Below are 115,343 nucleotides of genomic sequence, written 5' to 3' on the forward strand. Positions count from 1 at the left end.
CCGCCTAGATATTTGGTACCGCTATGGACAACGATATCAGAACCGAGATCTAAAGGTCTTTGAAAATAAGGAGTAGCAAATGTATTGTCAGCAATAACTATCAATCCATGTTGATGAGCCAGAGTGGCACTTTTTTCTAAATCAGTAATCTTTAGAAGCGGATTGCTAGGTGTTTCAAGATAAAGTGCTTTTGTATTGGGTTTGATGGATTGTTCTATTTTATCAAGATTACTCGTATCTATGATCGTGTACTCGAGACCATTTTTAGTAAGAACTTTGTCAAATAGACGGAATGTTCCTCCATAGACATCATCTCCTAATAAGATATGATCGCCAGCTTGAAAAAGAGAAAAAACGGCATGAATCCCAGAAAGACCAGAAGAAAAAGCGAATCCTCGAACACCGCCTTCCAAATCAGCAATCAGTTCTTCCAATGCAAAACGAGTAGGATTACCAGATCTTGAATATTCATATTGTTTAGGCTGGCCGACGCCATCTTGCCGATAAGTGGATGTTTGATAAATAGGTACACTGACAGCTCCTGTTGTGGGATCTTCACTGATGCCTCCGTGGATCAATTTTGTTTGAATGTGCATGTTTCTTTCCTCCTATAAGTAAATGTTTTTTGATAAATAGCGGTCTGCTGCGTCTGGAAAAATCGTAACGACACGATGACCAGGTGGTAAACGACGAATTTCTCTTAATGCTGCTGCAAAAGCCGCACCACTCGAACTTCCAACTAATAGTCCTTGTTCTCGTGCTAACTGCCTAGTATGGTTAAACCCTTCTACATCAGAGATTGTCTCGATCTGATTGATTGAAAGGGGAGAAAGAAACGGCGGAATGAATTCTACACCGATACCCTCAATTTCGTGAGGGGCTGGATCACCACCATTTAACACAGAGCCCTCTGGTTCTACACCGATTATTCGAATGTCGGGATATTTTTCTTTCAAAAAGGTAGAAGTTCCAGCAAAGGTTCCACCACTCCCAATTCCTGCTACAAAACTATGGATATTTTCTTTGATTTCATGAAAGATTTCTGGCCCTAACGTATGATAGTAAGCAGCAGGATTATCTTTATTTTCAAATTGAAGAGGCAGATAGCTGTTTGATATCTCCTCTGCAAGTTTTTTACTTTTGCTGATGGCACCGATGATTCCTTGCTCACTAGGAGAATGGATGATCTTTGCTCCCAATGCTTTCATCAATTGTTGTTTTTCTAAGCTAAACTTCTCTGGAACAACAAAAACCGTTCTTAATTTGTATGTGAGTGCGGCCAGAGCGATCCCAATTCCTGTATTTCCGGCAGTTGGTTCGATGATCGTCGTTTTTTCATTGATTTTTCCTTGGGCAAATCCTTCTTTGATCAAATAACTGCCCAATCTATCTTTGATACTTCCTCCAGGATTTAAATATTCTAGTTTTGCATAAATAGCAGAACCTTTAGGCATAGAATAGTGCTGATTGTCAAAGCGATAAAGCGGTGTGGAACCAATAGCTTCTGTAATTGTCGAGATAATCATATGGGCCTCCTAAAAAAGATAATAAAAAAAGGAGCTGACTATTAAATCAGCTCCTTGAAAGACATAGAGAAAAATTGAGTAGATAAAAAGATAAGTTACCTGGTACTCATTCTATGAAGGGCAATTAATAGACATGACAAATAGTATGCTGCTTTTATGCACCATACAACAGCAACGATTCAATTGTTTTTGGTTGCTGACTGTCATGTGTATCCCTCCAAGTAAAATTTTTATTAACGATAGCATGAAAAAAAATAAAAGTCAAAGGCTTGAAAGAAAAAAATATTTCGATAGCATCGTTTACCCGTGTTTATTTTTCTGACAAATAGGCATGAGACCTTAAAAGATAGAGAATACTCTAGTTTTCTGGCCGGTTGTCTGATACAATAAAGTTGATTATGATAAAGAAAAGAAGGAGCAAAAATAATGATCTCAGCAAGTGATTTAAGAGCCGGTATGACTTTCGTACAAGACGGCAAACTGATTAAAGTTCTGGATGCAAGCCACCATAAACCTGGTAAAGGAAATACAGTTATGCGTATGAAACTGAAAGATGTCCGTTCAGGTGCAACATACGACACAACGTTCAGACCAGAAGAAAAATTTGAAAAAGCACATATCGACACAAAACCTGTACAATATTTGTACACGATGGATGATACAGCTTTCTTCATGGATTTGGAAACATATGAGCAATATGAAATTCCTGTAGAAACAGTAGAAGAAGAAATGAAATATATCCTAGAAAACATGGAAGTAAAAATCCAATTCTTCGGTAGCGAAGTCATCGGCGTTCAATTACCAACAACTGTCGTATTACGTGTTGTGGAAACACAACCTTCCATCAAAGGTGCAACAGTCACTGGTTCAGGTAAACCAGCGACAATGGAAACTGGCTTAGTAGTCAATGTTCCTGACTTCATCGAAACAGATGAATTGTTGGAAATCAATACAGCAGAAGGTTCTTATGTAAAACGTGCATCAAAATAATGAGCTGACGAATTGATAAGAAGTTGAAAAACATAGCTTGACCTCTTGAAAAGTGGATCATCGGATCTGCCTTTCAAGAGGTTTTTTTGTGGAATCAGCAAATTGAAAAATAAAAAAGTATTTGATTTTATTTATATTTTGAAAGATGAATGGCAAAAGCTAGAGAAAGAAGAAACTGCACTTATTTATGAAGAAATTGAAATGATTCATAAAATTGAAAATATCCGAACTATTCCGAACTATATTGAAGCGAAAATATTTTTTCATCACTAAATAGTGTTGAATTTATGTTTTTATGTATAAATAGCTTCTAATAGTTCGGGTATTTTGTTTTTATAACCATTTTTATTCTTATTTTTTAAAAAATATTTCGAAATATACTAGACAATTCAGAAAATTTTGTTTAATATTATTCCAATAAAATTCAAATCTTTATCAAATGAAATTCCAATAAAAACGGAAAAAAAGTGAAAAGAGGAATGAAAAAATGACAGAATTGATAATTGGCGGAGTCACAGCAAGCACATTGGCAGAAAAGTATAAGACACCTCTGTATGTGTATGATGAAGAAAAGATGAGACAAACGATGCTGTCATTCAAGCGAGGCTTTGTATCGAAACGTTTTGATACAAAAGTACTTTACGCCTCTAAAGCATTCCAAACGATTGAGATGCTGCATTTAGTTCGTGAATATGGATTCGGGCTAGATGTTGTCAGTGGTGGGGAAATCTATACCGCTTTGCAAGCTGATTTTCCTAGAGATACTATCTACTTCCATGGTAACAACAAGACGCCAGAGGAACTGATCTATGCACTTGAAAATGATTTGTTGCATATTGTTGCCGATAATTTGATGGAAGTTGAATTATTAGCAGAATTAAGCCAACGCTATTTAAAAAAAATCTGTATCATGCTTCGGTTGAATGTCGGAGTAGAAGCACATACTCATGAATATATCGTCACTGCGCATATTGATTCAAAATTCGGCATGAGCTATGAAAGTAAAGAGTGCCAACAAGCCCTTCAGTTGATAAAAGAAAGCAGCTATCTAGAGTTAGAAGGATTTCATGCTCATATCGGGTCACAAATTTTTGATGTTATTGCTTGGTTAGCTGAAATCGACAAATTGACGAATTACTTAACCGATTTTGACCAACCTCTTTCCTTGAATCTTGGCGGAGGGTTTGGGATTCGTTATACACAAAATGATCAGCCAATCCCAGTCGAAGAGGCACTAAAAAAACTGATTGAATATACGGAAGAAGCTTTGGAAAAACGAAAACTGACCATTCGTCAATTACTGATTGAACCGGGTAGAAGTATTGTTGGAGAAGCTGGTACAACACTATACACGATTGGTTTCATCAAAAAGACACCACATAAAAAATATTACTTTGTAGATGGCGGGATGACAGATAATATCCGTCCAGCTCTGTATCAGGCAGAATACGATTGTGATTTAGCAGCAAAACTGTCGGAAGAAAAAACAGAGAAAGTGACGATTGCAGGAAAAATGTGTGAATCAGGCGATGTGGTAATTAAAGAAGCTTATTTGCCGAAAGCAGAATCGGGTGATCTTTTAGCTGTTTATTCCACGGGAGCTTATGGATACTCGATGAGCAGCAACTACAATCGAGCGACACGACCAGCAGTTGTTTTTGTCAATAATGGCCAATCAAGACTGATTGTTCGCAGACAAGCATTTTCTGATCTACTAAGGGGGGAAGTTTCCTATGATCCTTCATAAATATAATGGCTGCGGAAATGATTTTATCTTATTAGATTACGCAGAAGACACAGATTATAGTCAATTAGCCGCTTCTTTATGCACAAAAGAAAAATATGATACAGACGGATTGATCGCCGTAAAAATCGATCCGTTGGAAATGATCTATTACAACAAAGATGGCAGCCGCGCGCCGATGTGCGGAAATGGCATTCGCTGTTTTGCTCGATACGTAAATGATCAGAACATGATGAATGAACAGGAATTCAACGTAGAGACATTAGCAGGCACAAGAAAAATTACGGTGTTGGATCCCTCACCTTTTTATTGCAGCGTAGATATGGGAGTGCCAGATGATTCTCCGGAAAAAATCAAAGCTAATCAAACTTATCCAATAAAAAACCAGGAAATAGAGATCAATGGTGAAAAAGTAACGATCACTAGTTTATTTTTAGGAACGATTCATACCGTTGTTTTTGTTGAAAACGCGCGTGAGGAAGTCTGGAGAAAAAGAGGTGAACTGATCTGTCATCATCCTTTGTTCAAAGAAAAAACCAATGTCAACTTTGTAGAAGTAGTCAATGAACAAGAATTGATCGTCCGTACCTATGAAAGAGGAGTAGGTTGGACACTTGCTTGCGGTACAGGTTGCTGTGCCTCTTATGTAGTTGCTAAGGAAACTGGGAAAATTTCAGCAGATCAGGTAGTTGTTCACTTGGAACAAGGAGACTTGATGATCTCTGGTGAGGATACGATACAAATGGCTGGCCCAGCAGTTCATGAATGGACAAGAATATTGGAGGAATGAAGATGATAAAAGGTTCGATCGTGGCGCTGATCACGCCGATGAATGAAGAGGGATCAGTAGATTATGCTGGTTTGGAAAAATTGATCCAATTCCATTTAGATGAACAAACAGACGGATTATTAGTTTTAGGTACAACAGGAGAATCTTCTACGCTCACACAATCTGAGGAGGAGCAGATCCTTCAACTGACAGTAAAGAAAGTGGCTGGCCGTGTGCCGGTGATTGCAGGAGCTGGAACGAATAATACAAAAGAAACGATTGAAAAAGCGAAGCATTTTGCTTCTTTGGGGGCAGACGCACTTTTGGTCATCACCCCTTACTACAACAAAACAAGTGACGCAGGACTAGCTGCTCATTTTACAGCAATTGCAGAAGCCTCACCGATTCCGCTTATTTTGTATAATGTTCCTTCTAGAACAGGCATGTCGATTCCAATTCATGTATTAGTAAATTTAGCAGAACATCCTAATATCATTGGTTTGAAAGAAGCCTCAGGAGATATGGCTTATGTGATGGATGCCGCTCGGTTGATTGGAGAAGAATTCTTCCTTTACAGTGGAAATGATGATTTGATCCTACCAGTAATGAGTGTAGGAGGAAGCGGTGTAATAAGTGTATGGGCGAATATCCAACCTAAAATAGTCCATGAATTAGTAAAAGATACGCAGGACGGAAGATGGCAGCAAGCAAAAGAAAAGCAATTAAATGCACTTGAACTGATCCATGCCTTGTTCAGTGAGACCAATCCTATTCCTGTCAAAGCAGCCATGTCATTATTAGACTTACCTTCCGGACCTCTACGCCTGCCTTTAGTTTCTCTTTCAAAAGAGAAAAAGAAACAATTAGCTCAGCTTTTGCTAAGGGAAAGGACGGTTGAAAAATGAAAATCGGACTGATTGGCAGTGGACAGATGGGAAATAGAGTCGAAGAAGTTGCACAAGAAAGAGGAGATACGGTCCTTCTTTTACGGACGGCACCTAAAGAAGCAACTACGCTTGCTTTTACGGAACTGCCAGAACTGCTTATTGATTTTTCTCATCCAGATAATTTAGAGAAAATCCTTTCGTATAGCTTATCATATCAACTTCCGTTAGTCATTGGCACGACAGGTTATACACAATCACAGTTCCAAGAAATAAAAGAACATGCCAAACATGTACCTGTGATGTATAGTGCTAATTTTTCGTTCGGCATCATGGTGATGAATCAACTAATCAAGCAAGCAGCTGCAATGTTGCAAGGCTGGCAGATCGAACTGATTGAAAAACATCATAGTCGTAAAAAAGATGCACCATCTGGTACTGCAAATATGCTGCTTCAAACAATCCAAGAAGTGCAAAAGCTGCAGCCCGTATACAACTGGCAAGGGAAAAAAAGAGAAGAAAACCAAATTGGTGTACACAGTATTCGTGCAGGTTCTTTACCTGGTGAACATGATGTATTGTTTGCTGCTACTGATGAAATATTTACGATCAAACATGAATCTTTTTCTAATCGAATCTTTGCTGCAGGCGCAGTAGAAGCAGCGGACTGGTTGAAAGATCAGTCACCAGGTTATTACAAATTAGAAGATTTATTAATGGACAAAGGGGTGTAAAAAACATGGAAGCTCAAGAAATCATCCGCTACATTCAAACGGCATCTAAAAAGACGCCTGTGAAAGTCTATCTGAATGTAACCGAGCCAATCGAATTTAAAGAAAGTAAAGTTTTTGGTGAAGGAAGCAGCTTCGTTGTTTTTGGTGACTATGAGACGATTGCTCCGGTTTTAGAAGCTGAATCAGAAAAAATCATTGAAATCGAAATCGAAACTGCTGCAAGATACAGCGCAGTTCCTTTGCTAGATATTAAAAAAATTAATGCTCGTATCGAACCAGGTGCTATTATCAGAGATCAAGTGTCAATCGGCAACAATGCCGTGATCATGATGGGAGCGATTATCAATATTGGTGCAGTAATCGGTGAAAACACGATGATTGATATGGGTGCTGTCTTAGGTGGACGAGCGACAGTGGGCAAAAACTGCCATATTGGTGCAGGAGCTGTCTTAGCAGGTGTGATCGAACCAGCATCGGCCAAACCGGTTATCGTAGAAGACGGCGTACTGGTAGGTGCGAATGCAGTGATTGTTGAAGGTGTCCATATCGGAAAAGATGCAGTCGTGGCAGCAGGAGCAGTGGTTTTAGAAGATGTGGCAGCAGGCACTGTTGTCGGTGGAATACCTGCACGTGTATTAAAAATAAGTGATGATCAGACAAAAGAAAATACAGCATTGATTGCTGCGTTACGCGAATTATAGAGGAGATGGAGAAAAATGCGCGAAATAGATACCTGTATTGTGGGGGCAACCGGATTAGTCGGCCAAACGATGCTCAAAGTGTTAGAAGAATATGATTTTCCAGTAGGACGATTGAAATTATTAGCTTCAAAACGTTCAGCCGGTAAAGTTTGTGTATTCAAGAAAAAGAAACACACTGTACAGGAATTGACAGAAACTTCATTTGAAGGATATGATTTAGCGCTATTTTCTGCAGGTGCTTCTGTATCCAAAGAGTTTGCGCCAATCGCACGAAGTCAGGGACTATTTGTCATAGATAATTCCTCAGCATGGCGGGAAGATTCGGATATTCCATTAATCGTTCCAGAGGTCAATCTGGAAGACTATACATTGAATCGGCTGATTGCAAATCCAAATTGTTCAACCATTCAAGCGGTACTTCCACTTAAAGCTTTACAAGAAGCCTTTGGTATCCAGCGAGTCAATTATTCGACCTATCAAGCAGTTTCTGGTTCCGGGCAAAAAGGCATTGAAGATCTTCATCGTACGCAAAATGACGAGGAACCAGTTTTGTATCCTTATAATATTAGCCAAACGGTGATTCCGGAAATCGATCAGCCTTTGGAAAATGGGTATACAAAAGAAGAACAGAAAATGATAAATGAGACCCGTAAGATTCTGCATCAGCCTGCTTTGCCAGTATCAGCAACCTGCGTACGTGTGCCAATCGAAAATGGACATGGAGTCTCTGTGGCAGTTCAACTGCAAAAAGAGTTTACGACGGAAGAAATTAGAGAGTGTCTCAGCCAGTTTCCAGGGATTCAATTAGAAGATGATCTAGCAGCACATAAATATCCGACGAGCATTCTTGCTAGAGGAACAGATATGGTTTATGTTGGGAGGATCAGAAAAGACACTTCTTTAGAGAACGGATTGTTGTTCTATACGACTGCCGATAACATACGCAAAGGAGCCGCTGCGAATGCCGTACAGATTGCTGCAGCTTTAATGCAGAAAATAGCGGAGGTGGCAAGATGAGTAATACGCTGAAAGTAGCGAAATTCGGCGGAACATCGATGTCTCATGAAGAGCAATTCAAAAAAGTCCGTACAATTGTTCTTTCAGATCCCAATCGCCAAGTGATCGTTGTTTCTGCTTTAGGCAAACGTACGTCAGATGATGACAAAGTAACAGACTTACTTTATTTGATTTATGCTTACCTTCAGCATCATGTTGATTGGACACCCCTTTGGAAAAGGATTTGTGATCGTTTCATTCAAGTAAGAGATGTTCTTGCCCTGCAGTTACCTATTGAAGATGAACTAGCACGCATACAGAAACAACTGGAAGACGAAAAGATAACTGAAGATTATTTAGTAAGTAGAGGTGAATATCTGACTGCTCAACTGATGGCTGAGTATCTTGGTTACCAGTTTATTGACGCAAAAGACCTGATTTTCTTTGACTATGATGGGAAAATCGATCAGGAAAAAACAGCACAGGAAATCACAAAAGCATTTAAAAGATATCCGAAAATGGTTGTTCCAGGGTTTTACGGGGCGAACCCTGCAGGAAAAGAAAAATTATTGGGCCGTGGGGGAAGCGACATTACCGGCGCGATACTGGCGAAGATGTTGCAAGCGGAAAGTTATGAGAATTGGACGGATGTTTCAGGAATCATGATGGCTGATCCGCGAATCATCGATCATCCTAAAATCATCGAGGAAATCTCTTTTAGAGAACTGAGAGAGATGGCTTATATGGGGGCTAACGTTCTTCATGAAGCAGCTGTTTTCCCAGTTCAAGAGGCTGATATCCCCATCCAAATAAAAAATACCAATGATCCTTTCGCTCAAGGGACAAAAATATCGAATCACGAAATAGAAAAGGAAAATGGACTGACAGGAATAGCTGGACGCAAGGATTTTCTTTCCATCACTTTATTCAAACGTCATATGTCCGATGAAATCGGGTTTATCTGGAAAGCAATGAGCATTTTTGCTAAACATGAGATATCAATCGAACATATTCCTTCAGGGATCGACAATATCGGAGTGATCGTCTCAGCAGAAGCGATTGCCGATAAATTATTTCTCATCACGAAAGAATTAAAAGAAACACTTGGCGTGGAAGAAATCGTCGTGATTGAAGACTTAGCTTTGATCTCTGTCGTTGGCGGACCGCATAAAGAATTGATCGGTTTATCTGGAAAAGTGTTATCGATATTGAACAAATTAGAAATTCGCACATCGATCTTATCACAAGGAGCACAGGAGTTGAATCTGATCATCGGTGTACCGAATAATCAATATGAAACAGTAGTGAAGGGTATCTATGAAGGGATGGTGAATACGGATGCTGAAAGAATATCGAATGGCACTCCATCAAATTCCTGAAATCGGATTTCATGAATTCAAGACAAAAAAATATTTATATGAACAAGTAAAAAACAGCGGGGCCGTTATCCATGAAATCGGCGAAACAGGACTACTCCTTTATTTTGATAATCAACAAGAAGAAACGATTGCTTTTCGAACAGATATCGATGCACTGCCAGTCAAAGAAGAAACGAATCTCTCTTTTGCTTCTAAGCATGAAGGGTATATGCATGCATGTGGTCATGACGGACATATGGCGATGCTTTTAGGGTTGACTGACTTTATAACTAAACACATTGAGGATCTTATTTATAATGTAGTACTGATCTATCAGCCATCAGAAGAAATTTCCGGTGGCGCACAAAGCGTTATTCAGTCAGGATTGTTGGATAAATATGAAGTACAAGCAATATTTGGCTTTCATCTATGGCCTGGACTAGCTAAGGGAGAAGTTTTCTCTCGACCAGGACCTTTGATGGCACAAAGCAGTGAAACAGACATTATCATTAAAGGCCAGTCTGCACATATTGCTTCTAGTGAAAAAGGAATCGATAGTCTGGAGGCAGCTGTACGATTTTTGAAGAATGTTTATGATTTTGACCGGCAATTACCGGCAGAGTGGAATCATCTAATGAAATTTGGCCAAATCCAAGGTGGAACGATCCGAAATGTTTTAGCTGGAGAAGTTATTGTATCCGGAAGTATCCGTTCTTACAGTTCAGATATGCAAAATTATTTGAAGAGGGGATTAGACCATTTAGCAGAACAGTTTCACTCTACAGCTACTATTTCTTTTCACTATAATGACGGCTATCCAGCTGTAATCAACCATAGAGGCTTATATGCAGCACTGCTAGATTCAAACAAACTACATGAATTAGATGCTCCAGTTCTTCAAGCCGAAGATTTTGGCATATATACGCAACAATATCCATGTGTATTTTTCTTTTTAGGTGTCGGTGATACCCCTGCTTTACATGATCCGACGTTCGATTTTGATATGGATGTTTTAGAAAATGGTGTAGAATGGTACAAAACGATTCTTTTTACAGAAAATCTTCTTGTAAAAATCGATAGCAGTTCAAAAGAGGAGCGAGTAAATAATGATGAATTTATCCAATCGATTTAGTCCCAGGCTTTCTAGAATAGAAGTATCAAAAATACGACAATTCGATCAGCAAATATCTTCGATACCAGATGTGATCAAACTTACCCTGGGAGAACCGGATTTTCCAACTCCCGAGCATGTCAAACAAGCCGGAATAGCAGCGATTGAAGAAGACTTTTCTCACTATACCGGAATGAGAGGACTGGAGGAACTGCGGGAAGCTGCTTGTATGTTTCAGCAGCAGCGTTATGGACTAACTTATGATCCGCAAACGGAAGTTTTGACGACGGTTGGTGCAACGGAAGCGATTGCCTCTGCATTGTTATCTGTTTTGGAAGAAGGAGACAAGGTTCTTATTCCAGCGCCTGCTTATTCAGGATATCAGCCATTAGTGGAACTAGCTGGTGCTGAATTGATCCCGATAGATACTTCTGACACAGGGTTTGTCTGTCAGCCGGAACAATTTGAACGAGCATTTGAACAATATGGATCAGCTGTCAAAGCAGTCATTTTAAACTATCCTAACAATCCTACTGGGACGACATTGTCTGCAAAACAATTGAAAGCAATCGCTGAGGTTTTAAAAAAATATCCGGTATTTGTTATAAGTGATGAAGTATATGCTGAATTGACTTATAGTGGAACGCATATGTCCATAGCTACTTATCTTCCAGAACAAACAATCGTGATAAGCGGGTTATCCAAGTCACATGCGATGACTGGTTGGCGAGTGGGCTTTATTTTTGCTCAAAAAGCCCTTATTGACGAACTAATTAAAGTCCATCAATATCTGGTGACTGCCGCTACAACGATGGCGCAAAAAGCTGCGGCTGAAGCGCTAATAAATGGGGTGAAAGATAGCGAGAATATGAAAGAGCAATATCAAACACGAAGAGACTATCTGGTCCAGCAATTGGCGCCTTTAGGATTTGAAGTGACCCAGCCAAACGGTGCATTTTACTTGTTTTGCAAACTCCCAGCTGCCATTCAAACTGACTCTTGGCAGTTTTGTGTAGAATTAGCGGAACAGGCAAAAGTTGCGTGTATCCCAGGAATTGCATTTGGCCCAGAAGGAGAAGGTTATATCCGGATTTCTTATGCTAGCAGCATGGAAAAATTACATGAGGCCTGCAAACGGATCAAAGACTTTTTAACAGAACAGTGATTCATAGATTTTATCAAAAAAAACAATCGTTAATTTTGCGGTATATTCTGCAAGGAGACGATTGTTTTTTAAATTTAGTTCAAATGAACGCGTTTCTTTTGATTCATAACTAATGTAATGTTAAGTTTAAATTGTTTAGAATGATTTTAAAAGAATATTCAAGGAGGTTTCATCAATGGAAAAAATCAAAGTTGTCATTGTAGGTGCATCTCATGGAGGGCATCAATCGATCTTGGAACTATTGACACGATACGGTGAAAATGTAGATATCACGCTATTTGAAGCAGGAGACTATATTTCCTTCATGTCATGTGGTATGGAGCTGTATTTAGAAGACAAGGTAACAGATGTAAATGATGTACGTAATTTCAGACCAGAAAACTTTCCGCAATCCAATGTTCATATTTTAAATAATCACGAAGTAAAAACGATCGATGCCGATAAAAAAACAGTAACGGTTACTAGCGCATCAGATAACGAAACAAAAGAATATCCTTATGACAAATTGATTTTGAGTTCTGGTGTCAAACCAAACAATCTGCCAGTACCAGGAGCAGATCTAGAAAATGTCTACTTGATGCGTGGATACAATTGGGCAACCAAAATCAAAGAAAAATTAAATGATCCGGCTATTAAAAAAATCGCTGTCGTAGGTGCGGGTTACATTGGGATCGAAGCAGCAGAAGCAAGCCGAAAAGCTGGGAAAGAAGTCGTATTGCTTGATGTGATCGATAGACCTTTAGGCACTTATTTAGATGCTGAGATGACAGATATTTTAGAACAACACCTAAATGAAAACGGTATTGAAGTTTTGACAAATGCAAAAATCGAAGCTTTTACTGGTAACGGAAAAGTTGAGGCAATCAAAACAAGTGAAAAAGAAATCCCAGCAGATCTAGTCATTCAAGCTGCCGGTGTGAAGGCAAATACAGAATGGTTAAAAGGGATCGTCGACTTAGATGAACGTGGCTGGATCCAAACAAATGAATACTTGCAAACGAATCTTCCAGATGTGTATGCAGTAGGAGATGCTACACTTGCTTATTCTATCCCAGCACGCAAAAAAATGCCGATCGCTTTAGCGACTGTTGCACGTAGAGAAGCACGTTATGTAGTAAAACATCTTTTTGAAGAAGTACCAAACAAACCGTTCGGCGGAGTCGTAGGTTCCTCTGCATTAAGTGTCTTTGACTATCATTTTGCAGCAAGCGGATTGAATAGCTTTACAGCAGCAAAAGCAGGAGTAGATGTACGAGTGTCTTATTATGAAGATACGTTAAGACCAAAATATGTACCAGAAGAACAAGGAAATCCAAAAGTGTCCATCCAATTATTCTCGGATCCAATGACCCATCAATTGCTAGGAGGAGCAGTATTATCTACCTATGATGTTACAGGTCAAGGAAATGTATTGGCACTAGCGATCCAAAACAAACTGACTTTAGAAGAACTAGCAGAAGCTGACTTCTTCTTCCAGCCAGGCTTTGACCGACAATGGAGCATGTTGAATCTAGCCGCTCAACAAGCGTTAGGAGAAGAACCATTTGTAGAATAAGAAAACGAAATATTTGAAAAGAGGTTGTGAAAAAGCTGCCTTGCATCAAGTAATAAGAACAGCCAAGTAAAAACAGCTTCTTATGTTTTTAACTTGGCTGGACTTATTACCGCAGATGCAAGCTTTTGAACACCGTTTATTTTCAAAAAAGGGACTGTGACACGATTTGTGTACCGACCCCCAAAAGTTAGACCAAAAAATCTAACTTTTGGAGGTCGGTATTTTTTATGGTTAAATATACTTTTGAACTTAAATTAAAGATCGTTCATGATTATTTGGATGGCAAAGGCGATTGGACCGTAAAAATCCAGATCAAGAGATTGAAGCGGAAATGCTTAAAATTCGGGAGAAGCACAAGGATTATGGCTGTTTACGGATGACCAATGAACTAAGAAACCGCGGTTTCTCTATCAATAAAAAGAAAGTTCAGCGCTTGATCAAGAAGCTAGGAATAAAAGTAACGGCATACACGCGTAAATCACGTCGCTACAATTCTTATCGAGGAAAAGTTGGAGCAGTAGCCAAAAATCGGATCCATCGTCGTTTCTACACCAGTATCTGCCATCAGAAAATCACGACGGATACAACTGAATTTAAATACCATGAAGTGGATGCCAAAGGCATTATCCGTCAAAAGAAATTGTATCTAGATCCTTTTATGGATATGTTCAATAGTGAGATTTTATCCTATCGTATCTCTGAAAAGCCCAATGCATTAGCGGTAATGGAAGGTTTGGAGGAAGCTATCCAGACCACTAACGATTGTCCCTATCGTCGTACGTTTCACTCAGATCAAGGTTGGGCGTATCAAATGAAAGCTTATAGAAACAAATTGAAGGAGTACAAAATCTTTCAAAGCATGTCTCGGAAAGGGAACTGCTTAGATAATTCACTTATGGAGAATTTTTTTGGCTTATTAAAACAAGAGATTTTTCACGGGAAAGTTTATAACTGTTTCGAGGAATTAAAATCAGCCATCGATAGCTATATCTATTACTACAATAATGAACGGATAAAACAGAAATTAAACTGGCAAAGTCTCGTCCAATTTCGTAAAACAACCGTAACGGTTGTGTAAAAATATCATTTTAGAGCATGAAAAAAAGGAGTGGATTTCTCCACTCCAAAAAAGTCTAACTTTTGGGGGTCACTACAGTGTCACAGTCCTTTTTTTAGTAAAAGGATACATTTCTTCCTTGTATATTCCATGCGTGTTCGTGAGAAAGCATATATAATTTAATTAACAGATAGTTAGGGGGAGAAAAAATGATTTTTTCAATTACAATGAAACTGGTATTCGGGTTGATCGGTTTATTATTAGTGGTACGTTTGCTTGGGAAGAAATCCATGTCAGAAATCACACCGTTTGATTTAGTCTATACGCTTGTTTTAGGTGGGATCTTAGAAGAATCAACCTATGATGACAATGTCCATGTAGGGCATGTCCTATTTGCCATTGCGCTTTGGGCAGTAATGATTTATGGTATCGAACGTATCGTCCAAAGAAATGAAAAGGTCAATCGTTGGGTCAAAGGCGAGCCATCTGTTCTAATCAAAGACGGCGTCATCAACATGACAGAGTTGACAAATAACCATATCGAGATGGAGCAGTTGCGAGCAATCTTAAGACAGCAGGAATGCTTTTCTCTTGAAAATGCCAAACATGTTATCCTAGAGAATGCCGGTCAAATGAGTGTATTGAAAAAATCAGATGAAGACAAAGCTTTATCGATCCTGCTTGTAGATGAAGGGCAAATTCAGCATAAAGTGCTTCAGTCCAATCAATTGACTGAATCATGGCTTATGGAGAACTTGAAGAAAGAAGGCTATGCAGATGTAAAACAGCTGATTTATGTTGAATGGTCAGAAGAAAAAGGGCTCTACATACTAAATAAAGAAGACGTCATGCATGAATCTTACCGAATAGATGGATAGACAGAGGTTGTGAAATCAGCGCCTTGGATTGTTACTCAAAACTAAGCGACTTTTTCACAACCTCTGATATCTAATATACGTTGTTCCAGAAGTTGCTTCTTCGAAAAATAAGCCAAAATTCCACAAAAATTTAAGAAGCAATTTTCGAAAAATCCTTTCTTATTTTTTGAAGTTGATCACTTCTGTCACAACCTCTCATGTCACAAACCATTTTTTTGTTTCCTTTAACTCAATATACCGTACGTCTTCCCACAATATCGGCTGATGGTCAATCATAAAGTAATCTTCATAGGCTTCACCAATGAAGTGCCCTTCGACCTCATCCAAGAGTCTTCCAAATTCATCTTTTAAATTGAGCTGAATGATTACTGCTTTACGAGATAAAAAGGCTTCTGTCAGTATACTATCGATTTCTTGCAATGTCATTTGTTGTTTAGGAAGAGGCTGTTTGCGTGCTTCTTCTTCATTTTTTTTGATACCGTTGACTAGTTCTTCCATCGCAAAAGCAGTCCCCCATTTTAATCCAAATGGCCGATCTCGATACTCGTTATAGTCAATGAATTTTTTTGCTGTCCGTCTCATCTTTTCCACCTTCTAATCCACTCATACCACCTGCATGCCCGCCAACGAGAGAACTACGTGCGATGGCGCGTCCTCCTTGCAAGAGACTATGCGCATGGATGATTGATTGAAAGCCGTATTTTTTTCTAATCGTATCGACAACAAAATCAACTTTCGCTTCATTTATCTGCTTTTCAGGATCTTCAAAAAGGTTAAGCTGTAAACCTGTCGCGTATACGAGGTCGGAACAGTTCACGCCTACACGCCGAATATCCTGGTAGTGGTAATGCTGGTGGAAAATGGTCAATAAAGCATCTGCTAGATCTCTGCTAGCATTTGTCGCTTCGATTTTCATTTGCTGGTGAAACCCGGTCTTGCCATTTGGATCAAGATAGCCTAAAGAGTATCCTACCCATAAGCTGACTACTTGTGTTTTTGCTGCAGATCGTCTCAAGCGAGTGCCGACTTGATCGGCCATTTCTTTGATAACGATCTCGATTTCTTCTCGTCTTGTATAATCTCTATCTAGGATTTGACTATTTCCGATACTTTTTGATTTTGGTGTATATTCTTGTCCCAAAAAACTTCGATCGATCCCCCAAGCATGGGCATAAAGCTGAGTACCGATGACCCCTAGCTTGCTTTTCAAGTGATAATAATCCGCGTGAGCTAAATCATAAACAGAATGTATACCCATTTGTTTCAGACGTTTTGCTGTTCGTTTGCCGATTCCCCAAAAGTCAGTGATATCTGAGATTTTCCATAACTTTTCTGGTACATCTTCATAACGCCATTCAGCAAACATTTGCTTTCCGTCTTTTGAGCCATTGTCTAAGGCTAGTTTAGCAAGTAGCGGGTTATCGCCAATTCCTATAGTCGTGTAGATTCCGGTCTGCTTAAACACATCTTTATGGATCAGTTTAGCCATGTCGTACGCATTTGTTTTACCAAAGAGTGCCATGCTATTTGTTACATCAAGGAAGCTTTCATCGACGGAATAGACATGATGGTTCGCTTCGTCTGCATATTTTTTATAGATAGAATTGATTTCTCTGTTCTTTTCCATATAATAGGCCATCCTTGGGGCAACAATATATAAATCACTTGGATAGGGGAAGGGAAGATCTCTGGCACGGCTGATATTGGTGATGCCGTAAGCTTTTTTTGCTGCAGGACTGGAAGCCAAGATTAATCCGCTACCCCGTGTTTCTGTCGAATCGGACGGATAGGACATGACTACTAATTTAGTTGTAAGGGGATCAAGATCCTTTTCAACGCACTCTACGGAGGCGTAAAAAGATTTGCAGTCAATACATAAAATATCTCTTGAAGGTTCTTTTTCATAAACAAATACCGGATTTTGATTCGCCCACATAACAATCACCTCTTCAACACAATTAGAACACATGTTCTCTTTCCGTGTCAATAAAAAACAGCAATTTTCAAATACGAGCAAAAGGCTCACATTTGGAAATTGCTGAGAGGTTATTTTTATCTATTTGTTTTTAGCTGAGATCGTTGATTTTTTTATCAAACATGAACAGCTTCTGGATCGATCTTTGTTGTCCCATTTCCAATGTGTGCAACATAAAATTCCGGAGCATAGCCGACAACTTTCATGTATTCATCATAGACATTGTTTTTGAAGGCAGGTATATTTTCTTCTTTGACAAGAGCAATCGCACAGCCACCAAATCCAGCTCCTGTCATTCGTGCACCTAAGACACCTTCTTGTTTTTGAGCAGCATCTACTAGTGTATCTAATTCGATCCCAGTTACTTCATAATCATAGCGAAGAGAGTGGTGAGAATCATTTAACAGTTGACCAAATGCTTCTAAGTTCCCAGCTTCTAATTCAGCTTTTGCCTTCAAAGTCCGCTGATTTTCAGAAACGGCATGGCGAGCTCTGCGTATCAATGTATCATCGCCGATTTGGTCAATAGTTGATTCAAATTCTTCTTCATCTAAGTCTCCTAAAGAAGAGATAGGCAAAGTTTTTTGCAAACGTGCCAAGGCTTCTTCGCATTCGCTGCGACGTTCATTGTATTTTGAATCTGCCAATTCCCGCCGCTTATTCGTATTCATGATGACGATTGCATAACCATCTAGTTTCACTGGGACCATTTCGTATTTCAGCGTATTTGTATCTAATAAGATTGCATGATCTAGCTCACCGAAGCCGATGGCAAACTGATCCATGATACCTGAATTGACACCGATGAATTCATTTTCTACTTTTTTACCTGTTTGGACTAGTTCCAAGCGATCTGTTTTTAAATCAAACAGATCTTCTAATACAACACCTACCAATAATTCTAATGAAGCGCTACTGGAAAGTCCTGCACCATTAGGGATTGTTCCTTCCACTAACAACTCAAACCCATGATCGATTGAGTGTCCAGCTTCTTTTAATTTAAGGACCATTCCTTTTACGTAATTTGCCCAGTTTGCTTTTTTATCATATTCTAGCTCATCTAAAGTAAAACTAATGACACCGATATCGTCAAAGTTTGTGGAATAAACTAATATTTTATTATCGTCTCGAGGTGCTGCTACACCTTGCGTTCCATAAGTGATGGAAGCGGGGAAGACATGGCCTCCATTGTAATCTGTGTGTTCACCAATCAAATTGATGCGTCCTGGTGAGAAGTATTGTGTAGTTTTTTTAGGTCCGAATGTTTCGGCAAATTTTGTATTTAAGCTTCTTTTGATTTCCATGATGAGTTATTCCTTTCTTGTTTTGATTTTGAATTCTGTCACTGTTTCAAATACTGATCCGGCTTTTAAATGAATCGAACCAAATGCTGAGAAGCGCTCTGCACCTGGAGCTGTTTGAGTCTCAAATGTGATGCCACCATGATGTGCCAGTTTTCGGTTGCGCATTTCTGGTGTTTCTGTGCCGAAATTTGCAGTGAAAATAACCACACTAGAAGCATCTGTAGCAATATCTACTTGGATTCTTTTATCGGGGCTAGTCAAGCGAGCGGCTTCTTTATCCAAGCCGGTTTCTTTTAAGAAAAATGGATGATCGATTCCGTCAACAAGATTTTTTTGATCCAAATCACTAGCAAAAACGGACGCTAATTTTTTAGGTATTTGAAAATCGAAAGCACTTCCTGCAGCATTTTCTTTTACCCCTATAGGAATACTATCTGTTCGCAAAGGAGCATAAGCTTCGCTATTGAGCCAAAGCTCATGTTGATCGATTGACTGAGAAGCATCTCCCGTCAAGTTGAAGTAAACATGATTTGTCGGATTGAATAAAGTATCTTGGTCACTGGTGCCGCGAGAGGTCACTCGCCAGATATTATCTTGTGTCAAAGTATAGCGGATTTCCACATCCATTGTACCTGGAAAACCATGTTCTCCGTCGGGACTTGTAGTAGTAAAAATGACAGAAGCTTCATTTTCGCCATTCAAAATGACATAAGACCATTTTTTTAATTCAAATCCAGGAGCACCACCATGCAGATTATGTCCAGTTTTTGGATCTGTGGCTAATTGGTAAGTTTTTCCATTGAGAGAAAAGCGGCCATTTTCGATTCTCCCTGCGGTGCGACCGATAGAAGCACCGATATACGGATCTTTTTCGATATATTCTTCAGCGGTGTCAAATCCCAAAACTAATTCTCGATCATTTGATTTTAAACTGACGATTCTAGCACCTAAATCAGAGATAGAAAGTGCTAGCTTGTTTTTGTTCTCCAAGGTTATCAAGTGATAACCTTGGCCAAAATCTTTTTCTGTAATCTTCATTTTCAAGATCCTTTCTTAATGGGAAGGAACTACTGCATCGTGAAGTTCATCTTCCATTGTATCAGCTGGAGCCAATTTGTTTTCCAATTCCTCAACGATTTGTGCATGTTTTTTCTCTGTCAATGTAATCTTCCAAGCAAAAATAATAGCGGAGAAAATCATCAAAGCAGCAGGAGCATAGAATGCATAAGCTTTGAAAGTCGTTACGCCATGAGCAGTGATATCAGCAGCAGTAGCATTACCAGTCATCCCAGAAGCGATAGCGACAAACCCTACGATCCCGTTAGACAAAGCACCAGCGATTTTATCTAGTAAAGGGCGAATTGATAGAGTAACAGCTTCGTTACGGATACCATTTTTCCATTGACCATATTCAACAGAGTCTGTGATCGTCATCAAAGCGGATAAGAAAATTAATTGTTGAGGGAAGTAGAACAATACTAGCCCGATGATAACGATTGGCAAACTTGAACCTGCGATCGTAAAGAAAAAGTAAGAAGAAATCATCATTGCGATCCCTCCAAGGTAAACGTAGCGACGAGAGATGACGCGTGTAAGCATTGGGAATAGTGGAACAGCTACTAAACCAAGTAAGGCAGCAACTAGACCAACGATCCAAAATTCAGTTGGTTGGCCAAGTACATATTTGAAGAAGTAGAATAATACGGCAGTTGTTGCTACATTGGCAATCGCATAAGCGATATAAGCAAGGGCAAGCCACATCAACTGATCATTTTGAGCAACTGCTTTGAACACATCTTTGATCCCAGCTTTTTCATTTTGCTGACGGATCGCAGTATCGACTTCTTTTGTGCCCAAGGCAGTGATAATCGCAGTACCGCCTGAAATCACAGCAGCAATCACACCGAACCAGAACCAGCCTGAAGCGCCTTCAATATGTTTATGAGTAACAAGATAGGTAAAGAAAGTAACGATAGGGACAACGACTAGAGTAGTACCATTTGCACCTAGAGAAGAGCCGAAACGAGCAAACGTAGCAAATTTTTCACGTTCCTTTGTTTCCGTACTCAAAGCTGGAATCATTGACCAAAAAGCGATATCCTTAAATGAATAAAAACTATCCAATAAGATGAAAACGATTGCAAACAATATGATAAATAAAGTCGTATTATGAGTAGCTAAGCCAAAGAAATTGGTAAAGATTGCTACCAAGAGTACGGAACTAACAACGCCGCCGATAACTAACCATGGTTTGAATTTACCGTATTTTGTACGAGTATTATCGATGATGCCACCAATCAAAGGATCAAAAATAATTTCAACTAAGCGGATACCTACAACTAAGCTTGTAACTGTAGCAATCATTTTTGCATTCGTTGCCTTATCTGTTCCTGCGAACATCTGGCTTGTCACGAATACCATAAAATAAGTGCTTAATGTAACATAGAATGTGTCGTGTCCAAAAGCGCCTAAAGCGTAGGACACACGTTGGATCATTTTGCTTTTCATAATCTGTATTCCTCTCCTGTTCAATATATAATACTAAGTAAACCGGTTACAACGAATAACAAAGATCTTTTAATGACTTAAACTTAACAAGAAATCGCTTCCTTTTTAATATATTTCTGTGACTTTTATTTAACTTTTTGTTGCATTATACTAAAGAAGTAAGGAGGGATAGACGTGGAGCAATCGATTTTTTTAAAAAAGGAACATCAACAAGTAGAAAAAGAATTGTATTTTGATTTTTGTGGTTTCTCTAAAACGATGCCGTTTCATTCTTTTGGTCCTGCTATTCGCAATGATTACATCCTGCATGTCGTGATGGAAGGCAAAGGATCTTATCATGTGAAAAATCAACAATTCCAATTGAAAAAAGGTGATCTGTTCTTGATTCGTCCAGGAGACTCGACGTTTTACTTATCAGATGGAGAAGATCCGTGGATGTATTGCTGGCTTTCATTTGGTGGGAGTGCTGCAGAAGAAATCATTCGGCAGTCGCTTTTCAGAGAAGACCAATACACGATGGTCTCTTCTGACATACAAAAATATATCGACATTATTTTAGAATGCATGAAAGATACGGAAGAAACCTTGGAAAATGAATTACAGTTAACAGCATTAACCTACCGTTTTTTATCAGTCCTTTTAAAAGATGGCGGAAAGGTCAGCGGTGGTGTACAAAAGGTTCACTCCTCTTTAGCTGTTGAGACAGTCAAATACATCGAGGCACATTATGCTGAAAAATTGTCTGTTGAGGAAATCGCCCAGCATTTAGCGGTCAATCGGAGCCATTTGTCGCGAGTATTCAAAAATCATATGGGTACCAGTATCAAGGAATATTTGATCGGGGTACGGATCAATCGAGGGGCGTTTCTTCTTTCTCTGACGGATGAATCCGTGGAAAGTATTGCCTATCAAGTAGGGTTCAATAGTCTAGTCGTATTTAGCCGAATGTTCAAAAAGAGTACCGGAGAAACGGCTACGAACTATCGTAAACGTATGAAAAACGAAAATTTTAAGAATATTGCTTTGGATACCTTGAAAAAACAGTTGGAAAAACAAACCGCAGTTTCTTGGACAACCTGATTAGTCTGGTTAAAATGACAAGCATCGGCAAAAGAAACTTGTGGCGGTTATGCTACACTGTAAAGCGAAGACTAAAAAGGAGGAAAAGGGATGCGTACACTTATCATCATTAGCCATCCAACGATCGAAGAATCTTTAAATCAGCAATTTTTCAAAGAAGCTTCTGCTGGTTTACCAGCTACTTGGCATCATTTGGAATCAAGTTATCCAGACGGAAAAATAGATATAGAGACTGAACTACAGCTCTTGGCCCAGCATGATCGGATCATTTTCCAGTTTCCGTTTTACTGGTATAGTTCTCCTGCTCATTTAAAAATTTGGCAAGATAATGTTTTGGAACGAGCAGCACATGTATTAAAAGGGAAAGAACTAGGAATCGTATTGACAACAGGTGTGGCGGAAAAAGAATACCAAGCTGGAGGAAAAGAAGAATATACGATTTCCGAATTTTTGAGGCCGTATCAGCGAATCGCAAATAAATTCCATATGACCTATCTTCCGCCATTCGTTTTAGCACAATTTATGTATTTATCCCAGGAAAAACGTTGGGAGAAGCTAATTGCTTATCAGCAGTATCTCTCATTGGAAGGCAAACCATCGCTGACTCAGCGGATTGACTGGTTTATTCAAAGAGTACAGGAAAATCAGAAAATGCAGGAAGAAGAATCTGAAAAACAAGCATATATCGTAGAAGCACTGACTGAGGCAAAAGAGCAGATCGAAGACTTGACCTTTACACTGCAAGAAATGAAAGGAACTTCATTATGACAAATGATTGGCTGATCCAACAATTAGATGAATTAAGCGAAAAATCAGAATATCAAGACCGTGCGCTCTTATATGAAATAAAGAAACTGATGGCTGAGATAGACGAACGAACAATGCAGCTGCAAGGAGAAATCGACGGACAATCTTGGAATCATCTCAACTGGTGAAATTTTCTTATAAATAACAAAGATAAAAATGTGCACAGCGGCAATTATTTGCTACAATAAGAATATGAAGCGTTTGATAACGCTATTATACATAAAAATTGGTGGTGAAAAAAATGTATGATGAAAATGAGTGGGGAGAAAATGTTCGGATGACCCGAAGAAGACAGCAAAAACAGGCAGCTCGTAAGCGGATGATCATGATTGGGGCAGCAGTTGCCGTGTTTTTGATCATAGCAGGAGGAGTTGCGGGTCTATATTTTCATGGAAAAAATTCGTCAGAAGCGAAAAGTACGACCATAACGGAAACAACGACAAAGAAAACAGAGACGAAACAAACAAGTGAGTCATCAACTAAAACAAAAGAGACACAAACTTCTGAAGAAAAAACAGCAAATGGTTTGCCAGAGCAACTTCAAGCAATCGTAAATGATTATTCGAAAAAGATCGAAGAAAAGACGCCTGCATTGATTGAAGAATACCAGACAGAAATTCAGGGAAATCAAGAGGGCATAGCTGGTTTATCAGCAGTTGCTAACCAAAAAGCACGTGAGCTTCAAGCAATCTCCGACGAAGGGATCAGAAAATTACGTGCAGCGTATCAGGCAGCAGAAAATAAAGACGGTGTAGACTTAGATACTTTGATCAATCAATTATCGGCTAATTATACGAATCATGTAGCTAAGATTTCCGATATTTATTTGCAGACTAGCGCCTCTCTTCAAGCAGAGTCAACAAGCACACAAGACACAACATCTTCTGATTCTGAGACGGCAGAGTCGGTAGAAGCTTCTGAAATGCAAGCTCGAACAACACAAGACACAACAGATTCCTCTGAAACTAATACCAACAGCGCGACTTCACAAGCTGCGACAACCGTAGTTTTGGAAGGAGAAGGTCCAAATCAAATAGCCGAACGAACTGGCGTACCAGTAGAAACGATCTTGTCGCTGAATGGGATGAGCATGGAGAATTATTTCCTGACTCCCGGTGAGACGCTAAAATTGAATTGATAAAAGCAATAAAAAAGAACGAAGCTTCCACTAAGGTGAAGCTTCGTTCTTTTTTTATTTTCCGGTTCTTTTTTCGCGTACAAAGTAATGGATCGTCATGTAAAGCAAGAAAACGAGTCCAATAATCAATGAGATTCTCGTTTCAGGATTGATAAACATGAAAATCAATACGATAGCTAAAAAAGCAAGTGTCACATAATTCGTATAAGGAGATAGTGGCATTTTAAAAGGATGATCATGCATTTTATCTGCGTGCTTCTTTTTGAAGCGAATCTCGCTGATCAAAATCACTACCCAAGGAACCATACCAGGCAAAATACTTGAGCTGTATACGAAAACGAAAATATTTTCTGACTGGTTGATGAACATTGGTAGAAGATAATTTAAGATCAGACCAATTAAGATTCCACCTGAGATTGCTACGACAGGATAAAAAGGCGCGCCGTGACGAGAAAGTTTCAGAAATTTTTTAGACATCTTTCCATTCATGGCAAGTGTATAGACCATACGACTTGCGCTGAAAATCCCTGAATTGCAACCTGATAATGCCGCTGTAATCACGACAAAATTAATCAGTCCTGCAGCAAATGTAATGCCGACTTTAGAAAAAGTTTGTACAAAAGGTGAACCAATCTCACTCAATTGATTCCACGGATAGATACTCACAATGATAAAAATAGCACCAATATAAAAAATCAAGATTCGACCGATAGTGGACTGGACAGCTTCAATGATCGTCTTTTTAGGATTCTCTGCTTCACCAGCAGTCATTCCAATCAGTTCGATTCCTTGATAGGAAGCAACAACGATCGATAATGCAAAGAAAAATCCTTTGACGCCTCCAGTGAAGAATCCACCATTTTTCCAAAGATTTGAAATCCCTACTGCCTGACCATGATTACCAAATCCAAATAAGATTACCCCAAGACCTGCAATGATCATCAAAATGATCGTTATGACTTTGATGATCGAAAACCAAAATTCTAATTCGCCAAACGCCTTGACAGAAATAAGATTTGCCAGCATAAGAAACAAGACGACAATGATCCCGGGAATAATTGCCGGCAAATCAGGCCACCAATAATTCATATAAGATCCTACAGCAATCACTTCACTTATTCCTACGACAATATATTGAAAAATATTACTCCAAGCGGTCAAGTAGCCAGCCACAGGATGGATGTACTCGCTCGCGTAATTTGCAAAAGAACCAGTCGAAGGATCAACGTAAAGCATTTCGCCTAAAGCACGCATAATCAAATACAAAAAGAATCCTGCAATCGCATAGGCTCCCATCACTGAGGGCCCTGTCCAGCGTATGGTTGAGGAGGCACCCATAAACAGACCGACACCGATCGTTCCACCTAGTGCGATCATTTGGATATGACGGGCACTAAGACTTCGAGTTAACTTTTCTTCTTCCATACAAAAACTCCTTTCGTTGTTGAGTCAACAAGAAAAAATAATCAAACGTTTCAACACATGTTTTTCATTATTAGGTTAGCCTTATTGAACTCTTGATGTGATTCTACAGAAAATTTTCATAAAATGCGAGGAAAATTCGAAAAAAACTTTTTCATCATTCTACTTGAAAATGCTTTCCATTTTAGTTAAACTATATTTAAATAAAAAGTTAGGTTAACCTAAAAAGGAGTGTAAGATTTGGAACGTACGGCCATTGTAATTCAAGACCTTTCAGCCGCTTATCAAGGGAAAACTGTTTTGAAAACTATCAACTTGACGATAAATCCACAAAAAATTACCGGTATTATCGGACCAAACGGTGCAGGAAAATCAACATTTATGAAATCTTTGCTAGAGTTGATACCAGCTACTACTGGTAAAGTCACCTTTTCTGGACAGCCGGTAAACTCAGTCCGTAAAAAAATAGCCTACGTGGAACAGCGAAGTGAATTGGATCTTTCCTTTCCAATTGATGTATTAGGCGTTGTACTTTTAGGAACATATCCATCTTTACGAATTGGACAAAGACCTGGGAAAAAAGAAAAAGAACGTGCAAGACAAGCTTTGAAAAAAGTAGGGATGGAAGAATATGCCAAAAGACAGATCAGCGAACTATCGGGTGGACAGCTTCAGAGAGTTTTTATTGCAAGAGCTCTAGCCCAAGGAGCAGAATGGATCTTTTTAGATGAACCATTCGTAGGGATTGATGCGTTAAGTGAACGAAAGATCTTTGACATCTTGCAGGAATTGAAGAATTCAGGAAAAACGATTTTGATCGTCCATCATGATCTTCATAAAGTAGAAGAATATTTCGATGAGGTTATTCTTTTAAATAAACAGCTGATCGCTTCCGGTCCAGTACAAGAAGTCTTTACATCGAAGAACCTTCAATTGGCCTATGGTGAGATCATCAGACATTTAGTAAAAGGAGGAGAGAAAAAATGATCCAATCCTTTATTGATGGATTAATGAATTATCAATTCCTGCAATACGCTTTGGTCACTTCCATGCTTGTAGGACTTGCTTCTGGAGTCATCGGTTCTTTTATTATTTTACGAGGGATGTCTTTGATGGGAGACGCTATCTCTCACGCAGTTCTTCCAGGTGTAGCCATTTCTTATATGTTTGGTTTTAGTTACATCTTTGGAGCCACTGCTTTTGGGATGCTAACAGCAGCAGTGATTGGTTTCGTGACTCAGCGGAGCCGATTGAAAAATGATACAGCGATTGGAATTGTCTTTAGCTCCTTTTTTGCATTAGGGATTATCTTGATTTCATATGCCCAGAGTGCGACAGATTTGTATCATATTTTATTTGGGAATGTCTTAGCTGTTAGGGAAAGCGATTTGTTGCTGACAGCACTCGTTAGTGGAATCGTCTTGATATTTGTCTTTTTCTTTTATAAAGAATTGAAGATCACATCATTCGATCCGACAATGGCAAAAGCTTATGGGCTGAACACATCGCTGATCCATTATCTTTTGATGTTCTTTTTGACATTAGTGGCTGTAGTCAGTTTACAGACAGTAGGAACAATCTTGGTGATTGCCATGTTGATCACACCAGCCGCCACGGCTTACTTGCTAACGAACCATTTACTGAAAATGATCATTACAGCTGCAGGAATCGGTATGCTAAGTGCAGTTGTCGGTGTGTTTTTCAGTTATAGTTACAATTGGCCATCAGGAGCTACGATCGTGTTAGCATGTACCGCATTTTTTATCCTTGCTTTTTTATTTTCTCCAACAAAAGGAATTTTATTTCAGAAAGGAAGCAGATAGATGAAAACAAAAAAATCACTCTTTTTAATCTTGGCAGTTAGTTTCTTGGTATTAGCCGGTTGCGGAAAGCAGGCTTCTGACCAAGCGGATGAAGGAAGTAAAGGAAAGTTGTCAGTCGTGGCTACCAATTCGATCTTGGCGGACATGGCAAAAGAGGTCGGAACAGATCAAATAGATATCCACAGTATCGTACCAGTCGGAACAGATCCGCATGAATATGAAGTACTACCAGAAGACATCAAAAAGGCAAGCGATGCGGATGTTATTTTATACAACGGTTTGAATCTTGAAACAGGTAACAGCTGGTTCGATAACTTGATGGAAACGGCTAAAAAAGAAGAAGGAAAAGATTATTTTGCAGTTAGCAAAAATGTAGAACCTCTTTATTTAACTAGCGGTGAAGAACATACAAAAGCAGATCCCCATGCTTGGCTAGACCTATCTAACGGAATAAAATATGTGGAGGAAATCGCACGTATATTCTCTGAAAAAGATGCAGAAAATGCGACACTATATAAAAAAAATGCAGAAGCATATGTGGAAAAACTAAAAGAATTAGATACACAAGCGAAGGAAAGTTTTGCTTCTATCGAAGAGAACAAAAAATTATTAGTAACAAGTGAAGGGGCATTCAAGTATTTTTCACGAGCATATGATTTGCCAGCAGCTTATATATGGGAGATCAATACAGAAAGTCAAGGTACGCCTGATCAAATGAAAGCGATCATTGATCAGATAAGAGCAAAAGAAGTACCGGTTTTATTCGTGGAAACCAGTGTAGACTCAAGAAGCATGGAACGGGTAGCAAAAGAAACGGGTTTGAAAATTTATGATAAACTGTTCACTGATTCCATAGCAAAAGAAGGAGAACAAGGAGATTCTTACTATCAGATGATGAAATGGAATATTGAAACGATCCATGAAGGTTTGTCACAAATAAAAGAAAGCTGAAAAGTGCAAGGTCTAGCTTGAGGAGCAGGCCTTGCATTTTTTATAAGAGATATGAAAAAAATTATGCTGTTTTTCGGCGTACAGATACCTTTTTTGAAGAAATTCCGTTATAGTTAGAGTAAGGAAGGAAGGTGTGGCTATGAATTTTACACGTAAAGATAAATATACGATTAAAGAAGAAGTCTTTCGATTGATCAGCCAGCAGGAAAATACCGACAAGGATCAAGACCTTCAATTTCTTGAAGCAGAATTAGCTAAATTATTCATAGCAAATCAAAATGAGACAACAGAACCAGATGAAGAGCTGTACATAGGCAAATGGTTGTTTGATGAATTTCAGCCTTTAGATGAAAATACCGGTATCGGTTATTTTGTGTTCCTTTCTCCAGTCGGCTTCACACCTGGCGTATTAGTTAAACAAAACGACGAAATAACCGTCAAAGCATGGCCTGCATTATTTTCAGTCATCAAAGCAGAAGGAGTAATCAAAAAGATCCAGTCGGCCTATTATAAAAGTCAATTTATTGCCAACAGCAAATTAATGAATATGTTTTATAATCGTCTAGTAGAAATTGCTAGGCCTGGGAAAATCCCGCAAACATTCACGTACACACAGCAAAAAAATCTCTATGAAGAAGTATTGTATTCCCGCGATCTGTCTGAGTTTTCGCCATGGGAAGAGGTAAGGCTCCATGAACTGTTAAGTACAAAACCAGTTTCATTGAATTTTTTTAATGCATTAGATAACAAAAGAAAATTAATTTCAACAAATTATTGGGAAGTATTTGCTGCAAGAAAAAAATGGATGGAAGAAAAGAAGATTGCCGATCAGCAGATCCAGTTTGTCCAGCTGAAAAAAGAAAAACTATATTATGGGTTATACAGCCGTTAACAGCAAGCGAGGAAGACCATGACATTAAAAGAAGAAATCATACAAGAAAGCAAACGATTAGGAATTGACAAAATCGGGTTCACCACGGCGGAACCTTTTGATTCATTAAAAGAATCGTTGGAAGAACAAAAAGCAGCTGGCCATACTTCTGGCTTTGAACATCCAAATATCGATGAGCGTCTTTATCCAGAAATGACATTTGATCAGCCGAAATCGATCATTTCCATTGCACTTGCGTATCCTACTAGGATCCATGAAGAAGTGCCTAGGGATGAAAAACGCGGGCAGTTTGCTCGTGCTTCTTGGGGGATCGATTACCATGATATACTCAGAGACCGTTTGAACCGATTGATCGAATTCATCCAAACAAGAGTAGAAAAATGGCAAAAAGAAGAGGAATGGCGTCTAGCTCCGCAAGTAGATACTGGAGAACTGATCGATGTCGCTGTAGCACAGCGAGCTGGTTTAGGATTTATTGGACGAAACGGATTGTTGATCACTGAAGAGTTCGGTTCATTTGTCTATCTTGGTGAGATCGTTACTAATATTGTATTTGAGCCTGATAAACCAGGAGAATTTGGTTGCGGTGATTGTATGCGCTGCGTGACTGCTTGTCCGACAAAAGCATTGCTTGGTGACGGAAGAATGAATGCCCAGCGATGTTTGTCTTATCAAACTCAGACAAAAGGGATGATGCCGGAAGAATATCGTAAAAAAATGCGAAATGTCATTTATGGGTGTGATATCTGCCAGTTAGTCTGCCCTTACAATCAAGGAAAAGATTTTCATTTTCATGAAGAGATGGAACCAAAAGTAGACGAAGTATATCCAAAATTAAAGCCAATGCTTTCGATGTCTAATAAAGACTTCAAACAGCAATTTGGGCATTTAGCTGGTTCATGGCGTGGGAAGAAACCTTTGCAGAGAAACGCATTGATTGCTTTAGCTAATCTAGGTGATCGAACGGCATTGCCTGAGATTTCAGAATGTTTAACAGATGTCCGCCCTGTCATCAGAGGAACAGCAGCTTGGGCTATTGGACGTCTAGGAACAAAAGAACCGGAAAAATGGCTTGATGTATTAGATGAAATATTAGCTAAAGAAACAGAAGAAGTCGTTATAAACGAATTGGAACATGCCCAGAAATTATTGCGGAGAAAGTTAAAATAAAAAAATAGTTAACATTATTCAAAGTTTTTGTCCAGTAATTGTTGTAACAATTACTGGTTTTTTTGTATTTTTTACATTTTTTTAAGAGAATTTGATAAAAATCAAAAATTTTTTTGCTTTTTTTTATGGATTATTGCAGTAAATGTTACAGAATCTACGTTTTTCATTCAAAAATAAAAAAACATAGAAAAACGATTACTTTGCTTATACAACAAGGATTTTATGGTTTTGTATCAAAAAAATATTTGTTTAAATGTTACAAATATTAAATAATTCGTCATTTTGTCATTAAATGTCATGATTCTTTTACCTATGAAATATTTCTAAATGATAAAGTTAATAGCGTCGAAAGAATAAAAAACGGAGAAAAAAAGGAGTTTAATATGAATTCATTTAAGAAAATTGTTTTAGGTACAACTTTTGCTGCTGGTGCTACTGCAATGTTTGTAGGAACTACAAATGCTCACGCTGATGAAGTTTATACAGTAAAATCAGGTGATTCATTATCTAAGATCTCACAAAAATTTGCAGGAGACAACTCAATGATCGATGCAATTGCTGAAAAAAATTCGATCGCAAACATCAACCGCATTTATGTTGGTGAACAATTAACAATCCCAACTTCAAATGATTCTTCAGCAACAACAGAAAACAAAACAACAGAAAATACAGCATCTACAACTGAAACAGCAACGCAAGAACATACATACGTTGCACCTGTTGAAACAGTTGAAGTAGCTCCTGCTGCCCCAGTTGCTGCAACAGCGCCAACTTCAAGCTCTGCAAAAGAATGGATCGCACAAAAAGAATCAGGCGGTTCATACACAGCTACTAACGGACGTTACATCGGCCGTTATCAATTAGATGCTTCATACTTAAACGGCGACTATTCAGCTGCCAATCAAGAACGTGTAGCAGAACAATATGTAACATCTCGTTATGGTTCATGGGATGCTGCTAAAACATTCTGGTTAGCAAACGGCTGGTACTAAGCCGATAAAAGGAAAATGATGAAACCGAGAAACTTGTTTATTCAAGTTCTCGGTTTTTTTGTGTGAAAAATAACTCGTTTGCTTCCCACAGCGCAGCAGTACAAATAAAAACTCGAATAATGTATAATAAAGAAAACGTTTTTTTGTTTAGGGAATGAGGAGGAGCCATGAGTACAAAAGAGAGTCTCGAATTAAACGAAATCACAAGTGGAAATCCACTGTTATCCAGTATTCGATCGATTGTAGAAACGACATTTTACGGTAATAATGTTCATGAAGTTTTTGACAGGAAGACAGCTTATCAACTAGCAAAAGGGAGTCCAGGAACGATCATCACAGATTTAACAATCTCACATGCTGAAGAACTAGATTTACCAGCTGATGTCAGGACACTAGTATTCAATGATGGAAGCATTGTGGGAAGAACAGCAAGTGCTCGGCGGATCTTTGAGGACTTAGACAAGGAACAAAGCAAATACGAGAAAATTTTAAGAGAAGCTGTGTATCAAAGTCGCAAACGCCAGTTTTACCATACAAAAGTAATCGTTGGCCTATCTGAAGAATTTTCTGTGCAAAGTCATTTGCTGATTCCAGAAGGATTTGAGAACAATTTATATTCTTATTTGCTGAATTTTCAGCCAGCGAATTCGAAGATCTTAAAGACTTATCAAAAGTCTGTTTCCTTTGATGAGGGAGATCTTTATATCTTTTGTGATCCCGAGTGGACACATGAAACATTTCCCAATGGACTCATTTTGTTTGATGCTCTCCATAATACAGCGGCTGTGCTAGGATTACGTTACTTTGGAGAATTAAAAAAAGCGACTTTGACGCTTGCTTGGGCATTGGGAAATCGCAATGGTTTTATTGCCTGCCACGGTGGGATGAAACAATATGCTAGTAATGACCAGACCTATACGATGGCTGTATTTGGGTTGTCCGGTTCTGGAAAATCAACGATTACCTTAGCAAAACATACGGAAGGTCACTCTGTTTCGATCTTGCATGACGATGCTTTCGTTATTTCTCGAAAAAATGGTTTTGCTACTGCCTTGGAACCTTCTTACTTTGATAAAACACAAGACTATCCGTCTGATGATCCGGCCATTTCTTCTTTCCTTACTTGTCAGAATGTGGGCGTGACATGTACAAGTAAAGGAGAAAAAGTCCTAGTAACAGGAGATATACGAAACGGAAATGGGCGGACAGTCAAATCACGTTATGCGACACCCGACCGAGTCGATCATCTTAGCGAAAAGATCGATGCTGTTTTTTGGATCATGAAAGATGATTCGCTTCCGCCAATTATCAAGATCAATGACCCGGTTTTAGCAGCGTCTTTTGGTGCAACATTAGCAACAAAACGATCAGACGCGGAAAATATCACTACAAAAAGACAGCTAGATGAGCTAGTCATTGAACCATTTGCTAATCCTTTCCGTGTCTATCCTCTTAGGGAAGACTATCAAGCTTTTCGAGAGTTGTTTTTGAAACAGCAAACAGCCTGCTATGTCCTGAATACTGGATATTTCGATGATAAAAAAATCAAACCTGAAACGACATTGTCAATCGTTGAAAGAATCGTGCAACAAACGGCAGAATTCAAGTCGTTTGGTCCATTTGAAGACATCCACTATTTACCTATACCAGATTTTCCTGTTTCTTTTGAGGATACGTCCTATAAAAATCTGGTGAAACAACGACTTGATATTCGTTTACGATTCATTGAAGCTCAGATAGGAAAAGATCTCTTGCCAGATGAAGCAAAAGAAAGTTTGGAGAATTTGATTCAGAAATTGAACTAAAATAACAGCTTTTTCAAGAAGTAATCCATGCGCAATATCGCTCGGGATCCTTACTTGAAAAAGCTGTTTTTCTATGATGGATTTTTCGTAATATAGGTGGAGATGTCCTTTTGATAATCTTCCGTAGGCCAATGACCAGTATTTAAGAAGTTGGCTAATAGATAGCCGATATAAGGACCTGTGGTCAAGCCAGAAGAGCCTAGACCGCTAGCAGCCAGTAAGCTTGGATCATCTGGCAGTACGCCGAAAAATGGGGAAAAATCTGACGTATAAGCACGGGTACCTACACGGAACTCGTATGGCCAGTTTTTTATCTGATCTGGATCAGTCAAGAACTGTTCTGTACTCTTAGTCAATCCCTTATAAGCTTCGCTAGTAGGAGCCAAATCCCAGCCTTGATCGTTTTCATGGGTAGCACCTAAAAGGATCTTTCCATCCATGAAAGGAATGAAATCAGCTTCTCCGTCAAGCATAGCAACAGGCCAGTCTTGACTCATCTTATAAGATGTCTGAAATGCTAAGAGCTGCCCTTTTTGCGGACGTATATCTGCAGCATAGCCTAATTCTTGTAATAAAGGCTTAAGTGCCGGGCCAGGTGTCAAAATTACACGATCAGCTGTGTATTCTCCAAACGGTCCCTTGATGAGCCAAGAATCGCTCTTCTTATGCAAAGTGACTTTTGCCTGGATCTGCTCCATTTGTTTTTGTGCTAAACGCTGACCAAGATGTTCTAAATATGCTTTTCCATCCAGACGACCACCACCACTGATACGCAGTGAAACTGCTGGTTTCAATAACGGAAGTGCTTGAGATGTTTGTTCAGGTGAAAGCCATTCGATGTTTCCAATTTCTGGCGCTTCTTCTTTTCGTTTCTCGGCAAGAACAGCCAATTCAGCTAAATCTTTTTCAGGTCGAAGCAAAAGTGTCCCTGATTGTGCGTAAATCGTTTGATCAAGTTGGAAATCTTTTATAAGTTTAGGGAAAAAAGCAGCGCCGTCTTTAGCCAGACGATACCATTGTTTGTTTCTGCGTTTCGACAACCAAGGGGAGATAATCCCAGCGCTAGCTTTAGTTGCCTGTCCTGTCCCTTCATCAAATAAAGCAACATTGAATTTTGATGTATCTAAGTAACTGGCTAGGGTCATACCAATGATCCCGCCACCGATAATGGCAATTTTTTCCATAAAAAAGCCTCCTTTTACAAACAACCATTTTCACACAAAAAAACGGCAGATGCAACACCTGCCGTATATGGAATCTACGCTTTTTTAGCAAAGAACAGATAATAGGCGAATCGAGCAAAGCTTACGAGAAGCAACAGCAACAAGACGCCTAATGCTGCTTTTGATCCTAATGTAGTAGACACTTCATAGTTATGGGAAGTATGATGCTGGACGTAATTGATAATGACCGCTACTAATGAAGTAGCCACAGCGCCAGAAAACTGCTGCAAGGTATTGAACATTGCGTTCCCGTCTCCTTGTAGTTTTTCATTCAGTGCATTCATTCCGGTGGTCATCATATTGCTGTAAGATAATCCGATACCGATCATATAAAACACATGACAAGCAATCAATACACCCACTGAAGCGTGTCCTATGAGTAGGAATAATGCTAGCCAACCAATCAAAGAAAGAATCAGCCCAGCAAAAATTGGCTTCTTCGGACCATATTGATCCAGCATTTTCCCGGAAAAAGGAGAAAGCAAAGCACCAACCGCTGCGCCGGGAAGCATCGCTAATCCAGCGACAAAAGGACTACTTCCTTGAACGATCTGAAGGAAATTCGGCAAGACAAAAGATACACCAAGTAATAAAAACTGATAAACTAAGAAGCCAATCAAAAACAAGCGGAATGTTTTATTTGAAAGAATAGACAGTCGGATCAGCGGATGCTCCACTTTTTTACTTCGATAGTAAAAAAGGAACCAGCCAATACCGCCGATGATTAAAGCAATCCAGCTGGAAACTGTTCCCAACGTACTCAAAAATGTTAGACTTCCACTAAACAAAAGACAAATTCCTAAAACGCTTATCCAATCCAAATAACCACTTTTTTGTACTGCCATCTCGGGAATAGCAAACCAGCCGATAATCAAAGAAAGAATCAAAACGGGCACAAGAAACAGGAAGATATGATTCCATGTAAAATGTGAAGTCATAATGCCTCCATAAGTGGGACCAATTGCTGGAGCAATGGCCGTTGTCAAAGTACCGACACCCATCATCGCGCCTCGTCGATTGAGGGGGGCAAATGTCAAGATAATATGGAACATCAACGGAAGAGCGATACCTGTCGCTGCACCTTGGAGCAATCGACCAAACAATAGGACCATGAAGGTAGGAGAGAAGAAATCGATCATTATACCTGCCAAGAAAAGCAGATTTGAAGCTAAAAAGAGTTTTTTGAGACTAAAATTGCGATTCAAATAAGTAGACAGCGGAACAATGATCGAAATCATCAAAAGATAAATCGTTGTTACCCATTGGACTTGTGCAGTCGTTAAATCAAACTGTCTGATAAGAGTTGGGAAAGTTACATTCATGGCCGTCTCGATCAATACGCCCGCAAAAGACATCATCCCTGTTGCAATTACTGCAGGTACTAAAAGCAGCTGTTTTTGTTTTGTCATTTACATCACCTCTAAAAAATTTCGTAAAAAAAGAGAGTGATTTCTATTATAAAAATAGAAACCGCCTCTCTCTCGACACGCCGAAACGTGTTATCTGTACGATTTATTTACTTCACTTATTCTAGCACAAACTGAAAAATAGTGTCAACACGATTAGCCAAGTCACTCAAAAAGAGGTATGATAATAAATAACTAAATGGAATTTCGCGGAGGAAGAAAAATGGAAAAAATTGAATGGCGTAAAGACAAGAGCTATAGTATGAAAAAAAGCCCGCAAATACTAGAGGTTCCTAAAAAACCATTCTTTAGCATCAGAGGGATCGGCGACCCGAATCAGGAAGACTTTAAACGAAGAGTAGCCTGTCTATATGCAGTCAGCTATGCAATACGCATGTCGCCTAAAAAAAATTGGCTGATTCCTGATTATCAGATGTATACTGTCTATCCACTGGAAGGACAATGGGGACTGCAAGAAAAGTATTTGCATGAACCAGTGATGAAAAAAGAACATTTTTCTTATCAATTGATGATCCGACAGCCTGACTTTGTTACAGAAGCGATAGCACAAGAAGCCATTCAGCGTTCTAGCAAACTTCCGGAAGACTTGAAAGAACAAGTAGTATTCAAAAAGATGGAAGAAGGTCTTTGTGCCCAAATCTTACACGTCGGGCCCTATGACGAAGAACCAGCAACGTTTGAGAAATTAGAAGCATTCATCGCAAAAGAAGGCTATGAAAGAGCTTCTAAAGAACACAAAGAGATTTACATCAGCGATCCAAGAAAATCAGCACCTGAAAAAATGAAGACGATTTTGCGTGTTAAAATAGAAAAAGGTTAGCAACCTGAATGAAAACAAAAAATAAAAGTAAAAAATACCAAAATATGAAGAAATATTACTTATCTTTTGCTATAATCAACATTGAGAGGTGTCTAATATGAAAAAGAAACAGCGACAAGCACTGATCCGCCAGATCATTACAGAACAACCTATTGGGACACAGGAAGAGCTGCTTGCGCGGCTGCATGAAGCAGGCGCCGATGTGACTCAAGCAACGATTTCTCGAGACATTCGAGAAATGAAGTTAGTAAAAAGTCAAAATGAAAACAAAATAGTACGCTATACATTATTTAACCAGCCATCTGTTTCTTTAAATGAAGAACGTTTGCGTACAGCAATTAGACGCGAGGTTTTGCGTATCCAGTCTGTTCAGTTCATGGTCATCGTATTGACTGAACGAAATGGTGCCGATGTGGTAACGAATTGGCTAGATGAAGTGGCTTACCCTGAAGTTGTCGGAACGATGGCCGGTGTAGATACATTCATTATTATTTGCCGCTCAGAAGAAGAAGCACAGCGATTTGCAGAAAAGCTGGAAAAAATGAGGGAATAAATGAGGAGGACTTTTATATGAAAGATATGAAAGCGCTGCAAAATGGATCGGATATTCGAGGAATCGCATTACCAGTTGAAGGATATGAAGTAAACTTGACGACAGACATGGTAAAAAAGATCGGCTGGGGACTAGCAAACTGGATAAAGAAAAAGAAGAAATCAACCGATCCAAATAAAAAATGGACGATTGGGATTGGTCATGACAGTAGGATAAGCGGACCAGCACTGAAAGAGGCGTTGATCCAAAGTCTGAAAGAACAAGGGATACATGTCATCGATTTCGAATTAGCTACTACGCCTGCTATGTTTATGTCCACTCAATTTGAACAGTTCTCGTGCGATGCTGCGGTTATGCTGACTGCTAGCCATCTTCCCTATTATTATAATGGAATAAAATTCTTTACCTCAGAAGGAGGAGCAGAAAAAGAAGATATTGCTTTTATCCTATCACAGCAGCAAAAAATAAAAAGCGAACAAACTGGAAGCGTAGAAAAAGCAGACCTTTTGACACCTTATGCGCAAGATTTAGTCACAAAAATTAAAAAGGGGATTGGAACACTAGAAAGCAAACCACTAAATGGTTGGAAAATCATTGTTGATGCCGGAAATGGTGCTGGTGGATTCTTTGCTGAAAAAGTATTGAATAGCTTAGGTGCGGATTCAACAGGTTCCCAATTTTTGGAACCAGATGGCCGATTTCCTAATCATATCCCAAATCCTGATAATAAAGAAGCGATGGAAAGTATCAAGCAGGCTGTTTTAGCAAATGAAGCAGATCTTGGGATCATTTTCGATACAGATGTGGATCGTTCTGCAGTTGTCAGTGCTTCTGGAACAGTGATCAATCGAAATAATTTGATCGCAGTATTAAGTACAATCGTATTAAAAGAGCATCCAGGAACAAGAATCGTGACGAATTCCCCTACTTCTTCTCATCTACAAAGATTCATTGAAGAAAAAGGAGGCATCCAAGTTCGTTATATTTCCGGCTATCGAAATGTAATCAATAAAGCATTAGAACTTAACCGTCTTGGGAAAGATACACAGCTAGCCATCGAAACAAGCGGACACGCTGCATTCAAGGAAAATTATTTTCTGGATGATGGTGCATATGTCATCGCAAAGATCCTGATGCTTTTGCCAGAATTAAAAAGAAAAGGTATCACATTAGATGAACAAATCAAAGAGTTGAAACAGCCCGTAGAAGTACAAGAAATCCGACTAAAATTGTTCAGCGATGAACCACGCGAACAAGGAAACAAGATATTAGAAGAAATGAAGCGACTGTTGGAAGAAGAAAAAGGGATGAACTTCGACCCGGAAAATGAAGAAGGTATTCGGTATGATCTAGAAGAGCCATACGGAAACGGCTGGTTTTTGATCCGTTTAAGCTTACATGAGCCGTTACTAGTATTACAGATAGAAAATGATGAATTCGGAAAGAACAAGTTGGCGTTAGTAAAATTAGCAAAATTATTCGGACATTTTTCTGATCTTGAATCATTAACAGCAGAATAAACCAGTCTTTTTGAAAGGCTAGTTGCTTGGACGGCAAAAAAAGTGGTATGGTTAAATCGAATGCTGGTAGGGAGACCAGCAAAAGGAGGAAAAAATGGTAACGAATATGGTTATTTTTTTAACAGTATTGGTTTATGGGGTCAACTTTCTGGTATATATGTATCTTAAAATCAATCATATAAAAGATTATGTAGAAAAGATTGCTATTTATTTTGGAACAAATATGACGCTGTTGTTCACGAGTAGTATTTTTTTGTTTTTTGGAAAAATAGTAGAAGACGGCATTCTGGTATTCGAATAAGCAGAATTTTTGTAGAAAGCGCCTTACTTGTCATACACTATAATTATAGCCAAGTAGCAAATGGTCAATCGAAAGGAGCAGTACAATGAAAAAAGCATACGAAACAGCAATGATCAACCATGGCGGGCGCAATGGAGAAGTCGAGGCACCAAATGGCTCGATGCATATGAAAATCACTCCTCCAGGAATCCATGCAGAAGGAACAAATCCAGAACAATTATTTGCAGCAGGTTATGCTTCTTGTTTCAATGGGGCGGTACAACATATGATCAAAGAAGCAGGAATGACAGCAGAGTCCACAGTAAAAGCACGTGTCTCTCTTTATAATTTAGATGATGGCGGCTATCAGATCGGTGTAGTGTTAGAAGTGCATATCGATGGCATCAGCGAAGAAGAAGCCCAAAAAATTGCAGAAGATGCGCATGAATTCTGCCCTTACTCCAAAGCAACTAGAGGAAATATCGATGTAGAAGTAACGATTGTTTAGAAGAATAAAGGAAATCGAACCAGACTAAAAACGTGAAAGGACCGCTTTTTGTCTGGTTTTTTTTGACAAATAAAGCAGATGATTTGGAAAATAGACGATTATCGGTTATCATATTTTTGTACCAATCGGTAGGTAAAAAAGAAGCGAGGGAAAAATGATGGAAAAATATCAAAATATTGTGATCGGTTTTGGAAAGGGCGGTAAGACTTTAGCAAAGGCGTTAGCTTCAAAAGGCGAATCGGTTTTAGTCGTTGAAAAGTCAACACGTATGTATGGCGGAACATGTATCAACATCGGCTGTATTCCTTCTAAATCATTGATTTTCAATGGAGAAAGAGGAATCGACTTTACAGAGGCTGTTGCTCGGAAAGAAAAATTGACGGGCATGCTTCGAGCCAAAAATTATCATATGATCAGCGATGAGGCAACTGGGACAGTGATGGACGGTACAGCACGTTTTCTTTCTAACCATCAAATCGAAGTGACGAATAATGGTGAAAAAGTGATTGTTGAAGGCGAACGGATTTTCATCAATACTGGTTCTGAACCAATCATTTTACCAATCAAAGGATTGAATACAAGTCGCTACTTGATTGATTCTACGCAAGCGATGGATCAGGAACAATTACCGGAAAAATTAGTGATCATCGGGGCTGGATATATTGGCTTGGAATTTGCATCAATGTTCAATGAATACGGATCTAAAGTTGTCGTTCTTGATGCCCATCCTGAATTTCTTCCTCGTGAAGATGAAGATATCGCGCAAATGATTTTAGAAGACATGACAAATGCGGGAATCGAATTCCATCTAGGTGTATCTGTAGATCAAGTAGCAGACCAAGAATCAACAGCTGCCGTCACCTTTACAGAAGATGGCCAAGAAGTAACAATCCAAGCGTCAAAAGTTTTGGCTGCAACTGGAAGAAAACCAAGTACAGCATCACTTGGATTAGAAAATACAGATGTTAAACTAACAGATCGCGGAGCAATCGCTGTGGATGAATACCTTCGTACAGATGCAGACAACATTTGGGCGATTGGAGACGTCAAAGGCGGATTGCAGTTCACTTATATTTCTCTAGATGATTATCGAATTATCATGGATCAGTTGAAAGGCGAGAATACACGAACAACGAATAACCGGAAAGCTGTGCCTTACAGTGTATTTATCACTCCAACTTTATCCAATGTAGGATTAACAGAAAAACAAGCCAAAGCACAAGGCGTCAATTACAAATTATTCAAGTATATGACAAGCGGTGTTCCTAAAGCACAAGTATTAGAAGATCCTAAAGGGGTATTCAAAGTTTTAGTCGACCCTGAAACTGACTTGATTCTAGGGGCAAGTATCTATGCGGAAGATTCTCATGAAGTCATCAACTTGATTTCGCTAGCTATGAATGGAAAACTTCCTTATACGTTATTGAGAGATCAAATCTATTCTCATCCAACAATGAGTGAAGCTCTAAATGATGTATTAAAATAAATAACGAATGGAGAATTTATCATGTTCAACAACAAAAATACAGCAGTAGTTCTAACTGACCCGCAAGTCGAGTTCTTGAAACCAGCAGGCGGTGGCTTTGGTTTGACAAAAGATATCTTAGAAAAATACAATACGATCGAAAATATGATCGAAATGGTGAAACAAGCAAAAGAAAAAGGATACAAACTCTTTATTTCTCCTCATTATTTTTATCCACATGACCATAAATGGCAATTTGGCGGTGCAGGAGAACATATGATGCTTGAGCAGCAGATGTTTGCTAGAAAAAGTCAATATGAACCAGTCGAAGAAGGTTCAGGAGCCGATTTTATCGAAGAATTGAAACCATATTTGGATGAAAATACGATCATCAGCTCTCCTCATAAAATCTTTGGACCAGAAAGCAATGATTTGGCGCTTCAATTGAGAAAAAATGGAATCGACACAGTAATTCTCGGTGGAATGAACGGAAACTTGTGTAGCGATTCCCATATGCGTGAATTGGTAGAGAGTGGATTCAATGTTGTTGTAGCGACAGATGCAATTGGTGCTCCTGGCCAAGAAGCAATGGATGCAGCGTTGACGAACTTTGGCTTTATTGCAGATCAAGTGATGACAACAGAGGAAGTATTAGAGCAACTATCATAAGATAGGAACTGCTTTTGTCCTCGCAGTTCTTGAATCAATGAACATCTAGCTATATGAGAACACATGAGAACAGTTTTATAGTGAGGGCTGCGTCAGATAATTTGGCACAGTCTTTTTTAAACGATTAAGAAGAAAAAATGATGAATTTATTGTATAATATAGGACTATGAGAAATGAAAAAGGAGAATATCATTGAAAACAAAGGAAAAGATCTTGGAAGCGACCAAAGATCTTATTTATAAAAAAGGCTATCATGAAACGTCAATCCGAGATATTCTAGCAGCTTCTGATACAGGAAAAGGTCAATTTTATTATTACTTTTCTTCAAAAAAAGAAGTTTGTCTAGCGGTGATCCATGCGCATATGGACGTGTGGCAGACAGAATTGTTCGAAGACATCTTAAATGCTGGAAAACAGCCAGAAGAAGCATTAGAAGAAATGTTGGACTGGATTTTTGCTGATCATGAGACACAGATCACTTATCATGGCTGTCCTGTAGGTAATTTGATTATTGAGTTGAGTACAGTGGATGAAGAATACCGTCTGTTGCTACTAGAATTAGTCAATCAATGGGTCAAGTATACGAAACAAAATATCCTGGCACTTTCTGAAGAAAAACTGTCCGATGAAGAAGCAGACCGTCAAGCCAAAGCGTTGATTGCTGAAATCCAGGGAAGTATCTTATTGTTGAAAGTCACACAGGATCTATCACTACTTAGACAAAATTTTCAATTGATCAAAGAAAGATTGTTAACTTCGCAAAAGGTTCTTTAATAATTAGAGGTTGTGACAGAAGTGGTCAGCTTCAAGAAATAAGAAGGAATTTACGAAAATTGCTTCTCAAATTTTTGTGAAATTTCGGCTTATTTTTCGAAGAAGCTACTTCTGGAACACCGTGTATTAGAGGTTGTGAAATCAGCGCTTTGACCTGAGTATTAGAGAAACAAACGGCAAAATAGTTCCTCATATTTTGCCGTTTTTTGAGCTAATACCGAAGGTTAGCTGATTGAACACCGTTTAGTGGAGAGGTTGTGAAAAAGCTGCCCTGCATCAAGTAATAAGAACAGCCAAATAAAAATAGCTGCTCATGTTTTTCGTTTGGTTGGGCTTATTACCGCAGATACAAGCTTTGGAACACCGTTTAAGGAAGAGGTTGTGAAAAAGTCGCTTAGTTTCGAGTATTAAGAAAAATTTTGTGAAAATGGCTTTCTACATTTTTGCATAAATTTGGCTTAATACCGAGAAACTGGCTTTGGAACACCGTTTACCCAGAGGTCGTAAGCCTGCCGTTTCACTTCGGGTCACAAGGAACAATTTCAAAAAACAGCTTCTCATGTTTGTTGAATATTGTGACTTGTGACCGAGGAGTTGGCAGGAGAATACCATTCACTGGAGAGTTTGTCACTTGTCACAACTTTTTTAGTTCTACACAAATTGAAAGCGTTTTGTTGGTGCGAACTTCTTGTTGCAGTGTATGATAGAAAAAAAGATTGGGAGGGATTAGGATGTGTGGTCGTTATTTTTTTGATCTAGAGTCAGAGCTCCTTCAGAATTATTATCGAGAAGCCCAGAAGAAACAACCGGAGCAGGCAGCAGAATTAGCAGCTGGAGAAGTTTTTCCTTCAAATCTTGTTGTTACGTTAAGAAAAGAGGAAGAAAACATCCTCACTCCGGAAATCATGAAGTGGGGATTTACCGGATTTAAAAAAGGACAATTGATAATCAATGCCCGTGCAGAGACAGTAGAAGAAAAAAAGACCTTTCATCAACCATTTTTGCAAAATCGTTGTGTTTTCCCAATGAGTGGCTTTTATGAGTGGAATGAAGAAAAAGACAAATTTATGTTTTCAAATAAGGAAAAAATAGTGTATATTGGCGGTTTTTATCGTAGCCATCAGGATGAAAAAATGGCAGAATCAATCATAATGACTACTGAACCTAACCGCACAGTCGCACCAATCCATGACCGAATGCCGCTTGTCTTGACTGAAGAACAAATCGAACCTTGGGTAACAGATATTTCTTTTGCGCGAAAAATCATTACTCAGCAGATGCCTGAATTAGTAATGGAGAAGGTATAACATAATCGATTTTTCAAAGAAAGAGCGGCAAAAAACGAAAAAGACTTCAGCACAGATCCCAAAAACAAAGAGAACAGAAGAAATGCTCATAAGCTGCATATACTGCATCTATAGGGTCACAGTCGACCTTTCTAATGTATAGCTTCTATTTGTTTTTTACTCGTGCTGCGAGTCTTTTTTATTTATACCTAACGAGGTTTATCATTATGACTCTTTGAATTCTTGGAATCTAAAATTCAAAGTTAACGACTGGTTGGCAGTTGTATATTCTCTGAATTTATAGATAAGAGGTTGCCATTTATCCACATTGATATGAGTTGGATCATGTAAAATCCCTTCTTCTACAAAAATAGCTACGATCTCACGTTCTACAATAGCAAAGTCTTGTCTAGTTGAAATTCGTTGAACCAATGTTTCTATTTGAAGCGGGCATTCTTTGATCCGAACAGTTGAAACTTCTTCACCTGCTAGTTTCGTGAACTTTCCCAATTGAAATTTGTCAGAGCAAAAGGAATAGCCAGCTTTTTGTTTATAATCGGGCATGATAGGATGGCCTGTCGTCTTTGCGATTTTCTCCCAAAGCGTTTTATCTGCAAAATTGAAGGTAGCGGGGGGGTTAGCTATAGTATTTGGGTAGCTTTTGGATCCATAGGTTCAATGTTTCTTGGATTATTTTTTTAGTTAAAGAAAAAATGAACTGGCTACAATTTATTTCTATTTATATCCAATAAGATATACTTTAAACAAAACAATTTTCTAGATAGTTTACAAAGGGGAATTTTGCGTTACTTAGTGTTATATAGTATACTTTTATTAAGGGAGTGATGATAATGCTTGTTACAAAATCTAGATTACAAGGAAGTTCTGTAGTGGTAACTTTACCTTCTGATAACGGAAAGAAACCTTCAGAAAACCAAGAATATATCGTTGTGTATTCTGATGATGGAACAATTACGTTAGTTCCAAAAATTGAAGATCCATTTAGTGGTGGGGAAGAGGCCGAGTATTATGAGAAAGACGAATGGGAAGATTTAACTCCTGAAGGGAGAGAAATTTTATAGTGTCAGAAGAAAGAATTTATATTCCTAAAAAAGGTGATATTGTATGGATTGATTTTGATCCCTCCGTAGGAAAAGAAATTCAAAAAAGACGACCAGGACTAGTCGTCTCTCGTTATGAATTTAACCGTAAAACAATGTTTTCGGTCATATGTCCAATTACTTCCACTATAAAGAATTTACCGACACGTTACTCATTACCTGAAGAGCTAGATATAAAAGGACAAGTAATTATTTCACAATTAAAATCTCTTGATTTTAAGGAACGAAAACTCAAAAAAATAGAAAACTTACCATTGCAAGACATGGCTAAAATTGATCAGATTATACAGTATATGTTTTAAGCATTGTAAGTAAACTCTATAATATTTTTATATGCTAAACATAACGAAATTAAAAAAAGGCCAAGTAAATGTCGTTCATTCTACTAGTGTGGTCGATGGCATTAATTTCCGTATCTTAAACTAAAGAATATATAGCATTTTAAACGAATGATTGAGGTGATTTCCTCAAGTCATTCGTTTTTTTGTGTCACAAAACTTGTTTTTTCACGACATATCTTAACGTATACGAAAAGTCGCGACAATACTTTAACAGAAAGAAGAAAAAGAACAACTGACAGTTTTAGTCCTAAAAAATCTAAACTCTTTAGATATGAGTAATGTCATTTTAAACTATATCGATGCTTAAAAACGTAAAATTTGGGATCAAGATCTGTCTAGGAAAGAATTTCTATAGTTTAACTGAATAACACAAAAAGGCATATCATGCGACAAGAAAAACAATGAAAAGAGAAATTTGCCATCACTGGAACATCCGTACAGAAATTAGCATAGATTCTGAAAAATCTACCGCTAGTTTCTATTTAGTTGTTCTAACGACACCAATACTTGTAATGCTCGAAAATGTGCAATTGGGTCAGATAGTGAACCAAAGTAGAATCTCAAAGCGACAATTATGAATGTAAAAGTACCTTTTATGATTAGTTTATTCTCTAATTGATTACATCCCGTATAATTAATAAAATTACTTTGCCGATTACACGATCTTATGTCAGTAGAGCTTTTAGGTACACTATCAATACAGTTCATTCCAGTATAATGTAAGGTTTTTTTATTTGGAGTCACTTTTTGTCAATATTATTATTTACAATACCTTCTATAATAAAAGTTATTTAAGGAAGTGTCTATGAATGAGTAAAAATTCTAAAGGATTCCTAACCATCTTATTAGCTTTTATAGGGTATATGTTGGTTGGGCTGCTAAAATCATACAGTAATGAGTTGCTGAATTTTTCAACATTTATTAATGATACATTAGTTCCAAGTTTGTTTTTCATTGTATTTTTTGCTGTTGGTTATTTTATAATAAAGATATAATGACTAATTTAGCTCAACTATTCCAGCGTCAGCTGAAGATATTGCAATTCCCGATTCCTTAATCATTTATCTGGATGAGACAGAAATTGAAGTTGCAACAGATGTGCATGTAGTTGAGGATAAAAATGATAGTTTAAAAATTAATAGTTCAGATACTTTACTAAGAGTAAGTCCTATCTTTTCAGCTGTTATTTAGATGCAAGTAGCAACTAAGTTAGGTGGTACTCCTGCAATGGATAGGTATTGGTGTGTTCGATATATAAGTGGTCGAAGTATCAAGGTTATGTATACTGGATGGGAGATAGAAGAGTTAAAAATTGGAGGTCACCGCCACAAATGGAATTTAGATTTAGAGGTACCTTAGATTTGGTATAGTTATTAAACACAAGATGGCCTGGTTTGTAGGGAAAGTCGAAGAGTATTTTTCCACTTCTGCGCCCCTTTAATTTTTCTAGTAATGCCGTGAATTTGTGATTAATTGGAAATATGAAGAAAGGAGAGTCTATGAAAACAACACTAGTTCTATTCTATAAAAAGCATCCTTATTTTACACTTCTGATAAATATATTGTTGGCTAGTGTTATCGGGATTTCTGTTGAATATCTAATAAATAAAGATTTCATAGGTTCTGGTTTTTATACGGCTTTATTTCTTGGACTTCTTGAAGCATTTTCCATTTATAAAAAATCAAAAAAATAAAATAGATTGCCGTAAGAGATCTTTTTCATTTCATTTTTTTCTGAAAACCCGTTGTTTTTGTCAGTGAAGCAGCGGGTTTTTAGATTTATTGTCTTTAGACCTAATTGAGCGCGCCGAGCGAGTGAAATACAAAACCACTTGCTATGCGGGTGGAGCAATAAAGGGAAATAGTTTAGCCCGTACAAAGTAGATGTGTAAATACCACATTGTATTCACACCAAAGTATAGAAGAAAAATAATTTATAATCAATATCGAGCCAATATTCAGGAGATCATCAAGAGATTGTGCAAATCTAAAATATAAATTTGGGTATCGACACTTTTGGGTGGAAGGATACTATGTGACAAAAGTAGGACAAAATGAAGCGACCATCAAAAAGTACATTCAAGAACAAGAAAAACATGATAGTGCGTTAGATAAGCTGAGTGTACGAGAGTAAGACGATCCTTTTAAGGGCTAAGGAGTAGTACATAAACCTTTTAAGAGGTGGGCAAAACTGGCAAAGGCAATATGGCTTGAACATAAAATATGAAAGCCAGCGTCTTTAGGCGCTGGCCGGTGATTTGAGCTTATAGCTCTAGAGAAAACCACCCTTTTGAAGGGTGGTTATGATTAATGACTTTAGTCAGTTTTGCTCACAAAGCGTGTGGAACAAAAAACGGGTGTTTCTACGGGTAGATATTTATTTCTTGAATGGAGGTGTCCCATACATTTTTGGTGTTACTGGTTCTAATTTTGGTGCAGCGCCTTCGATCTTAGGTTCTTTCAACCATTGATATTCGCCTTCGCCATCCAGTGCTTTGCCACTAGCCCAAGAACCTTCACTACTTTGGTCTCCCTCTGAGAAGTTATAGAAGTCATAAGCAATGTCTTTTCGTTCTTTGTCACGCGGGAAAGTACTTGGGACTAAGATTGAACCTTCTTTTTCTTCTAATTCTTTCACTGCACATTCCCATAGATTTTGATGATAGCTATCTCTTGCAAGGAGAACAGACAGCATATCTTTTACGCCACGATCATCGATCATTTCGTAAATACGTGCTACTTGAAGTCTTCCTTGTGATTCGGCATTTAAATTAGCTCTAAAGTCTGCTAACAAGTTGCCACTCGCAATGATATAGGCACCGCTCCATGGATTGCCCACGCTGTCAGCAGGACGAGGTCCTAAGCCAGCTACGATCGCGTGCTGTGGATTCATTCCAGAGATAATGGCACCGATTGTTGGATCTTTTTGCATCGCTGCTTCTTGATCTTCAACAGGCGCACCCTCTAATAAACGAGCAACCATTGTCGCCAACATTTCCACGTGGCCGATTTCTTCTGTTGCAATGTCCATCAGCATATCTTTATATTTTTCTTCTCCTCGGCAGCTCCAGCCTTGGAACAGGTACTGCATAGCTACACTCATCTCGCCATATTGGCCGCCGATCAGCTCCTGCAGATATTTCGCGATTAATGGATTCGGACGATCTGGTTTTGCTTCAAACTGCAATTCTTTCTGGTGTCTAAACATCAAAATTCCTCCTAATCTATTTTTAATACATTCTCATTCTGCTACGAAAGATTAAAAAATTCAAAGAAAACGCTCGCGAATTATATAAAGTATTGGTATCATTAATAATTTTTTTAGAATCATACCTTATAAATTGTTATTTTCAGAACAAAATGATATCGTTATATTAAAACCGACATCGGTTACATTAAAATTTGGAGGTAAAATATGAAAAAATTATTGTTTACAGGGTTGCTGGCAAGTTCAGCATTGTTTTTATTAGGAGGATGCGGATCAAGTAATGCAAGCGATGCCAGTTCAAGTGCAGCAAATTCTTCTGAAAAAACAAGTGATGGAAGAAAAAATATTGATTTCTGGTCCTTTTGGGGATCCGGTGCACGAAAAGAAGCTATCGAAGAAATCATTGAGGATTTCAATCAATCACAAAACGAGATCCATGTAAATTATAAGTATCAGCCATGGGGTGACATCTGGACTAAATCTTTATCTGCAATAACAGCTGGAAATGCACCCGATGTTATTGTACAGGACATAAATTCCGTTGCCCAAAGAGCAGAAGCACAGCAAGCAACTAATCTCTCCAAATATGTAGAAAAAGACACTTCTAAGGATTTTTATCCGCAGCTTTGGGATACAGTAGAATATGAAGGTGATCCTTATGCGATCCCATTCAATACAGATACACAAGTCATTTTTTATAATAAAAAGTTATTTAAAGAAGCTGGAATCAATGAACAAGATCTACCGACAACTTGGGATGAATTAGAAGAAACAGCACGTAAACTAGATAAAAAAGAAGGAAAAGAATTTACACGCATCGGTTTTTATCCATTATGGAATTTAGGGGCTGATGTATGGGCGCTAAACGCAGATAACGGGACTAGTTGGTTTGACAAAGATGAAAAAGTCAAGATTGATACTAAAAATAAAGTGGAAGCCTTGGAGTGGATCCAAGACTGGCAAGATTATTATGGGAAAAATACGATCAATAAATTAGAAGCCGAATTTGGGTCTGGTGTATCTGATCCATTTATTTCCGGATTAGTAGCCATGCGTGCCCAAAATATCAATTATTACTCTAGTTTGATGGAAAATGCACCGGATGATTTTGATTTTGGCGTGATGCAGCTCCCAGAAAAAGAAGAAGGTTCAGGCCATTGGTCGTGGGGTGGCGGATTCGTCTTGGAAGTACCATACGGAGCAAAAGATCCTGAGGCCTCTTATGAATTCATCAAATATCTTTCTTCTCCAGAAGTACAAGAAAAATTCGGCGAAAAAAGTTTTGATATCATGGCGAGCAAGACAGCCAATGAGAATTTAGTGAATAATGACAACCTAACGGATAAAGGAAAAATGATCTATCAAATGGCGGACGAAAACTTTAAAAATACGGTGATCACACCAGTTCCTTTAGATGCTCCGGATTACACGACATTAGTGAATGAACAGATTGACCAGATTCTTTTAGGAACAAAATCACCAAAAGAAGGATTGGCAGATGCACAAAAAGCAGTAGAAAACTTAGTCAAGCAAAATCAATAATCCATTTTTGACTGTCTAGGTACAGAGGAGGCAAGAAAATTTGAAGCGTTTATCTATCCGAAAGAAAAAAGAAGCAAGATGGGCCTATTTATTTATCTCGCCTTTTATTATCGGGTTCTTGGTATTTATGCTAGGGCCTATGCTTTTTTCAGTTATTGGTAGTTTCACCGATTATAATTTGACATCCAAGATGAATTTCATTGGTCTAGCAAATTTCAAAAGAATGTTCGTTCACGATGATTTATTTTGGAAATCGTTATACAACACCGTTTATTTCGTCATCTTCAATGTACCGCTGACGACGATTTTCAGTGTGTTTTTAGCCACAGTACTCAATCAAAAAATCAAAGGAATCAGTGTATTCCGTACAGCTTTCTATTTACCGGCAGTCTTATCAGGAGTAGCAGTCTACATCTTATGGATGCAGCTGCTTTCTCCATCTGCAGGATTGATCAACACATTTCTGGGCTGGTTCCATATCCCTGGACCAGCTTGGCTGTTTGATCCACAATGGACGAAACCTGCGTTGATTTTGATGAAAATATGGAGTTCTGGAGGAGCAATGCTACTTTACTTAGCTACATTACAAAATGTTCCTAGATCTTTATATGAATCAGCAGAAATCGATGGAGCAGGCGTTTGGGGAAAGTTCAAAAGTATTACTTTGCCATTAATCACTCCTATTATTTTTTACGATGTGATCACCTCTACGATCGGTTCTTTCCAAATTTTTCAAGAAGCTTATGTCATGACGAAAAATGGAACAGGCGGACCTGCAAATTCTTTGCTTTTTTATAATCTGCATATGTGGAACAAGGCGTTCGTAGCTTTTGATATGGGTTATGCGATGGCTATGTCAATGATCCTGTTTCTGATCGTGTTGGTTCTGACGTTTGTCAATTTGAAGATTGCACCTAAGTGGGTCTATTATTCTGGAGGTGACGGCAAATGATGGATTATTTCAAAAAGACCAGTGTGAATCGGCAAACAAAAAAAATACTAAGTTATGTCCTCATGACAGTAATAGGAATCATTTTGATCATTCCATTGCTTTGGATGGTGTTTACTTCATTGAAACCAATGGAAGAAATCGTTCGTTATCCTCCGACCTTTTTCCCAGAAAAAATCGTATGGGAAAACTATCTGGATACGATTGCCGCCTTTCCTTTTTGGCGCTATGCAAGAAATACATTATTCATCACTGTGCTAGTAGTGATCGGTAATGTCCTTTCAAATTCTTTTATTGCTTATGGATTTGCGAAGCTTGATTTTCCTGGGAAAAAGCTGATGTTTGCTTTGGTTCTTTCTACGATGATGATCCCGGGGTTTGTAACGATGATCCCTCAATATGTATTATTCTCCAAGATCGGCTGGGTAGGTACTTATTTGCCCCTGATCGTTCCATCGTTCTTCGGCAATGCGTTCAATATATTTCTGATGCGTCAATTTTACTTATCGATCAATAATGAATTGATCGAAGCTGCTGAAATCGACGGAGCGAATCATTTGTACATTTGGAGTCATTTGATGCTTCCATTGACGAAACCTGCCTTGATTACCATTGCGATCAATTCCTTCAACGCAGCTTGGAATGATTTCTTAGGTCCTCTGTTATATATCCAAGATCAAGAAAAATACACGTTACAGATTGGCTTGCAAGTTTTTCAGAACCAAGCAACGACACAATGGAATTATCTGATGGCAGGAGCAACACTTGTCTTGATCCCGACGATTTTGCTGTTCTTTTTTGCACAACGTTATTTCATTGAAGGGATGGATTTGACAGGAGGTTCAAAAGGATGATGAATCGATCGATTGGTAAAAAAGCCAATGATTATTTCTTAGAAATCATTGAATGGATTCCACGTCTTATCCATTTACAGCTACTATGGTTCCTGTGTGTCTTGCCTGTTTTCACATTAGGAACTGCAAGTCGAACAGTTCTGTATATGATTTATCATTACAAAAAAAATGAAGAGAAAAAGCTCGGTTCACTATTCTGGAAAAAGTTTCGTGAGAACTTCTCTCTTTATGGAAAGCAAGATAGTTTAGCAAGTAGTTATTTTCTTCTTTTATTCATCGATTATCGGATTTTCCGCTATTGGGGTGGGGGAATTGGCTATACATTGATGTATACTACGTTGTTTTTGCTTCTATTAAGCGCGCTTCTCTTTAGTTACAAAATCTTGCTTCAACTGGAACAAAAAGAAGCTTCTTGGATTACTGCATTTTTCTTGTTTTTTAATGATTTCAAAAGCGCGCTTTTCTATTTGGCAGGCACGTTGATCCTTCTTGTCGCATTCTGGTTTGCAGGACCAATCTATTTTGCTTTATTAGGTTTCAGTTTCTTGTTTTATTTTCAAGTCCTGCTTTTTATCCATCGTACGCAAGAAAAGGTTCTTAAAAAGGAGGAATAACATGTTGCGTTTGATTGCTAAAATCGATGATAGTATTATCAACAAGTTCGCCAAGCAACGGAAAACGGATAGTCGAAAAATCAATTTTTTGAAATTTATCAGTAATATCTCTAATGGTGGTTTTATTTGGTTGCTCCTTGCTGCTGTTTTAGTCTTGATACCTGATACTAGAGAATATGGTCTAGCCATTCTTATCGGCAGTTTGATCTATTTTTTTGTTGGTTTGCTTTTTATCAAAAAAACGACAAGACGGAAAAGACCTTATGAAAAAAATCGTCGGCTTGTCCTTTACACAAGTAAACCGAAGACTTCTTCTTTTCCTTCAGGACACACAGCGCTAGCCTTTTTATCAGTAGCTGCGTTGTTCGAATTAAGTCCAGTTGCAGGAATATTAGCCTTTTTATTTGCTTGTTTGATCGCTTATTCGAGGATTTTTTTACTTTTACATTATCCTACTGACATTTTAGGAGGAGCTATTTTAGGAAGTGTTATTGGCATCCTATGCGCTGCCGTTATCTGAATTAATTGTACGAATAAAGCATGAGTGCGTAAATGCGCATTTGTGCTTTATTTTTTTGTTTCGAGGAAAGCGTAGTTGTTTATTCATTTGTCTTAATAACTTAAGTTTTGTTAAATGAGAACGTTATAAAATTTTATAATTTAATTTTAATAATAAACGTTGTATAATTGGTGTTTTTTAACTAAAAAGGATATCATTTGATTTAAAATTAAAATTAAATTAAATTATAATTAGACGGGCATTGTTTTGTTGATTGTTGTGAAAGAAGACAAATATTTTTGAAAGGAGTATAAGGATGTGAAAGGGTTAAAATTGAAGCTTTTGCAGTTAGTAACTGTCAGTTTGCTATTTGGACCATATTTCCAGTCAGTCTATCATATGACGACACTGGATGTAGCTGCTGAGTCAACAGAAACAAAGGAGGATGAGGTATTCTTAGATGAGGACTATGCAAAAATTGAAGGGAAGTATATTGAAAAAGAAGAAACCCTTGAATGGCATCTGGCTTTTGAAAAAAAGGAAAGTGCCAATGAAGGTAGAATACGTTTAGCAATCGATGCGGCAGCCGCCGGGATTGGTACCGTAAAAAACGTTCGTGGAACAGGTCTATCCTCCTATGATGAAGATGGAGAAGACCTAAAAGTCGAGACGATCGATGGTCAAGAATGGTATGTCGGAAAAGTTTATTCAAAAGAAGCAGAAACCGGCACATTGATTTTTGAAACAGAAAAGATCCCCGATGTGAACGAAGGGGAACTACCTCTTCAAGTGGTGGTTGATGAAAGAATAGATAACCAAGAATTACAAGAAAATGAAACTGATACAGAAGATTCCGCTGAAATTCAACGTAGCGAAGAAAATGAGATGGAAAAGCTGGACGAACCAATCGTACCCAGCGGTCAAGCACTCCAGCGCATTCAACGCCAGTTATTCAACGGTATTTTGGAGCGTCTTGGGCCAACAGCTACGCAAGACCCCTATGAATATATCTATCCTAGCGGAGAAGTTGAAAACGAACAGCATCGCTACCCGAAATTTACAACGAATGACTATACAAAAGTGTTAGGAAATTGGACACAAAGCAATGAACGCTATCAAGGAGACAAAGGCTCGCCATATGACGGAGAGAACTTGATCGATGATAGTGATTATACAAACGGGGGAGCGAACTGGCGAAATTACGACTATGCTACTAATAATGGATCAACTGCAGGCGAAGAAGATAGAAACGTTCCAGCTCAAACCGTTCAGCTTTGGGGAAATGAACGGAATTTTGAAAACAGTTACTTGGATTATAACGGGGCGTACATCAAAAAATGGGTAGAACCTGTTCTGCCAAGCACCGCAGCATCTGATCTACATCCTGAAGATGCAACAACCCTTTACAATGTCTATCTAGATGTCATCGGGGGCGAGAAAAAGGAAATCAGTCCAATCGATATCGTTTTTGTTCTAGATAAGTCAGCGAGTATGAGTGAATTAACCGCTGGGACCAATAGTCAAACTAAAAATGCTGCGTTGATTGAGGCAGTAAACGAAATGAGTAAAGATCTGCTCTCTGACCCGAGTCTGGATATTCGAATCGGTATGGTGAATTTTTACCATAATAGTACAGCTATCAATAACCATGAGCAAATCAGTTCGGACATCTTTCCATTGACAAATGATATCAATCGTTTGACGGGAAGTGAGAATACAGCATTAAATCGTACACCAATCGGAGGAACTCCGCTTACACTAGGGCTTAAAAATGGCTATGAAACATTGTATAAAGACAATGGCGGAGAAAATAGAAATCCAGAAAAAATCCTGATCGTTGTGGGAGATGGGACACCGACCTTCAGTTATGCACCGATTCAGTCAAGTTATCGTACGAGCACTAATGGAGCTTGGAGCAACTGGACTGTGATGGAAGATAAGATTGCTGAAGATAATGGCGTTTTGTTCAGAAATTTTGAGGAGTTTTCTGGGAATACTTCTAATGCAGGGTTTACTCATCCAGTTACCTATGCATCTGACTTTAACCGTCCAGAAGATGAAGTAAATGTACACTATCGTTATGGAGAGGTAAAAGAAGGAGATAATAAAGCGACTCACTGGGTTGGTGATGGTTCTTCTAATAACAATACGAATGGCAGTCCTACTTCGCAAGAAAAGTCATCTGCGATCAACACAGTTGCTTATCATCATTGGCTGAAAAACAAGTATCAAGAGAACCCGCCAAGTATCTTCTCCATTGGTTTAGGAATCGATGGAAACGTTAGCGGGAGACAACGACTAGATGCTATTGGACGAAATGTATTGAAAAATATTGCTGATTTAGAAGAAGATGGCGTAACACCGCGATATTACAATGCGAACAACAAGAATGACATTGTTACAGCCTTGGAGGATATCTCTTCTACCTTCAAGAGAACGATCCAGCAAGCCACACTTTATGATGAAACTGGTTTTAATGTCTCACCATTTGGAGCTGGCAGATCGGCAGATATTCAGTTTTACCATCTAGATCCAGGAGAAAACGGCATGAAGTACCAAGAGCCAGAAATATGGGATGAAGAACGTCATGGACAAGCCCCACCAGAAGTAGTGGCGACTCCGACAACGTATGTCGGACGGGAAAACCAAGCTTATAAATTTTCTCCGATTTCTTTAGGTGAAGGGGAAATGGTCAGGATCAAGTACCAAGTAAAACTTGATGCGGGAGCTCAAGACGGAAATTTTTACACAGTGAACAATATGGCCTATATTCAGAACCTGGAGGATTATGAGAATGATATCACTACTGGACGGATGTATTTCCCATCTCCTTCCATTCGTTACGAACATAAAGGCCGTAATTTCCAAGTCAGCAAGAAGGGTCAAAATGGCGAGCCGTTGGCTGGAGTCGAATTTGCATTATATGACCAAAATCCAGAGAGTGGGGAAGCCGAACCAATCGAAACAAGTAAAACGACCACGGACGGAATAGCGATCTTTGAAACGAAGATGCCGATTTTAGGAGATGAAACTGGAGCAGTCAGCGACATATTTTGGATCAGAGAGATCGCTGGACCACCACGTTATCAGTTAGTAGATGAGACATATCAATTCCAAATCAAAAAATATGCAGCCAACGAAGATGAGATGTTAGGTCACTACGAGCTTGTAGATGAATATACATCTGGTTCGAGAGTCGGCGGACCGGAAGGTAAAGATCCGAATTCCTATTATGAAGGAGAATATCACAAGCTTTCTGTTGTACAAGAGCCCAACATAGAAGGCACAGAGTATGATGAGTTGTATGTCAAACTGGAAATGCGAAATGAATTCAAGCCAATCCACATGAATATCAATAAACTAATTGAAGGCAGTAATATGCCAATCAATGGCGCAGAGTTTGAACTTTATGAAACAGATGGTAACGGACTGGAAATCGGATATCCAGTAGCGAAAGGGCTTTCTGGTGTGAACGAAGTAGAGGAAGAGAAAGGGAGACTCACGTTCTATTCAGTAGATGAAGACGGGAAATATGTAATCGTGGATGGTGAGAAAGTTATTCATCCAATCGGAGAGCCAGATTCATTTGTTTATAAGGATAGTGAAGAAACTACCAACTATGCAGAATACAAAATCATTGAGAGCCAGAACCCAGAAGGTTTCAAAGAACCTGACGAAAATGACACATGGATCTTGCGACTTTACGATAATGGTATAGGGACTATCCAGCTCAAGCAAACAGGTGAAGAAAATTGGCAATATCTCACGTATACAACAGATGAAGAGGATCGTTTATGGGTAGCATTCACTGCTTACAATACGTTTGATTATCGGGAGATCCGAGTGAGAAAATTAGACCATGAAGGCCATACATTAGATGGTGCAGGTTTCGATATCAGGAAAGTGGGGGATTCTTCCTTCCCGCTGTATCGAGCATACACTGGTAATCCGTTAGAACCAGAAGAATCGAAACGTTTGCCTGGGATCGGATACTTCTATTCTCGTGCCGTAGGAGTAGAAAAGTATGTCGATTTAAATTACGACCAACCTCTGCATCTGTCTATCGGTGAATATGAGGTCTCGGAATCTGTCGCACCAAATGGGTATCGGCTATCTGATCAAGTGTTCCAGTTTGCACTGAATGAAGAAGGTAAGTTTATCATTGAAGATACGGTCATCGAAGACGAAACTGCTCCCTTGCCGGAAGGCTATGAAATCATCGATGGTGTACTACAAGTAACCTTAGAAGATGAACTAGCGCCAATCGATTTGGAACTTTTGAAAATTGACAGTATGAATAGCCGACGTCTTGAAGGCGCAGAATTTTCAATTGAGAAACAAAATAGTGCAGGAGAGTATGAAATCATCGAGGGAGGCTTGGCACCAGATCCAAACGATTCTTCCCTATTCAATGCTTCAGACTTGTTGGAAGGGGTCTATCGGATCAAGGAAGTGAAGTCACCTGACAGCTATAGAAAACTTCCAGGTTACTTTATTTTAGAAATTAGTTATCGAGAAGAACCTGACATAGAAAATGATCGGGTAGTTCCAGGAAAAGAAGCGGGTACACTAAAAGTTGAGATTTCGTATTATCCAAACGAAGAAGCAGAGACGCCTGATCTACAGCAAGAGTTAGAATATGAACTTTTGGAGACAAATCGAATCAGATTACAGCTTAGTGTCGGGAACGATCCTGAAAATCCGTTGCCTGCTACAGGAGGATCCGGACGATTATTCTATATCCTGCTTGCTGCATTCTTCATGGCGCTTGCAGGAGCAGCCTATGGTTTGTTTGTCAGACAATCTAAAAAGGAGGGAGCAAGGTAATGAAAAAGCTGTTGTGTTTGATGCTTCAATTACTTGTTTTACTACCGCTTGCAGCAGTCCTTCTTCCACAGGCGATGTCGGCAGAAGAATCAGGGGAAGATGTCGTGGAATTCGTGTTGCATAAACGGATGATTCGAGATATCGATTATAACGATCAATTTGAATACCATGAAAATGATGGCTTGGCTATCTCTGAGGAAGCAGGGGAAACAGCAGATATCATTTCACAGACGGTGCCACTAAATGGAGCGACATTTGCCATTTACGACATGACCGATTATTATCATGAAAAAAAAGCTGCTGAAAACATGACTCCTAAAGAATTCGTCCAGCAAATCGCTGAAACGAACAGAAACAATATCCGTCAGCTAATCACAGAAGAAAGGCTTGTCCAAATAGGGACTTCGGTAACAACTGGGAAAGATACGGTTGGCGGATTAGGAGACGGGATTGCACGTATCAAAGCACCTAAGAAAAACCAAGATCGGGATGCAGTTTATTTGATTTTCGAAGAATCGATTGATCCAGAAGTTGGATTGGATGTTGATATCGATCAGACAGCCATCCCAATTGCTGCTATTTTGCCAATTTATCACCCGACAGAATCAACCGAGGAACTGCAAGAGATTCATATCTATCCTAAAAATGTCGGTTATCTAAGAGATCCATACTTCTTCAAGTATGGACGTCAAAGAGGAACAACTGAAAAAGGAAAACCATTAGAAGGTGCTGTTTTTGCTCTATATCAGATGATAGAAGGGGAGAAATATTATTTAGATATGGCTCCTGCTAATGACTTGAAAAATCAATGGATCAAACCAGCAGACAATGATCCTTTGAATGACAAAAATGTAAGCAAATTCATTTCGGATAAAGAGGGCCTTGTTACGACAGGACAACGTTTCTTGCCTTCTGGCACCTATTATTTTGAAGAATTAAAAGGTGTGGAAGGTTACGAGATGGATGAAGCAAGTAAGAGAATCGAGGTCATCATCCCTGAATTTTGGGTGGATGCAAAAGGCCAACCACAATATGTAGTAGTTAACGGACAGGAGATGGCTGAATTAGAATCCGGGAAAGTTCCAGTCTCTGCCTATGAATCCGCAACACCACGTGTTTATAACGAGACCGTAAAAGAAACAACGGACAAACCGAAAGAGCCGAGTGGTCCAAGCAATCCAGGTCAATCAGGAAAATGGTCCGTATTCCCGCAAACGAATGAAGCAAGAACGTTGATTTCTTTACTAGGAATTCTTTTATTGTTAGGTGCTGTTTTATTAATAAAAAAAGAACGGGGAGAAAAAAATGAATAAAAAAATGATTGTCACGGGAATGAGTGTACTGTTACTCGTTACTGCGGGAATAGGGATTTTCGGGAACGGAAAACTAGTCAAAGCCGAAGAAGTCGCACAAAAACCAAGTGAAGTGACGATTACATTACACAAAAAAGGTTTCTCATCTGTTCCGGAAGAACGACCGAATAGCGGATTGGTTTCTACGGATTTTGGTGAAGAAAATATTCCAGGAGTCGATTTTGATTTGTTTGACGTAACGGAAGTATATTACGATTTGATTCGAGATAATCCTTTAACACCGGAACGAGAAGACGGTCTTAATTCTGCCGAAGCGATTGAATGGATTCAAAAACGGCACACAGAAAGTTGGTTTTTAAAATATCGACTGACAAGTATTGACAAACAAACAACGAATGAAGCTGGAGAAGCGGTATTCTCTACCGTCCAAGTGACGGAAGAAGCACCTTCTTCTAGAGATAAAGTCTATCTTTTCTTAGAAACTTATTCGCCAGCTCATATTTCCAGAATCGCGTCTCCAATGGTTGTCATGATGCCAGTGATGATGCCTGATATGGTGGATGGTGTGTGGGATGGTTCTACATGGAAAGACACATACAATACAGATGTGCATTTGTATCCGAAAAACGAAATCAGAGAAGCAGATAAACAGATGAATGTAGAGGAAAGCGACCTTAGACAAGTAACGATTATTAATGAAGCTGGAGAACAAGAAACGATTTCTTATATTGATCTAGAAAGAGGAAAAACGGCTTCTTACACGATCACAGCACCTATTCCTTATTTCATCGATTCTGTCCTTGGAAACGGAAGCGCTGTTATCAAAAATTACAAAATCACAGATACGCCTACAGTTGGTCTAACTTATTATGATCAGGAAATAGAAGTGCGAGCCGGCGAGACGATTTTAACAAAAGGACAAGATTATATAGTAGAAGTAGTAAACAACGGGTTTGTCGTGACGATTTTGACAGAAGAAAATGGAGTAGCCAAAGTAGATACTTTAGGTAGATTAGCAGATGCACGTGGAGGAGATTTAACGATCACGTATAATTTGAAGGTTTCCACAGAACTAGAAGCGGATGATTTCCATAACAACACAGCGGTTATTGAAATCGGACGAAATGATGAATTTGATTATGAAGAAGGAGTAGAGCCGCCAGAGAAAGTCACAACAGGTGGAAGAAAGTTTGAAAAATATGATGCATCAAGCAGTGAATTGCTTAAAGATGCAAGATTCGAATTGTGGAATGAAGACCGTTCTGAATACGCAATATTTTATAAAGGGGAGTCGCCTTTAGCTGTTTATGAATCAGGAGCAGATAGAATTGAGTGGGCAACAAGCGGACAAGCAACAGAATTTGTCGCAGATGGAAATGGATACTTTGAGGTTCAAGGGTTAGATTATGGAACCTATCAAATGAAAGAGACCATGGCGCCAGAAGGTTATGTACTTCCAACAGGTGAGGCAGCCTTTACTGAATTTATCATCTCTTATGGAAGCTATAATGAAGAAATTCAGATCGTAGGAGTAGAAAATCCAGGGCCAGAAAGAGTACCGAATATGAAACGCGGGTCACTTCCTGCTACTGGTGGGAACGGGCTCTTGGCATTCTTACTAATCGGAATAAGTTTGATGATTGGAGCGTACAGCTGGTACCGTAAATCTAAAATGAAGTCTGAAGTATAAGCAACAAAAATAAGCTGCAGCAATCGGTTTTATAAAGGTTGCTGCAGTTTTTTTAAATAAGAAGGTGAAGAAAATGAAAAAGAAAATAGGTAATAGACCTCAAACCCAAATCAGTCTTTTATTACAATTATTTATGGCAGTGATGTTTCTTGCCGGAGCTGCAGTTTTTACATATCCATTTTTAGCAGATGCTCTCAGCAATTATTTGGATCAAAGAAGGATCGAGAATTATCAAAAGCAGCTTGAACGCGATAAAGAAGAAAAACATGAGCAACAATTAGCAGTGCATGAAAAGAAAAATCAGACGCTTGCTCATACATCAGTAATCCCAGGAATGGGACAAGTCAAAGATCCTTTTGAGCAAGCGGTTAGAAATGTCCAAAATCCAGGAAAAGAATATTACGAACAACATATGATCGGAGCCATCTATATTCCGAAAATCAATGTTAGCTTGCCTTTATTTGATGAAACGAATGATCTTTTGTTAGATAGAGGAGCGACAGTCCTGCAAGGCACCTCTTTTCCAACTGGAGGAGAGAGTACACATTCCGTGATTACCGCCCATAGCGGTATTGCTGAGAAAAAACTCTTTACGGATCTTGAAGAAATGGAGCAAGATGACCGATTCTATCTTGAAGTGTATGGTCGGATGCTCGCTTATGAAGTCGTTGAGAAAATTGTTGTCCTTCCAACAAAAACAAATACATTAGCAATCAGAGAAAAGCAGGATCTAGTCACACTTATCACTTGTACACCTTACACCGTGAACACTCACCGATTACTAGTGACAGGAAGGCGAGTTCCCTTTACAGAAGAAGTCTCTTCAAAGATAGAACAGACAAAAAAATACCATCTTTATCGATTACTTATACTCCTTCTAGGTATATTGCTAGTGCTAACGCTTTTCGGTTATTGGTGTTATCGAAAATTTAAAAGACAAAAACAACTAAGGAAAAATAACAGATAATAGACCAATTATTAAGAATAACATAATAAATTTAAGCTGCTTGGAAGAGACAAACGCGATTAAATCGCATATTTCCAGTTTTTTTTAACGTTTGCTAAAATGACATTTTCCAGGTAAGCCAACTTGTTTCACAAGGGCTTCTTTGATATTGTAGTAGCAAGAAGAAAGATGGAGGGATTTTTTATGGCAAAAATCATGGTAGTCGAAGACGAAGAGATCATTCGACAATTGATCATGGAGGAACTTGAGAAATGGCAATTTGAAACCTTTGGAACGACCGATTTCAATCAAGTGTTCTCAGACTTTGAAAGAGAAGAACCACAGCTTGTATTACTAGATATTAATCTTCCCGTTTTGGATGGCTATTATTGGTGTCAAAAAATACGTGAAGTATCGAAAGTACCGATCATTTTTATCTCCAGCAGGAATACGAATATGGATATGATCATGGCTATGAACATGGGGGCAGATGATTTTGTGACAAAACCTTTCCAAATCGATGTACTGATTGCAAAAATCAATGCATTACTTCGCCGTTCTTACAACTACACAGAATTATCTAGTGAAATGATGAGCCACAATGGCATTACGTTGAATGTTGACAACGGAAGTATGGAAATCAACGGAGAGATCATTGATTTGAGCAAAAATGAATATCGTCTATTATTTATTTTGATGAAGCACAATGGAAAGATCTTAAGTCGGGAAAAATTGCTGCGAGCACTGTGGGATGACGAACGATTTGTAGATGACAATACATTGACAGTCAACATAAATCGGTTACGCCGAAAAATCGAACAGGCAGGTATCCAAGGATATATCGAAACAAAAGTAGGACAGGGATATATCGTTCCCTGAAAGGATGAGCGGTTAAGATGAATTTTTTTAAATATTTGAAAGATCAGTGGACATTGATCTTGGGATGGCTGTTTTTTATTGCATTGACGATCTTTGTGATGTGGCTGGCGCCAAACATCAAAGTGGATTTGAGCACAATTGCTTATTTAGCCTTGATTGAGGGCGTCTTTCTGATTTTTTATCTGCTGGGTGGTTACTTGAGCAAGAGAAGATGGTGGGGAAAATTAGCCGACATACAAAAAACTTCCCCTTTGCAAAACTATTTGAGCGGTGGACGAACAGAAGAAGAAAAACTTGTGGAAGAATATATCAATCAGCTGATCCGTGAACACCAAGAAGTAATGCAATCAGCAATCAGTAATCAACAAGACCAAAAAGATTATATTGACTCATGGGTCCATGAAATCAAAGTGCCACTTTCCGCTTCTAAATTGCTAGTTCGTTCGATCGAGTTCGATATTGACGATCAAAAGTATACATTACTAGAAAATGAATTATCAAAAATCGATGAATACGTAGAACAAGTTTTGTATTATGCAAGACTCGACAGTTTCTCGCGGGACTACCTCATCCAAGAATATGGACTAAAAGGAATCATTCAGCCTGTGATACGCAGTCAGGCAAATTATTTTATCCAAAAAAATATTCGCTACGAGATTGTTGGTGAGGATCATACTGTTTTGACCGATGCTAAATGGATCGCTTTTATCTTCAACCAATTGCTTAGTAATGCCATCAAATATACGCCGGATCACGGAAACATCATTGTGAGCATAGAAAAGGAAGCACAAGGAGTCAGCCTTTCAGTTAAAGATTCAGGGATCGGTATCCCAGCGGAAGACTTGAAACGGATCTTTGATAAGGGATTTACTGGGAGAAATGGTCGACTTAGCAAAACACATTCAACAGGATTAGGACTTTATTTAGCAAAAAATCTGGCCGAAAAATTAGGTATCCATTTGACGGCTGAATCAACTGAAGGAAAAGGGACAACAATGACTTTATTTTTCCCAATCTTAAATTTTTATAATGAAAAACGTTAGAAAATCGTTAGAAACGAAAAAAAGTGCTTGTGTTGTTAACGTTTTCGCTGATAAGTTTCTTATCATGTGAAATAAAAGGAGATTGGTTATGGAAATTTTAATAGCATTAGTCCCTATGTTGGCATGGGGTAGTATTGGTTTAGTAAGTGGTAAAATTGGTGGCGATGCCAATCAACAAACACTAGGAATGACGATCGGTGCATTTCTGTTTTCTTTAGTTGTCTTTTTCGTTGTTAGTCCTGTAATCACCCCTTGGATTTTCTTGATCGGATTTTTATCCGGCTTAGCTTGGAGTGTTGGACAAAATGGACAGTTCCATGGAATGAAGTACATGGGTGTTTCTGTAGGGTTACCATTGTCTACTGGTTTTCAATTAATTTTGAATACGATTGCGGGAGCCGTTTTCTTCCATGAATGGACACAAACAAAAGATTATGTATACGGTATTATTGCTTTAGCTCTTCTTGTAAGCGGTGCGTATTTGACTGCCCGACAAGATGACGAAGGAAAAATAGATACAGATAATAAAATGCTTGATTTTGGTAAGGGTTTTAGAGCATTGATCTTCTCTACGATTGGTTATGGTGTATATACCATCATCGTCAACTGGGCGAATTTGGATGCGATGTCAATTATCTTACCTCAAAGTATCGGAATGATCTTAGGCGCAAGCTTCTTTGCTTTCCGTAAAGTTAAAGTCGATCAGTTTGTGTGGAAAAACATGATCTGTGGATTATTATGGGGCTTAGGAAACATCTGCATGCTTCTAACAGTCAAATCACTTGGTTTAGCTGTTGGCTTCTCACTTTCACAAATGGGGATCATTATCTCTACTTTAGGTGGGATTTTCATCCTTGGCGAAAGAAAAACGAAAAAAGAGCTCATTTATGTTATTGTTGGTTGCCTTTTAGTCATTTTAGGTGGTATCCTTTTAGGGTATATGAAAACAGTTTAATCGCTGTTTTCCAACCTAAAATGGGGAGGAACTTCAATGGATTTGTTTCGTAAGAAAGAGATCAATCTCAATCATACGAGTGAGATGAAAAAAGAACTAAAAACGTCTGATTTGATCATGCTTGGAATTGGTGCGATCATCGGTACGGGAATATTTGTGGTGACAGGGGTTGCGGCCAATCAAAATGCTGGTCCAGCACTGTCACTTTCATTTGTCTTAGCTGCAATCGTTGTCATTTTGTCTGGACTAAGTTTCGCAGAATTTGCTTCGCGAGTGCCAGTGATTGGTGGGCCATATGCCTATCTGTATGTTGTATTTGGTGAATTTGCTGCCTGGCTGACAGGGTGGTTGTTGATCGGGGAATTTTTACTAGCGGTTTCCTCTGTTGCTTCCGGATGGTCTGGCTATATGCAAGGTTTTTTGAAAAGTTTAGGGGCCGAACTTCCACAAGCATTAACTGGCGGGTACAATCCGGAAAATGGTACATACATTGACTTGATTGCGGTGCTCGTAGTGATATTCGTCACTTACATCGTGTCGCTTGAAGCCAAGAAAGCATTACGTTTGAATAATGCCATGGTATATGTCAAATTTGGTATCATCGCGTTGTTTATCATTGTAGGAATATTTTTCGTTAAACCTGATAACTGGCAGCCATTCATGCCTTTTGGTTTTTCCGGTGTGCTAGATGGTGCAGCTCTTGTGTTTTTTGCTTTCTTGGGATTTGATGCCGTTGCAATGGCAGCCGAGGAAGTCAAAAACCCGCAAAAAGATGTGCCAAGAGGAATCATTGGTTCGATACTGATTGCTACTGTCCTTTACATCATCGTGACGCTGATCTTGACAGGAATCGTTCCGTATACTGAACTAGGAGTCAATGACCCAGTGGCTTTTGCAATGAGGTATGTAGGACATGGAACAGTGGGCGCGGTGATCGCTGTAGGGGCAATTTTAACGCTACTGACGGTAACGATCTCGATGATGTATTCACTTGCTCGTTTACTGTTTGCTGTCAGCAAGGATGGCTTACTTCCTAAGTTTATGACAGAAATCGATCAAAAGCATCGTACACCGAAAAAAGCGACTTATGCCGCTGGTGTGGCAGCTGTATTCTTTGCCGGATTTTTCCCATTGAATGTATTAGCGGAACTAACGAATATCATGGCGCTCGCCTATTTGATGCTTGTTAGTCTAGGCTTACTGAAGTTGAGAAAAATGTTTGGCAAACCAAAAGCTGGAGAATTCAAAGTGCCATTCGTTCCGCTATTGCCAATCGTCTCCATCTTGACTTGTATTGTATTGATGCTTCGTCTGCAAACTGTGACATGGATCGTGTTCGGTATCGTAATGGTTATTGGACTGATCATTTATTTTGGCTATGGCTATGGACACAGCAAGATGAATGAGAAATAGACTCCAATGGAGAAGTTAGAAGAAAGATAAGAAAAACGCCCAACAACAGTTTATTACAACTGTTGTTGGGCGTTTGTTTTAGTAACAAGCGAAAGGTGATCTATTGGGTTAAATCCAACAGTTTTTGTTTCAGATCTTCTTCCATGTGTCCAAGCTCTACTTCTGCATGACGACGTTTTTCTTTTCCTTCTTTTTGGATACGCAATGTCTCTTGGATTGTTTCGATCAAATCATTTTGAGTGGTTTGAAGGGTCTCGATATCCACGATTCCACGTTCATTTTCTTTCGCTGTTTCGATGGCTGAGATTTTCAGCATTTCTGAATTTTTCTTCAATAAGTCGTTTGTTGTTTCAGAGACTTGGCGTTGAGCAGTTACTGCATCTTTTTGACGAAGCAAGGTCAATGCGATCACGACTTGGTTTTTCCACAGCGGAATGGCTGTAGCGATAGATGCTTGGATCTTTTCAGCCAAGGCCTGATTTGTGTTTTGGATCAAACGGATTTGTGGTGCTTGCTGGATCGTGATCTGTCTAGCTAAGCGAAGATCATGCGTACGTTTATCCAGACGATCTAGGAATTGCGTGTAATCATTGGCAATCTGAACATCCATCTGATCGCCAGTTTCTTCTGCTCTTTTCATCGCTTCTGGAATGATCGTTGTTTGAAGTTCTTCCATTTTCAATTCTCCAGCAGCGATATAAATATTCAGTGCATCAAAGTAGTCTTTGTTTTTCTGGTAAAGCTGTTCTAACATCAGATTATCTTTTAGCAGACCGTCTTTTTCTTTATCTAATTTCACTGAAATCTTGTCAATTTGTGCACCAATCTTTTGATATTTTGCTGTCACTTCATAGATCGATTGTTTGACCTTCCCGAAGACACGCTGGAAGATGTTCCCTTCTCCGGCACGCAGTTCGTCAGGATTGGCTTCTTGGAGACGATACATCAGTTCAGTTAAGGAATCTCCTACAGGACCAATATCTTGTGCTTGCACATGATTCAACATCGATTGTGAGAATTCACTTAATTTTGCTTGGGCAGCCGATCCGTAGCTGATGACAGACTGTGCATCATTAGCATCGATTTTTGCTGCTAACTGTTTAGCTTGTTCTTGGCGTTCCGCCGGTAGTTTGTCAATTAAACGAGCAGCTGTCTGTTGCTCTTGGAGCTGATCAATCTCCGCTTGTTGTGAAGTGGTCAGCGTATCTGTTGGAGTTGAAAACGGGTTGTTCAATAAATCTTCAAGTGTATCGTTAACTGGTGTAACATCTTTTGTTTCAGTCGGTTTATGATCCATAAAAAATTCCTCCTTGTTGAATCTGTTCTCGATTCTTACATGAATGTCTCTACTTTAGAAAAAGTACTCGAAACAGCCAGACATCATCTGAATGTTCCGAGTCTTCTTTTATGAACAAAAGAGTTAATCCTTTTGTTCTGGTTCATATTTATTATCACGCTTTAAGCTCTGTTTCGCAACAGATATCTCTACATCGATATCATCTAGATCCTCAGCAACGAATTTTTGATAATCTTGTGCGATTAAAGCTGACAGCTGGTCGATGATCTGCGCGCTTTCTTCTAGTTTTTCATAGGTCTGTTTGTTTTTGATCTCATGGTCATTGATCTCATTATACTTATTTGTCAAATCAACTAGATTCGGCAGATGCGTATAAAGAAACTGACTTGCTTCATGCAGTCGGTTTGGTTCTTTCACCAATTCTTTGAATAAAGCTTTTGCTGCTTTGACTGGATCATGGCGGAGATCGATTGCTTTAAGTTTGGCTGTCTGCTGCATATTCATTTGCAATTGATTGATCTCATTTTTTGTTTGATTCATTGTTTGTCGAAAAAATGAAATTTCATTCGCTGTCATACCGCTTTTTTCATAGTGAGTTTCAAGTTCGTCAGTCAGTGCAGGAATTTCTTCTTGTTTTCCCTTTTTCCTGCGCGAACCAAAGAGTCCCCACAAAACTAAAACTACACCTATCAATAAAAGTCCTAGAACAAAAGAAAAACTATTGTTTCGGACAAAGAGAAATAGCAAGACCAATGCTAGAAGCCACGGCCAATTTCGTTTTATCATAATAAACCCTCCATGTCATTTATCGTTGAGTATTGAATTCTTTTCGTTATTCGATTACATACTTATTTTAGCATACGGACTACTAGAAAGAGTATCGGACTAAAGAAGGATTTTCTATATTTAGAGAAAATCTAAGGTTTATCTATGGTAAACTAATAAGGAGTTTTTGAGAAAAATTGAAAAATGAAAAAAAAGCAGTTATGATTACAAAGAAAGCAGGAGAAGATATGCTGAACAATGAGCAATTTGAAGAAAAAACAATCAGTCGCAAAGAAATCTATAGCGGAAAAATTATTAATGTTGCTGTAGACGAAGTTCGTTTGCCAGATGGAGGAACTTCGAAGAGAGAACTGGTATTTCATCCTGGCGGTGTCGGGATCATTGCTTTTGACGAACAAGATCGTCTGCTTCTTGTCAAACAATTTCGAAAACCTTTAGAAAAAGTGATTTTGGAGATTCCAGCTGGAAAAATCGATCCAGGAGAAGGACAAAATCCCGAAATGACAGCAGCTAGAGAATTAGAAGAAGAAACTGGCTATCGTTCGAAGTCGCTGAGCCATCTTACTTCGATGTATCTTTCACCAGGTTTTGCTAATGAAGTCCTTCATATTTATCATGCACAAGGGGTAGAGAAGGTCGAGAATCCTTTAGCACAAGATGAAGACGAAGTACTGGAGTTGTATCATCTAACTCTTGAAGAGGCGCAACAAGCGATGAAAGATCAGTTGATTTGTGATGCAAAGACGATTTATGCGATTCAATACTGGGAACTATTGACCAAAGGAAAGTAGAGGGATCGGCTTATGGCCAAAGGACCGCTTATTACGCGAAGCGAACTTCGCAAGCGACAACAAGCACAAGCAAGCGAGTCATTAAAAAAACAGCGAAAAGCAGAAACAGCTTATCAGCAAGAAGAAAAAAAGATTGCTAGCTTTTATCGTAAAGAAAGCAAAAAGAATAAACCAATCACGAAAACAAGGATCAGCGAACGGGAAAAGACGACCAAATGGAACTCTTTTTTGATGAAATCTCTTATTATTGTTATCCTAATGTTATGTGTGGTTTTTTTAGCAATCGCATTTATATAGAAAGAAGGAATTAAAAAGATGAAAATCGGTATTATCGGCGCAATGGAAGAAGAAGTAAAAATTTTGAGAGAGAACCTAAGCGAACCATTATCATGGGAACGCGCAGGCGCTTTATTTATTTCAGGTTCATTAGGTAACCACGAAGTGATCGTCGTACGTTCCGGTATAGGAAAAGTCTTAGCATCTATTACCACAAGTCTGTTGATCCAACAATACGGCGTGAACATGGTGATCAATACAGGTTCAGCTGGCGGAATCGGTGAAGGCTTACAAGTAGGTGACATCGTTATATCAGACAAAGTAGCTTATTTTGATGCAGATGCAACAGGATTTGGCTACAAACCAGGACAATTACCAGGAATGCCTCTATATTATGAAGCAAGCACATATTTGCGCAGTGAAATGGTTAAAGCAGCAAAAGCAACGAATTTGAACGCAAAAGAAGGATTGATCGTTACAGGTGATACATTTGTCGACTCGCCAGATAAAATCAAAGAAATCTTAACGAATTTCCCTGAAGCATTAGCTTGCGAAATGGAAGGAGCCGCTGTTGGACAAACAGCTCGTCAGTTCAATATCCCATTTTTGATCGTACGTGCAATGAGCGACACAGCAGATCACTCGGCGACACAAAGCTTTGACGAATTTATCGAAGACGCAGGCAAACGATCAGCAGAAATGGTGATCGAATTTGTCAAACATCTCGTATAAGGAGGACTAAGATGAACGCATTGATCTCGATTGACTACACATATGATTTTGTTGCAGAGGATGGAAAGCTGACTACTGGGACAGCAGGACAAGTAATTGAAAAAAAGCTGACTGCTCATACAAAGAAGTTTATTGATCAAAAGGATTTTGTCGTTTTTGCCATTGATGCGCATGATCCAAAAGATTCCTTTCATCCGGAGAACCGCTTATTTCCTCCGCATAATGTGATAGGAACGGGTGGACGGGAATTGTACGGCTCTTTAAAAAGTTTATACCAAGACTATGAGCAAGAGGAAAATGTTTATTGGATAGACAAACGGCATTATTCCGCTTTTAGTGGAACAGATCTAGACATCTGTTTGCGAGAACGCCAGATCACAGATATTTATTTGACCGGCGTATGTACAGATATCTGTGTGTTGCATACAGCAGTCGATGCGTATAATCTTGGATACAAACTCCATATTTTCAAAGATGCCGTGGCAAGTTTCGATCCCGTTGGACATGAATGGGCATTGAGACATTTTGAATCCACACTAGGCGCAGAAATTTTATAAAAAAACAAAGTGATTTGATAAAATAAAAAGCACAAAATAATAAAAGAAGAGCATAAAACAAACGACTTTGTTTTACGCTCTTTTTTATACGTTATTTAAAAAAAATATTATTCTTTTTACGTTAATAAATCTCTTTATTATCAACAACTTAAGTTATATTTTTTCTTTTTATAAAATACACTTATTATAATTTTGTTTTTTATTGACAGTGAAAATAAATTAGGTAATACTTTAAGTAAACGCTTTCTAATTTGTTACGGGAGGAATACACTTGTTAAAAAAACGTATAAAATACAGTGCGCTAATGATGAATCTCCTTATGCTCAGTACCCCGGTTTTAATTTCTGTCGTTGAAGTTGCTGCTAACGAACAACAGTCTGTGAACGAAGAAAATGCACACGTGAACATTGAAGGGATGTCAACAATGGAGGAAGTACCAAGAACTAGTGAAGATATGGATACGGAAGAAGGAAATGATCCTATGATGAAAGAATCAGAAAATGAAAAGACAAAAAAGCAATCTGAAGAAGCAAATGAAGAGTGGAAAGGGGTTGTTTTCGGAGAAAGCACAAGTGCTAGTAGGTATGCCATTGAACCATTAGAAGACGGCGTGCGGCTCTCTTCCACGAATAACGGCGGAAAATTCCAGTCAAGCGGATCAGATGGAATGACCTATTATTATCAAGCAATCCCCAAAGACATCAACTTTAGGATGCGGGCGACGATCGAAATAGAATCTTGGACCTATACGAATGCCCAAGAAGGATTTGCTTTAATGGTAAGAGACGCAGTACCAAAAGATCATTTGTTTGGGCAGGCATTTTATTCAAATTCATTTGCCATACTAGGCAGTCGGATCGAATATGTCTGGGACTCGGATAGACAAGAAGTGGTCAACACGAGCGGCAGCAAATATACGATGCGACTTGGATTAGGGACACGGGCAATCACAGGAATATCATCTGAAGATCCGCAAGCTGCGCCAGCTCCTGGGAGTGTCTCAGTGGAAACAACACCTTTAGAGACTTCAGCAGGGTTCTTGGAAAAAGAAACAGGTTCTTATAATATATTCGGAAACGGTCATGGGAATCTGTTTCCGGCCACGAACTCGATTACTAAACTGGACGTAGAGATGAAAAAAACGAATACTGGTTTAGAGGCATATTATTACGATCCTGAAACAGGAGAAGAAATGGCTTCTGACATCATGTATGACTGGGAAAAATTATACGCTTCAGATGAATCGGTTATTTATGCAGGATTTGCTGCAGCAAGGAATATGACGATCAAGGTAGAAGGAATCGAAGTTGCTTACTCAGATCCTGCGACAGATCCTGCGACAGATCCTGCGACAGATCCTCCTGGGCAAGAAAGACCTACTCGCTTGATTGATCCGATTTACACTGTGACCTCTAGTAATCATTCAGGAAACCAAGATCATACTATGTCCTTTAGAGCAAATGCTGACGGATTATTGACAATTAAAAATAAAGCAACAGGAGAGGTGCTTAAGAACGCAAAAGACTTGGCTATCACTGCGAATCGGGAATTTGATTATCAGACAAAACTGATGGAAGGAACGAACGAATTTACTTTCAGTTTTACGCCAGATAAAAACTATCCGCCAGAAGAATACGTAGAGATGACTAGTTATGAAACAAAAGAGATTCTTCATACAGTTGACTACCGTAAACCTAACTATTCGACAGTTTATGTAACACCGGAAGGGTCAGATACAGGAAACGGAAGCAGACAAAATCCGTTATCTCTGACGCAAGCATTGAGATACGCATATGCTGGGCAGACAATCGTCCTGGCTCCTGGAACTTATTCCTTTGAAAGAGGATTGACGATTCCAAAAGGAGTTAACGGGACAAGAGAAAACCCGATTCAATTGATTGCAGAGAAAAATCCAGAAAACAAGCGACCTGTACTTGATTTTAAAGGAACTGGAAATGGGATGACACTGTTTAGTCATTACTGGGTTTTACGTGGGTTTGACGTTACAAATAGTGCCGCTATGCAAAAAGGATTGCAGATTTCTGGAAACCATAATTTGATTGAAGAGATCCATGCTTATCGGAATGGAAATACAGGAATCCAAATCAGTGGTAGCTCAAATGATCCTTTCGAAGCATGGCCAGCGCATAACTTAGTCAAGAACTGTACATCTTTTGAAAATGCCGATCCAGGATTTGAAGATGCCGATGGATTTGCGGCCAAACTGACAATAGGAGAAGGGAATGTATTTGACGGTTGTATCGCTTATCATAATGCAGATGATGGTTGGGATCTTTTTGCTAAAAATGAAACAGGTTCAATCGGGAAAGTAGTCATCAAAAACTCAGTTGCTTATCGAAACGGTTGGGTACCGGGAGTTGAAGGAGAAGGGAACGGTAATGGATTCAAAATGGGTGGTTCCTCTTTATCGGGCCCTCATGAATTGATCAATAGTTTGTCTTTCGAAAATCTTGCAAAAGGAATCGATTCCAATAGCGGAACAGATATTATCGTCAATAGCAGTACAAGTTTTAATAACGGTTCATATAATGTGGCTCTTTATACCTCTTCGGCAGGAAACACAGACTTCCATGCTTCTGGTATCTTATCTTTCCGAACAGAAAATCTTGAGATGAGAGAGCAGATCCGCCCATTGAATCAAAACGAAGATCAAATCTATCACTCGTTGAACTACTATTGGAATGAACGAGAGAAACAATCAGAAAATACTCTTGGACATACCGTATCAAAAGATTGGATCGAATCTCTAAATACACATTCGCAAGAAGGGCAGCAGCCTGTTACTCGCTATGCGAATGGAAGCATCCATGTCCATGGATTGATGCAAATCAAACCGGAGAATCGTCAAACAGAAAAGGGAAGAGTAGATGGTCTTCCACTATCTGTAGGTGCTACTTTTGACGGAGAAACCTCACCGTCTTCGGAGTATCCAGAATATGCAATCGTACAAGAACCAAATCAGACAAAACCAAACGAACAAAATAATCCGATTATTATACAAGAAGCAAATGGTGTGGCGGAGAATGCAGAAGGAAATATCATTGAACTGAAGCCTTTTACAGTTTTTGTGTCAACTTTCACACCAAATCAAGGAACGCCTGTCTTTGAAGATATGCGTTATTTCCCAGAAAAGATCCAAATCGTTGAAACACAGTCAAGTGCTCAATTTTCTAATCATACCGCTATTTTTTCAGCACCTTCAAAAGGAGAATATACGCTAGAAGTCACTTATCGTTCGGAAATATTTGATGGGGAAAAATGGTCTGCTCATACAGAATCTGTTACCCAGCAAAAAGCGATCACTGTGCGAGAAACTGCCGATGTGCCCCCGGGAAATGACAAACCAGAAAGAGAAAATCCAGGAAATGAATCACCAAATGGAAAACCAAATGGAAAACCTTCTCATCCGGATAGGACAGCAAAAGAAAGTGAAAAAAATGGCACTCAAGGACTCCCAAAAACGGGAGAATTTAATAACCCGTTGCTAGCATTAGCTGGAGGAATTTTGTTAATCGGTGTAGTTGTTTATGTCATGAAACAGCGAAAAAAATAAGTGGAATTTCTCCTTTTATGATGTAAAACAATTGACTGAGGAAAGTAAAAATAGAAGGAAATGAGACCAATAGATGTCTCACTTCCTTCTATCTTTTTATAGATGAGGTTCTCCTTGCTGCTTTTGATTGGCTGTTCTTATTACTTGATGCAGGACAGCTTTTTCACAATCTCTCCACTAAACGGTGTTCAATCAGCTGACCCTCGGTATTAGCTCAACAAACGGCAAAATATGAAGAACTATTTTTCCGTTTTTTTCTCTAATACTCAGGTCAGGACGCTGATTTCACAACCTCTCGATAAACGGTGTTCAAAAGCCAGTTTCTCGGTAGTAAGTCAAATTTATGCAAAAATGTGGAAAGCTATTTTCACAAAATTTTTCTTACTACTTGAAACTAAGCGGCTTTTTCACAACCTCTGATATACGGTGTTCAAAAGCCAGTTTCTCGGTAGTAAGTCAAATTTATGCAAAAATGTGGAAAGCCATTTTCACAAAATTTTTCTTACTACTTGAAACTAAGCGGCTTTTTCACAACCTCTGATACATGGTATTCCAGAAGTAACTTCTTCGAAAAATAAGCCGAAATGTCACAAAAATTTGAGAAGCAATTTCCCCCAATTCCTTCTTATTTCTTGAAGCTGACCACTTCTGGCACAACCTCTTACCAGATTCGCACTCTTTTTTCTGGCGCTAGATACATAGCGTCTTGTTCCGTGATACCAAATGTTTCATAGAATTCGTCAAGGTTTTTTGGTTGCACGTTTGCTCGGAGTTTAGCAGGGGCATGGACATCGATTTGCAGTAAAAGTTGTTGGTATTCTTTTTTTGCTTTTGTACGCCAAATCGTTGCCCAATTGACAAAGAATTCCTCGATAGAAAGATCTGATTCCGTTTTTGCTGCTTCCAATGCACAGCTTAGACCGCCTGCATCAGCAATATTTTCCGAAACGGTTAATTTTCCGTTTACTTTTCCGTCAGCAAAAGGCAGACCATCGAATTCTTCGATCATTGCTTGTGCTTTGTTTTGAAATTGTGTAAGATCTTCTTCTGTCCACCAGTTGTTCAAGTTGCCATATTCGTCAAATAAAGCGCCGTTATTATCAAATGCATGGGAAATCTCATGAGCGATAACAGCTCCGATTCCACCATAATTAGCAGAGCTTGATTGTTCTAGACTGTAAAATGGTGCTTGAAGGATCGCTGCCGGAAAGACGATCACATTCCGAAATGGATGATAATAAGCATTGACCGTGTCAGCACTCATTTCCCATTCTGAACGATCCACTGGTTTGTTCCATTTGCTGAAACGATCTTTTAATGTGAGTTTGCTGAAAACAAGAGTATTTGAAAGCAAAGTACCACCCTGATCTGCAGGTACTGTTTTGAACTGGTCGAATAATGCTGGGATCTTATCGGGGTAGCCTACTTGGATACCTAAGTTATTTAATTTTATGACGGCTTTTTCTTTTGTTGCATCCCCAAGCCAGTCATTTTCTTCTAGACGTTTTTTATAAACGGCGATCATTTTTTTCACCATTTGTTCTACGTCTTTTTTAGCAGCTTCGCCAAAATATTTTTTTCCGTAGTAATCGCCAACTACTTGATCGAATTGTCCAGAGGCAAGGTAATACGCTGCTTTTTTCTGAGGCATTGCTTCGTCTGTTCCAGACAATACGCGAGAATAGATTCCGCTGACTTGGCGGAATTCTTCTGATAGATAACCACTAAGAGAACGTACTGTTTTAATGATCATCCAGCTTTTGAATAACGGAAAATGAGCTTCTGTCAGGATGTCATTCAAATGATCGAAGTACACTGGATCAGTTACGATCACTTTATCTGGAGTTGTCCCAATCAAACCCGTGACAAGTTTTTTCAAGTCCAGTTTATCTGTGTATTGAATAAATGTATCAAAAGATTGCGGATTATACATTTTGCTGTAATCTGCGTTTTCTTCTGCACTTTTTACATGAGGAGCAATCAATTTATCAAATTGCACTGCTTGTTCCGTGATTGCTTCTGCCTGACTTTTTTCTTTGCCGGCAAGCTCTAATAACTGAACAGCCATATCAAAGAAAACGCCTATTAGTTGTGCACCGTTGGGATGGTCTGATGCATAATACGTCTTATCTGGAAGGAATAAAGAAGGCGGATAAGCAAAGAAGGCGTTCGTTTGCGCATTCTTCATATCTGCATCTACATCCAGATTAAATGGCAATGGTAATGTATCCAACAGCCATTCTGGAAATTGCTCATTCAATTCGTCGAAAGACTGCAATGATTCAACTTTTTCGATTATAGGTTGAAGTGGTTGAGCATGCAACTCATTTCTTCGGTCATAATCGTTTGCCAGTTGATAATATGCAAGGAAATGTTTCATTTTTTCTGAAGACACTTTTTCTGGATGGGCAAGCAGATCGTCTGTTTCTCCCATCAAAAGTTGGTCGATCCCGTCAACTAAATCTTGGAAACCGCCTGTAGCTGGTTTATCTGCAGGGATTTTTGCTGTTTTTTGCCATTCTTCATTGACTGCTTCATAGAAATCTTGTTTCAATCGTTCTTTGTTCATTCATCGATCGCTCCTTTTTTGTTTCGTGTGCCCATTATCTTACAAAATGAAGGAATTAACAAATAGAACATAAAAAATTGAAAATTCGAACAATCAAACTGATTTGTTTTTTTCAATCCTTCACTTATAATGAAAAAAAGGAGGCGATCCCAACTGAATCAAGTAGTGGATAAACCTTTATATTTCAAAGTAGATAAAAAAATTAAAAAATTAGCCAGCACTCAGCAGCTGCAGTCAAGAAAAAGTAAATTGCTTTTTTTAGCTCTGGTTTTTGAAGATCAAAGTTATGTGATTATCGATCAATCAGGACATCCGGTAGAATATTCTCCAGCAAAATATACTTATCAAGAGGGTCTTTCTTGTAAAAAATGGAAGCTGATCAATGAAGAGCCAATCGAGTTATCTAGATGGATCAACAGAAAAGAAGATATTCCCGTTTTGATCGAAGAAAAAAGGTCAGGAAAGGAACTCACAAATTGCTGGGTGGGATTGCCAGAAGAACGTTTTTTGAGGTATAAGAAATGGGCTACCCCCTCAGGCTATCTTTGTGGTACTTACGCGGCAGCAGTTCTCCTTGCCTATTATCAAGACTATCGTAAGGGGTGGATGATTCCAAATGAGATTCGCAAGAAAAATACGGCTGATTCGTTGGTTTTGACGAAGGCATTGCGTAGCCAGATCCAACCACTAGGACTTCCTACGATTCCTTTTCAGGTTAGTACAGGGATTTCTAGTTTTTTAAAGAAGAATGGCAATCATGAGCGTGCACGAGCAACTCTTCTAGGTTCATGGCAGCGAGCTACAAAACGTATACGTGAAGGCAAACCTGTGATGATTGGTATTTTGAAAGTACTTGGCAGTACATATGGCAATCATTGGGTGACAGCGTACGCTTATTTTGAAACTGAAACAGGAGAACGTTATTACAAAGTACACGACAACTGGGGCGATTATCATAAAGTCATTCCTGCCAGTTGGAGTAACGGAACAGTTTCACTTCCTTAAGAATTTGCTGAAATTAACAGAAAATCTTGGAAAAATATGTTAAACTATCGAAGAATAGAGAAGTTTTGGGGAGGACTACATGAGTAATAAGTATCAGGATGACACGTTGAAGATTTTTAGTTTGAATGGCAACCGTCCATTAGCTGAAAAAATCGCGAAAGTGTTCGGAACAGAATTAGGTAAAAGCGTCGTGAAGCAATTTAGTGATGGCGAGATTTCCATCAATATCGAAGAAAGTATTCGAGGGGATCATGTGTATATCGTTCAATCAACGAATGCACCTGTCAATGACTACTATATGGAACTACTGATCATGATCGATGCAATGAAGCGAGCAAGTGCGAAAACGATCAATGTCGTATTGCCTTACTATGGGTATGCTAGGCAAGACCGCACGGCGAAACCTCATGAACCGATCACTGCGAAATTGATCGCTAACTTGATCGAAGAAGCAGGGGCAACTCGAGTACTGACTTTAGATCTGCACACGGTTCAAGTACAAGGATTCTTTGATATTCCTGTAGATAATTTATTTACGATGCCGTTGTTTGCTCATTATTACCGTCAATTAGGTCTGACGGGAGATGACATCGTAGTTGTTTCGCCAAAAAACAGCGGTGTTCAGCGTGCACGTAGTCTTTCAGAATATTTGAACAGCACATTAGCCATCGTAGATCATGCAGATGATGCTTCAACTGAGGGTGGTTATGTGATTGGTGATGTTCAAGGAAAGACATGTATCATGGTAGATGATATCTTGAACACAGGAGCAACGCTTGCACGAGCAGCAAATGTATTAAAAGAAAACGGCGCAAAAGAAGTATATGCCTGTGCGTCACATGGATTATTGTCCGATCATGCGAAAAGTATTTTAGACAATGCACCAATCAAAGATATTTGTATCACTGATTCTGTTTTCACAGAAGAAAATCGTCATCCAGAAAACTTAACAATCGTTACATGTTCAGAATTAATGGGTGAAGCGGTCAAACGCATCCATGAAAATACACCGATGAGTCCGTTATTCCGTCTGGAAGAAAAAGAATTCGAATAAACAAAAAAAAGAGGGAAAGAAGTTGTGACAGAAGTGAGCAGCTTCAAGGAGCTGCGACAAGACTTTTGTTACAGCTCCTTTTTTCGGCTCATTGTCAAATGGTGTTGTTTTAATTAAATCACCTTGAGGAAACGTTTCGGCGTTTCCTCTTTTTTTTGTTATTAAATAATCTCACAGAGATTTTGTTGGATCAAGACTCGCATACGCAGATGTCGAAACGTCCGAAAGCCAAACGCGATGCGTTTAATGACCTTGATTAAATTGTTTTTCCCTTCCAATTTGCCGTTAGAATAGGGATATTTCAAAGCATTGATGATGCCTTTTTTATATTTGTTTAACGAAAGAATCGCTTTTTTAAATCCTTTATCCAATGATACTGGTAATGTGTCGATCAACTCGAAGAAGGCAGTAAAATCTTTTGTTTCCAAAGCAGCCAACAATTCCTGATAGACTTCATAACTTTCACGTAAGTGCTTATCGATTGAGAGCAGATAGTCTAGGACCTCTGATTCGGTCACGTATTTCCGTTGGAAAAGCGGAAATTGTCGAAGAGAAGTATAGTTGATTTTTGTTTCTTTCTTCAAGATCGTTCGCCAGTATTTTTTTAATTTACGATAATCTTTCATTGCTTTAGGATTGTTTTTCTTTAACTGGTTCATGGTTTGGATTCGTTGCTTATTGAAGGCACGAGTCAATTGTTGGACTATGTGGAACCGGTCGATCGATACACAGGCATTCGGAAAAAGAGCTCGTGTCACTACGTGATAAGAAGCATTCATATCCATTACGATATGAGTCACATTTTGCCTTGCTTTTAGGGTGAAGCGTTGGAAATAGGCGGTTAATTTAAAGTTTCTCCGATCATCTAAAATATCAAAAATCATTCCAGTGTCGGCATCACTGAGAATAAAGCACATCGCGCCTTCACAATCTTTGGTTCCTTTGAATTCATCAATCATCAAATGTTTCGGTAAGTAAGCAGGTTTTAACTGTGGTTCTTCAAAGAAAGAGTCTAGTACGCGTTCGACCGTTTTGGTCGATACAAAGTATCGAGCCGCAATATCTTTCATGGAGATCTTCTTCTTTAAATCAATAGCGATCGCAAATTTCAATGGTTGCGAAAGATAGCAGTTTTCAGCGACATAATCAGTTTTGGCTGTAAATGTGTGTCGACAATGTTTACAATAAAAGCGCTGCTTGAATAAACGAAGATAAGAAGGAACTTCTTGATAAGGAATCAGCTGGATCAAGCTCTCTTTATACGAATGATAAATCACTGTTTCAAAGCCGCACAGTTCGCAGTGGTGCGGTTTATAAGTCAATATTCCCGTAAAGACATTGGCCATTCGGCCATGGACCCGTTCTTTGGTCAGCGCATCTTTGGGAAAAGCGATGTTTGAATCTTTGATATTTAACAATTCTTTGATCATTTGGTCTGTATTTTCATCTTTTATTTTGATATTCTTAGGTAAAGACATTTGGATTCTCCTTCTATAAGTGGTTCAGCGACTTAATTATAGAGGAATCAAATGTCTTTTTGTTATAAAAAAATATTTGGTGTCCTTACTCGATTTGAGTAACAACACCAAATATCATAGAACCCTTTTTTCTATGCCCATGAAACGTCCTCTAGACAAAATGAGCTCTTCTTTGGTTTGTTCGCTATTTTATGCTAGAATGTGCCTAGCAATAATTTGGAAGGGATGAATGAAGTGAAAACTATTTATCTGGATCATGCGGCAACTACCCCCATGCATCCACAAGTAATTGAAGCGATGACGGCAATCATGCAAGACACGTTTGGAAATCCTTCAAGCATACATGGATTTGGTCGCCACGCGCATGAAAAATTGGAAACAGCAAGACAAATCATTGCAGACAGTCTGCAAGCAAAACCTCACGAGATCATCTTTAACAGTGGGGGAACAGAAGGGGATAATACAGCTATCTTAGAAACAGCGTTCTCGCGTCAAAAAGAAGGCAGACATCTAATCACTACAGCTATCGAACATCCTGCTGTTCTTAATACCATGAAATATTTAGAGACAAAGGGGTTTGACGTTACATATCTGCCTGTAGATGAAAAAGGGAATCTGTCGATCGAAGAGGTCAAAAAAGCGTTACGAGAAGATACGATCTTGGTCTCTGTGATGTACGGGAACAATGAAATCGGAAATTTGATGCCAATCAAAGAAATCGGTGAACTTTTAGCGGATCATCCAGCTTATTTCCATACAGATGCGGTACAAGCGTACGGAAACCAAACGATCCATCCAGAAGAATTAGGAATCGATTTATTAAGTATCTCTGCTCATAAAATCAATGGGCCAAAAGGCGTCGGTTTCTTATATAAACGAGACGGAGTAAATATCCCTGCATTGCTTTTAGGCGGGGAGCAGGAAGAAAAGCGGCGTGCAGGTACAGAAAATTTAGCAGGGATCTGGGGTATGGCAAAAGCAGTTGAACTGCTGTCACCTGAAGAACGTGAAGCACGTAACAACAAATATAAAGGATTCCAGCAATTGATTCTTGATACATTAGAAGCAAACGAAATCCCTTATCAAGTAAATGGTGATTTAACGAATAAACTCCCTCATGTGTTGAATCTTCGCTTAATTGGCGAAGCAAATGATTTGCTACTGATGAAGCTTGATCTTAATGGGGTCGCTATTTCTACTGGTTCAGCTTGTACAGCAGGAAATATCGAGCCTTCACACGTATTAGAAGCAATGTATGGAGAAGATACACCGATACTAAAAGAATCCATCCGTATCAGCTTTGGTTTGGGAAATACCGAAGACGACATCCAGTATTTCCTTGATCAATTAGTTCGTGCTGTCAAAAAATAACTAGTGAAGTCATTCTTATATGAACAGATGTCTGAGAGAACGCCTTCATTTTTTAGGGAACTTAACTGAAAAACCTAGTAAAAATCAGGATAAACTTTTATAATAAAGAGAAACTAATTTTATCGAGGTGAAAATCATGGCATTTGAAACAACAGCAACGGTACTGGGCGCACCAATTAGCTATCGTTTGCATCCTGATGCAAAAAGATATACATTGCGCGATAATGGATTTACAGAAACAAACGGAGGCAATTATCAATTAATCCGACCATTAGATGCCACGCCGCAAAGCAAAGAAGGATTCAAATTAAAAATCACTGTATCAAAAGATATTCAAACATTGAAAATGTCGATCACTACAGCAAATGGATTGAAAGCAGTCAATATTTTCAAAGATCCAAAACAGAAAATGAGCCAAGATAAATTTTATTTTCTGATGGATGGGATGATTAGCCGTGGGTTATTCGAAAAAGTCGAATGATCTGTGGATATAAAAAGACAACTAGTTTTGAAACGGCCTATTGTTAGATGACTAACTTTGTAAGGACGACGCAAATTAGTTGTCTTTTTTATTTTTAAATTTAACACATGTTGTTATTTTTAATATTTTGCTGATTTATTGTTTCTAAGTAAAGAAATTTAAATTGAAACGATTGTTATTTAGGGAAAAAGGTATTTTTTGAAAAAAGAATCCCGTATAATGATTGTTGTGCAAACGCTATACAAAATGAAAAAGAAAAGAGGGATGTTTATGGAAAATGAACAGTCGGTCGTTTTAACGAATTGGAAGAGAAATTATTTGTTCTTTTTATCGGGACAGTTTTTGTCAGGAATCACTAGTATGGTTGTCCAATATGCGATCATCTGGTATTTGACAAGAGAAACCGGTTCGGCGACAATTTTGAGTTTTGCTACTTTACTAGGAATGATTCCCATGGTTTTACTAAGCCCATTTGTAGGACCGCTAGTGGATCGCTGGGATAAAAAAGCTCTTTTGATTGTCACGGATATTATTGTAGCGATTTTCGCGCTTATTTTAGCAGTAGTCGGAACGATTTCAGAATCCTTCCCGATTTGGCTAGTTTTTGTGTCTTTGTTTATGCGTTCGGTCGCACAAACATTCCAAATGCCAACGATCCAGTCGATTATGCCGACAATCGTTCCATCTTCTCACATAACAAGGACGAATGGACAGTTAGGAATGGTCCAGTCAGCGAATTTCATCATTGCGCCAGCTCTAGGTGCGGCTTTGTTTTCAGTCGTTCCTGTCAATTACCTTATTTTATTAGATGTATTGGGGGCAGTTTTTGGTGTCGGCTTATTGATTTTTGTGAAGATCCCAAAAGTTTCTCCTGAAATATTGGAAGTTCCGCTTACTATTTTTAAAGATGCAAAATTTGGGCTGCAGCAATTGATGGATAACAAAGGGTTATGGTACATAACGATCAATGGTGCATTTGTGATGCTGTTGTTCATGCCAGCAATCAGTCTGTATCCATTGATGACGCTAGATTACTTTGGTGGTTCCGTTGGACAGGCGGGAGCAGTGGAAGTAGTCTACGCAGTCGGAATGCTCTTAGGCGGTGCACTGATCAGTTTTATAGGAACATGGAAAGACCGAATGAAACCTATTATTATAGCCTACATCATTATGGGCCTGACGATCGGTGCAAGCGGATTGGTTCCAAACGATAGTCAAGGGTTCTTGTACTTTCTTATCTTGAATGCAGGAGCAGGTTGTGCAACGCCATATTTCAATACACTGCTGATGGCAATGATCCAGCAGAGTTATGAATCGAATGTTTTAGGTCGTGTCTTAGGGAACTTCAACTCTTTGATGAACCTGGCAGGTCCAATTGGATTATTATTTGCAGGACCATTAGCTGATCGTTTAGGGGTAGAAAAAATGTTCTTGTTTTCTGGAATCGGGATTTTATTATGCGGAATCGTTTTATTTTTAACGTCAGCTGCTCGAAATTATGATAAAGAATTACAGAAAAAATTGGTAAAAGAACACCATGAGCAAAAAGACGAATAGTATGGAATGGAGTTGTGACAGAAGTCTTGTTACAACTCCATTTCTGATCCTAATGTTCCTGTGGCAATAAGCCTACTCAAATGAAAAATATGAGTAATTATCTTTATTTGTTTAATACTTGATATAGGGCAGTTTTTTCACGACCTATCGTACTTCCTCTTTGCTTCATAGATTTCTTTGATTTGTTGCTCAGATAACGGAGTGCCAAATGGTAGTTTTTCCTTTAAGAGTTCTCTTTCCGGTGCGTCTACGCCTACATTGACATCGTTCTCGATAGGTACGCTGTAATGATGGATATGTCCATGAAGATTGCGGATAGTGTCGTTAGGCCCGAGCAACATCGGATAATGAGTCAAGTAATATTGTTGATGGTCGAATTTAACGATGGCACCTACATCATAAAAATAAAATTTGGGACTTCCGTCAGTAAGCCTAGGATCATTTTTTTCTAAATAACGGAAAAAAGCACGACTGTCATGGTTCCCTTTGATCAAGTGGATTGTTCCTTGCAGTTGAGTGACCAGTTCCAAAATTTCTGCATTTGCTTTTTCATATTGCGGATGCATAGCAAGGTCGCCTAGATGATAAACATGGTCGGTTTCTTTTATTACTGCATTCCAGCTAGTGATCAACTGTTGGTTCATTTCATCCACATTTGCAAAGAGCCGCGGAGCAAAGTCGTTTTTTCCTAATAAGCGTTCATGGAAAAAGTGCATATCACTGGTAAAGTAATTCATGTATCTCTTGCCTCCCTTTTTTCTTAGAGTAAACAAAATCACTTATCTGAGCAACTCATAACATCTAAAAAGAAAAGGTTGTAAATGAGACGTGCAGCTTTAAGCGATAAGAAGCAATTTTGAAAAATAGTTTTTCACAATTTACAAAATTATTCCTTATTGCCGAAAGGCTGGCCCTTTTTATGAGTATGCCAATTTTTTATATCGAATGCTCAAAAGATGAGTGATTTTTTGGTTGACTATCATGTTTGTGTACTGAATAGGTCCAGTAGAACAGTATTTTTACGACTTGATAATTAAGGGATGAAATTTTCAGAAATATGACGTATAATGTAAAATACTGAAAAGTTGCGACCTTCAACTCGTAGATGTTTCAGAATCTAATTGAAATGATGGTGATATCATGACAGACAACAGCAAAACACGCGTTGTCGTAGGGATGAGCGGCGGTGTCGACTCATCTGTAACAGCACTTTTGTTAAAGGAACAAGGATACGACGTGATCGGAATATTCATGAAAAATTGGGATGACACGGACGAAAACGGTGTATGCACGGCCACGGAAGATTATAAGGATGTAGCGAAAGTAGCTGCTCAAATCGGGATTCCTTATTACTCTGTGAATTTTGAAAAAGAATATTGGAATCGTGTATTTGAATATTTCCTAGCCGAATACCGCGCAGGACGTACACCTAACCCAGACGTGATGTGCAACAAAGAAATCAAATTCAAAGCATTCTTGGATTATGCAATGGATCTTGGCGCCGATTATGTAGCTACTGGACATTATGCGCAAGTCACTCGCGATGAAAACGGCGTGGTCCACATGCTTCGTGGAGTAGACAATAATAAAGATCAAACTTACTTCCTTAGCCAATTATCACAAGAACAGCTTTCAAAAACGATGTTCCCTCTAGGCGGCATGGAAAAATCAGAAGTACGGGCAATTGCTGAACGCGCAGGCCTTGCGACTGCTAAGAAAAAAGATTCAACGGGAATCTGCTTTATTGGTGAAAAGAACTTCAAACAATTTTTGAGCAACTATCTGCCAGCAAAAAAAGGAAATATGGTCACTCTTGATGGTGAAGTCAAAGGACAACATGCTGGCTTGATGTATTATACGATTGGTCAACGTCAAGGACTAGGGATCGGTGGCGGAGGAGATTCGCAAGAACCCTGGTTTGTTGTAGGAAAAGATCTAGCGACAAACACATTATATGTGGGGCAAGGGTTCCATCATCCTGCATTGTATGCCACAAGCTTGGATGCAAGTGAAATCCACTTTACGACGAATGAACCAATGCCAAAAGAATTCAAGTGTACAGCGAAATTCCGTTATCGTCAGCAAGACGTTCCTGTGACAGTTCGCTTATTGGATGATAATCGTGCAGAAGTCGTATTCGACGAACCTGTACGTGCAATCACTCCTGGACAAGCAGTTGTATTTTATGATGGAATGGAATGTCTGGGTGGTGGTTTGATCGACCACGCATATCAAGAAACAAAAGTTTTACAATACGTTTAAGCGATATTAAATGAATCAAAACAGCTATGGCTAACAAAAGAAACACCTTTTCTTTTGGATAGCATAGCTGTTTTTTTGCAATAAAATTAATTTTTATTCATTTTATACTTGAAATACTTGTGTAAAAAGTTCATAATATCCAATAATATGAATAAAGTTGCTTTTTGTTAAGCAAGAGCAGTTGCAAAATAGAAGGGAATCTTTTGCAAGTGATTTGTTCAATTTTATAAGTGAGGGTGATGGAAATGGAAAAGAAATCGACGGGTATTAGCAAATGGGGACTGGTTGCTCTGGTTGTCAGTTCGTCAATCGGAAGCGGTGTGTTTGGGATCACAAGTGATCTGGCTAGTTCTGCAGCTCCAGGGCCAGCGATCCTTTCATGGATAATCGTTGGGATTGGTATTTTAGCTTTGGTATTATCGCTGAATCATTTAGGAGAAAAACGTCCAGATCTAGATGGTGGTATTTTCGGTTACGCGGAAGCTTCATTTGGTAAATTAGGTGGCTTCATCAGTGGTTGGGGTTACTGGTTGTCTGCGTGGCTGGGAAATGTTGCTTTTGCAACGATGCTGATGAGCGCCATGGGAGAATTTTTCCCGATATTCAAAGGTGGACAAAATGTTCCTTCTATTTTATTTGCAAGTATTTTTATTTGGGGTCTGACTTTATTAGTAAACAATGGAGTTGAAGGAGCGAGCGTCATCAATACAATCGTGACGATCTGTAAATTAGTGCCATTATTCCTATTTTTAATATTTGTATTTATCGCATTTAAAGTGAATATATTCACTGCTGATTTTTGGGGTAACGTATCTGATAATCTAGTGAATGGAACAGGGCAGCAAGGAACGATCTGGTTGCAGATTAAAGGTTGTTTGATGGTTATGATGTGGGTCTTTGTAGGGATCGAAGGCGCAAGTGTTTTAGCCAACCGCGCGAAGAAACGTTCAGAAGCCCAGCAAGCATCGATCATTGGTCTGCTTTGTTTATTGTTTATCTATATCCTTGCTTCGATCTTGCCATACGGCGTCTTATCTCAAGAAGAGTTAGCAACTATTTCACAACCTGCTATGGCAAATATTTTAAAAGGAATCGTGGGAAATTGGGGAGCAGCGCTGATCAATATCGGCTTGATTATTTCGATCATTGGTTCTTGGTTGTCTTGGACGATGCTCCCAGCAGAAACAACGATGTTGATGGCTCGAGACGGTCTGTTGCCGAAAGGTTGGGGAAAAACGAATAAAAAAAATGCCCCAACTTATTCGTTAGTTGTTACTGCAATCTTGACTAATCTATTCTTATTGACTTTCTTAGTTACTGATTATGCCTATCAATTTGCCTATTCTTTATGTACAGCGGCAATTTTGATTTGTTATCTACTTGTCGGGATCTATCAAGTCCAGTTTTCTTTAAAAGAAGGAATCAAAAAACAAGTAGTGATCGGTGGGATTGCTGTAGTTTTTGAATTGATGGGCATCATTTTAGCAGGATTTTCTTATGTCCTTTTATGTAGTATTGCCTATCTTCCTGGTTTTTGCTTCTACTGGATCGCTTGTCGTGAAACCAAACATCAAATTACGGGAAAAGAAAAAGTAATGATTGGGCTGATTTGTGTGGCCGCACTGCTTTCAATCGGGTTGCTTGCTGTAGGCTGGATCAAGATATAAGGGGGAAAGAAACATGAAAATCGCAAATTTCGGTGTAGAAGAATGGCTAAATAAATGGGAAAAGAAAGCGGTATATGATATTGCACAAAGCTCGATCGAAGCATTGACATTAGACGAACTCGTTGGCTTAGATGGGACTAGCGTAAGTGAATTTTTCGAAAAACGCAAAAACGAACCATTGGACTATGGCTGGATCGAAGGATCAGATGTTTTCAAACAAGAAGTCGCTTCTCTTTATCAAACCGTCAATCCGGAAAACATCTTACAAACGAATGGAGCGACTGGTGCTAATCTTTTAGCTCTATACGCGTTAGTGGAAGCAGGAGACCATGTTGTTTCGATGCTTCCTACTTATCAGCAATTATATGACATCCCCAAATCTTTAGGTGCCGCTGTTGACTTTGTTCATTTGAAGGAAGAAGAAGATTGGCAGTTTGATTTAGAACAGCTAGAAGCCTTAGTCAAACCTGAAACAAAAATCATCTGTTTGAATAGTGCAAACAATCCTACAGGCACATTGCTAGATCGGAAAACTTTAGAAAAAATCGCAGAAATTGCTCGTACAGTAGATGCATATGTATTGATAGATGAAGTATATGCGCCTTTAACGGATAAAGGTGAATTCTTGTCGATCGTAGATGTCTATGAAAAAGGTATAGCAACCAATTCCCTATCCAAAACCTACTCCATTCCAGGTATTCGTATTGGCTGGACAGCTACTGGACCTGAGTTGGCAGAAGTTTTTCGAAAGTATCGAGACTACACGATGATTTGCGGCGGAGTCCTGTCAGATGATCTTGCTGTACATGCATTGAAGAATAAAGAAAAAATATTGGAGCGAAACAAAAAGATCATTACAGAGAACCTTGTGATTTTAAAACAATGGGTAGCCAATGAACCGAAAGTTGAACTTGTCGCTCCCAATTACGTCTCTACTTCTTTCATTAAATTAGCCATCGAAGAAGATGACCAGACATTTTGTATCAATTTATTAGAAGAAACAGGAGTACTATTAGTACCAGGAAGTGCCTTTGATTTACCGAAGCATGCCCGACTAGGTTACTGTTGTAAAAAAGAAACCTTGGAAAAGGGATTATTCCTCTTATCTGAGTTCTTGAAAAAACAGGCCTAAACAAAAACACTGCAAGGACAGTCTGTGACAACTGTTCAAGCAGTGTTTTTCATTTACGCTTATTGTCTATGAGAAGGAGAGTGCCCTGAAGATATGGAGACTCCTGAAGCTTTTTCTTCTGCAGTTTCTTGCTGATGGATTTCTTGTGTATTGTGTCGTACAAGCAAGAAGTTGACCAAAACAAGAAGAGAAGTCGAAAGAAAAACGCCACGATAACCAAATGCACTGGAAACACTGGAGCCGATCATAGGCCCTACTACGTTACCAGTTGCTTGGAAAGATTGGTTATAACTGAAGATCCGTCCAGCAGCTTGATGAGGCGAATATTTTGTGATCAATGCTTGGACAGCAGGGAGCAGACAAGCATCAGAGATACCAATCAAAAAACGTAAGGCAGCTAATTGCCAAACATTCGTGACGAATGCCATTGGGATATAAACCAGAATCGCAAAACCCAAACCAATCGCAAGTATTCTTTCACTCCCGATCTTGTCACCTAAGCGACCAAATCTTGGAGCGGCTATCAAAGTGGCAATCCCAGGTATCGAAGCGATGATTCCGCTGATCAACGTAACATTCCCATGTCCATGCAGCAATTGGCGAATGTACAGACTGATGATTGGACTAATGGAATTGTTGGATGCTTGGATGATCATCGTTGTGACGAACATACCGATGACGACGTGTGGATATTTCAAGTCTTTGAAAATCTGTTTGGCAGAAACCATGTTTTCTTTTTTCACTGGGACAAATTTTTCATGGACGAAAAACAAACTCAACAAGAAGACGAAAAATAAGATGATCCCTGTAATGAAAAAGGTAGGGCGATAGCCAAACGCTGAAGCAGAGATCCCGCCAAGAAGCGGTCCAAGTAATGTTCCTGTAACAGAACCAGTTGCTAAGGTTCCAAGAACTTGACCACTTTTTTCTTTTGGCGTCCCAGTTGCGACAAGGGCAGTGGCATTACTGATATAACCAGAAAAAATCCCTTGAAGCAGACGCAATGCGACTAATTGATACACACTAGTCACGCAACCCATCAAAGAAATGACGATTGCCATTCCTAATGAAGCACGCAACAGCATCAATTTTCTTCCTTTTTGGTCGGCTAATTTTCCCCACCAAGGAGAGATCAGCGTAGTCACCAAGAAAGTAGATGAAAAAGTCAATCCGCTCCAAAAGTTCAATTGTGACGTACTATAATTACCTAACGTATCTATGTAAAGTGACATAAAAGGCATGACTAAACTAAATCCGATACCAGCCATAAATGTTCCAAACCATAAGACAAACAAGTTTTGTTCCCAAGTTTCTCTTTTCCTAAATAATTTTTCCTTTATTCTTGCAGCCAATTAGACTCCTTCTTTCTGAAAATTTTCATCTACAGCTCTTTATTATAAACTACAATATGTAGTTTATCAATGAAAGTCTCTTTTTTCTCTTTCTTTTTCGTGGTAAACTGAAAGAGTGAAGGATTTATTTTATGAGAGGAAACATGGAAATGAAAAAAAGAAATCTGTCTCAAGAGAAAATCATCGACTGCTTTCGAGAACTAGCAGAAGAGATGGATGTTCAGCAAATAACCTTTCAGCATTTAGCCAAACGCTTGGATATCAAGGCTCCCTCGCTGTATAACCATTTCAAAAATATTCGTGATGTCAAAACAGCGCTAACAGCGAAACTTCTGCAGGAACTTAATGACCAGCTGCGTCGGGCTCTTGTAGGAAAAAGTGGTCAGGAAGCACTGCAGATCTATGCAGAAACTTATCGATCCTTTGCTTTTTCAAATCAAGCAGTGTATGAGTTACTGATCAGTGTACCGCATACCAATGAAGCTGTTTTATTAGATGGAATCCATGAAACGAATCAGATCATTTTGCAGATATTTGAGGCTTTTCAATTAACGAAAGAAGAAAAAGTTCATCGAAGCAGGGAACTTCGTAGTATGATCCACGGTTATCTTTCCTTACGTTTTTTAGGATACTTTACAAAAGAACCAACAATCGATCCAGAAGACAGCTATTTTTGGATGATCAATGACTTTATCGCTACTTTGCCTTAAACAATCAGATTCATTTGTAACAATTTTAAGATGTTCATTAAATGACCCTTTTATAAGAGAAAATTCTTGCAACTTTCTTGAAAAGTGACTAAGATGAGTCTAGAAAAGCTGAAAGAAGGAGCACGAGTATGTATCAAGTAATTACCATGTTCGGGGACAATGAGCCTTGGTGGTTTTTTGAAGACTGGGAAGAAGATATTGAAGCAGAAGAAACATTCGAGTCTTTCGAAGAAGCACGACAAGCGTACGAAAAACAATGGAACGAAATCCATCAAAATTATGAATATATCAATGCAAAAAGTAACTTTCTCAGCGCCTTTTGGAATGACGGAGATGAGCGCTGGTGTGAAGAGTGTGACGATGATTTACAGCAATACAAAGGACTTGCGTTGTTGAAAAATCATCAGCCCATCACAGTAGAAAGCGGAAAGGAATTTTATGAAACAACTAATTCTAGCGGAAAAACCAAGCGTTGCGAAAGACCTAAGCAAGGTGCTTGGTGCTAATCAAAAGCACAAAAATTATTATGAAGGACCCAAGGTGATCGTTACTTGGGCCCTTGGTCATTTATTAGGATTGAAAATGCCGGAAGATCTGAATAAGGAATGGCAGAGCTGGCAAATGGACACGTTGCCAATGATCCCTAAAAAACTAGGAATCAAACCACTTCCTAAAACAGGACATCAATTAAAAGCAATCAAGCAGCTAGCTCAGCGAAAAGATGTCTCAGAAGCAGTCATTGCGACAGATGCCGGAAGAGAAGGGGAACTTGTTGCTCGCTGGATCTTAGAGTATGTGCATTTCAATAAACCAGTGAAGCGGTTATGGATCTCTTCTCAAACAGATAAAGCAATCAAAACTGGATTCAAGCAACTAAGACCTGCGAAAGAATATGATGCATTGTATGAATCTGCTCTTGCCCGGGCAAAAGCGGACTGGCTGGTAGGATTGAATGTGACCAGAGCCTTAACTGTGAAGTACGCGGATAATTTATCAGCAGGCCGTGTGCAGACACCGACACTAGCATTAGTGAGAGACCAAGAAAAGAAAATCGAGCAGTTCCGTCCACAAACGTATTTCACGATCACGTTGCAAGCTGGAAAAGAACAAGCCAAAATGCTTCAAAAAAATCAATTTGCTTTAAAAACACAAGAAGAAGCACAAAAACTTGTTCAATTGATCAGTACAAGCAAAGGAACTGTCACAGAAGTCCAAGAAAAATTAAAAACGGAATCTGCGCCATTGCCTTATGATTTAACAGAGATCCAAAGAGAAGCCAATCAACGCTATGGCTATTCTGCAAAGAAAACATTAAATCTTGTACAAAGTTTGTATGAGACCCATAAGATCGTTACTTATCCGCGTACAGACAGCAAATATCTGACAAATGACATGAAAAGTACGATGAAAGAACGATTGCAAGCAGTCAGCGACTTTGCTCCTGAGGTCAAGCAGTATTTGAAAAACGGAGCCATCGTCCAACAGACAAAAGTATTCCAAGACAGTAAAGTGACCGATCACCATGCACTTTTGCCAACTGAAAACAGAGCACGTTATGAAAAATTAAGTAATGAAGAGCAAAAAATCTATCAAATGATTGTCTCTCGTTTTTTAGGACTGTTTGCTCAACCCCATAAAGTCAGCCAAACAAAAGTTACGGTTGAATTTGGTAAAGAACGATTCATTTTTCGGCAAAATCGTGTCGTCCAAGCAGGATGGAAAGGCGAAACTGAAACTGAGACGGAAACAGTCAAATGGGAAAAAGGAATGAGAATCAATCCCGATTTCGCCATCAAAAAAGAACTATCTGCACCGCCTAAACCATTGTCAGAAGCAAGCTTGCTTGGTCAAATGGAAAAATACAGTCTGGGAACCCCAGCTACGCGTGCAGAGATTATCGAGAAACTAATCAAATCTGAACTGATGGAACGTATCCCTCAAGGACTGCAAGTATCTCCTAAAGGTAAGCAATTATTAGTATTGGTAAATCCCTCTTTAGTAACACCAGATTTGACAGAAAGCTGGGAAAAAGACCTTGAAGCTATTGCTGCAGGAAAGAAACAAGCAGGAACCTTCTTGAATGGAATCGAAAAAGAAACAAAACGCTTGGTGAATGAGATCAAATCAAGCAAACAAGAATATCAAGATTTCTCGATTACCCAAAAGAAATGCCCAGAATGTGGGGCCAATCTGCGCGAGAAAAACACACGTGACGGCAAAATCTATGTCTGCACCAATTCAGATTGCAACTACCGCAGAAGAAAAGATCCAAAAGTCTCTAATCATCGATGCCCGCAATGTCACCGGAAAATGGAAATCATCGAAGGTAAAAACGGTGCTTATTTCCGTTGTAAATACGATGGAACGACAGAAAAAATGCTTGATAAAAAAGAGCAGAAGAAGAAAATGACCAAACATGAAGAACGACGCTTGCTGAAAAAATATGCACAAGCAGAAGAACCAGAAGAAAGCCCATTAGCAGCAGCACTAAAAGCGGCAATGAAGAAATAATAAGATATGAAAGAGGTTGTGACAGAAGTGGTCAGCTTCAAGAAATAAGAAGGAATTTACGAAAATTGCTTCTCAAATTTTTGTGAAATTTCGGCTTATTTCCGAAGAAGCTACTTCTGGAACACCATTTATTCGGAAAAAAGGACTGTGACAAGACTTTTGTCACAGTCCTTTTTCATTTAAAAAAATGTTTACTTCATTTGACGTATATTATTGGTGAGGCTTCAATTCATTTGGCTTCACTTTTTCTGTTTCTCTTATGATATAAACAGGACGCTGTTTCGTTTCTAAGAAGATTTTCCCGATATATTTCCCGATGATTCCAAGACATAACAATTGGATTCCACCAATGAACAGGAAGATCGAGACCATGGAAGGCCATCCTGATGTAGGATCACCAAACAACAATGCCCGCAAAATAATGAACAAAATTGCAATACCAGAACCGACACAAGACAAAGCGCCGATAAATGAAGCAATCGTTAACGGTGCATCCGAGAAGTTCACGATACCATCAATCGAGTAGTTGAATAATTTCCAGAAGGACCAAGATGTTTCGCCAGCCACACGTTCGCGGTTTTCATAAGAAATATATTCTGTTTTAAACCCGACCCAGCTAAATAATCCTTTTGAAAATCGGTTGTATTCTGTTAATTCTAGGACGGCATCCACCATTTGACGAGTCATCAAGCGGAAATCACGAGCGCCATCGACCATTTCTGTATCGCTGATTTTATTGATCAACTGGTAGAATTTTTTCGCAAAGAAACTGCGTATCGCAGGCTCGCCTTCACGAGTCGAACGCCGGGTGCCGACACAATCGATATCAGAAGTAGTGATCCGGTTGATCATCTCAGGAAGCAGTTCGGGCGGATCTTGCAGATCAACATCCATCACGGTCACTAAATCTCCTGTAGAAGCTTGCAATCCAGCGTATAGAGCCGCTTCTTTCCCAAAATTTCTGGAAAATGAGACAAAGCGGACATAAGGATAAGCTGAGGCTAGCTTCTTGATTGCTGCTAACGTACCGTCTTTTGATCCGTCGTCAATAAACAAATATTCGAACTCATGGGCACCTTTGAATTTTTCAACCTCATCAAAAAAAAGAGGAACAGTTTTTTCTTCATTAAAACATGGGACAACAATTGATACTTTCATCGTTTCTATCCTTTCAATCGTATGTTTATATATGGTTTACATTCAAAATTTAATAAACCTTAAATAACACCTTTAAAATTTGATTTTACGTAAAAGAACAGGTATTCTTTTTGTAAACTAACGTATTTAGTTTACCATGTTTCCTCGGTTTATCAAACTTTTAAGAACAATTTTTATTAGTTGGCAAGTAGTTTTGGATAGAGAAAAAGGAGGAAGTTCCAGTCTATTGACTAGGAGCAAACAAAATGAAAATACACACACCTATCGGCTTTTTATGGTTAGATGCAGATGAATCCGGATTGACTGCTGTATCTTTTCAGCCAATTTCAGAAAGCGAATCAGCGAATCAGCAAATTTTAACGCGCACACAAGAACAGTTTGAAGAATATTTTGCGGGAAAAAGAAAAGAATTTGATGTTCCTTTATCTATAAAGAGAGGTACGCCTTTTCAGCAAAATGTCTGGAAAGCTTTGTCGACCATTCCTTATGGAGAAATCCGAACGTATAAAGAAGTAGCCGTTGCTGTTGATAGTCCGAAAGCTGTGCGAGCGATTGGGCAGGCAAATCGAACCAATCCATTGCCAATCGTTATTCCTTGTCATCGAGTGATCGGGCAAAATGGAAAACTGACAGGATATATGGGAAACGCAATAGATGGGGTTGAAATCAAACGCCAATTGTTGTTGTTAGAAGGATATCTGCAAAATTAAAAACAGTTGTGATTCGGACATTGTTCCATGCGAGAATCACAACTGTTTTTTCATGTTCATTCTAAACTTTGATCAGCCAAATAAATAGTAAAGCCATCACTGTTTGGAGAAGCCCGACAGCTAATCCATAAAATAAGAAGCGTGTACCTTCTTTCATGAATTTTGCAAAGTCTAAACGCAGACCAATTGCCGCTAAAGCAGTGATCTCAAACCAGCTGCTGATAAAATGTGCCGATTGGTCAATAACTACAGGTAAAGAAAACAAGCTGTTGACCAAACAAAAGATCACAAACCCTAATACATACCAAGGAAGTGGTAATTTTCGTTTTTTCTGCGTATCAGTTGGCGTTTCAAACAGAGCTGGTTGTTTCTTGTGCATGAATTTTTCAAACAGATAGACAACAACAACGAGCATCATAATACGTAGAATCTTAAATAGCATGGCGAATTCGACAACAGAATTGTCAAGTAAGCTTGCCCCAGCGACTACTTGACCAACAGATTGGAGTGTGCCACCCAAAAGTGCACTTTTTTCAATGAGATTTCCACCAAACAACTGTAATCCAAGAAAAGGGAGAGTCAACATCATCACAGTACCCAGTAGATTGACTAGTGTGATGATCTGTCCTTTTTCTTCCTCTTTCGCATGGATGGAAGGGGCGATCGAAGCAATAGCAGAAGAACCACAAACAGCGTTTCCTCCAGCCATCATCAAAGAAGAAGTATCGCTGAATTGCAGTTTTTTACCAATCAAGTAAGCACCGATGATAGTGACTGACATTTGCAGTAACACAAAAACAATTCCTTTTATACCAATTTGAGCAATCGTTTGAGCTGTGACAGTTGCACCTAGTAAAAAAACAGAGAATTCTAATAGTTTGCTTTCAGCAAATTTTGTGCCGATTGCTAGAACAGGCTGTTTAAAAAAAGTATTTCCTAATAAAATACCCAATAAAATAGCAATAGTCGCTCCACCTAACTGTGGCAGATAAATAGCAAGAAGCCTGCTGAAGGCAGCGATGGCAAAAGAAAGCAGTAAACCGGGTAAGATTTCGCGGACCGCTGAATCCTTTACAGATTTTATTGGATGTGACAATGATTTCATTTGATCGGTTCCTTTCGTCAATAAATACTAAAAGCATACTCGAACATAGTAGCACTAAACCAGTATTTTGACAAAAGAACAAGAGGTCGTGACAAAAGTCTTGTCACGACCTCTTGTTTCGAATAAACGGTGTTCAAAAGCCAGTTTCTCGGTATTAAGCCAAATTTATGCAAAAATGTGGAAAGCCATTTTCACAAAATTTTTCTTAATACTCGAAACTAAGCGGCTTTTTCACGACCTCTTGGTAAACGGTGTTCCAGAAGTAGCTTCTTCGGAAATAAGCCGAAATTTCACAAAAATTTGAGAACCTGAATAATTCATAGCTTTAATTCTTTGGCACATTTTATTGAAATATGTATCACTAATATCCCTATCAACTGATTTTGACTAAAAAGTTACTTCAAACATTCACTGTTCAAAAATATTGAGGAATAAATTTTGGGTGTAAGGCATTTTGAGCATACTTCTCCCTGGATAACTTCCCAGTAAAAAAATCGTTAGATTGTTGGATTAGATCCATTGACTGGCTCGCCTCAGGCGAGCAAAGACCCTGTAGAATTCATTCTGATACACATGATAACTAGATAATTTGAGATAGACTCGTCTACCCGTTTGGACTAATTTCCCAGCAACTTTCAGAAACTTCAATCGAATAGAATGAATGGTCATTCCCTTTTGGACTTCTTCAAAGCCAATCGTTCTTAAGAAGTTGACTAAGTTGTAAGCTATCAAGCTGAGCATCATTCGGACATGATTCTCCAAAAAGCGAGGACTGTCTGTTTTGTCAAAGTAAAAGCCAGCTTTCGCTTCTTTAATGAAGTTCTCCATTGTGCCACGTTTGGCATAGATAGAAAAGATGGTATCAGGAGAAACATTTTCTGATAGATTCGTCACGATAAATTCATGTCGAAAGAGTAGTTCGCCCGCTTCACGTGTTGAGCGTATACACACGCGACGACTTTGTGACCAGGATTGTGCTTGATAAGTGGTCGAGAAGTACTGAACTTCTCGTTCTTCCCACTTTTGATTATCGCCATAAAGTACTGATTTCTCAGCTATTTGACCTAGTCTACGATTATTCTTCAGTCGAATAACATAATGACTCTTTTTTGATTCACACGAATCATACACACCAGGTGTAGCGAACCCGCTGTCTCCACGAACCAAGATGTCAGTGTTTGGTAGAGAGTGATTATAGTGCTCTAATAAAGGTGTGAAAAACTCCTTTACGCCTTTTGATGTATATTGATTTCCTGAACGTAGTTCAGCTTTTAAGAAGTCACCAGTCAATCCGTCAAAAGCTACCAATGGATGGTAACCATAGGTTTGGTAGTGTGTATTATAATCCGTTTGTTCTTGGTGACCAAATGTATCTGAATGGGTCGAATCTAAATCAATGATTAACTCCGTATCATTACGGATGAGGCGTGCTTTATCGATAAGTTCTTGGTTCAAAGCTTGAAGTTCATGGATATTCTCCTCAGATAGTCGATCTAAAAATCGGGAAAGTGAAGATTGAGAAGCGAGTTCTTTCCTATCTAAAACAGCTTTAAACACAGGATCTTGTCTCAGGAGATTAGCTGCAGAATCAGCTGAGTAACCAGCAATTAATTGCATAATGAACTGCTCAAGTATGGATAAGTTGTCATGAGTAAAATACGCTCGTTCGTCTTCAATGTGAATGTGTTGCTTAGCTAGTTCAGAAAAACCAAAGATGTTCATTAGCTCTTTCACTAGGACGAGACCCGAATCACTCGATAATTGACCACCTGTATGAGAAATAGTGATATTTGAATTGAATTTTACTTGGTTTTTGTGTAAGCTAGTCATGAAAAGAACTCCTTTCTTTTGGTTGGTTTAGTCACTTTAACCATAGCAGAAAGGGGTTCTTTTTTCATCACTTAACGGGTGAAGATGAAAAAGTAATTGTAAGCTGCCGTGAGGCAGTTTCACATGGTTTTAATTAAAAGTATGAATTATTCAGGGAGAAGCAATTTTCGTAAATTCCTTCTTATTTCTTGAAGCTGACCACTTCTTTTACGACCTCTTGGTAAACGGTGTTCAAAAGCTTGCATCTGCGGTAATAAGCCCAACCAGTACAAAAACATGAACAGCTGTTTTTGTTTGGCCGTTCTTATTACTTGATGCAGAACAGCTTTTTCACAACCTATTGAATCGATTATTAAGCGATTTTTTTAGAAACAAATTTTCCATGTTTGCTATGTTCTTTAATTAAGAAACGTACGTAATGAGCAAGAACGTAGAAGACAACTACACTTGCAAACAGACATTCCGCAACTTTTAAGAAATCCAATACGCTACTATAGATACCTAAACTGTTGAAGTAATGAACAGTAGTAAATATAGCTGTTGCAGAGATAACAAGCGGGAATGTAAAGGCTGCATAGCTTGGATAAAAACGAAGCTTGAACAAACGTGGAAGCATAGACAGCACAACGAAATACAATACTTGAGATAAAGCGAACAATGCTACGACAAGATAAAAATTAGGTTCAGCAAAGTTTTTAAGATAACCTGTTAGGCAAAGAGAACCAGGTGCTGCAACGATCGTAATCAGCGGACGTGTCGGATGAGCCATATTTCTTACGAAAAAGACACGTTTGATGATGATCGGCAATAAGAACGCATAGCAGATCAATGAAATCCAAAAGAAAATTTTTCCAATAAGCGGGAAGAAGTTCCCGGCAGTTACAGTGATGACCCCAAATCCAACGTAAATGATAAACCAGCTTGGATAAATTGCTTCAATTGAAAGATCAGCTTTGATAACATGGTGATAATTGAAATAAAAGACAAGGATCACTTGGAAGATAACAGCGCACAGCCAAATGAATTTGACAATTGGTGCAATACTTTCATATGAAACAAAATAAGTACAAATAACCATGAGTGACATCGTAAAAGTTGGTGAAACGGAGGCGATGATTGGATCATGCAACGTTTGTTTCGTGTGTTCGAATAAGATAAACAATTTAACAAAAATGAATATCATAAGAATCATAGAGATACCGCCAGTTAGATTGCCTAAAGCAACATGGTGATAGTCTTTAAACAGATTTCCAAGGGAAGCTAACCCAAGGATCAACCCGCAGATCGGGATCGGAATAATTTTCAAAAAGTTCTTCATATATAATATTCTCCTTTTTATTTAATAGATTTTAGTACCAAGATGAACGAATACATTGTAAAATGAATAGGAATGTATGATTACGAGCAAGCAGACAGCTGATTGTCTTCATCTAAGTTACTAGTTGGATCAGCAACTGTTTTGTTGTACATTTCTATTATAGATGGTTTTTTGTATATTTAAATCAAATAGTTTTTATAGTAATTATCATAAAAAGTTATGGAAGTGGTGCCATGTTTAAGTTATTAACGACTTTTCGAGCAGTATATGAAACAAGAAATTTTTCCAGAGCAGCAGAAGTACTGTTTTTATCTCAACCAGCAGTCTCGAATCAAATCAAACAGTTGGAGCGGGAATTGAATATCGATCTTTTTCAACGTAACGGAAGAAAAGAGATGCTTCCAACTAAGCAAGCCGACTTATTATATGAACGGACACTGGTTTTGTTAGAAGAATGGGAAGAAACTCAGCAAAAATTGCTCAATGAACAAAATGAAGAAGAAGTATGTCGGATCGTTGCTTCCCACACCTTTGCTGTCTATCTTTTGCCTCAGTTGATGAAACATCTGATCAAAAGGTTTCCTAAAGTGCATTTTGAGATCGAAATCGCGAATTCTCATGAATCATTAGAACAAGTAGCGAAACATGAATCCGATTTTGGTTTTATCGAAAAGCCATTAGAGACTTCCGGCGTACAAAGATACTCTTTGATGGAAGACCAGCTAGTCATCGCTGGGGACCCAAAAAGCAAATTGTGGCTTGTAAGAGAAGCAAACTCTGGTGTTTTTCATTACACGCAGCGTTATTTTGAAGAGATGAATATCCAAGATAAGAAGATGATCGTGAAAAGTAACGATGTAATTGTTGCGTTGCTGAAGGAAGGAATCGGTCGCTCGATTTTGTCTAAGCGCTCTGTTCCAGAAAATGTGCCAATGACTCCGTTGAATTTCCATCGGTATTTTTATTTCATCCAACGAACCAATCTGGTTTCTGATCAGCTGCTAGAGATTGCCGAAGAGATCCTTCGATACAATGAAAGCACAGAAACTTCTCACAGCGAGGAGAATCTCAGCTGGTAGATAATTGCATGTATCAAAAAAAGTTCTATGATACACTAAAGATAAGCAGTAGGCTTTTGTACTGCATTTGCTCAAGCAACTGCACAAACGGAAAGTTAATTTTTCCCAAATGTCTATGGAAAGACTTTCCATTATCTAACTGGACCGCTATAATAATCAGCAGTATGGTTTTTAAGAAAAGGGATGAAACATGGAAAAAAAATTAAAAGCTTCGAACGATAATCGTATTGATTATGGCGTGATTTTACCAGTCTTTCTGTTATGTTTGATTGGTCTGCTCTCATTATATGTAGCACTTAGCCATGATCCGAACAATCCAGCAGTCTTGAAAGGCGTAGGGATGCAAGTTGTCTGGTATTTAGTTGGAGCGGCAGCAATCGTTGTCATCATGCATTTGAATTCCAAATGGATCTGGAAACTGACTCCTTACCTTTATGGTTTGGGGTTAGTGGTAATGGGACTCTTGCTCAAATTCTATGATCAGAATTTAGCTGCTTCAACAGGGTCTAAAAACTGGTTTCGATTCGGTGCGTTTACTTTCCAGCCAGCAGAGTTGATGAAGATTGCGTACATCTTGATGATGGCACTGATCGTAACTAAACATAATACGCAAGTAAAAGAACGGACGATGAAATCGGACTTTTGGCTGATTGGGAAGCTCTTGATCGTGACAATACCGGTTTTAGCATTGATCATGGCCCAAGATGACTTTGGAACGATGCTTGTCTTTCTTGCGATCTTTGGCGGGATTTTCTTGATGTCTGGAATCTCTTGGCGCATCATCGCACCTGTAGTAATCTTGGCAGTAGTCGTTGGAGCAGGAACGATCTTCTTGGTTACGACTGAAGGCGGAAGAGACTTGCTTTACAAAGTTGGCTTCAAATCTTATCAGTTTGCACGTATTGATTCATGGCTGGACCCTTTCCATGATACGTCAGGAATGAGTTATCAGCCGGCCCAAGGACTTTTGGCAATTGGTACCGGTGGCTTGTTTGGTAAAGGATTCAACGTAAGCAATATTTATGTGCCTGTTCGTGAGTCCGATATGATTTTTACCGTTATCGGTGAAAACTTCGGCTTTATCGGTGGTGCATTCGTCATTTTCTTGTATTTTATTTTAATCTATCGTATGATTCGGGTGTGTTTCGATACGAATAATGAATTTTACGCCTATATCGCAAGCGGTTTGATCATGATGCTGCTGTTCCATGTCTTTGAGAATATTGGAGCAAATATCGGATTACTTCCTTTAACAGGGATCCCATTGCCTTTCATTAGCCAAGGAGGATCTTCGATTTTAGGGAACATGATCGGTATCGGGTTGATATTATCGATGAGATACCAAAATGAAGCACCTGCAAGATCTTCAAGGAGGTAAGAAAATTGTACACCTTTTACTGGTACCCGAAATGTTCAACATGCAAAAAAGCCAAAGCGTGGTTAGACCAGCATGGCGTTAGTTATCAAACTGTTGATATGATCAAAGAAGTACCGAAGGCCTCAACGATTGAGACTTGGCTAGAAACGAGTCAAGTACCAATCCGTCGCCTGTTCAACACAAGCGGGATGAAATATCGGGAACTTGGACTGAAAGATCAAGTAGGCGAGTTTACGACTTCAAAAGCAAGCCAAGTCTTATCGACAGATGGCATGCTGATCAAGCGTCCGCTGATCGTACGAGAGGACCAGCTTGTTGCAATTGGATTCAATGAAAAAATTTATGAAGGAGAACTGATATAAAATGGCAGGCAAGCATTTGAAGAAAAAGGACAACCTTTGGATCTTATTTAATGGAAAAGAATACTGTGTTGGTTTGACAAATGAAGCGCAAGAAGAACTTGGAGACATCACGTTTGCCAATCTGCCAAAAGCAGGACAATCGCTAAAAAAAGATGAACCTCTGATCGAAGTTGAAGCGGAAAAAGCGGTCAATGAATTTGCCAGCCCGCTAACGGGTACAGTTTCTTCTGTTAATGATAAAATCGGTGAAGATATCAATATCTTGAATGATTCAGATGAAATGAATGCGTGGATCTTAAGTTTCAAAGATGTTGATCCAAAAGAATTTGACGAATTATAAAATCAGAAAATCACTTGAAAAAAGTTGACACTGATTCTTCCAGTTGCTATAATCATAAGCAATCCTATATGAAACGAGAAAGCTTTGAAAAGAAGAGTACATGTCACGGACGTTTGAAGAGAGCCCTGTTTGCTGAAAATGGGTAACGAAAATGAGATGGAAGATGGTCTTAGAGCAGAGTAAGCGAGCGTAAGCAAACTTACTACGGGAGTGCCCGTTACAGCGCGACAGTATACGGAAAGAAGCTAAGTCCAAGTACTGGAAGAGGCTGTTATTGCGAAGTAACGGTAAATCAAGGTGGTAACACGGAAGTTCAAGCTTTCGTCCTTTTGCTTAAGGCAAGAGGGCGAAGGCTTTTTTGTTTGAAAAATCATAAGAGAAAGATGTGAATGGCATGTCATTAATCCAACTAACGAATGTCAAAAAGACATTCAATGGGAAAAACGGAAACATCCAAGCCGTCAATGACGTTTCACTAAACGTTGAAAAAGGGGATATTTATGGAATCGTCGGCTATTCTGGCGCAGGAAAAAGTACATTAGTCCGTCTCCTGAATGGACTTGAGCTTCCCACGAGCGGCGAAGTGATCGTAAACGATCAAGATATTACAAAATTAAAAAACAAAGAATTACGTACATTCCGAAAGAAAATCGGTATGATCTTCCAGCATTTCAACCTGTTATGGTCAAGAACTGTACTTGAAAATATCCAGCTGCCGCTGGAATTAGCTGGCGTACCAAAGAGCAAACGTAAAGAACGGGCAGAAGAACTGTTGCGTTTAGTCGGGTTAGAAGGACGCGGACAAGCATATCCTTCACAACTTTCCGGCGGACAGAAACAACGCGTCGGTATCGCACGAGCATTGGCAAATGATCCTGAGATCCTGCTTTGTGATGAGGCTACTAGCGCATTGGACCCGCAAACAACAGAAGAAGTATTAGACTTATTGTTAGCGATCAATAAGAAATTGAATTTGACCATCGTCTTGATCACACATGAAATGAATGTGATCCGCAAAATCTGCAACAAAGTCGCTGTGATGGAGTTGGGGAAAGTCGTAGAAGAAGGAGACGTATTGACTGTCTTCAGACAACCGAAAAAAGAAGTAACCAAACGCTTTGTACAACAAGACATCGAACCAGAAGCTGATTCGACAGAACTATTAGCTGAACTCATCAAAGAAAATCCAAGCGGCCGTTTGGCAACTTTGACCTTTAGCGAAAGAAATGCCAACGAGCCAGTCATTTCCCAAGCGATTCGACGCTATAACATCGATGTCAACGTTGTGTATGGAAAGATCAAACAAGTGAAAGAAGGTTCCTTTGGTTCATTGACTGTCTTGATGACTGGTGAAACCAAAGAATTAGATCAAGCAGAAGTGTTCATCAAAGAACAAGGAGTAGGAATTGAGGTGATCCATCGTGGATAAAAGCTTTTCAGAAACATATCTAGATTTTAAACAAATCAACCCGGAAACGATGAATCATGCTATCCTTGATACACTATATATGACATTAATCTCAATGGTCTTAGTGACGATCATCGGATTAGTTTTGGGATTGATCCTTTACTCTATTGGACGCAAAAACAAACCGTATGCTCGAATCATTTATGGAATCGTATCGATCATCAGTAATATTTTCCGGTCAACGCCATTTATGATCCTGATGGTTTTGATCATTCCATTTACTAAAGCAATCGTAGGCACTATGCTAGGTGCGCAAGCAGCCATTCCAGCTCTTGTTTTATCCGCAGCACCATTTTATGCCCGTCTAGTAGAGATTGCTTTTCGTGAAGTCAGCCCTGGTGTACTGGAAGCAGCAGATGCAATGGGAGCAAGTTACTGGGAAATCATCTGGAAGGTCTTGATACCTGAAAGTATTCCCGCATTGATTTCTGGATTAACAGTTACAACGATCTCGATGATCGGATTTACTGCGATGGCCGGCGCGATCGGCGCAGGTGGACTTGGAGGTCTTGCTTGGCAGGAAGGCTACCAGCGTGGTAATCTGACAGTGACATTCGTTGCGACTTTAATTATTTTACTAATCGTATTTATCGTTCAAGGAATCGGTGATTTCTTAACTAAGAAAACAGACAAAAGATAATAGGATATAGGGGGATGTAGGATATGAAAAAGAAAATTTTTGGATTTGCAGCAGCGCTTTTGCTGACTGTAGGATTAGCAGCATGCGGTAACAACAGCGACAGCAAAGATTCAGCAAATAAAGCAGACGACACGACATTGAAAGTCGGCGCTTCACCGACACCGCACGCAGAGATTTTGGAACATGTGAAACCATTATTGAAAGATGAAGGAATCGATCTTGAAATCGTCAAATTCGATGACTATGTATTACCGAACCAATCTTTGGAAGAAGGCGACATTGATGCCAATTACTTCCAGCATATTCCTTATTTGAACAAAGAAATCAAAGAAAAAGGATATGACTTTGTCAATGCCGGTGCTGTCCACATCGAACCAATGGGCTTGTACTCTAAAAAAGTCAAAGATGTTTCCGAATTAAAAGATGGTGCAACAATCATTACTTCAAATTCTGAATCAGACTGGGGACGCATCATCACAATTCTACAAGATGCTGGCTTAGTCAAAGTCAAAGATGGAGTAGATCTGGAAACAGCAACATTCGATGATATTGAAGAAAACCCTAAGAACTTGAAGTTCAACCATACGATCGACCCATCACTTTTAGCTTCTACGTACCAAAATGATGAAGGTGACCTAGTTGCAATCAACGCAAACTTCGCTTACGGCGCAGGGTTGAATCCATTAGAAGATGCCGTATTGCTTGAAAAGGACAACTCTCCTTACGTGAATATTATTGCGACTCGTAAAGGTGATGAAGACAGTGACAAAATCAAAAAACTGATTGAAGTGCTTCACCGCAAAGAAGTCCAAGAATGGATCACAGACAAATGGGGTGGCTCTGTTAAACCAGTAAAGGCTGATGCAAAATAAGGTATGGAACAAAAAAGATGAGAAATAAGTCTGTAATGGCTTATTTCTCATCTTTTTTATACCTATTCTAATTTAGAAATCAAAATTGTTTAATAATAAATAAAAGATATTTGATTTTAGTAAGGAAGGTCATTGCGCTTCATTCTCAATTAGTCTAAAATGAGTGAGAACGAAAGAGAATTTGGGGGTATAATGCATGTCTGTCTTAGAAATAAAAAATCTACATGTGTCGATCGAGGAAAAAGAAATCCTTAAAGGCGTAAACCTAACAATGAAAACCGGAGAAATCCATGCCATCATGGGACCTAACGGCACAGGAAAATCTACCTTATCTGCCGCTATCATGGGCAATCCAAACTATGAAGTAACAGAAGGCGAAATTTTGTTTGACGGGAAAAATGTTTTAGACTTGGAAGTAGATGAACGTGCGCGACTTGGCTTATTTTTAGCTATGCAATATCCAAGTGAGATACCAGGTATCACGAATGCGGAATTCATGCGTGCAGCGATCAATGCGAAACGTGATGAAAACGACAAAATTTCTGTTATGGCATTTTTGAAAAAGTTAGATGAAAAAATGGCTTTACTAAATATGCCAGAAGAAATGGCTGAACGTTATCTGAACGAAGGTTTTTCTGGCGGAGAAAAGAAACGGAATGAGATCCTGCAATTGTTGATGTTAGAACCAACATTTGCAATTTTAGACGAAATCGATTCAGGTCTGGATATCGATGCTTTGAAAGTCGTTGCTAAAGGAGTAAATGAAATGCGCGGAGACAATTTCGGTGCATTGATCATCACCCACTATCAACGATTATTGAACTATATCACACCTGATGTCGTTCACATCATGATGGAAGGCCGAGTAGTCATGACAGGGAATGCTGACCTAGCTAAACGTCTGGAAGCAGAAGGCTACGCTGGTATCAGTAAAGAATTAGGAATCGACTATAAAGAAGAAGAAGCGTAAGGGGGAGCAAGAATGAAAGAAAAAAACTGGCTCGATTATCTTGATGCGGTAAATGATTTTTCTTTAAGTAAAGGCGAACCTGATTGGATGAGAACCTTCCGTCAAGACGCACTAGCGAAAGCAGATGAACTGCCATTGCCGCATATCGATCGGGTGAAATTCCATCGCTGGTCGTTATTTGATGTGAAAGAAACACAAACCATCAGTGAAACAGGCACGATTCCGGCATTTGATGCAATGAAAGACAATCCTGTGCTTGTCCAACAAGGTTCATGGACGATTTTTGAACAACTGCCTGTGGAATTAGCAGAAAAAGGAGTCATTTTTACCGACTTGTTCACTGCAATGATCGAATATCCAGAACTAGTCCAAGAATATTATATGAAAAAAGCAGTAAACATGAACGAAGACCAATTGACTGCACTCCATGTAGCTTTTATGAACAGCGGTATTTTCCTGTATGTGCCTAAAAATGTCGTGATCGATGAACCACTCGAGTCCTTATTCATTCAAGATGGCGCATCCGATGAGCACTTCTTCAAGCATGTGTTGATCGTGGCAGATGAACATAGTGAATTTTCTTATCTGGAACGTTTCCAGACAACCAAAGAACAAGTAGCAAAATCATCAGGTAATATCATCGTGGAAGTCATCGCTAAAGCTGGTTCAAAAATCAAATATTCAGCCGTAGATCAATTAGGAGAAAATATTACTTCTTATATGAATCGCCGTGGGCACATTTTACGAGATGCTTCTGTCGACTGGGCAATTGGTGTCATGAATGACGGTCATGTGATCGCTGACTTTGACTCAGATTTAGCAGGAGAAGGTGCACACGCAGAAGTCAAAATCGTGGCAATCAGCTCGGGCAGACAAATCCAAGGAATCGATACGCGAGTAACCAATAAAGCCCCTCATACGATCGGGCATATTTTGCAACACGGAGTGATCCGAGAAAAAGGAACATTGACCTTTAATGGTATCGGCCACATCTTGAAAGGGGCAAAAGGTGCAGATGCCCAACAAGAAAGTCGTGTCTTGATGCTTTCTGATAAAGCACGTGGTGATGCGAATCCTATTCTTTTGATCGATGAAAACGAAGTAACTGCTGGACATGCTGCCAGTGTAGGACGAGTTGATCCAGAAGAAATGTACTATCTGATGAGTCGAGGATTGCATAAAGAAGAAGCAGAGCGCTTAGTGATTCGAGGATTCCTCGGTTCTGTCTTAACAGCAATCCCTGTAGAACAAGTTCGGAAAGAATTAGTCGAAGTAATCGAAGGGAAGTTGAATGGATGATCGATGCTAAAAAGCTACGCAATGATTTTCCTATCTTATTTCAAGACGTCAATGATGAACCTTTAGTTTATCTGGATAATGCAGCGACGACCCAAAAGCCAAAACAAGTACTCCAGGCATTAGCGCACTATTACGAACACGATAACGCCAATGTTCATCGCGGTGTCCATACGTTAGCAGAACGCGCGACCCATGATTATGAACAAGCAAGAGAAAAAGTACGGGCGTTCATCCATGCAAAAGAAACAGCAGAAGTGCTGTTTACTCGTGGTACGACGACAAGCTTGAATTGGGTAGCCAGAAGCTTCGGCGACCGCTATATCAAAGCAGGAGACGAGATAGTGCTCTCTTACATGGAACATCATTCTAATGTTATCCCGTGGCAGCAGTTGGCAAAACGAACAGGTGCTGTCTTGAAATATATCGAACTAACAGAAGAAGGCTTCCTGGATATGGAGGATGCAGCGAAAAAGATTACGGACAAAACCAAAATCGTCTCCATTGCTCATGTATCCAATGTCTTAGGTGTCATCAATCCTGTTCAAGAATTAGCTGAACTTGTCCATAAAAACGGCGGGGTCATCGTAGTAGATGGTGCTCAATCTGCCCCGCACATGACCATTGATGTTCAAGCACTAGACTGTGATTTCTTTGCTTTCAGCGGACACAAAATGTGCGGACCAACAGGTATCGGTGTTTTATATGGTAAACGAAAATGGTTAGAAGAAATGGAACCTGTTGAATTTGGTGGCGAAATGATCAATTTTGTCGAATTATACGACAGTACATGGAAAGAACTACCTTGGAAATTCGAAGCAGGGACACCAAATATCGCCGGCGCTATCGCATTAGGCCATGCAATCGATTATTTGCAAGAACTCGGCATGGACAATATCCATCGATATGAAGAAGAACTAGCCGCTTATGTGTTGCCAAAATTACAAGCAATTGATGGATTGACTGTTTATGGTCCACAAGACCCGAATTTTCGGACAGGGGTCGTTGCATTCAATTTGGATGGGTTACATCCTCATGATGTCGCGACAGCTTTAGACATGGAAGGGGTAGCCGTCAGAGCAGGTCATCATTGTGCGCAACCGCTATTGAAGTACCTTGAAGTATCAGCGACTGCTCGCGCGAGCTTTTATTTCTACAACACAACGCAAGACGCCGACCGTTTAGTTGAAGCAATCATGGCAACAAAGGAGTTTTTCCAACATGGGACTATCTAAATTAGACAATTTATACCGTCAAGTGATCTTGGATCATTCTTCCCATCCGCATCATCGTGGAAGCTTGACTGACTCGACAAGCAAGATCGAATTGAACAACCCCACATGTGGAGATGTGATCGAATTGCAAGTCGATGTAAAAGACGGAATCATCAAAAATATCGCCTTTGACGGCAGTGGCTGCTCCATCAGTACGGCAAGTGCCTCGATGATGACAGACGCCGTCATCGGAAAATCAATAGAAGAAGCAGAACATTTAACTGTAGACTTTCTACAGCTTGTCCAAGGAAAAGAAGTCAAAGATCCCGACCAATTAGGCGATGCTGCTATGCTTGGTGGTGTAGCTAAATTTCCCGCTCGGATCAAATGTGCGACACTTGCCTGGAAAGCACTAGGAAAAGCAATGGAAAACGATGGTACCGCAGCTTTCCATCATTACCACAAGGAAGAGGAGTGAGAACATGGGCGTACCAGAATTAGAAGAATATAAATTCGGGTTTCACGATGATGTCGAACCGGTTTTCAGTACAGGAGAAGGCTTGACAGAAGAAGTGATCCGTGAGATGTCAAGAATCAAAGGCGAACCAGAATGGATGCTTGAATTCCGTCTGAAATCTCTAGAAACATTCAATAAAATGCCAATGCAAACATGGGGCCCCGACCTTTCAGACATCGATTTCGATGCCATCAAATATTACCAAAAACCAAGTGACAAACCCGCTCGTGACTGGGAAGACGTACCAGAAAAAATCAAAGATACATTTGAAAAGATTGGTATCCCAGAAGCAGAACGAGCTTATCTAGCCGGTGCTTCCGCACAATATGAATCAGAAGTCGTGTACCATAATATGAAAGATGAATTCGAAAAGTTAGGAATCGTCTTTACTGACACTGACTCTGCTTTGAAAGAATACCCTGAATTATTCAAAGAGTACTTTTCAAAACTTGTACCGCCAACTGACAACAAATTAGCAGCGCTGAATTCAGCCGTATGGTCAGGTGGCACCTTTATTTACGTGCCAAAAGGTGTCAAAGTCGATGTTCCATTACAAACTTACTTCCGGATCAATGCGGAAAACACGGGACAATTCGAACGTACGCTGATCATCGTTGACGAAGGAGCAAGCATCCACTATGTCGAAGGTTGTACGGCACCTACTTATTCAAGTAATAGTCTGCATGCCGCCATCGTAGAAATCTTTACAAGAAAAGATGCGTATTGCCGTTACACCACGATCCAAAACTGGTCAGACAATGTGTACAACTTAGTAACCAAACGAGCAAAAGCATACGAAGGCGCAACCGTTGAATGGATTGACGGAAACCTAGGTGCAAAAACAACGATGAAATACCCAAGTGTTTACTTAGATGGAAAAGGCGCACGAGGCACCATGCTCTCCATCGCCTTTGCAGGAGCAAACCAAATCCAAGATACGGGTGCAAAAATGATCCATAATGCACCAAATACATCTAGCTCTATCGTCTCTAAATCAATCTCAAAAGACGGCGGCGAAGTAAACTATCGAGGACAAGTAACCTTCGCCAAAAACAGTGCGGGTTCGATCTCTCATATCGAATGTGACACAATCATCATGGACGAATGGTCGAAATCCGATACGATCCCATTTAATGAGATCCACAACAGCCAAGTCTCTTTAGAACACGAAGCCAAAGTCTCAAAAATCTCAGAAGAACAACTCTATTATCTGATGAGCCGAGGCCTGACCGAATCTGAAGCAACTGAAATGATCGTCATGGGCTTTGTTGAACCATTCACCAAAGAACTTCCAATGGAATATGCAGTCGAACTCAACCGATTGATCAGTTATGAGATGGAAGGCAGTGTAGGATAAACTTGTTATAGGAGCTAGAATCCTTGGTATATAAGGGTTCTAGCTTTTTTATTTTGTCTGTATACTAGAAATGACCAGCTTTTGACCAGCTCTTTTACTGATGAGCCATCATATCAGCAAAGTCTTGACCTGTTTTCTTAGGTGCATTATTCGTAATATGTGCATAGATGTCTAATGTCACTTTACTATTTTCATGCCCTAATCGTTGTTGAACTACCTTGACAGATTCACCTGCTTCTAATAATAAACTAGCATGTGTATGTCTAAACCCATGAGGTGTAATACGAGGCAAGTTATACTTTTTCAAAATATATCTTAACCAATCATTAACAGTGTTTGGAATGTACAGAGTGTTTTTAAGTGTTGTAAAAACATGTTGCTCTTTAGAGCTAGTATTGTAGCCAAGTTTAAAGTACTCTTCTTTTTGCTGTAATTTCCAGTTGTTGAGGATAGAAAGAGTCTCAGTATCTAAAGAGATAACCCGTCTAGAAGCTCTTGTTTTCGGAGATTGAATTATAACTTTACCAAATTCATCCACAGCAAGAGTTTTATTGACATGTAGTTCTTTATTAAACGTGTCTATGTCTTTCCACTGTAGAGCGAGTACTTCACTCTTTCTCATACCTGTGTATGCCAATAATCTGAAGAAGGCGTATTGTTTCATGTTACCAAAATCTTTAAAAGCATCCAGTAAATTATTAAGCTCCTCTTTTGAGTAAAATTTACGATTTTTCTCATACTCTTTTTTTCGTGGAAGAAGTGTTTTTTCCATAGGGTTATTGTCAATATATTGCATTGCAACCCCGTAGCGTAAAATTTGTGCAGTCTGCTTTCTCATGTAGTCGTAACTTTCATATTCACTGTGCCATTTATCTACCACTTTTTGACAATATGGGACAGAGATATTCGATAATTTAAGCTTACCAAATGCTGGAAGTATTTGATTATTTGCGTATCTTACTGAGATTGCGATTGTTGAAGCTTTAACACTGATACGCTGATGAGCGATCCATTCATTATACAGGTCTTCAAATGTCATATCAGGTTCTTTCTTTTTAACACCATATAATATTTGATGTCTGTATTCGTCATAATCTTTTTGAGCTTCCTGTTTGCTACTAAAACCCCTTCTAGTAGTATTTATTTTTTCACCAGTTCGTGGATCGGTGGCAATGTGTCCTTTATACATCCACGCCACTTGACCGTTTTTCTTTTTGTACTTTGATATTTTTGCCATTATATCATCTCCTCTTAATTTACAAGGAGTACTTACCACTAGATGGTATCACCTCCCTTCATTTTTTTCTTAGTGTATTTTTTTCCAATTGATGAAATCGTTTGTTCTAGCTTGTTTATATTATCAAAAATTTCTCTCACAGCTTCTTCGGGATAAGTCATGTCTTCCAATTGACTAGGTAGCCATTCATCTACCATTATTTTTAGCTGTTCTTCTATACTGCTAGTGAGGAAAAGAATGTTATTGTCAAATTCTTCTACAATAGCATTGATGAATAATTCTTCTATTTTTAAGATATTGAAAAGACTAATTTTTTCATTTTTAACTTTATTACAAGTTTTGTTAGCAATAAATTCTTGCGTCTCTGGTTCTAATTTGGAATATCTATTCAGCCATTTATCTAAATCGGGGTGTACTGGTGGAAACTGTTGATAAAGATGCTGTGACAGGTTTTTATTCGGAAATGTTATACCATCTAACACAATGCTATCTCCATAAAGAATAATTCCGAAAATATATTCTTCTACACTGCCACAAACTAACTCCTCTATACTTATATTTCCTAAATCAGCAATTCGGGATAATCGTTCTGGTATTGGTAAATAGGTTCCCTTCTCCCATTCGTAGATAGTTTTTTTGTCAATCAATTGACCATTGTTAATCATAAGACCAAATGCTGGTTGTGTTAATTTTTTACTCTTTCTTATAGCTTTTATTTTTGTTCCGAGTATCTTTTTCCGTTCTAAATAATTTATTGGTGGACGCTTTATCATATTGACCACACCTCCTAAAATTAGTATACACCAAAAAAAGGGGTGTTGTAAATAAATTTACATAACATATTGACACCCCTTTTTTATCGAGGTATTATGTGTATGTCGATGAACTGGTAATCATTTTTTATTTGATTAATCGGTTAATAACAACAAAGCACTTTTATTTTGAGCAAAGAATACGAAGATAATTCTTAGAAAATTTGTTCAAGTAATCACGAAAGGAGGGGGAAATATGTCTCTACAAATCATTGATAGTATTGTTTCTATACAAGTTGAACAACAAGTGAAAGAGATAATTACAGTGCTAAAGCCTATGCTAGAAGACATTATTTCTGGAGTTACTCTAGAGTATATGGACTACCAGCAGGCAAGCGAATATCTAGGCGTATCAGTAGGAACGATTAGAAAATATGTTTCTCAATACGGGTTACCTGTCATAAAAATTGATACGGTCATTAGATTCAAAAAATCTGATATTGATAGTTTCATGGAACGGTATAAAGGTGAGTAAACAAATAAGACTAAAACATATAGTAATAAAGAGTTTGTGTTTATTATCTGTATGTTTTAGTCTTTAACAGAATTTTATAAGGAGGAAACACCAATGGAAACACCAATGATTAATATCCCAATTTATGTAGATAAAGAAAAATTATTAGAGAAACCAGTTATAGAGGATGAAAAAAAGAAAATAAGAGAAAGATGTTTAGATAACTATAGAGAAGTTACAATAGATGAGTTTCTAGAGATACTAAATTCATCACAATCATTTATTCCAAGTAAGACAAAGAATAAAGGCAATAAAAATGAAGACTTTTTAGAAACTAGAGTTATTATTCTGGATGTCGATAACACTGTTAAAGATGAGAAGGGGAAGGTAGTAGATTTAAGTAAAGATGATAGTAGATACTTAAGCATAGAAAAGGCTTTATCTATCAATTTAGTTCATAATTCTGCGTTTGCGATACAAAAAAGTATTCGGTACTCTGAAAATCTAGAAAAATTCAAGATTGTCTTTCTATTAAAAGAAGCAATTACTGACTATAGTAAAATGGTTGCTGTTTACGAATACTTGAAAAAAATCATACCCGGGTGTGATGACAATGTAAATGCTTCGAATAGAATGTTTTTTGGAGGATATAAGTCAGATGCAGTGATAATAATTAATGAAGACAACATGTTAGATATTACTGAGCTTCCGATTGATTTTACCATGACATGTTCTAAAAATTGTCAAAGTGATTCAGGGAGAGAGTATGAACTAGTCAATGAAACTGATTTTGTTAAGTTGATAAAAAATGATGACAAAGAAGAAATGAAACAGTGGTTTAAAGACTGCTTGTTTGATTCCTCCGACATGTCTTTCAATGAGATTTATGAAAGATTGCTAACTATTGATATGAATAAATTACTTAAGTCAAGTAAAAACTTAAGATGTCTGTTTCACGACGACCATAATCCATCTGCTAGTATTTTTTCCAGTAAAACTGGGCATTCCATTTTTTATTGTCATTCCAGTAATTGTAGTATCAGTGAAAATTTTATTGGAGTTGTGATGCTAATTTTAAAGAAAGACAGTCGGGTAGAAACATTCAATTGGCTATTAGAGAACCTGGACTTGTATCCTACACATTTTCGAAAATTGAAAGAGGAATCAAAAGTACTTTTTGACACTCTTGAATCTATGGAAGACAAGCTTTTCAGGACAGTAAAGAATTATCTAGAGGAAATGCGACATGTCTATGATGTCTTGCTTTCTGATGTTAATTTTTTTGATGATAGTAAGGAAAGTGTGACTTGTATTTTGTCGGGAGAACAACTAGCTAAAAAAATGAGTTCTTACTATGGTAAAGCTTATGGCATAGATAAATGTAATAAGTTACTATCATTTATGACATTTATAGGATTGATAAAAAAATTAGATGATGAAGATGTTCCTTTGAAGATGCTCGAATACCTAAATAGGTTAAAGGAAGAGAAAGCGTTAGGAAACTTTAATCATAAGAGAAGCAATGTCTATCGATTAGACGTTTTTAATGCAACTTGTGTGATTCAAAAATTGAATGAAGACATCCTTCCACTTCTGAAAAAATTTCATTTTACATATCAATATTTTTCTTATGCATGGGTTAAGATATGTTTTAACGAAAAAGAGGCTAAAAGAGTATTTCCTCAAAATTTTCGGTCAGAACTCAGCAAGGAAAAACAATTGATTCTAGATGAGGCACATGAAGTTTTACAGGGCTTATCGTGGCAAGGAACATATATAATGACAGAGAAAGAACTTATTAACACTGTTTGTGAACGCTTACGAAATGTTGAGTATAACAGCGTGAAAAATGCTTTAATAGAAAACAGAGGCTACTTTGTTAAACAAGGATTCACTCTTGAACGAGCTTCTAAGGATATTAAGAGACTATACAATGTGAAAGCAAGTAGTAGTTTTTTAGTTTATCTAGCAAAAGGGGCAGGGATAGATGAAGTAATAAAAGAATTGATA

105 protein-coding genes, 2 pseudogenes and 1 other annotated feature (2 of these 108 cut by a window edge) are annotated in these 115,343 nt (G+C 38.8%); of the genes and pseudogenes, 83 read left to right on the top strand and 24 right to left on the bottom strand.

The features are described 5' to 3' along the window. Positions 1-596, bottom strand: the 5' portion of a protein-coding gene (locus IGL70_RS02095; RefSeq protein ID WP_002289438.1) for a cystathionine gamma-synthase. 550 nt of this gene lie to the left of the window's left edge; 596 of the gene's 1,146 nt are visible here — the first part of the coding sequence; its start codon is at positions 594-596; the stop codon falls past the left edge of the window. 12 nt (positions 597-608) lie between these two features. Next, positions 609-1,526, bottom strand: a complete 918-nt coding sequence (locus IGL70_RS02100; RefSeq protein WP_002297881.1) for a PLP-dependent cysteine synthase family protein — start codon at positions 1,524-1,526, stop codon at positions 609-611. A 426-nt stretch (positions 1,527-1,952) separates the two neighbouring features. On the opposite strand from IGL70_RS02100, the gene efp reads away from it, so the two are divergent. The 14 genes and pseudogenes from efp to IGL70_RS02170 all read left to right on the top strand — a co-directional run bounded on the left by efp (position 1,953) and on the right by IGL70_RS02170 (position 15,468). Beyond that, positions 1,953-2,516, top strand: a complete 564-nt coding sequence (gene efp / locus IGL70_RS02105) for an elongation factor P (protein WP_002289434.1) — start codon at positions 1,953-1,955, stop codon at positions 2,514-2,516. 102 nt (positions 2,517-2,618) lie between these two features. Beyond that, positions 2,619-2,789 (top strand): hypothetical protein, encoded by a 171-nt coding sequence (locus IGL70_RS02110; protein ID WP_002294348.1) that lies wholly within the window; start codon positions 2,619-2,621, stop codon positions 2,787-2,789. 214 nt (positions 2,790-3,003) lie between these two features. Beyond that, a complete protein-coding gene (gene lysA, locus IGL70_RS02115) occupies positions 3,004-4,263 on the top strand; it encodes a diaminopimelate decarboxylase (RefSeq protein ID WP_002327651.1) in 1,260 nt (419 codons plus the stop codon). Continuing rightward, positions 4,250-5,050 carry a diaminopimelate epimerase gene (gene dapF, locus IGL70_RS02120; RefSeq protein WP_104873693.1) on the top strand — a complete coding sequence of 267 codons (801 nt, stop codon included), beginning with the start codon at positions 4,250-4,252 and terminating at the stop codon, positions 5,048-5,050. The genes lysA and dapF overlap by 14 nt, the downstream gene beginning before the upstream one ends. A 2-nt stretch (positions 5,051-5,052) precedes the next feature. Then, positions 5,053-5,934: a 4-hydroxy-tetrahydrodipicolinate synthase gene (gene dapA, locus IGL70_RS02125; RefSeq protein WP_104857804.1), complete on the top strand. Its 882-nt coding sequence runs from the start codon at positions 5,053-5,055 to the stop codon at positions 5,932-5,934. Further along, a complete protein-coding gene (gene dapB, locus IGL70_RS02130; RefSeq protein ID WP_002286877.1) occupies positions 5,931-6,647 on the top strand; it encodes a 4-hydroxy-tetrahydrodipicolinate reductase in 717 nt (238 codons plus the stop codon). Before dapA ends, dapB begins: the two co-directional genes overlap by 4 nt. Before the next feature lie 5 nt (positions 6,648-6,652). Further along, positions 6,653-7,348 carry a 2,3,4,5-tetrahydropyridine-2,6-dicarboxylate N-acetyltransferase gene (gene dapD, locus IGL70_RS02135; protein ID WP_002301230.1) on the top strand — a complete coding sequence of 232 codons (696 nt, stop codon included), beginning with the start codon at positions 6,653-6,655 and terminating at the stop codon, positions 7,346-7,348. Positions 7,349-7,363: 15 nt separating this feature from the next. Beyond that, positions 7,364-8,365: an aspartate-semialdehyde dehydrogenase gene (locus IGL70_RS02140; protein ID WP_002286873.1), complete on the top strand. Its 1,002-nt coding sequence runs from the start codon at positions 7,364-7,366 to the stop codon at positions 8,363-8,365. 8 nt (positions 8,366-8,373) lie between these two features. After that, on the top strand, positions 8,374-9,723 hold the full coding sequence (locus tag IGL70_RS02145) for an aspartate kinase (RefSeq protein ID WP_002304192.1): 1,350 nt from the start codon (positions 8,374-8,376) through the stop codon (positions 9,721-9,723). Next, positions 9,683-10,834, top strand: a complete 1,152-nt coding sequence (locus IGL70_RS02150; protein WP_002297890.1) for a M20 family metallopeptidase — start codon at positions 9,683-9,685, stop codon at positions 10,832-10,834. Before IGL70_RS02145 ends, IGL70_RS02150 begins: the two co-directional genes overlap by 41 nt. Further along, positions 10,809-11,978: a pyridoxal phosphate-dependent aminotransferase gene (locus tag IGL70_RS02155; protein ID WP_002331672.1), complete on the top strand. Its 1,170-nt coding sequence runs from the start codon at positions 10,809-10,811 to the stop codon at positions 11,976-11,978. Before IGL70_RS02150 ends, IGL70_RS02155 begins: the two co-directional genes overlap by 26 nt. 175 nt (positions 11,979-12,153) lie before the next feature. Then, entirely contained in the window at positions 12,154-13,533 is a 1,380-nt protein-coding gene (locus IGL70_RS02160) for an FAD-dependent oxidoreductase (protein ID WP_002286868.1), read from the top strand. A 280-nt stretch (positions 13,534-13,813) separates the two neighbouring features. Next, positions 13,814-14,611, top strand: a pseudogene (locus IGL70_RS02165) (IS3 family transposase); the annotation flags it as partial. 188 nt (positions 14,612-14,799) lie between these two features. Further along, the gene (locus IGL70_RS02170; protein ID WP_002297894.1) at positions 14,800-15,468 is read left to right on the top strand and encodes a DUF421 domain-containing protein; all 669 of its coding nucleotides are present in this window, start codon (positions 14,800-14,802) and stop codon (positions 15,466-15,468) included. Between the two features lie 195 nt (positions 15,469-15,663). On the opposite strand, the gene IGL70_RS02175 is transcribed toward IGL70_RS02170, so the two are convergent. From IGL70_RS02175 to IGL70_RS02195, 5 genes are all read right to left on the bottom strand, one after another. Further along, positions 15,664-16,050, bottom strand: coding sequence for a hypothetical protein (locus IGL70_RS02175; RefSeq protein WP_002293692.1), 387 nt, complete (start codon positions 16,048-16,050; stop codon positions 15,664-15,666). Then, positions 16,022-17,404, bottom strand: coding sequence for a Y-family DNA polymerase (locus IGL70_RS02180; protein WP_002323727.1), 1,383 nt, complete (start codon positions 17,402-17,404; stop codon positions 16,022-16,024). Before IGL70_RS02180 ends, IGL70_RS02175 begins: the two co-directional genes overlap by 29 nt. 155 nt (positions 17,405-17,559) lie before the next feature. Continuing rightward, complete coding sequence (locus IGL70_RS02185) at positions 17,560-18,747, bottom strand: galactokinase (RefSeq protein ID WP_002286858.1); 1,188 nt, start codon at positions 18,745-18,747, stop codon at positions 17,560-17,562. Between the two features lie 6 nt (positions 18,748-18,753). Then, complete coding sequence (locus IGL70_RS02190) at positions 18,754-19,785, bottom strand: aldose epimerase family protein (RefSeq protein WP_002331671.1); 1,032 nt, start codon at positions 19,783-19,785, stop codon at positions 18,754-18,756. Between the two features lie 15 nt (positions 19,786-19,800). After that, entirely contained in the window at positions 19,801-21,255 is a 1,455-nt protein-coding gene (locus IGL70_RS02195) for a glycoside-pentoside-hexuronide (GPH):cation symporter (RefSeq protein ID WP_002293689.1), read from the bottom strand. A gap of 174 nt (positions 21,256-21,429) precedes the next feature. Here IGL70_RS02195 and IGL70_RS02200 point away from each other — a divergent pair, with 174 nt between their 5' ends. The 4 genes from IGL70_RS02200 to IGL70_RS02215 all read left to right on the top strand — a co-directional run bounded on the left by IGL70_RS02200 (position 21,430) and on the right by IGL70_RS02215 (position 24,280). Further along, complete coding sequence (locus IGL70_RS02200; protein ID WP_002286852.1) at positions 21,430-22,335, top strand: AraC family transcriptional regulator; 906 nt, start codon at positions 21,430-21,432, stop codon at positions 22,333-22,335. Positions 22,336-22,425: 90 nt separating this feature from the next. After that, the gene (locus IGL70_RS02205) at positions 22,426-23,103 is read left to right on the top strand and encodes an NAD(P)H-dependent oxidoreductase (protein ID WP_002286851.1); all 678 of its coding nucleotides are present in this window, start codon (positions 22,426-22,428) and stop codon (positions 23,101-23,103) included. Further along, positions 23,100-23,270 (top strand): hypothetical protein, encoded by a 171-nt coding sequence (locus IGL70_RS02210; RefSeq protein ID WP_002286849.1) that lies wholly within the window; start codon positions 23,100-23,102, stop codon positions 23,268-23,270. The genes IGL70_RS02205 and IGL70_RS02210 overlap by 4 nt, the downstream gene beginning before the upstream one ends. A gap of 113 nt (positions 23,271-23,383) precedes the next feature. Next, positions 23,384-24,280 carry a LysM peptidoglycan-binding domain-containing protein gene (locus tag IGL70_RS02215; RefSeq protein WP_002286848.1) on the top strand — a complete coding sequence of 299 codons (897 nt, stop codon included), beginning with the start codon at positions 23,384-23,386 and terminating at the stop codon, positions 24,278-24,280. 54 nt (positions 24,281-24,334) lie between these two features. On the opposite strand, the gene IGL70_RS02220 is transcribed toward IGL70_RS02215, so the two are convergent. Beyond that, positions 24,335-25,705: an amino acid permease gene (locus IGL70_RS02220; RefSeq protein ID WP_002318348.1), complete on the bottom strand. Its 1,371-nt coding sequence runs from the start codon at positions 25,703-25,705 to the stop codon at positions 24,335-24,337. Positions 25,706-25,942: 237 nt separating this feature from the next. On the opposite strand from IGL70_RS02220, the gene IGL70_RS02225 reads away from it, so the two are divergent. The 7 genes from IGL70_RS02225 (at position 25,943) to IGL70_RS02255 (ending at position 33,335) form a co-directional block, all read left to right on the top strand. Next, positions 25,943-26,689, top strand: coding sequence for a metal ABC transporter ATP-binding protein (locus tag IGL70_RS02225; RefSeq protein ID WP_002293686.1), 747 nt, complete (start codon positions 25,943-25,945; stop codon positions 26,687-26,689). After that, positions 26,686-27,525, top strand: a complete 840-nt coding sequence (locus IGL70_RS02230) for a metal ABC transporter permease (protein WP_002286845.1) — start codon at positions 26,686-26,688, stop codon at positions 27,523-27,525. Before IGL70_RS02225 ends, IGL70_RS02230 begins: the two co-directional genes overlap by 4 nt. Continuing rightward, a complete protein-coding gene (locus IGL70_RS02235; protein WP_002300346.1) occupies positions 27,526-28,476 on the top strand; it encodes a metal ABC transporter substrate-binding protein in 951 nt (316 codons plus the stop codon). Positions 28,477-28,615: 139 nt separating this feature from the next. Beyond that, positions 28,616-29,368: a hypothetical protein gene (locus IGL70_RS02240; RefSeq protein WP_002286840.1), complete on the top strand. Its 753-nt coding sequence runs from the start codon at positions 28,616-28,618 to the stop codon at positions 29,366-29,368. Between the two features lie 18 nt (positions 29,369-29,386). Further along, positions 29,387-30,538, top strand: a complete 1,152-nt coding sequence (gene queG / locus IGL70_RS02245; protein ID WP_113844040.1) for a tRNA epoxyqueuosine(34) reductase QueG — start codon at positions 29,387-29,389, stop codon at positions 30,536-30,538. A gap of 383 nt (positions 30,539-30,921) precedes the next feature. Continuing rightward, a complete protein-coding gene (locus tag IGL70_RS02250) occupies positions 30,922-31,530 on the top strand; it encodes a LysM peptidoglycan-binding domain-containing protein (RefSeq protein WP_002349793.1) in 609 nt (202 codons plus the stop codon). A 167-nt stretch (positions 31,531-31,697) separates the two neighbouring features. Next, positions 31,698-33,335 carry a phosphoenolpyruvate carboxykinase (ATP) gene (locus IGL70_RS02255; RefSeq protein ID WP_002300343.1) on the top strand — a complete coding sequence of 546 codons (1,638 nt, stop codon included), beginning with the start codon at positions 31,698-31,700 and terminating at the stop codon, positions 33,333-33,335. Between the two features lie 71 nt (positions 33,336-33,406). On the opposite strand, the gene IGL70_RS02260 is transcribed toward IGL70_RS02255, so the two are convergent. Together IGL70_RS02260 and IGL70_RS02265 are read right to left on the bottom strand one after the other, a co-directional pair. Further along, the gene (locus tag IGL70_RS02260; RefSeq protein WP_002286834.1) at positions 33,407-34,519 is read right to left on the bottom strand and encodes an NAD(P)/FAD-dependent oxidoreductase; all 1,113 of its coding nucleotides are present in this window, start codon (positions 34,517-34,519) and stop codon (positions 33,407-33,409) included. Positions 34,520-34,593: 74 nt separating this feature from the next. After that, positions 34,594-35,967 (bottom strand): MFS transporter, encoded by a 1,374-nt coding sequence (locus tag IGL70_RS02265; RefSeq protein WP_002300339.1) that lies wholly within the window; start codon positions 35,965-35,967, stop codon positions 34,594-34,596. 220 nt (positions 35,968-36,187) lie between these two features. Here IGL70_RS02265 and IGL70_RS02270 point away from each other — a divergent pair, with 220 nt between their 5' ends. The 9 genes from IGL70_RS02270 to IGL70_RS02310 all read left to right on the top strand — a co-directional run bounded on the left by IGL70_RS02270 (position 36,188) and on the right by IGL70_RS02310 (position 43,881). After that, positions 36,188-36,805 carry a GyrI-like domain-containing protein gene (locus IGL70_RS02270; protein ID WP_002325134.1) on the top strand — a complete coding sequence of 206 codons (618 nt, stop codon included), beginning with the start codon at positions 36,188-36,190 and terminating at the stop codon, positions 36,803-36,805. A 97-nt stretch (positions 36,806-36,902) separates the two neighbouring features. After that, on the top strand, positions 36,903-37,358 hold the full coding sequence (gene argR / locus IGL70_RS02275) for an arginine repressor (protein ID WP_002286829.1): 456 nt from the start codon (positions 36,903-36,905) through the stop codon (positions 37,356-37,358). Between the two features lie 17 nt (positions 37,359-37,375). Then, entirely contained in the window at positions 37,376-38,878 is a 1,503-nt protein-coding gene (locus IGL70_RS02280) for a phosphomannomutase/phosphoglucomutase (RefSeq protein ID WP_002286827.1), read from the top strand. A 94-nt stretch (positions 38,879-38,972) separates the two neighbouring features. Beyond that, positions 38,973-39,179, top strand: a complete 207-nt coding sequence (locus IGL70_RS02285; RefSeq protein WP_002293677.1) for a hypothetical protein — start codon at positions 38,973-38,975, stop codon at positions 39,177-39,179. 85 nt (positions 39,180-39,264) lie between these two features. Next, entirely contained in the window at positions 39,265-39,666 is a 402-nt protein-coding gene (locus tag IGL70_RS02290; RefSeq protein WP_002286825.1) for an organic hydroperoxide resistance protein, read from the top strand. 154 nt (positions 39,667-39,820) lie between these two features. Then, complete coding sequence (locus IGL70_RS02295; RefSeq protein WP_002300334.1) at positions 39,821-41,152, top strand: FAD-containing oxidoreductase; 1,332 nt, start codon at positions 39,821-39,823, stop codon at positions 41,150-41,152. A gap of 21 nt (positions 41,153-41,173) precedes the next feature. Continuing rightward, positions 41,174-41,800: a cysteine hydrolase gene (locus tag IGL70_RS02300; protein ID WP_002300333.1), complete on the top strand. Its 627-nt coding sequence runs from the start codon at positions 41,174-41,176 to the stop codon at positions 41,798-41,800. Between the two features lie 192 nt (positions 41,801-41,992). After that, positions 41,993-42,574 carry a TetR/AcrR family transcriptional regulator gene (locus IGL70_RS02305; RefSeq protein WP_002286813.1) on the top strand — a complete coding sequence of 194 codons (582 nt, stop codon included), beginning with the start codon at positions 41,993-41,995 and terminating at the stop codon, positions 42,572-42,574. A 731-nt stretch (positions 42,575-43,305) separates the two neighbouring features. Further along, a complete protein-coding gene (locus IGL70_RS02310; protein ID WP_002302305.1) occupies positions 43,306-43,881 on the top strand; it encodes an SOS response-associated peptidase in 576 nt (191 codons plus the stop codon). A gap of 204 nt (positions 43,882-44,085) precedes the next feature. On the opposite strand, the gene IGL70_RS02315 is transcribed toward IGL70_RS02310, so the two are convergent. Continuing rightward, positions 44,086-44,424: a hypothetical protein gene (locus tag IGL70_RS02315; RefSeq protein WP_002286804.1), complete on the bottom strand. Its 339-nt coding sequence runs from the start codon at positions 44,422-44,424 to the stop codon at positions 44,086-44,088. 287 nt (positions 44,425-44,711) lie between these two features. Between IGL70_RS02315 and mazE the strand changes: the two genes are divergently transcribed. The 5 genes and pseudogenes from mazE (at position 44,712) to IGL70_RS02340 (ending at position 47,456) form a co-directional block, all read left to right on the top strand. Further along, positions 44,712-44,942: a type II toxin-antitoxin system PemI/MazE family antitoxin gene (gene mazE, locus IGL70_RS02320; RefSeq protein ID WP_002323011.1), complete on the top strand. Its 231-nt coding sequence runs from the start codon at positions 44,712-44,714 to the stop codon at positions 44,940-44,942. Continuing rightward, on the top strand, positions 44,942-45,283 hold the full coding sequence (locus IGL70_RS02325) for a type II toxin-antitoxin system PemK/MazF family toxin (protein ID WP_002302307.1): 342 nt from the start codon (positions 44,942-44,944) through the stop codon (positions 45,281-45,283). The genes mazE and IGL70_RS02325 overlap by 1 nt, the downstream gene beginning before the upstream one ends. 848 nt (positions 45,284-46,131) lie before the next feature. Beyond that, positions 46,132-46,317 (top strand): hypothetical protein, encoded by a 186-nt coding sequence (locus IGL70_RS02330; protein ID WP_002304207.1) that lies wholly within the window; start codon positions 46,132-46,134, stop codon positions 46,315-46,317. Positions 46,318-46,821: 504 nt separating this feature from the next. Then, the gene (locus IGL70_RS02335) at positions 46,822-47,016 is read left to right on the top strand and encodes a hypothetical protein (RefSeq protein WP_002295146.1); all 195 of its coding nucleotides are present in this window, start codon (positions 46,822-46,824) and stop codon (positions 47,014-47,016) included. A 190-nt stretch (positions 47,017-47,206) separates the two neighbouring features. After that, positions 47,207-47,456, top strand: a pseudogene (locus IGL70_RS02340) (transposase). A 243-nt stretch (positions 47,457-47,699) separates the two neighbouring features. Here the strand turns inward: IGL70_RS02340 and IGL70_RS02345 are convergent. Next, on the bottom strand, positions 47,700-48,530 hold the full coding sequence (locus IGL70_RS02345; protein ID WP_002286789.1) for a manganese catalase family protein: 831 nt from the start codon (positions 48,528-48,530) through the stop codon (positions 47,700-47,702). Between the two features lie 207 nt (positions 48,531-48,737). Between IGL70_RS02345 and IGL70_RS02350 the strand changes: the two genes are divergently transcribed. The 13 genes from IGL70_RS02350 to IGL70_RS02410 all read left to right on the top strand — a co-directional run bounded on the left by IGL70_RS02350 (position 48,738) and on the right by IGL70_RS02410 (position 66,054). Further along, positions 48,738-50,072 carry an ABC transporter substrate-binding protein gene (locus IGL70_RS02350; RefSeq protein WP_104873893.1) on the top strand — a complete coding sequence of 445 codons (1,335 nt, stop codon included), beginning with the start codon at positions 48,738-48,740 and terminating at the stop codon, positions 50,070-50,072. A 40-nt stretch (positions 50,073-50,112) separates the two neighbouring features. Beyond that, positions 50,113-51,024, top strand: coding sequence for a carbohydrate ABC transporter permease (locus IGL70_RS02355; RefSeq protein WP_081156409.1), 912 nt, complete (start codon positions 50,113-50,115; stop codon positions 51,022-51,024). Beyond that, positions 51,021-51,875, top strand: a complete 855-nt coding sequence (locus IGL70_RS02360; RefSeq protein WP_002286786.1) for a carbohydrate ABC transporter permease — start codon at positions 51,021-51,023, stop codon at positions 51,873-51,875. The genes IGL70_RS02355 and IGL70_RS02360 overlap by 4 nt, the downstream gene beginning before the upstream one ends. Further along, positions 51,872-52,489, top strand: a complete 618-nt coding sequence (locus tag IGL70_RS02365; protein ID WP_002339120.1) for a YesL family protein — start codon at positions 51,872-51,874, stop codon at positions 52,487-52,489. The genes IGL70_RS02360 and IGL70_RS02365 overlap by 4 nt, the downstream gene beginning before the upstream one ends. A 1-nt stretch (position 52,490) precedes the next feature. Further along, positions 52,491-53,009, top strand: a complete 519-nt coding sequence (locus tag IGL70_RS02370) for a phosphatase PAP2 family protein (RefSeq protein ID WP_002286782.1) — start codon at positions 52,491-52,493, stop codon at positions 53,007-53,009. 297 nt (positions 53,010-53,306) lie between these two features. Continuing rightward, a complete protein-coding gene (locus tag IGL70_RS02375; RefSeq protein ID WP_181042717.1) occupies positions 53,307-57,815 on the top strand; it encodes a VWA domain-containing protein in 4,509 nt (1,502 codons plus the stop codon). Continuing rightward, positions 57,815-59,128, top strand: a complete 1,314-nt coding sequence (locus IGL70_RS02380) for a pilin N-terminal domain-containing protein (RefSeq protein ID WP_002328556.1) — start codon at positions 57,815-57,817, stop codon at positions 59,126-59,128. Before IGL70_RS02375 ends, IGL70_RS02380 begins: the two co-directional genes overlap by 1 nt. Next, entirely contained in the window at positions 59,121-60,818 is a 1,698-nt protein-coding gene (locus tag IGL70_RS02385; protein ID WP_104873892.1) for a SpaH/EbpB family LPXTG-anchored major pilin, read from the top strand. Before IGL70_RS02380 ends, IGL70_RS02385 begins: the two co-directional genes overlap by 8 nt. A gap of 73 nt (positions 60,819-60,891) precedes the next feature. Then, positions 60,892-61,785 (top strand): class C sortase, encoded by an 894-nt coding sequence (locus IGL70_RS02390; protein ID WP_002298884.1) that lies wholly within the window; start codon positions 60,892-60,894, stop codon positions 61,783-61,785. Between the two features lie 183 nt (positions 61,786-61,968). Beyond that, the gene (sapR, locus tag IGL70_RS02395) at positions 61,969-62,643 is read left to right on the top strand and encodes a two-component system response regulator SapR (protein ID WP_002291233.1); all 675 of its coding nucleotides are present in this window, start codon (positions 61,969-61,971) and stop codon (positions 62,641-62,643) included. Positions 62,644-62,660: 17 nt separating this feature from the next. After that, positions 62,661-63,686 (top strand): two-component system sensor histidine kinase SapS, encoded by a 1,026-nt coding sequence (gene sapS, locus IGL70_RS02400; protein ID WP_002286770.1) that lies wholly within the window; start codon positions 62,661-62,663, stop codon positions 63,684-63,686. Positions 63,687-63,774: 88 nt separating this feature from the next. Then, positions 63,775-64,641 carry a GRP family sugar transporter gene (locus IGL70_RS02405; protein ID WP_002286769.1) on the top strand — a complete coding sequence of 289 codons (867 nt, stop codon included), beginning with the start codon at positions 63,775-63,777 and terminating at the stop codon, positions 64,639-64,641. A 36-nt stretch (positions 64,642-64,677) separates the two neighbouring features. Further along, positions 64,678-66,054, top strand: coding sequence for an amino acid permease (locus IGL70_RS02410; RefSeq protein WP_002286768.1), 1,377 nt, complete (start codon positions 64,678-64,680; stop codon positions 66,052-66,054). Between the two features lie 100 nt (positions 66,055-66,154). Here the strand turns inward: IGL70_RS02410 and IGL70_RS02415 are convergent, their stop codons facing one another. Together IGL70_RS02415 and IGL70_RS02420 are read right to left on the bottom strand one after the other, a co-directional pair. Next, the gene (locus IGL70_RS02415) at positions 66,155-67,351 is read right to left on the bottom strand and encodes a toxic anion resistance protein (RefSeq protein WP_002286766.1); all 1,197 of its coding nucleotides are present in this window, start codon (positions 67,349-67,351) and stop codon (positions 66,155-66,157) included. Positions 67,352-67,474: 123 nt separating this feature from the next. Then, on the bottom strand, positions 67,475-68,137 hold the full coding sequence (locus IGL70_RS02420; RefSeq protein ID WP_002286764.1) for a 5-bromo-4-chloroindolyl phosphate hydrolysis family protein: 663 nt from the start codon (positions 68,135-68,137) through the stop codon (positions 67,475-67,477). A 227-nt stretch (positions 68,138-68,364) separates the two neighbouring features. Between IGL70_RS02420 and IGL70_RS02425 the strand changes: the two genes are divergently transcribed. From IGL70_RS02425 to IGL70_RS02445, 5 genes are all read left to right on the top strand, one after another. Continuing rightward, the gene (locus IGL70_RS02425) at positions 68,365-68,928 is read left to right on the top strand and encodes an NUDIX hydrolase (protein ID WP_002323741.1); all 564 of its coding nucleotides are present in this window, start codon (positions 68,365-68,367) and stop codon (positions 68,926-68,928) included. A 12-nt stretch (positions 68,929-68,940) separates the two neighbouring features. Then, positions 68,941-69,225, top strand: coding sequence for a cell wall synthase accessory phosphoprotein MacP (gene macP / locus IGL70_RS02430; RefSeq protein WP_002286760.1), 285 nt, complete (start codon positions 68,941-68,943; stop codon positions 69,223-69,225). Between the two features lie 18 nt (positions 69,226-69,243). Then, on the top strand, positions 69,244-69,936 hold the full coding sequence (locus IGL70_RS02435; RefSeq protein WP_002291218.1) for a 5'-methylthioadenosine/adenosylhomocysteine nucleosidase: 693 nt from the start codon (positions 69,244-69,246) through the stop codon (positions 69,934-69,936). An 11-nt stretch (positions 69,937-69,947) separates the two neighbouring features. Continuing rightward, positions 69,948-70,493, top strand: a complete 546-nt coding sequence (locus tag IGL70_RS02440) for a cysteine hydrolase family protein (RefSeq protein ID WP_002298881.1) — start codon at positions 69,948-69,950, stop codon at positions 70,491-70,493. 271 nt (positions 70,494-70,764) lie between these two features. Further along, on the top strand, positions 70,765-74,067 hold the full coding sequence (locus IGL70_RS02445; protein WP_104873891.1) for a right-handed parallel beta-helix repeat-containing protein: 3,303 nt from the start codon (positions 70,765-70,767) through the stop codon (positions 74,065-74,067). A gap of 661 nt (positions 74,068-74,728) precedes the next feature. Here the strand turns inward: IGL70_RS02445 and IGL70_RS02450 are convergent. Beyond that, complete coding sequence (locus tag IGL70_RS02450; RefSeq protein WP_002301660.1) at positions 74,729-76,636, bottom strand: M13 family metallopeptidase; 1,908 nt, start codon at positions 76,634-76,636, stop codon at positions 74,729-74,731. Positions 76,637-76,765: 129 nt separating this feature from the next. On the opposite strand from IGL70_RS02450, the gene IGL70_RS02455 reads away from it, so the two are divergent. Both IGL70_RS02455 and IGL70_RS02460 read left to right on the top strand, forming a co-directional pair. Continuing rightward, a complete protein-coding gene (locus tag IGL70_RS02455) occupies positions 76,766-77,641 on the top strand; it encodes a dihydrolipoamide dehydrogenase (RefSeq protein ID WP_104859114.1) in 876 nt (291 codons plus the stop codon). Between the two features lie 79 nt (positions 77,642-77,720). Beyond that, positions 77,721-78,695: a ribose-phosphate diphosphokinase gene (locus IGL70_RS02460; protein WP_002286741.1), complete on the top strand. Its 975-nt coding sequence runs from the start codon at positions 77,721-77,723 to the stop codon at positions 78,693-78,695. Positions 78,696-78,856: 161 nt separating this feature from the next. On the opposite strand, the gene IGL70_RS02465 is transcribed toward IGL70_RS02460, so the two are convergent. Beyond that, a complete protein-coding gene (locus IGL70_RS02465) occupies positions 78,857-80,173 on the bottom strand; it encodes an ISL3 family transposase (RefSeq protein WP_104770650.1) in 1,317 nt (438 codons plus the stop codon). 225 nt (positions 80,174-80,398) lie between these two features. Between IGL70_RS02465 and IGL70_RS02470 the strand changes: the two genes are divergently transcribed. From IGL70_RS02470 to efmA, 3 genes are all read left to right on the top strand, one after another. Continuing rightward, positions 80,399-81,544, top strand: a complete 1,146-nt coding sequence (locus tag IGL70_RS02470; RefSeq protein ID WP_002295158.1) for a cysteine desulfurase family protein — start codon at positions 80,399-80,401, stop codon at positions 81,542-81,544. A gap of 136 nt (positions 81,545-81,680) precedes the next feature. Continuing rightward, complete coding sequence (locus IGL70_RS02475; protein ID WP_002286736.1) at positions 81,681-82,025, top strand: DUF1831 domain-containing protein; 345 nt, start codon at positions 81,681-81,683, stop codon at positions 82,023-82,025. A gap of 270 nt (positions 82,026-82,295) precedes the next feature. Beyond that, a complete protein-coding gene (efmA, locus tag IGL70_RS02480; protein ID WP_002291207.1) occupies positions 82,296-83,582 on the top strand; it encodes a multidrug efflux MFS transporter EfmA in 1,287 nt (428 codons plus the stop codon). A 137-nt stretch (positions 83,583-83,719) separates the two neighbouring features. On the opposite strand, the gene IGL70_RS02485 is transcribed toward efmA, so the two are convergent. Further along, the gene (locus IGL70_RS02485) at positions 83,720-84,319 is read right to left on the bottom strand and encodes a metallophosphoesterase (protein WP_002291205.1); all 600 of its coding nucleotides are present in this window, start codon (positions 84,317-84,319) and stop codon (positions 83,720-83,722) included. 403 nt (positions 84,320-84,722) lie between these two features. Between IGL70_RS02485 and mnmA the strand changes: the two genes are divergently transcribed. The 3 genes from mnmA to IGL70_RS02500 all read left to right on the top strand — a co-directional run bounded on the left by mnmA (position 84,723) and on the right by IGL70_RS02500 (position 88,643). Then, positions 84,723-85,844, top strand: a complete 1,122-nt coding sequence (mnmA, locus tag IGL70_RS02490) for a tRNA 2-thiouridine(34) synthase MnmA (protein WP_104874047.1) — start codon at positions 84,723-84,725, stop codon at positions 85,842-85,844. 245 nt (positions 85,845-86,089) lie between these two features. Further along, on the top strand, positions 86,090-87,511 hold the full coding sequence (gene arcD, locus IGL70_RS02495) for an arginine-ornithine antiporter (RefSeq protein WP_002286721.1): 1,422 nt from the start codon (positions 86,090-86,092) through the stop codon (positions 87,509-87,511). Between the two features lie 13 nt (positions 87,512-87,524). Further along, a complete protein-coding gene (locus tag IGL70_RS02500; RefSeq protein WP_002298286.1) occupies positions 87,525-88,643 on the top strand; it encodes an aminotransferase in 1,119 nt (372 codons plus the stop codon). Between the two features lie 59 nt (positions 88,644-88,702). Here the strand turns inward: IGL70_RS02500 and IGL70_RS02505 are convergent, their stop codons facing one another. After that, positions 88,703-89,995, bottom strand: a complete 1,293-nt coding sequence (locus IGL70_RS02505) for a multidrug efflux MFS transporter (protein WP_002325116.1) — start codon at positions 89,993-89,995, stop codon at positions 88,703-88,705. 149 nt (positions 89,996-90,144) lie between these two features. On the opposite strand from IGL70_RS02505, the gene IGL70_RS02510 reads away from it, so the two are divergent. The 3 genes from IGL70_RS02510 (at position 90,145) to IGL70_RS02520 (ending at position 93,216) form a co-directional block, all read left to right on the top strand. Beyond that, the gene (locus tag IGL70_RS02510) at positions 90,145-90,705 is read left to right on the top strand and encodes a TetR/AcrR family transcriptional regulator (RefSeq protein WP_002323745.1); all 561 of its coding nucleotides are present in this window, start codon (positions 90,145-90,147) and stop codon (positions 90,703-90,705) included. A 128-nt stretch (positions 90,706-90,833) separates the two neighbouring features. Then, positions 90,834-91,211 carry a DUF1033 family protein gene (locus IGL70_RS02515; RefSeq protein WP_002291196.1) on the top strand — a complete coding sequence of 126 codons (378 nt, stop codon included), beginning with the start codon at positions 90,834-90,836 and terminating at the stop codon, positions 91,209-91,211. Beyond that, entirely contained in the window at positions 91,144-93,216 is a 2,073-nt protein-coding gene (locus tag IGL70_RS02520) for a DNA topoisomerase III (RefSeq protein ID WP_033585993.1), read from the top strand. The genes IGL70_RS02515 and IGL70_RS02520 overlap by 68 nt, the downstream gene beginning before the upstream one ends. A 210-nt stretch (positions 93,217-93,426) precedes the next feature. Here the strand turns inward: IGL70_RS02520 and IGL70_RS02525 are convergent, their stop codons facing one another. Beyond that, positions 93,427-94,374 (bottom strand): glycosyltransferase family 2 protein, encoded by a 948-nt coding sequence (locus tag IGL70_RS02525; RefSeq protein WP_002289773.1) that lies wholly within the window; start codon positions 94,372-94,374, stop codon positions 93,427-93,429. A gap of 245 nt (positions 94,375-94,619) precedes the next feature. Between IGL70_RS02525 and IGL70_RS02530 the strand changes: the two genes are divergently transcribed. Beyond that, positions 94,620-95,084: a methylated-DNA--[protein]-cysteine S-methyltransferase gene (locus IGL70_RS02530; RefSeq protein ID WP_002298278.1), complete on the top strand. Its 465-nt coding sequence runs from the start codon at positions 94,620-94,622 to the stop codon at positions 95,082-95,084. A gap of 61 nt (positions 95,085-95,145) precedes the next feature. On the opposite strand, the gene IGL70_RS02535 is transcribed toward IGL70_RS02530, so the two are convergent. From IGL70_RS02535 to IGL70_RS02545, 3 genes are all read right to left on the bottom strand, one after another. Beyond that, the gene (locus tag IGL70_RS02535; RefSeq protein ID WP_002298276.1) at positions 95,146-96,189 is read right to left on the bottom strand and encodes a YeiH family protein; all 1,044 of its coding nucleotides are present in this window, start codon (positions 96,187-96,189) and stop codon (positions 95,146-95,148) included. Between the two features lie 510 nt (positions 96,190-96,699). Then, entirely contained in the window at positions 96,700-98,019 is a 1,320-nt protein-coding gene (locus IGL70_RS02540; protein ID WP_104873965.1) for an IS1380-like element IS1678 family transposase, read from the bottom strand. A 352-nt stretch (positions 98,020-98,371) separates the two neighbouring features. After that, positions 98,372-99,337: a TDT family transporter gene (locus IGL70_RS02545; protein ID WP_002291188.1), complete on the bottom strand. Its 966-nt coding sequence runs from the start codon at positions 99,335-99,337 to the stop codon at positions 98,372-98,374. Between the two features lie 233 nt (positions 99,338-99,570). Between IGL70_RS02545 and IGL70_RS02550 the strand changes: the two genes are divergently transcribed. From IGL70_RS02550 to sufB, 12 genes are all read left to right on the top strand, one after another. Then, positions 99,571-100,416 (top strand): LysR family transcriptional regulator, encoded by an 846-nt coding sequence (locus IGL70_RS02550; RefSeq protein ID WP_002291186.1) that lies wholly within the window; start codon positions 99,571-99,573, stop codon positions 100,414-100,416. A 190-nt stretch (positions 100,417-100,606) separates the two neighbouring features. Further along, entirely contained in the window at positions 100,607-101,794 is a 1,188-nt protein-coding gene (locus IGL70_RS02555; protein ID WP_002291183.1) for an FtsW/RodA/SpoVE family cell cycle protein, read from the top strand. Between the two features lie 5 nt (positions 101,795-101,799). After that, positions 101,800-102,156 (top strand): arsenate reductase family protein, encoded by a 357-nt coding sequence (locus IGL70_RS02560; RefSeq protein WP_002325873.1) that lies wholly within the window; start codon positions 101,800-101,802, stop codon positions 102,154-102,156. Between the two features lies 1 nt (position 102,157). After that, positions 102,158-102,496, top strand: coding sequence for a glycine cleavage system protein H (locus IGL70_RS02565; protein WP_002291179.1), 339 nt, complete (start codon positions 102,158-102,160; stop codon positions 102,494-102,496). Positions 102,497-102,571: 75 nt separating this feature from the next. Further along, positions 102,572-102,828, top strand: a binding site (T-box leader). A gap of 62 nt (positions 102,829-102,890) precedes the next feature. Further along, positions 102,891-103,925, top strand: a complete 1,035-nt coding sequence (locus tag IGL70_RS02570; RefSeq protein WP_002304234.1) for a methionine ABC transporter ATP-binding protein — start codon at positions 102,891-102,893, stop codon at positions 103,923-103,925. After that, the gene (locus tag IGL70_RS02575; RefSeq protein WP_104874031.1) at positions 103,918-104,604 is read left to right on the top strand and encodes a methionine ABC transporter permease; all 687 of its coding nucleotides are present in this window, start codon (positions 103,918-103,920) and stop codon (positions 104,602-104,604) included. The genes IGL70_RS02570 and IGL70_RS02575 overlap by 8 nt, the downstream gene beginning before the upstream one ends. Positions 104,605-104,627: 23 nt before the next feature. Beyond that, a complete protein-coding gene (locus IGL70_RS02580) occupies positions 104,628-105,476 on the top strand; it encodes a MetQ/NlpA family ABC transporter substrate-binding protein (RefSeq protein ID WP_002287678.1) in 849 nt (282 codons plus the stop codon). Positions 105,477-105,672: 196 nt separating this feature from the next. Further along, positions 105,673-106,446, top strand: coding sequence for a Fe-S cluster assembly ATPase SufC (gene sufC / locus IGL70_RS02585; RefSeq protein ID WP_002287679.1), 774 nt, complete (start codon positions 105,673-105,675; stop codon positions 106,444-106,446). Positions 106,447-106,458: 12 nt separating this feature from the next. After that, positions 106,459-107,745 (top strand): Fe-S cluster assembly protein SufD, encoded by a 1,287-nt coding sequence (gene sufD / locus IGL70_RS02590; protein WP_002287681.1) that lies wholly within the window; start codon positions 106,459-106,461, stop codon positions 107,743-107,745. After that, on the top strand, positions 107,742-108,977 hold the full coding sequence (locus tag IGL70_RS02595) for a cysteine desulfurase (protein ID WP_104874032.1): 1,236 nt from the start codon (positions 107,742-107,744) through the stop codon (positions 108,975-108,977). The genes sufD and IGL70_RS02595 overlap by 4 nt, the downstream gene beginning before the upstream one ends. After that, positions 108,964-109,434: a Fe-S cluster assembly sulfur transfer protein SufU gene (gene sufU / locus IGL70_RS02600; protein WP_002287684.1), complete on the top strand. Its 471-nt coding sequence runs from the start codon at positions 108,964-108,966 to the stop codon at positions 109,432-109,434. Before IGL70_RS02595 ends, sufU begins: the two co-directional genes overlap by 14 nt. Before the next feature lie 4 nt (positions 109,435-109,438). Continuing rightward, the gene (gene sufB, locus IGL70_RS02605; RefSeq protein ID WP_002287686.1) at positions 109,439-110,830 is read left to right on the top strand and encodes a Fe-S cluster assembly protein SufB; all 1,392 of its coding nucleotides are present in this window, start codon (positions 109,439-109,441) and stop codon (positions 110,828-110,830) included. 94 nt (positions 110,831-110,924) lie between these two features. On the opposite strand, the gene IGL70_RS02610 is transcribed toward sufB, so the two are convergent. Beyond that, on the bottom strand, positions 110,925-112,067 hold the full coding sequence (locus IGL70_RS02610) for a tyrosine-type recombinase/integrase (RefSeq protein ID WP_104874033.1): 1,143 nt from the start codon (positions 112,065-112,067) through the stop codon (positions 110,925-110,927). A gap of 38 nt (positions 112,068-112,105) precedes the next feature. Continuing rightward, on the bottom strand, positions 112,106-112,840 hold the full coding sequence (locus IGL70_RS02615; RefSeq protein WP_025480547.1) for a helix-turn-helix domain-containing protein: 735 nt from the start codon (positions 112,838-112,840) through the stop codon (positions 112,106-112,108). A gap of 235 nt (positions 112,841-113,075) precedes the next feature. Here IGL70_RS02615 and IGL70_RS02620 point away from each other — a divergent pair, with 235 nt between their 5' ends. Next, complete coding sequence (locus IGL70_RS02620) at positions 113,076-113,354, top strand: helix-turn-helix domain-containing protein (protein ID WP_104874034.1); 279 nt, start codon at positions 113,076-113,078, stop codon at positions 113,352-113,354. 93 nt (positions 113,355-113,447) lie between these two features. Then, positions 113,448-115,343, top strand: the 5' portion of a protein-coding gene (locus tag IGL70_RS02625) for a hypothetical protein (RefSeq protein ID WP_113809442.1). 102 nt of this gene lie beyond the right edge of the window; the window shows 1,896 of its 1,998 coding nt (coding positions 1-1,896); its start codon is at positions 113,448-113,450; its stop codon lies off the right edge, out of view.

Source organism: Enterococcus sp. DIV0901a (genome assembly GCF_051711525.1).
GTDB classification, from domain to species: Bacteria; Bacillota; Bacilli; order Lactobacillales; family Enterococcaceae; genus Enterococcus_B; species Enterococcus_B faecium.

What these genes read in the sequence shown, in the direction of transcription:
- IGL70_RS02235 (WP_002300346.1), top strand. Translation starts at nt 27,526, where the DNA reads ATGAAAACAAAAAAATCACTCTTTTTAATCTTGGCAGTTAGTTTCTTG.
- IGL70_RS02500 (WP_002298286.1), top strand. Translation starts at nt 87,525, where the DNA reads ATGAAAATCGCAAATTTCGGTGTAGAAGAATGGCTAAATAAATGGGAA.
- IGL70_RS02230 (WP_002286845.1), top strand. Translation starts at nt 26,686, where the DNA reads ATGATCCAATCCTTTATTGATGGATTAATGAATTATCAATTCCTGCAA.
- IGL70_RS02175 (WP_002293692.1), bottom strand. Translation starts at nt 16,050, where the DNA reads ATGAGACGGACAGCAAAAAAATTCATTGACTATAACGAGTATCGAGAT.
- IGL70_RS02260 (WP_002286834.1), bottom strand. Translation starts at nt 34,519, where the DNA reads ATGGAAAAAATTGCCATTATCGGTGGCGGGATCATTGGTATGACCCTA.
- IGL70_RS02580 (WP_002287678.1), top strand. Translation starts at nt 104,628, where the DNA reads ATGAAAAAGAAAATTTTTGGATTTGCAGCAGCGCTTTTGCTGACTGTA.
- IGL70_RS02315 (WP_002286804.1), bottom strand. Translation starts at nt 44,424, where the DNA reads ATGCCCGATTATAAACAAAAAGCTGGCTATTCCTTTTGCTCTGACAAA.
- IGL70_RS02420 (WP_002286764.1), bottom strand. Translation starts at nt 68,137, where the DNA reads ATGATAAAACGAAATTGGCCGTGGCTTCTAGCATTGGTCTTGCTATTT.
- macP (WP_002286760.1), top strand. Translation starts at nt 68,941, where the DNA reads ATGGCCAAAGGACCGCTTATTACGCGAAGCGAACTTCGCAAGCGACAA.
- IGL70_RS02350 (WP_104873893.1), top strand. Translation starts at nt 48,738, where the DNA reads ATGAAAAAATTATTGTTTACAGGGTTGCTGGCAAGTTCAGCATTGTTT.
- IGL70_RS02525 (WP_002289773.1), bottom strand. Translation starts at nt 94,374, where the DNA reads ATGAAAGTATCAATTGTTGTCCCATGTTTTAATGAAGAAAAAACTGTT.
- IGL70_RS02280 (WP_002286827.1), top strand. Translation starts at nt 37,376, where the DNA reads ATGAAAGATATGAAAGCGCTGCAAAATGGATCGGATATTCGAGGAATC.
- IGL70_RS02565 (WP_002291179.1), top strand. Translation starts at nt 102,158, where the DNA reads ATGGCAGGCAAGCATTTGAAGAAAAAGGACAACCTTTGGATCTTATTT.
- sufB (WP_002287686.1), top strand. Translation starts at nt 109,439, where the DNA reads ATGGGCGTACCAGAATTAGAAGAATATAAATTCGGGTTTCACGATGAT.
- IGL70_RS02170 (WP_002297894.1), top strand. Translation starts at nt 14,800, where the DNA reads ATGATTTTTTCAATTACAATGAAACTGGTATTCGGGTTGATCGGTTTA.
- IGL70_RS02285 (WP_002293677.1), top strand. Translation starts at nt 38,973, where the DNA reads ATGGTAACGAATATGGTTATTTTTTTAACAGTATTGGTTTATGGGGTC.
- IGL70_RS02195 (WP_002293689.1), bottom strand. Translation starts at nt 21,255, where the DNA reads ATGAAAAGCAAAATGATCCAACGTGTGTCCTACGCTTTAGGCGCTTTT.
- dapA (WP_104857804.1), top strand. Translation starts at nt 5,053, where the DNA reads ATGATAAAAGGTTCGATCGTGGCGCTGATCACGCCGATGAATGAAGAG.
- IGL70_RS02150 (WP_002297890.1), top strand. Translation starts at nt 9,683, where the DNA reads ATGCTGAAAGAATATCGAATGGCACTCCATCAAATTCCTGAAATCGGA.
- mazE (WP_002323011.1), top strand. Translation starts at nt 44,712, where the DNA reads ATGCTTGTTACAAAATCTAGATTACAAGGAAGTTCTGTAGTGGTAACT.
- IGL70_RS02270 (WP_002325134.1), top strand. Translation starts at nt 36,188, where the DNA reads ATGGAAAAAATTGAATGGCGTAAAGACAAGAGCTATAGTATGAAAAAA.
- IGL70_RS02185 (WP_002286858.1), bottom strand. Translation starts at nt 18,747, where the DNA reads ATGGAAATCAAAAGAAGCTTAAATACAAAATTTGCCGAAACATTCGGA.
- IGL70_RS02510 (WP_002323745.1), top strand. Translation starts at nt 90,145, where the DNA reads ATGAAAAAAAGAAATCTGTCTCAAGAGAAAATCATCGACTGCTTTCGA.
- IGL70_RS02205 (WP_002286851.1), top strand. Translation starts at nt 22,426, where the DNA reads ATGCGTACACTTATCATCATTAGCCATCCAACGATCGAAGAATCTTTA.
- IGL70_RS02550 (WP_002291186.1), top strand. Translation starts at nt 99,571, where the DNA reads ATGTTTAAGTTATTAACGACTTTTCGAGCAGTATATGAAACAAGAAAT.
- sufU (WP_002287684.1), top strand. Translation starts at nt 108,964, where the DNA reads ATGGGACTATCTAAATTAGACAATTTATACCGTCAAGTGATCTTGGAT.
- IGL70_RS02255 (WP_002300343.1), top strand. Translation starts at nt 31,698, where the DNA reads ATGAGTACAAAAGAGAGTCTCGAATTAAACGAAATCACAAGTGGAAAT.
- IGL70_RS02390 (WP_002298884.1), top strand. Translation starts at nt 60,892, where the DNA reads ATGAAAAAGAAAATAGGTAATAGACCTCAAACCCAAATCAGTCTTTTA.
- IGL70_RS02100 (WP_002297881.1), bottom strand. Translation starts at nt 1,526, where the DNA reads ATGATTATCTCGACAATTACAGAAGCTATTGGTTCCACACCGCTTTAT.
- IGL70_RS02190 (WP_002331671.1), bottom strand. Translation starts at nt 19,785, where the DNA reads ATGAAGATTACAGAAAAAGATTTTGGCCAAGGTTATCACTTGATAACC.
- IGL70_RS02570 (WP_002304234.1), top strand. Translation starts at nt 102,891, where the DNA reads ATGTCATTAATCCAACTAACGAATGTCAAAAAGACATTCAATGGGAAA.
- IGL70_RS02535 (WP_002298276.1), bottom strand. Translation starts at nt 96,189, where the DNA reads ATGAAATCATTGTCACATCCAATAAAATCTGTAAAGGATTCAGCGGTC.
- IGL70_RS02620 (WP_104874034.1), top strand. Translation starts at nt 113,076, where the DNA reads ATGTCTCTACAAATCATTGATAGTATTGTTTCTATACAAGTTGAACAA.
- IGL70_RS02300 (WP_002300333.1), top strand. Translation starts at nt 41,174, where the DNA reads ATGTTCAACAACAAAAATACAGCAGTAGTTCTAACTGACCCGCAAGTC.
- sufD (WP_002287681.1), top strand. Translation starts at nt 106,459, where the DNA reads ATGAAAGAAAAAAACTGGCTCGATTATCTTGATGCGGTAAATGATTTT.
- IGL70_RS02540 (WP_104873965.1), bottom strand. Translation starts at nt 98,019, where the DNA reads ATGACTAGCTTACACAAAAACCAAGTAAAATTCAATTCAAATATCACT.
- IGL70_RS02485 (WP_002291205.1), bottom strand. Translation starts at nt 84,319, where the DNA reads ATGAATTACTTTACCAGTGATATGCACTTTTTCCATGAACGCTTATTA.
- IGL70_RS02450 (WP_002301660.1), bottom strand. Translation starts at nt 76,636, where the DNA reads ATGAACAAAGAACGATTGAAACAAGATTTCTATGAAGCAGTCAATGAA.
- efp (WP_002289434.1), top strand. Translation starts at nt 1,953, where the DNA reads ATGATCTCAGCAAGTGATTTAAGAGCCGGTATGACTTTCGTACAAGAC.
- IGL70_RS02360 (WP_002286786.1), top strand. Translation starts at nt 51,021, where the DNA reads ATGATGGATTATTTCAAAAAGACCAGTGTGAATCGGCAAACAAAAAAA.
- IGL70_RS02250 (WP_002349793.1), top strand. Translation starts at nt 30,922, where the DNA reads ATGAATTCATTTAAGAAAATTGTTTTAGGTACAACTTTTGCTGCTGGT.
- IGL70_RS02435 (WP_002291218.1), top strand. Translation starts at nt 69,244, where the DNA reads ATGAAAATCGGTATTATCGGCGCAATGGAAGAAGAAGTAAAAATTTTG.
- IGL70_RS02290 (WP_002286825.1), top strand. Translation starts at nt 39,265, where the DNA reads ATGAAAAAAGCATACGAAACAGCAATGATCAACCATGGCGGGCGCAAT.
- IGL70_RS02155 (WP_002331672.1), top strand. Translation starts at nt 10,809, where the DNA reads ATGATGAATTTATCCAATCGATTTAGTCCCAGGCTTTCTAGAATAGAA.
- IGL70_RS02415 (WP_002286766.1), bottom strand. Translation starts at nt 67,351, where the DNA reads ATGGATCATAAACCGACTGAAACAAAAGATGTTACACCAGTTAACGAT.
- IGL70_RS02140 (WP_002286873.1), top strand. Translation starts at nt 7,364, where the DNA reads ATGCGCGAAATAGATACCTGTATTGTGGGGGCAACCGGATTAGTCGGC.
- IGL70_RS02215 (WP_002286848.1), top strand. Translation starts at nt 23,384, where the DNA reads ATGTATGATGAAAATGAGTGGGGAGAAAATGTTCGGATGACCCGAAGA.
- queG (WP_113844040.1), top strand. Translation starts at nt 29,387, where the DNA reads ATGACATTAAAAGAAGAAATCATACAAGAAAGCAAACGATTAGGAATT.
- IGL70_RS02615 (WP_025480547.1), bottom strand. Translation starts at nt 112,840, where the DNA reads ATGATAAAGCGTCCACCAATAAATTATTTAGAACGGAAAAAGATACTC.
- IGL70_RS02405 (WP_002286769.1), top strand. Translation starts at nt 63,775, where the DNA reads ATGGAAATTTTAATAGCATTAGTCCCTATGTTGGCATGGGGTAGTATT.
- IGL70_RS02425 (WP_002323741.1), top strand. Translation starts at nt 68,365, where the DNA reads ATGCTGAACAATGAGCAATTTGAAGAAAAAACAATCAGTCGCAAAGAA.
- IGL70_RS02530 (WP_002298278.1), top strand. Translation starts at nt 94,620, where the DNA reads ATGAAAATACACACACCTATCGGCTTTTTATGGTTAGATGCAGATGAA.
- mnmA (WP_104874047.1), top strand. Translation starts at nt 84,723, where the DNA reads ATGACAGACAACAGCAAAACACGCGTTGTCGTAGGGATGAGCGGCGGT.
- argR (WP_002286829.1), top strand. Translation starts at nt 36,903, where the DNA reads ATGAAAAAGAAACAGCGACAAGCACTGATCCGCCAGATCATTACAGAA.
- IGL70_RS02455 (WP_104859114.1), top strand. Translation starts at nt 76,766, where the DNA reads ATGAAAAAAAGGAGGCGATCCCAACTGAATCAAGTAGTGGATAAACCT.
- IGL70_RS02545 (WP_002291188.1), bottom strand. Translation starts at nt 99,337, where the DNA reads ATGAAGAACTTTTTGAAAATTATTCCGATCCCGATCTGCGGGTTGATC.
- IGL70_RS02410 (WP_002286768.1), top strand. Translation starts at nt 64,678, where the DNA reads ATGGATTTGTTTCGTAAGAAAGAGATCAATCTCAATCATACGAGTGAG.
- IGL70_RS02335 (WP_002295146.1), top strand. Translation starts at nt 46,822, where the DNA reads ATGAAAACAACACTAGTTCTATTCTATAAAAAGCATCCTTATTTTACA.
- IGL70_RS02295 (WP_002300334.1), top strand. Translation starts at nt 39,821, where the DNA reads ATGATGGAAAAATATCAAAATATTGTGATCGGTTTTGGAAAGGGCGGT.
- IGL70_RS02330 (WP_002304207.1), top strand. Translation starts at nt 46,132, where the DNA reads ATGAGTAAAAATTCTAAAGGATTCCTAACCATCTTATTAGCTTTTATA.
- dapB (WP_002286877.1), top strand. Translation starts at nt 5,931, where the DNA reads ATGAAAATCGGACTGATTGGCAGTGGACAGATGGGAAATAGAGTCGAA.
- IGL70_RS02470 (WP_002295158.1), top strand. Translation starts at nt 80,399, where the DNA reads ATGAATGAAGTGAAAACTATTTATCTGGATCATGCGGCAACTACCCCC.
- IGL70_RS02465 (WP_104770650.1), bottom strand. Translation starts at nt 80,173, where the DNA reads ATGTCTTTACCTAAGAATATCAAAATAAAAGATGAAAATACAGACCAA.
- dapF (WP_104873693.1), top strand. Translation starts at nt 4,250, where the DNA reads ATGATCCTTCATAAATATAATGGCTGCGGAAATGATTTTATCTTATTA.
- IGL70_RS02220 (WP_002318348.1), bottom strand. Translation starts at nt 25,705, where the DNA reads ATGGAAGAAGAAAAGTTAACTCGAAGTCTTAGTGCCCGTCATATCCAA.
- IGL70_RS02595 (WP_104874032.1), top strand. Translation starts at nt 107,742, where the DNA reads ATGATCGATGCTAAAAAGCTACGCAATGATTTTCCTATCTTATTTCAA.
- IGL70_RS02265 (WP_002300339.1), bottom strand. Translation starts at nt 35,967, where the DNA reads ATGACAAAACAAAAACAGCTGCTTTTAGTACCTGCAGTAATTGCAACA.
- IGL70_RS02310 (WP_002302305.1), top strand. Translation starts at nt 43,306, where the DNA reads ATGTGTGGTCGTTATTTTTTTGATCTAGAGTCAGAGCTCCTTCAGAAT.
- IGL70_RS02160 (WP_002286868.1), top strand. Translation starts at nt 12,154, where the DNA reads ATGGAAAAAATCAAAGTTGTCATTGTAGGTGCATCTCATGGAGGGCAT.
- dapD (WP_002301230.1), top strand. Translation starts at nt 6,653, where the DNA reads ATGGAAGCTCAAGAAATCATCCGCTACATTCAAACGGCATCTAAAAAG.
- IGL70_RS02240 (WP_002286840.1), top strand. Translation starts at nt 28,616, where the DNA reads ATGAATTTTACACGTAAAGATAAATATACGATTAAAGAAGAAGTCTTT.
- IGL70_RS02610 (WP_104874033.1), bottom strand. Translation starts at nt 112,067, where the DNA reads ATGGCAAAAATATCAAAGTACAAAAAGAAAAACGGTCAAGTGGCGTGG.
- IGL70_RS02180 (WP_002323727.1), bottom strand. Translation starts at nt 17,404, where the DNA reads ATGTGGGCGAATCAAAATCCGGTATTTGTTTATGAAAAAGAACCTTCA.
- IGL70_RS02475 (WP_002286736.1), top strand. Translation starts at nt 81,681, where the DNA reads ATGGCATTTGAAACAACAGCAACGGTACTGGGCGCACCAATTAGCTAT.
- IGL70_RS02210 (WP_002286849.1), top strand. Translation starts at nt 23,100, where the DNA reads ATGACAAATGATTGGCTGATCCAACAATTAGATGAATTAAGCGAAAAA.
- efmA (WP_002291207.1), top strand. Translation starts at nt 82,296, where the DNA reads ATGGAAAATGAACAGTCGGTCGTTTTAACGAATTGGAAGAGAAATTAT.
- arcD (WP_002286721.1), top strand. Translation starts at nt 86,090, where the DNA reads ATGGAAAAGAAATCGACGGGTATTAGCAAATGGGGACTGGTTGCTCTG.
- IGL70_RS02515 (WP_002291196.1), top strand. Translation starts at nt 90,834, where the DNA reads ATGTATCAAGTAATTACCATGTTCGGGGACAATGAGCCTTGGTGGTTT.
- sufC (WP_002287679.1), top strand. Translation starts at nt 105,673, where the DNA reads ATGTCTGTCTTAGAAATAAAAAATCTACATGTGTCGATCGAGGAAAAA.
- IGL70_RS02365 (WP_002339120.1), top strand. Translation starts at nt 51,872, where the DNA reads ATGATGAATCGATCGATTGGTAAAAAAGCCAATGATTATTTCTTAGAA.
- IGL70_RS02460 (WP_002286741.1), top strand. Translation starts at nt 77,721, where the DNA reads ATGAGTAATAAGTATCAGGATGACACGTTGAAGATTTTTAGTTTGAAT.
- IGL70_RS02520 (WP_033585993.1), top strand. Translation starts at nt 91,144, where the DNA reads ATGAAACAACTAATTCTAGCGGAAAAACCAAGCGTTGCGAAAGACCTA.
- sapR (WP_002291233.1), top strand. Translation starts at nt 61,969, where the DNA reads ATGGCAAAAATCATGGTAGTCGAAGACGAAGAGATCATTCGACAATTG.
- IGL70_RS02345 (WP_002286789.1), bottom strand. Translation starts at nt 48,530, where the DNA reads ATGTTTAGACACCAGAAAGAATTGCAGTTTGAAGCAAAACCAGATCGT.
- IGL70_RS02555 (WP_002291183.1), top strand. Translation starts at nt 100,607, where the DNA reads ATGGAAAAAAAATTAAAAGCTTCGAACGATAATCGTATTGATTATGGC.
- IGL70_RS02440 (WP_002298881.1), top strand. Translation starts at nt 69,948, where the DNA reads ATGAACGCATTGATCTCGATTGACTACACATATGATTTTGTTGCAGAG.
- lysA (WP_002327651.1), top strand. Translation starts at nt 3,004, where the DNA reads ATGACAGAATTGATAATTGGCGGAGTCACAGCAAGCACATTGGCAGAA.
- IGL70_RS02380 (WP_002328556.1), top strand. Translation starts at nt 57,815, where the DNA reads ATGAAAAAGCTGTTGTGTTTGATGCTTCAATTACTTGTTTTACTACCG.
- IGL70_RS02370 (WP_002286782.1), top strand. Translation starts at nt 52,491, where the DNA reads ATGTTGCGTTTGATTGCTAAAATCGATGATAGTATTATCAACAAGTTC.
- IGL70_RS02385 (WP_104873892.1), top strand. Translation starts at nt 59,121, where the DNA reads ATGAATAAAAAAATGATTGTCACGGGAATGAGTGTACTGTTACTCGTT.
- sapS (WP_002286770.1), top strand. Translation starts at nt 62,661, where the DNA reads ATGAATTTTTTTAAATATTTGAAAGATCAGTGGACATTGATCTTGGGA.